The sequence below is a fragment of the Pseudomonadota bacterium genome (assembly GCA_008501635.1).
GTDB lineage: Bacteria > Pseudomonadota > Gammaproteobacteria > QQUJ01 > QQUJ01 > QQUJ01.
On the sequence record QQUJ01000005.1, the window covers coordinates 1 to 106,522 of the forward strand.

Consider the following 106,522-nt stretch of genomic DNA (forward strand, 5'->3'; position numbering starts at 1 on the left):
AGCGATGGACGCATCCGGTACAAAACTGGAATCTCACATTGTCACAGCTGGCGATTCACTTCCAGGGACGCCTAGACGACCATATGGCACTGTGAAGACTGGCTGACACAGAGTTTTGAACACCCTCTCAAACGCCTTTTGAGCTGACTTTTTCGTGCTCCCTTACTGGCGTTTGATGCCTGCCTCGAGCTAGTACCATTCATGTCATTGCCCTGGTGTGGACGCTTCTCATTGTAGTTATTTAAGGAACGCCTCTAGATCTTAACGAGGCTCGGACTTTCTTCAAAAGCACGAGAGATAATATACGTTATTCCTTACAGGGACAGGTATGCAACTCATACACCACGGAGCGGTAGAAGGCGTAACGGGATCGTGTCATGAACTAGTCATAGACAATACGAACTCAGTCTTGGTCGATTGCGGATTGTTTCAGGGCACTGAACTTTCCCCGGGCAGAGCCTCGTCACACAATCTCACGATTGATTTTCCTACCGACCGGGTTCGGGCACTGTTGTTAACACACTGCCATCTCGATCACGCCGGACGGATTCCCTATCTTCTGGCCGCTGGATTTCGAGGGCCGATACTCTGCTCGGAACCCACAGCGGTACTCCTTCCCCTCATGCTGGAGGATGCGCTGAAGATGGGTGTGACGCGCGATAGGAAGCTGATTGAGGGTTTTCTTGAGCTGCTGCGGATGAGGCTCGTGCCGGTTCCGTACGATCGGTGGCAAGACGTGGAACTGCAAGGGGGCTGTAGTCTGGCGGTGCGCTTTCGACCGGCGGGGCATATTCTTGGATCGGCCTACATCGAATGCCGGGTGCGCGGCGAGGGAGCCGATGAACGAGTGCTTTTTTCGGGTGATCTGGGCCCACCGTACACGCCCTTGCTGCCGGCACCGAAAGCTCCCTGGGGCACGGACGTGTTGGTGCTGGAAAGCACCTATGGCGACCGGCTGCACGAGCAGCGACACTCGCGGCGGCAGCGGCTGCGGCGCATCGTCGAGCACTGTCTTCGTGATCGTGGGGTGATCCTGATTCCGGCGTTCAGTATCGGTCGTACCCAGGAGTTGCTCTATGAACTGGAAGATATCATCCACCGTTATGGGTTGCGGGACGCAGCCGCTGGCGTGAAGTGGGAAGAGCTGGAGATAATTGTCGACTCGCCGTTGGCCGCCCGGCTCACTGATGGCTATCGGCAGCTGCGCGATTATTGGGATGCGGAGGCCAGGCGGCGTGCGGTACGGGGCAGGCACCCGCTTGCCTTTGATCAGATCACCACGATTCCCGACCATGCGACCCACCTCGCTGCGGTGGATTACCTGCGCCGCACCGCGCGGCCCTGTATCGTGATCGCCGGCAGCGGCATGTGCAGTGGCGGACGTATCGTCAACTATCTAAAGGCCTTGCTGGGGGATGCGCGCACGGACGTGCTGTTTGTGGGTTATCAGGCGCTGGGCACGCCAGGGCGCGATATTCAGCGCTATGGTCCCGAAGGGGGCTATGTCGAGCTTGACGGGCAACGCTATGACATTCGCGCAGGAGTGCATACGCTGCCTGGTTATTCAGCGCACGCCGATCAGAAGGATCTGGTTAATTTCGTGCGGCGCATGCGTCGTCGGCCGCGACAGATCCGCTTGGTGCACGGAGACCATCAAGCCAAAATGAGCCTCAAGAAATCGCTTGCATCGGTATGTCCGGAGAGCGAAGTGATTATCCCCTGATTTGATCGATCGGCTTGTTCGCCCGATCGACCCGTTATCCCTGTGTCAGTCGGCGCGAGCTGGTATACAGATCGTTTTCGCGAGGCGGACGCTCGAGGGTGACACGCGGTATGCAGAGGGGTGTCAATAAAATTTACACCCCTTGGGGGTGCCGTCCCGATATCTCTTTGGATTTCTGTATTTCCGTTCTAATTGACTGTTTCTTCTGCAAACCTGTCGGTCACCCCGCGGTTTATATGGGTGCGTGAACAGGTAGCGACAGGCCCTGCGTAAGATCTGGCCATGGTTTCCGGGGAAAAAATGTCAGTTGTTTTTACAGATATTTCTTCAAAAACCTGAGGTAAATTGGATGGATTGAGCTTAAGTCACCGAAATATAAAAGAAAATGTTTAACTGGTATTGAATATGCACATGTTTTGCTTGAGATGCGCTGGTACAACGCAAAAGAATAGCGAAAACAGGAGCAAGGTTATGAATCGTATAAAGAAGCTCGTTTATGCTGCCGGTCTGGCAATGGGAATGGCTGGGGGCGCGCAGGCTGCCGATATTGTGTTCATTGTCGACGAGTCGGGCTCCATGGGCGGTGAGCATGCTTGGCTTTCGAGCATGGTTACCAGCTTAGAAACGGAGCTGGTAGCCGCAGGTGAGACGGCTAACAACTACGGTTTGGTTGGATATGGAGCGAGTTCTTCACATGGAATTGATGGTCACGCTCATACTGTGGGATCGGGTGATTGGGGAACTGCAGCAGCCTTAGCTTCAGCCACTAGTGGATTATTTACATCCGGCGGTACTGAAGATGGGTGGCAAGCAATCGATTATGCCCTGAATCATTACGCTTGGTCCGGCGGTCCCATTAATTTTATTCTGGTTACGGATGAGGACAGAGACAACAGGGATGCTTCGTTATCATACGCCAGTGTGTTGTCTGATCTGAATGGCAGAGGTGTTGTGCTGAATTCTGTGATAAATGTGTCACTCCGTGATGGTACCGGCGCAGTCGCAGTGGGGGTTGACGGCGATAATCCCGCTAACGCCTACATTGCCGATGGCATGGGTGGCTACACATCGGCAACTGGCGGGACCGCCACTGGTGGATACGGGACCTCGGTTGCGAACTACGCAGAGTTGGCTTGGGCGACTGGCGGTGCTGCTTGGGATCTGAATCAGCTCAGAGCTGGCGGTTTGACTGCTGCCTCTTTCACCGCCGCGTTCGTTGATATCAAGGTGCAGGAGATAATCGAGCAGACCGGTTCGGTTCCCGAACCCGCTTCATTGGCGCTGATGGGAATCGGCCTGCTGGGAATGGGATTCGGTCGTAAGGTGATTAAGAGTCGAATTCGTTAATCTCAGTTGCGATTATTCGTGTAAAAAGACGGCGGCCATTGGCCGCCGTTTTTTTTATTTATCCAAGTCAATATAGGCCGGGTTAGCAAAGCGTAACCCGACGAATGCAGGGTGTGTGTCGGGTTACGCTTTGCTAACCCGACCTACGGGCTGATTCCCCCTCATCCTGACCTTCTCCCGGAGGGAGAAGGGACGCATAGTTCAGAGTTTTTGGGACGTCTGTGGATGTAAGTCTACTCTTCGACAGTGCACCGAGTCGCAAGCGGTGTTGGTTTTCGACAGAGCGTGAGGCCGATCATTCCCGCGATGAGTAAGACAAGGGTCGCAGGCTCGGGTACCGCCGTTATCGGCGACTCAATGGGTTGGGGTTCCAGCACATAGGGCATACCTGTTGCTGATGTACCTGGAGAGAACAAAGCGTCAATTGCTCCTGGAACCAGCGAATGTCTGACAAAATCGCCCGTAAAGGATGGGTAGCGCGTTAACGATTCGTTGTTGCCAGCCTCCGCACCATACGAGAGGTTGGCGATGATGGTGGATCCGTCACGGAGGACGATGTTATCACCACCATTGTTCAAACTCAGACTACCCGTGGTGGCGGTGAATACGAGACCAGGGATATCGGTTGGTGTCCCGCCTCCATATACAACGACCGTTCCTCCGGATGGCACCAGGGTAGCTGAAGGAAAAACGTGTCGGACACTGACGCTGTCACTGAGCGTCCAGTTGCTGATATCGATTTCAATGGGGGACAGATTGATGAACTCAATGAATTCATCGTCATAGGTGTCGCGGATACCGTCACCGTTGGCGTCGCCTGCCAGGCCGGAGGCGGGATCGGCGAGTATTTCCGTGATGATCGGGACTGCCTGGGAGGGGGCGGGGAGTGCGATGATGAGAACAAAGGCCGCAAGGGCGTTCGACAGCTTCCTGCTGTGGCTCATGTTGGAGTCCTTTCCAAGTTGTGTGGCTGTACGGGACAAATGTTAGCCGGAATTAGTCGGGGTGCCAAGCCTGGTGTTATGTGTTTTTGGGTCAGGGTGTTGAGTTGGGCCCATCCTGCCGGGTTTGACCCAACCTATATGACAAGGGAGGGGCGTGCGCTGGGACGAAAGCAGTAGGAGCGGCTTCAGCCGCGATGTCGTGTTTCTCAGGTGATGCTCTTCGCGGCTGAAGCCGCTCCTACGGGTTGAGGTTTTGGGGAGGGGTTGTGTTGAGCCCACCCTGCCTGGTTTGACTCAACCTGCGATTTGGCTGTTCGCGGCTGAAGCCGCTCCTACGGGTTGAGGTTTTGGGGTGAGGTTGTGTTGGGTTCACCCTGCCTGGTTTGACTCAACCTGCGATTTGGCTGTTCGCGGCTGAAGCCGCTCCTACGGGTTGAGGTTTTGGGGTGGGGTTGTGTTATGCCCACCCTGCCGGGTTTGACTCAACCTGCGATTTGGCTGTTCGCGGCTGAAGCCGCTCCTGCGGGTTGAGGTGTCGGCTGGTGTCATTGCAATTCCTTGAGCAGCGCTGCAGCCGCAGCGCGTTCTGCAAATGGTTTGTTGTCTGCGAGCAAGGCTTGCAGGTCGTTTTTCGCCTGCTCGCGCTCGCCTGTTTGAGCGCGCGCCGCCGCGAGGTGGAATTTAATATCCCTGTTGTTCGGTGCGCTGAGCACGGCGGTTTTTAGAATCCGTAACCCTTGCTGGAGGTCGCCGCTCTTTATCAGCACCCAACCATAAGTATCCAGAACGTCGGCGCTTTCCGGTGCCAGGTCGTGCGCCCTTTTGGCGAGTTCAAGCGACCGGATGTTATCTGAACCCAGATATAAACCGGAAAGATTATTGAGTGCGACAACGTTGTTTTGCTGCAACTGTAAAACGCTCTCGTACTCTCTAATGGCATCAGAGCCTTTACCGTTCTGTTGCAGGGTTTGTGCGAGCGCCAAACGTACGGCAATATCTTTAGGGTTTGTTTCGACCCAGTTGCGTAGCCTCGCGGTAGCCTGGTCGCTATCGCCGCTGGCTTCCTCGGCTTTGAAGAGCTTGATGAGTAGCGGGCGATTGGGCGACAGCTTGTAGGCTGTTTGATACGACTTTTTGGCGTCGGCGGCGCGATTGTCGCGCATCCACAGGTCACCCTGTAACACGTAACCCGCCGCGCTCTCTGGGTGCTCGCTCATCAGCAGTTTTGCAATTCGTTCCGCAGCTTTGGCATTGCCGGTTTCCAGTTCAAGATTACCCAGTGCCACTCTCGCCGGAAGGTAGGCGCTGTCGAGGGTGATTGCTCGCTGCAAAGATGCCTTGGCACCCGCGACATCCTTGCCGGCTAGCTGGGCGATGGAGAGTTTGAAATAGGCATCGGTAGATTGCGGGTTGAGCTCCACAAGTTTCTCAAAGGTTTTTCGACCTGCCGAATGACTGCCGGTTGCGAGCTGGCTCTGGCCCAGCAGCACAAGAACACGGGGTTCATTGGGAGCAAGTTTTTCCGCTTCGGTGATCAACTCCAGTGCTTTTTTTGGATTGTTTTCTTGCAGATAGATCCCTGCCAGGATGAGGCGCGGCTGGAGTGCAGCAGGATTATGCCAACGGGCCCTGTCCAAAAGCTGTAGCGCGTCCTGATAGCGCGCCTCGTCCTTGGCAATTTTTGCGAGCCCCAGCAATGCTTGCTCATTGTTCTTGTCGAACTCCAGCACCGATTCAAAGCGTTGGCGCGCAAGTTTCCTATCGTTGGCTTGCAGATCCAGGCGTGCAAGGTTAAGCAGCGCGGGTATGTAATTTGAAGAAACAGAAAGCGCTGTTTCGTAGGTGGCACGCGCTTGTTTGATGTCTTTCTTGCCTTCGTATGCGGCTGCCATGAGATTGTAGGGGAGGGGATTCCTGGGTTTCTTCGCAACCAGTGCTCTGGCGCTCTCCAAAGTCTTGTCAAACTCACCCCTTTTGAGATGGATCAGTCCGAGCATGATCTCCGCTTGAAGAAAATCGGGATCAATTTCAATGGCGGTGTTCAATTCCGCAATGGCTTTGTCGGGGTCTCCCTTGGCCAGCTGACCACTGGCCAGCCGCAATCGAATTTCCATGGCTTGCGGCTCGAGGTCCACAGCCCTTTCAAGATAAGACATGCCTCTGGTGTAGTTTCCGTTTGCGATATGGGCGTTACCCAGCATTGAGAGAAACTGCACATCACCAGAAAACTCTTTTTCCGCAGGTTCGAGTATTTCGATGGCGCGACCTGGCGTATTGAGTTTCAGGTAAGATGCCGCCAGAAGCTTTCGTGCGGGGAGGTGCGTTGGGTCTGAGTTCAGATATTGGGACAGTTGCTGTGTAGCCAGTTCGAATTCATTAAGCAGGTAGTGCACCGAACCAAGCAGTAGCATGCTGGGCAAGTGATCGGGTTTTACGCTGCGCACACGGTAGAGCGCGCTCTTGGCGTTTTCAAGATTGTTGCTCTGTTTGGCGGCTACGGCCGTGAGGTAGTTGACGAGCGGGTGGTCGGGTAGGCTCTTTGCCAGGAAATCAATATGCTCCTTCGTCTGGTCTGTCTTTTGTTGTTCAAGAAGCGCGCGCACCAACCCGACGCGGGCACTGAAACTGTTGTCGTCCAGGTTTACTGATTTTCTGAAATATTCCTCGGCTTTTACCGCATCCCTTTTGGAAAGTGCCACCTCTCCCTTCAACATCCAGGATTGTGCATCCTGATCAGACTGTTCCAGCGCGAGATCGAGTCGGTAATCGGCGTCGTCGAACTCCTTCTCCATAAGCGCTATTTTTGCCAGGCCCCGATGCGCCAATGGATTTGTTTTCTCTTTGCGGAGGCTTTCCAGAAATCTTTTCTTGGCATTCGACAGGTCTTGGATGCCTATCTCGGCCTCACCTCGCACCACCAGGGCGAGCGGTGAGCTCTGCTCCGTGCTGCTGCTATCAAGAGCCTCTAACGCCTCCTTGTAATTGCTTCTAAGCAGGTAGGCTTGCGCGAGGGCGAGTTTTATTTCGTCGTCCTCCTTGCCTTTGCTTTGTGCATATTTGAGCTCTTTTTCTGCACCTGCCCCGTCACCCAACTCGAGATAGGCTTGGCCCAAAGCCCACCGTGCCGCGATGTTATCGGGCTCCTTTTGCAGAATGAGTTTGTACTCGAGCACGGCCGCCCGGTAGTCACCTTCGTTCTGGAGTACTTGTGCTCGATCGAAACGCTCTTGCGAGCTGATTTCGGCACTGCAACCAGTGGTGGCGAGAGTGGCGGCGAGAATTGCCGCGGCCAACCAGGGTTTGTGCGGGAACGGGAAGTCGTTCATGGCGCAACTCCTTTTGATAAATCGATGGATTCTTATGAGGGCGAGAGAAAGATCCATCGGTCGGTTTTCTTAAAACGTCCTATTTTACATAGGTATTCCCGGTAACAGGGTAAGGCGCCCTTGGTCATACACCATAATGACCGACCCGGCACCTGGGGAAGCTCTGAATTATGTCGTGTTCAGTGATTCTGTTGCCCGGAAGCGACGATTTCGGTGTTGGAAAGCTTGGCAATAGCGGGCCATTACCTGCACTTTCCGCCCTGAACTTGCCGCTGCTGAACAACGCTCCCATCTAAACAGACTCAATCAGAGGTTCCCTGGAGTCCCCTGCATCGCAAACCGGTGAATCCTCAACAACTGTTAAACCTGGTGATTTTCAATTTCCCTGCTTTCAACAAGAAACCCTAACACTTGGAGGAAAACAAGCTGAAAGGAAGGGTCTGACACACGCCAGTAAGTATAAGCATTAATAAAATCGATACAAATGGCGTGGAAAAATAATCATAAATCTTTTTGGGTTTAGCCGCTTACGTGATCCAGTTCTCCTATCTGATCAAAGCCAGACCGATTAGCAGGTATTTGTGAACTCCTCCGCATAACGGTGGGTACGGCACCGGTAGTCTTGCATCCGTACCAACCGGGTACAGACCCGTCGGCTCCACACCGCAGGTGCCGCAAAGTCAGTAGCCGGGGATCATCCACCGATCAGTTGAAGCGTGAGAGCCCCAGAATGTGTCACTCAAGGATCTTCCTCGTAATGATTGCCTCCAGTGCGCTGTTAACCGCTTGTGGTGGTGGTGGTGGCACGGGTACGACGATCGGCAGCGGCGCTGGTCAGGTGCCGGCTGGTACCGCCTCGGTGCAGGTAAGCTGGGATGCGCCCACGAATCGATCCGACGGGTCATGTTTGGGCAATGACTTGAATGGATTCGTCGTGTCGTACGGTAATTCATCCGGCCAATATACGCAGAATGCGCAACTCTATTTGAGTTCAGGCTCCATATCCTGTCAGCAAATCGCTTACGACAATGTCTGTGGTGTCAGCGTCAATCGGTGCACCTATACGGTGGGTGGACTCGCTACCGGCGATTGGTACTTTGCGGTGCGCGCATTTGATGATGTCGGCGCCTACAGCAGCTACTCCTTTGAGGCCTCTACGCGGCTGAACTAACAGAACCAGGACGCCGCTGTCCCATAATCCTTAGAAATAGAGTTTTTTCAGGTATTCGTCGGGTTACGCCAGGCAATCCGACCTGCAGCTACTCGCGCGATCCCTGGCCAAATCAGGCTACCAGCGCCGCTAGTTCGAAGCTACGACGGTGGGGCGCGGTTTGTCGGAGGATGGTTTTTCCGAAGTACCGTTTCCTTGTGCCCCTGATGCTTTTCCTCCCTCTTCGACTTCTTGCAGATCGGCGGTTTGAGGGAGTTCGAATCGAAACTCATAGGGGGCGATTCGAAAAACGGTCCCGTCATGAAGCTCATGACGGACGATAAGCCGATTGCCGACCTGCGTACCCGCTTCCGAGTCGAGATCGACCAGGTAATAAGCCTCGCCCGCTTTGATAACCGCGGCATGCTGTTCGCTCACCTTGGGATGCGACAGCTGCAGGTCGTTTTCGGAGGTACGCCCCAGTCGCACCAGCGGCGCAGTGATGTTATACCGCTCTATAAACCCGTCGCTTGTACCTACCACCAAGCTTGGAATGGGCGCGGTCGAACCGGCTGAATCGATTTGAGCATAACCTTGAGTGGTTTCCGTCCTGGTTTTACGTCTGGAACCCAGCGGGGGAGCGATATCCCAATCCAACTCTTTTGCCGCGGCATCGACCAGCTTGACGCTGAGTTGATGCTCGCCTTCGACGAAGGCGTTGAGCAGTATGCTGTCGCAGAGGATGTTGATCAGCCGCGGGACGCCCCTTGTGTAGCGGTATATCGCGTAGCAGGCGTCGGGTTCGAAGAGAGGGGGACCATCCCAGCCGGCCAGTTTCATCCGGTATTGTATGTAGAGATCGGTCTCTTCTTCGCTGAGCGGACCCAGCTTAAAGCGCAGCCGCACACGTTGATCGAGTTGCCGGAGCACGGGTTGCTTGAGTCGATGTTCCAGTTCGGGCTGGCCCACCAGGATGATACTGAGAGAGCCGCCGTTCTCGGTCTCCGAATCGGAGAGCAGGCGGATTTCCTCGAGAACCGAGTCGTCCAGATTCTGTGCATCATCGATGAGTAGCAGTACGTTGTTCTTGCGCGTTCGCTGCAGCTCGAGCTCGCGACGGATCTCATTGTGAAGCGCCACTTTGTCGTTCGCTGGAGATTTGCTGCCCAGGCCCCGGGCAATGGTCTGCAGGAACTCGATGGCGTTGAGCAGGGACTGAGTGACGCGAACCACGGTAACACCGCGGTCCATCTCGGCAAGAAACTTCTGTACCAGCGTGGTCTTGCCGGAGCCGATCTCGCCGCTGATAACAGCAAAACCCTCATGGTTGACCACGGTGTACTTCATGTACGCCATGGCCCGGGCGTGCTGGCGGCTCAAATAAAGAAAATGAAAATCAGGGGCTATCTGAAAGGGGTGTTGATCCAGATTGTAAAATTCGAGATACATGGTCGTTTACCCAATCCCTCGTTACGCTTTCCTGCGTGTTGACTCCCGACAACTCATTCTGGATCGATACCGTTTTGAGCCTAACAGGAGAATTACATAGGGATTTTAGACCGGAATCGGGCAAAATCGCGAATCTATTCGTGGGGCAGATCTGCTGAATGATCGCAGAGTGCCGATTCCGGCGGGCTCAGTATAGGGTGAACACCGGCACACTGCTGAGCCAACCCCTGACGGGTTGGCTCAGCTGAATCCGGTTATTTCTTAGGTTTACCCGCTGACTGATGCAGCTCGGCCATGCTCTCCTTGAAGCGCTGACTAAGCGCTTCGAACGCCTCCTGGTTGGTTTTAGTGGTCATTTCGGCCAGTTCACGCATGGTTTCAACCGCTTTTTCAAAGGCCTGCTGCATCACCGCGGCCTGTTTCTGTGCCGCCTCCTGGGGATTACCGGCGACCGACAAATCCTTGATGACCGCGGTGGCTTCCTGCATTGCCTGCTGGAGGATCTCACGCTGACGTTCGGCGATAGCTTGCGTGCCCTGGAGTGCGAGCTGGTTGGCTTTGGTCAAAGCCTCCAGATTCTTGCGCTGGGTATCGAGCAACACGTCGAAGCTGAAACCGGGAATCTTGAAATCACCCATGTTGGCAGAGAGATCCTGCATGAGTTTGTTGGGGTCGAAATTGGAAAAATACGTCGAAAAATCAAAGGGATCGTTTGCTTTTGCCATGGGGATGCTCCTTTCAGTCAAGGAAATGCTGCAACGCAGCAATATACTGGAAGTATGCGCGGTGTTTTGCAGTGCGTCAATAGCGCCCGCTGCGCTTCACGGGTTGTGCCGTGCCTAACCGCACTGATCCTTTCGCTCCGGTCCGTGCGTATCGATGGATTGGACATGTGCCGCTGCGGAAAGATCTTGGGCAAGGGATCCTGGATGAACTGAAAAATGAGAGGGGACCAACGGGAAAAGTGCGTGGAGGTTATTTCTTGCGCGCGCACCCCAACCGATGGGGAGTCGCGGTGGGAAGGAAAGGCCCAGGCAGGGGTAATAATTATGCGGAAAGTTCAGGCATTCACAGCATGGTTGAGCGACGTGATCCGACCTGGGCTAGGAATCCAGGGTGTCGACACAGACAAATATCCGTTCTGACTCCACCTTCACCGGAAACGTTCTCAAGTCCTCATACGCCGGCGGGGCAGTGACTGTGCCATCGCGCACGCAGAATCGGGCGCCGTGATGCGCGCAGACGATTTCGTCGTCTTCAATGGCACCGTCGTCGAGGGGGGTGTAGTCGTGAGTGCAGAGGTTTTCCAGGGCAAAGTACTCATCGTTGCTTTTCACGACGATGAGGGAAGTACCGTTATATTCAAAGGGGTGAATGGGATTCGTGGTCAAATCACCCACGGCGGCGGCTTCGATCCAGTGATCCATGCTCGCGGCTAGAACAGACCGAGCTGCAGACGCGCCACTTCCGACAGCCGATCCATCGTCCACGGGGGATCCCAGGTAAGCTCTACGGTGCAATCTGATACCCCCGGGACCGCCTTGACGTTGGCAGCGACAGTATCCGGGAAAGTCTGCGCGACCGGGCATCCGGGTGTGGTAAGCGTCATTACGACGTGCACGAAACCGTCTTCCTTCACCTGTATCTCGTAGATCAGACCCAAGTCATAGATGTTGACCGGGATCTCCGGGTCGAAGACGTTTTTCAGTGCGTCTACGATGTAGGCTTCCAGTTGCTCAGGATTGGGTTTGGAGGCCGCGCTGCTGGATGTGGATATGGTGTTTGCGTCGCTCATCGCTATTGCTACCCTCGTAGTTACTCGGTGGTGGCGGTCTGATGGTTGTGTTCGAGTGCGGCCAGCAGGGTGTGCCAGGCAAGCGTTGCACACTTTACTCGCGCTGGGTACTCGCGCACACCTTCCAGAACCGCCAGCTTTCCCAGGCGCTCGGAGGCGCCTGTCTCGCTTGTCGTCATTTTGTGAAAATCGCCGAACAGGGCTTCGACCTCGTCGATGCGTTTACCCTTCAGCGCTTGCGTCATGAGCGAGGCGGAGGCTGTGGAGATGGCGCAGCCATGTGCCTCGAAGCTCACATCTTCAATAACGCCCCCCTCAACCTTGAGGTAAACCGTGATCTGATCTCCGCACAACGGATTGTGTCCATCGGCGCGATGGCTGGCGTCGGCCATGGCGCGGCTGTTTCGCGGATTGCGGTTGTGATCGAAAATCACCTCCTGATAGAGGTCACGCAGATCGCTCATCGGCCGAACATCTCCTTGGCCTTTGCTATGGCGGCCACCAGGCGGTCGACATCGTCGTACGTGTTGTAGAAGGCGAACGAGGCGCGCGCCGTAGCCGCCACTCCAAAGTGCTGCATCACGGGCATGGTGCAGTGGTGCCCGGCACGGATCGCCACACCCTCATGATCGAGAATGGTTCCAAGGTCGTGGGCATGGATTCCGTCCACTAGAAATGCCAGGATGCTTGCCTTCTCCTCTGCGGTTCCGACGAGGGTCAGTCCCGGTGTCTGCTGTGCCGCTGCTGTCGCGTAGTCGAGCAGTTCATGCTCATAGGCGGCGATGGCCTCCATTCCGATCGCGTCCAGGTAGTCGATCGCCGCGCCAAGGCCGATGACGCCGGCGATATGCGGTGTACCGGCCTCGAATTTGTAGGGGAGGGCATTGAACTGCGTCTTGTCGAAGCTGACGGTGCGGATCATGTCTCCGCCGCCCTGGTACGGCGGCATGGCATCCAGCAGTGCGGCTTTGCCGTAAAGCACGCCGACTCCCGTCGGGGCAAAGAGTTTGTGCCCGGAGAGAACAAAGAAGTCGCAATCCAGTGCCTGAACGTCTACGGCCATATGCGGCACAGACTGGGCGCCATCCACCAGTACGGGTGTTCCCTGGGCGTGCGCCGCGTCGATGATCTGCTTCACAGGATTGATGGTGCCCAGCGAGTTGGAAACCTGCACTACCGCCACCAGCCTCGTTTTCGCATTGAGCAGACGATGAAACTCCTCCATCTGCAGTTCACCCCAGTCATTGAAGGGCACTACCTTGAGGATCGCACCGGTCTGCTCGCAGAGCATCTGCCAGGGCACGATGTTGGAGTGGTGCTCCATTTCGGTGATCAGGATCTCATCACCCGTCTTGAGGTTGGAACGGCCGTAACTCTGCGCCACGAGATTGATTGCCTCGGTGGCTCCGCGCACGAAGATGATCTCCTTGCTGTCGGCCGCGTTGATAAACCGCTGCACTTTCTTGCGGGCATCCTCATAGTTCCTGGTGGCGCGTTCGCTCAACAGGTGAACACCGCGGTGGATGTTGGCGTTGTCATTCCGGTAAAAGCTGTCGACGGCCTCGATTACCGCGCGTGGTTTCTGCGTCGTTGCGGCGTTGTCGAGGTAGACCAGCGGCTTGCCATGAACCTCTTGATTCAAGACGGGAAAGTCGCGGCGAATCTGTGCGACATCAAACGTCGACGCCACGTGAGCCGAAATGAATTCGCTGGCGGTGTTCACAATAGATCCTTCACGGTCTCGCTGTTTGGCAGGCGGGCAATGACGATTTCTTCGAGTCTCTTGCGCAAGGGCATCAGTTCGATGTGGCGCAACAGATCGCCGGCAAAGGCGAAAGTAAGCAGGCTGCGCGCCGCATCCTTGTCGATGCCACGGGATTGCAAATAGAAAATCGCGGTGGGATCGAGTTCGCCTACCGTTGCGCCGTGACTGCACTTGACATCATCGGCATAGATCTCGAGCTGCGGCTTGGTGTCGATTTCGGCATCGCGCGACAGCAGGAGATTGGCGTTGGATTGCATGGCTTCGGTCTGTTGCGCGTCAGGATGGACGTACACGCGCCCGTTGAAAACACCGCGGGCGTTGTCATCGAGAATTCCCTTGTAGAACGCACTGCTCGTGCATTGAGGTACCAGGTGGTCCACCCAGGTGTAGTTGTCAATGTGTTGTCGGCCTGATCCCAGAAACAGCCCATTGAGGGTGCAGCTTGCACCGCTTTGTTCGAGGCGTGCGTAGACATCGTTCCGCACGATGCGGCCGCCCAGTGCGATAGAGTGCGAATCAAACCGGCTCGCTGCAGCCTGCCGGCTGCGCATCGTGCCGATGTGGTAAGCGTTGGTGCCTTCCTGTTGGACCTTGTAGTGATGGAGGACAGCGCCTTCGCCGGTAACGATGTCGGTTACGCTATTGGTCAGATAGCATTTCCCGCCAAGTCCTACGTAGTGTTCGACCACAGTAGCCGTGCTCTGCGCGCCCACCAGTATTAAATTGCGTGGCTGGACAGCCCGTTGCTCGCTGTTATCCGTGGCAACGAAAAGCAGGTGGATTGGCGTCTCCATGGCAGTGTTGGATGGCAGCTCCAAGTAGGCGCCGTCGATCAGCAATGCCTGGTTCAACGCAGCGAACCAGCGTGTCTCGTCGTCATGCGCCAGATGCGGGTGCAGGCGCTCTGGATTCTGTTCCAGGAGGTTGTTGATGTTGGTCAATGTCACACCGGCTGGCAAGTCACCGATGCGTGAGAGAGTCGGGGAGAAGTGCCCGTCGACAAATACCAGGGCGTGGGTGGTCAATTCTGTCAGAAGGTACGCCTGAATATCCTCTTCGGTGACCGTGCCGGGTCGAAGTACCAGACCGGCTATTTCCTGTTCAACCGGACTGACACCGGTGTATTTCCACTCTTCATCGCGGCGCGTGGGAAATCCCGAAGCGGTGAATCGCGCTAAAGCGTTTGCGCGACTCTCCCGCAGCCAGTCCACGCCGGCGCCCGGAAGCGCTTCAGCGGCCTCGCCGAAGGCCCTTTGCCAACGTTCAGTTGCGCTTTTCTCTTTCATCGGTTACCTCTCACCGCGCTGCTTGGGCCGGCTCGTCGTGCAGCCAGCTATACCCGCTCGCTTCCAGTTCCAGCGGCAGCTCGCGACCACCCGATCGGGCAACACGTCCATCGGCCAGCACATGGACGTGGTCGGGTACGATGTAATCCAGTAACCGCTGGTAATGGGTGATTACGACAAAAGCGCGATCAGCGCTGCGCAATTGATTGACGCCTTCAGCAACGATCTTGAGAGCGTCGATATCGAGACCCGAGTCGGTTTCGTCCAATACCGCCAGGTAGGGCTGCAGCATGGCCATCTGTAGAATTTCGTTGCGCTTTTTCTCACCACCGGAGAACCCTTCGTTGACCGAACGGTAGAGGAAATCTTCCTTCATCTTGAGGTTCGCCATGCGGCTTTTTACAAAGGTAAGGAAGTCCATGGCATCGAGTTCTTCTTCACCTCGATGCTTGCGTACCGCATTGACGGCGGCTTTCATCAGCAGAATGTTGCTGACGCCGGGTATTTCCACCGGATACTGAAAAGCGAGGAAGATGCCGTCACGGGCGCGTATCTCCGCAGGGACCTCCAGTAGTGATTGCCCGCGATAGGTGATGTCGCCACCGGTTACCTCATAACCTTCACGCCCGGCCAGAATGTGGGCGAGGGTGCTTTTCCCGGAGCCATTCGGTCCCATGATGGCGTGCACCTCACCCGCTTGTACCGAGAGACTCAGCCCCTTCAGTATCTCTTTGCCGCCCACGGCGACGTGTAGATCTTTGATTTCCAGCATAGTGGTTTCTCTCCGTGGGGCTCTCGACGCTGCCCCGGTTTTTCGTGTGTCGATTAGTGTTCGATTCGTCGCTGCGGGCGAATCGATTCGCGATCGTGGTCCAGATCAAGGTCATGATCGCGGTTGAAACCGCCCCTACAAAAAACACATTGTTCATGTAGGAGTGAATTCATTCGCGATCAGCGGCCTGGTTCCCGCCACCGCATTCGCGAAACCGCCCCTACAATTAACCCACTGCGCCTTCCAGGCTGATACCCAAAAGTTTCTGGGCCTCAACTGCGAATTCCATCGGCAGTTCTTTGAATACCTCTTTGCAGAAGCCGTTGACGATCATGGAAACAGCATCTTCTTCAGACAGTCCGCGCTGCTTGAGGTAGAAGAGCTGATCCTCACCGATTTTCGATGTCGAGGCTTCGTGTTCCACCTGGGCGGTTGGATTCTTCACTTCGATGTAAGGGAAGGTATGCGCGCCGCATTTGTCACCCATGAGCAGCGAATCGCACTGGGTGTAGTTGCGCGCGTTTTCCGCGTTTTTGCCGATCTTGACCAGGCCGCGATAGGCGTTTTGCCCGCGCATGGCGGAGATGCCCTTGGAGATTATCGTGCTGCTCGTGTTCTTACCGAGATGGATCATCTTGGTACCGGTGTCGGCTTGCTGCTTGAGCGAGCTCAATGCCACCGAGTAGAACTCGCCCACCGAATTGTCGCCACGCAACAAGCAGCTGGGATATTTCCAGGTGATGGCCGAACCGGTCTCCACCTGCGTCCAGGAGATCTTGGAGTTATCGCCACGGCAATCACCGCGTTTGGTGACGAAGTTGTAGATGCCACCCTGACCCGCTTCGTTACCGGGATACCAGTTCTGCACCGTGGAGTACTTGATCTGGGCATCTTTGAGCGCGATCAATTCGACGACGGCGGCGTGGAGCTGATTCTCGTCGCGCATCGGCGCGGTGCACCCCTCCAGGTAACTGACATGGCTACCTTCGTCCGCGACCAGCAGCGTGCGCTCGAACTGGCCGGTGGAGGCGGCGTTGATGCGGAAATAGGTCGACAGTTCCATGGGGCAGCGTACGCCCTTGGGGATGTAGCAGAACGAACCATCGCTGAACACCGCGGAGTTAAGTGCGGCAAAATAGTTGTCGGTATAGGGGACGACACTGCCAAGATACGCGCGGACCAGCTCCGGATGTTCCTGGACCGCCTCGGAAAAGGAGCCGAAGATGATTCCCTGCTCAGCCAGCTTGCTTTTGAAGGTTGTGGCGACCGATACACTATCGAATACCGCGTCAACGGCCACTACACCGGCCAGCACTTCCTGCTCCTTGAGGGGGATGCCGAGCTTGGCGTAGGTTTCCAGCAGATCAGGGTCAACTTCATCCAGGCTCTTCGGCCCGTCCCCTTTTTTCTTCGGGGCAGAGTAGTAGCTGACCGCCTGATAATCGATGGGGGGATACTTGAGGTGGGCCCAGTGGTGCGGTTCGGTCATGGTGCACCAGTGCCGGAAGGCCTTGAGGCGCCACTCCAGCAGCCACTCAGGCTCGTTCTTGCGCGCCGAGATCGCACGGACGACATCTTCATTCAACCCTGGGGGGAAGGTGTCGGACTCGATATCAGTCACGAATCCGTGTTTGTATTCCTGACTGATGAGTGTGTTGACGTCTTGTGTGGAAGTCATAGGTTCAAATCGCTATGTCTTTAAATGAAGGTGGATTTCACCAGTGCCCGCTAGCCAGCGGTCACCGTTGTACGAACCGGAATCCCGCGAAACGACTGCAATGTTCCGTGGGGGTCGATGCTCATCCGTGGCTGTGTCGCCTGGGTCATCTCGGCAAGGGAGACATCGTCCAGCGCCTTGTGAATCGTCCTGTTGATCCATTGCCAGTGGCTGCTCACCGAGCAGTGAGGTTCCTGATCGCAGGCTCCCTGTTCGCTGCTGCATTCGGTGATTGCGATGGGTCCCTCAAGGGCATCGATGATTTCAGCCATTGAGATGGCGTCTGCACCACGTGCCAGACGGTAGCCACCTTTGGCGCCACGATAGGAGTCGAGCAAACCCTCACGGGTCAGCAGCTTGAGAATCTTGCTAACCGTGGGCTGGTTGACCTGGGTCTCCAGCGCCAACTCCGCCGCAGTATGCGGACGACCGGATTCGGTGGCGAGATGGCTCATCACCACGATTCCATAGTCAGTCAACTTGCTCATCCGCAGCATCTTGAATCCCTAGCCGTTCATATAGAGGACTAATCTAGTCCTATAATGTAGGACTAATATAGTCCTGATTGAATAGCTGATCAACCCTGTCGGGATCAGGTTGATGTGCCGATACCGGATTCGGCTCGAAACCAGAGCTCGAAACCAGAGCTCGAAACCAGAGCTCGAAACCAGAGCTCGAAACCAGAGCTCGAAACCAGAGCTCGAAACCAGAGCTCGAAACCAGAGCTCGAAACCAGAGACCTTATCCGGCGTGAAAGGGAACAGGACGGGCATCATCGGCGTCAACCCGGCCGGAAATGACAATTGTCAAAAAGCGCTTGCGTTATCCTGAGTGCTTTGCTATGTTAATACCCGGTTGACACATGCTGTGTATAACCGGCTTCCGAACTTCTCCTTCCCCTCCCCCCCATTCGGAAGCCGGTTTTTTTTTTGCCTCCCGGAACGCCTCTCGCGCTGTCCCATTCGGGTGCTTTCGATGAGTGCCGGACACCCTCCGTATCCACACTGTTTACGATTGATCGGCTGGCCAATATCGCCGGTTGGCGCACTGACAGGAGTGAATGCTGAGCGGATGCCCCGTCGAAAATTGGAATCCGGGTGCATTGGCGCGATGCGAATTCGCGGGCTATCGGAAGGACGTCCCTCATTGAACGCTCTGGTTTCGCACCCGGCATCGTGGCCTGAAATACGATTTTCGGAGGGTGCGAGCCGCTGGAATGCCTTGATTGACGAAGGGGATACTGGAAAAAAAAAGACCGGCACCCGTATAAGGAGGGGCGGGCGCCGGTACTACCACCAAAGGAGGAGGAGGGGTAAAAACTGTATTACGTTGGCGGGCATTATACACAAAAACTGATGCAGTGCAACAAAGAAGCGTGAATGCCCAATGGTGAATCGTTTAATCAGACCAGATGAGCTTCAGAAATAATTGGGAATCACTTAATAACAAGAAAAACAATGAGATAAATACTGTTAAAGAGGTTAAATATGGTCTGATCAACTATCTGTTTGTCAGGCTGTCCACCTTGAATGCTGCTGTATGGGCACGCAATCAATAGATTTTGCTGCGGTAGCAAAATAATTTATGGCCCTCAGGCAGACACACCCTGCGTGGTCAACCGGAGTCTCCAGGCGTTGCGGGTGAACGGCGCTGAGAGGCTTCGCCTACACGATCTGTTGGAAGGCGATCAGGCTGTCCAGGGGGGTTGAGTTGGCAAGTGTGGTGCCGAAGAGCGATTGAAAGCTGCCTTGCTCGCCGTGAAGTGCCATGTAGTTGAGGATCACGGTCTCGACGAGGAGGTTTACATTGTTGGCCGCCGGGCTTGAGGCGGTTTCCACCGAGGCATCGCTACGCATGTAACCGATCTGCTGGTGGCGCGCTTGCGCCGCGGCGTCCGCCCCGAGCAGTTGCGGTCGTCCCAGAGGGCTATAGACCAGAAAGAAAGATGCGGCGGTGGATGAGTTGTCGCCGGTCCAGACCCCCTTGCCGCCACCGTTTGCTGAGTTGTCGAGCTGACCGTTGCTGGCGACCGAGCCGTCGCTGAGCACATACAGCATCAGCGGCCTGCCCTTTCGCGCTGCGTACTCCAGGCAGGCGCCCATGCAGCGACCGGCGCGCAGATCGCGCAGTTCGCCGGTGGCTCGGTCTCCGGTGTGGTAATCATAACCACCCATGGTGATGGTGCCTGCGCCGGCATAACCGCCGCTTGCCCCATCCAGCACCATCTTCATCACCGATGCGGTTTTACGAAACTCGCCGTCACCGTCGAACTCCACTGCCGAGAATATGCCTGCCCCGCCGCGGATATCGGTGTCGGTGGTGGGGTCAACACTGACCCCGGCAAAGCGATCCGCAATGTCAGCGGAGTTGATATATCCGCAACGCACGCGATCCTTGATCGCGGCATTCTCGGCGGCAGAGAGTCGCGGATCGACAGCGCTCAGGGCCAGTTTGCCGTCGCTGAGGCGCGTCATGGACTCCATAACGGCAACCACATCGGTGGGATCGGTAAGAATGCCGGTCAGGTTTCCCGTATCCACCATGCCGGTGACATCGGAAGGTCTGTCGACTTTGGTCGGGCGAATCTCCGGATCGATCATGGCCATCGGCGCCACCGAGTTGCCGCCCGATTCCGAGTTGCGTGATCCGACCAGCGTGACGATCTCACCGGTCGCACCGGCGCGTGCTATGCCATACATGGGATTGTGGGGATTGTTGCCGGTGTCGTTGTCCGAGCGCGCCGGGATCACCGCGCCGTTGATATTGGCGGCAGTGGCCGGGGAGATCTTCTCCAGTATTCCCCTCAGCATGGCGCTCGTGGAATGGAAGGTGAGCCCCAGGGTCGTGTCGGTGAAGTCACCGTTGCTGGTGGCGGAGGGATTGGTCTCGACCTGGCCCGGCAGCATATCGCCGGGCAAGCCGAGCTTGCTGTAGCCCGCGGTGGTCAGCAGATCCAGCTGCCCGCCCTGATTTCCGACCAACACATTGGAGCCGGCAATATTGGCACCGCCTGCCAGATCAAAGCAGATAAACGGGACCTTGGCGCCGGCGAAAGCACCCAACGGGCAACCCGCGCTGGTGGCCATGTTCTGAATATCGGTCGAGAGCAGCGCCTGGGCCATCCGGGGAAACAGACCCCAGAGTGCGCCCCCCATCACGACACCGCCGCCCGCCAGAAAGCCCTGACGGATGAAATCCCGGCGTGTCACCGGCCGGGCATGATCGGGGTGACGCAAGGGCTCGTTGGGGGTTAGCGGCCGGTGTCGTTTTGCCATGGTTGTGTCCTCGGTCTCCGCGGTCTCTATTGAAGCAGCATGGCGGCGCTGCCCAGTACCGCGGCGCATGTGGCCTTGACCACCTCCAGCGTCCTGGGGGTGGTCGCGCAGGTGGGGCTACCCCCGGTAGCGCATTGTGTCAGTCGGGTGATGAGCGCCTCGAGTTCGGTGCGCACCGCCGCCTCTCCGGGTTGTGTCGCCAGATAAACCGGTACACCCAGATCGGCATTCAGCATGTTGGTCAGCAGCGGATCGATGATCTGAGCGCGACCCGTGGCATCGAAGGCGGTATCGGCCGCGGCGCTGAAGTCGAAACCCGCGAAATAGGTGCTGCGTGCGCTGTCTCCGCGATCCTCAACCAGGGCGCTGCAGTACTCCATGGAGAGCTGTGCTATGGCCATCTGTTGTGAGGCGAGAAATGCGTTGACGTCGTCGACCGCGGGCAGCTGCTGTTCATAGGTCGAGTAAGTGGTGCTGATGCTCGAGTTGGCGCCGGCAAATCGGTTGACCTGTGTCATTTGCGACATCGCTGCGTCGATTTCGTTGAACATCCGCACGCCGATGTCGGAGACTGCGGGCGGGTCGGTCGGTGTGCCTGGCACAGGAGGCGACGCTTCGACAAAAACGTGAGTGTTGGCGCCCAGCTGCTCGAAAGTCAGGAAAAACTCGTCGGACTGAGGCCCGTTCTCCAGGGCGAGAATCGTGCCCAAGGAGGAGATCGGCTGTCCCTGACCGGGCGTATAGCCACTTCCATCGAGGGTGATGTCAACATTGGAGTAGGCCTGGCCCACTGTCGCTTCACGTCCGTTGATACCGATGCGCATTCCGCCCAAGGCAATGCCGCTGGGTACCGCGGTGGGATCGAGGCTGATAAAGAACGGCTGGTTGAACAGGTAGCTGTAGCTGTCGTACTGGCTGACCTCGAAGACTATGAAACTGTCCGGCACATTGACGAGGTGACTGACGCTGAACAGCAGAAAGAATTTTTCGCCGACACCGACATCGAAGTTCTGCGTGATCTGCTGCTGTGTCAGCGCACGATTGTGAATGCTGACCATGCGCAGAGTTCCCTGCCAGAGCCGGTCGTTGGAGACCTCGTTGCCCAGAACGAAGGCAAAGCTGTTGTCCCAATCGGCAAGATTGCCGCCGCCTGCCGCGTCGACATCGTCGGTGAAAACGCCGTTGACGTAGATCTGGCGTCCGTTGACCGGATCGTAAGTCACGACCACATGCTGGAGAGTTGCCTGCAGATCCTCGTCGGCATCGGCCGTCGCGAGGGCTGCCTCACCGTTGGCATCGGTCGTGCTGCTGCGCCCCAGCGCCTCGTAGTTGTAGAGACGCTGTCCCAGCGTGAAGTTGCGCGCAGCGTTCGAACCCGAGTAGCCGATGATGTGCGAGTCCTCCTGGGTGACGTTGCCGGGAGCGATCCATGCCTCGATGGTGTACTCACCGGTGGCGGTGATCATGTCATGCAATTTGCGGCTCGCCGTGGTGGTGCCCTGCGCCTTGCCGTTGACGATCTGAATGCCCCAGCCGCCCACCCAGTTGACGGTGCCGCTGAACGAAAGATTGATGGCCGGGTCGACACCGCTGGTGTCGTAGGCGGTGGAGCCTTGCCCGGTTTTGAACTGCCAGAAGGCGATCTGGTTGGCCTCGTGGCGACCGCCGCTGCTGGCCACGATGCCGTCACCCGCCAGGGTGAGCGCTTTGCTGAGCACCAGTGCGGGATCCGGCTGAGTGGGCGTGACACCTGCCGCCATACTGGCGATCGCGGCCTGCATCGTTGCAGCGTTGTCCGTGCAGACGCCCCAGCAGTTGTGGAATTCATCGCGCAATCGAACCACCAGACGCGAATTGCCGGGGTTGTTGAGGTTGATCTTGGAACGTGCTGCCTCGTAAGCGGAAGCCACGTCGCTGTTGGCAAAGAAAGGTGAACGGGGCGTGCCCGCGGTTTCGGTGTGGCAGTTGGCGCAATGGCTGGTCAGCAACGGATGGACGTAGGTCTGGAACAGCGTCGGGTCGGCCGGCAGGTTGAGACTGGAGCCGGGATCCCGGATCGCCGGTGCCGTCAGCTGCACCTGAGTGCCGCTGCCGCCCACCGTTACCGCGGCCCATGCGCTGATGTAATTGGTAATGATATCGGCGCAAACCGCATCAACCGCCTCCCAGCAATTGTGTCCGCCGGCTACCTTGGTCACCATTTGCGACAGGGCGGGGGAGGTGAGATTGACCACGGTGTTGGCGGCGTTGTAGGCGAGATTGACGTCGTCTTCGCGCACGAACTGCGGCACCTGCCCGCCGCCGTTATGACAATTCCCGCACCGGTTGTCGGCTCGCAGGGGTTCCCAGAGATTGACGCGAAAGGCCTGAATGTCCGCGGTTCCGGGCGGCGGGCCACTGTAACTGGTGCCGCCCGCGGGAGCGGAACCGGGGTTGGTCACCGTGGGGGCGCCGCCGCTGCCTCCGCCACAACCCGTTAGCAGGCCGATCAGGACCAGCGTCAGCAGCGCACCGCGTGCGGGAAGCCATACGCAGTTCCGGTAGCGGGAAGTTGGATTAAACGGAGTCATTAGCTGTGGTCTTTCCCTGGCTCGGCCATCAATCACCCTGGCAATAGATTGCCGACTCGGCGAATACGCGCTTCATCTGGTAGCCGCTGGCTGCAAACGAACTGACCATCGAATCGATTTGACTTCGATCGGCGCTGTTGCCGGGTGCGCGCAGACAGACGGCTTTGAAGACCTTCTCCACCTGACAACGGGCAAACGCGCTGCTGTGAGCGAGCTCCTGGCCCATGGATTTGGCACCGGTACCGCTCCCCGGCAACGCGGTGTCCCACCCGAGGAGCGAATTGATCCCCTGACGCCAGTAGTTGTCCCAGCGGTCATTGGGAGTCACGTAACCGAACGGGAAGGTCTCGGCGTTCTGCAGATACTTGGGTTGGACGGTGCCGGGGGTGTAGATCAAGCGCCCGTTGTTGCCCTCCGGGTCGGTAGCGCTGTCGTACTGATACTGGTAGTAGGCGTAAGCCTGTGTCAGCGGCTCCATTCCGGTATGGCAGCCGACGCAATTGTTGAGAAAGATGCGACTGTCGCCGCCGGGGCTGCGGGTGACGTCCTGGCGGACGCGATCCGCAGCACGGGTGTTGTCCTTGATCTGTTCGAGATCCCGGCACAGGTGATTCAGCATGGTGAAGCGATACATGGCACGGTTGGTGCCGGCGTAGAAAAACGCTTTGGCAGCGGCGCGGGTCGTCATGATACCGGCGGTGGCTGAAGCGGGAAGGCCGGTGACCGCGGATTGGGGAAGCGTGCCATCCAACACGGTGCGAAGGTTAGCCCCCTGCTGCTCAAGCGCCTCGTAGTGCGCATTGCTGCTGTTGGAGTAGGCGGGTATTCCGCTGCCCGAACCGACGTAGAGAATGTCTCCGTACAGCACCTGCCGAAAATCCACATCGTCACGCACCATGCCGACCACTGTCGCCGAGTAGTCGTTCAGCGGCGCAAAGACGGTCTGATCACGGTTGGTCCAGGGGGTTGCAAAGTTTTTCAGGGTGACGTTGTAGAAGGCGTCGTTGTCCATCGCGCGGTAGGCGGCCGTGATCTCGTCGTTGGCGACGAGGTCCGCCTCCATGGCATTCAGCACTGCGGGGCTGGGGGGTACTCCGGCGATGCGGTCGTGGATGCGTTTTGCTTGCTCGCGAGGTCCGGCATGGCCTTCGCTGGCGGCTAGAATCGACAGCAGTGACCCCAGAAAAAAAACCAGGACAGTCAATGGGGTAGGTTTGTTGCGGTGTGTGATGCGGATCGGCATCGGCACTCCTTCGCTGCGCTTTCGAACACCATCTGACCAGTGGTAATGGGTGCAGTGGCGCGCCTGTTTGTCGGTTGTTCTGATTCCAGGTCTGCAGTGCAGGACAGTGTCTGACGGCACGTTACCCGGGGGTTGTTATTGACAATACGCAATATCTGCGTGGATTCTGTGACCCCATTCGCAGATCAATGGGAATAGTTCGCAATAACCTTTCAACCAAGAAGCCTAACGCGCCAAAGATTGCTGCTGGCACCCCCTTTAAGCCGGATGAGCACGGAGAGTGTTTCGCGATTTGCCCTGTGCGGAGAAACCGTAAACGACATGGCACGGAGCAGAGCGAGGCAAAGGACGACTTGGCCGGAGAACAACGCAGGGACAAATGAGTCACGGAACCAACTCCCCGTCGCAAGGATTCTGCAGCCGCTACCGCCGGTTCTGGATCTTACCCCTGTTGTGGCTGACAGGATGCAATGGTGACGTGGGATTTGGCGGCGGACAGGCTCAGGATCCCGTCGTCGTCGATACCGCCGTTGCCTATATCAAACGCCCGCTGGGCCTGAACAACCAGGGCAATCCCATCCAGCCCGACGCGCGCCGCGTCATCACCTTCGAGCCCGGGGCTACGTTGTTGCTGCGCGATAGGGCCTCGGCCGCGTCGCCCGAGCGCAGTATCACGGATCGGCTTTTTCTGCCTGGCGAACGCCATGATGTGCGCGACCTCGATGTCTCTTACGATGGCACCAAGCTGCTGTTCGCCCTGCGCGGACCGTTCGACGAGAACGGCAACGACGACGATCAACCATCATGGAACATCTGGGAGTATGACGCGGATACCGATGCGTTGCGCCGTATCATCGCTTCCAGCATCACGGCGGAAGAGGGGCATGACCTGGCACCCCATTATCTGCCTGACGGGCGCATCCTCTTTGTCTCCACCCGCCAGCGTCAGTCGCGAGCCATCCTGCTCGATGAGGGCAAACCACAATTTCCCACGTTGGACGAAGATCGCGCAGAGCCCGCGCTGGTGCTTCATGTCATGAATAGCGACGGCAGCGACATACATCAGATCTCTTTCAACCAGAGCCATGATCTCGCGCCCACCGTCGTCAGTGACGGACGCGTGGTGTTCAGCCGCTGGGATCATATGGGTGCGCGCAACCGCATTCATCTCTACCGCACCAATCCCGATGGCACGGAAATGGAAACGCTCTACGGCGTGAACAGTCACACCACGGGTACCGCCGGGAGTACAGTGCAGTTTCTCCAGCCCCGCGAGATGCCCGACGGACGTCTGCTGGCCGTGCTGCGCCCCTTCACCGGGACCGACGGCGGCGGCGATCTGGTGGCAATCGACTACGCCACCTACAGCGACAATCAACAACCCACCTGGGTCAATATCGGCCTGCTCGGGGATGGGCAGACATCGGTGGCGCCGGCTGAAGTGCGCACCGATACCGCACCCTCGCCGGGGGGGCGTTATCTATCGGCGTATCCGCTGTGGGACGGTACCACACGACTCCTGGTGAGCTGGAGTCCCTGCCGTTTGGTGGAGAACGCACTCATCGTGCCTTGCACCCCGCAGCGCCTGGCCGATCCCAACGCACAGGCCGCGGCGCCGCTCTATGGAATCTGGATCTACGATATGAATGCCGGCACGCAAACCCCCGTGCTGCAACCGGCAGAGAGCGTGGTTTACTCGGAGGTGGTTCCCTTGCAGGCGCGCCCAGTGTTGCCGGGCGTGATCTACGACAAGGTGGCCGGCGTCGATCTGGATTCAGACCTGATCACGGAGGGAGTAGGCATTCTCCATATCCGCAGTGTCTACGATGTCGACGGAACCGATACCGCCAACCCCGATATCGTGACCCTGCGCGATCCCGCGCAGACGTCTGCCGCGCAGCGCCCGGCGCGCTTCGTGCGTATCGTCAAGGCGGTTTCGATACCGGATGATGATGTGCGTGATTTCGATCCCAGCGCGTTTGGCGTCAGCACGCAGCAGTTGATGCGTGAGATCGTCGCATACGCACCCGTGGAACCCGATGGATCGGTCAAGATCAAGGTGCCCGCCAATGTCGCACTCGCGATCAGCGTGCTCGACGTCAACGGCAGACGCATCGGCGCACGCCATCAGAGCTGGATACAGGTCAAACCCGGTGAGGTGCGCGAATGTGCGGGGTGCCACGCCGCCAACAGCACGATGCCGCACGGACGGCTCAGCGCTGCGCCTCCTTCGGTCAATCCCGGGGCCCCCAACACCGGCGTGCCGTTTCCCAACACCGAAGCGGCATTGTGGGCGGATTTTGGTGAAAGCATGGCGGAGACACGCACCCGGATCAGTTGTCTGACCGACTGTGCCGCCCTCAATCCCAGCATGAATATTGTCTATGACGATGTGTGGACCGATCCGGGGGTACGCGCCAAAGATATCAGCTTCGATTACCACTACTCCGATCTCACGACTCCTGCACCCACCACCTGCATCGATACGTGGAGCAGTACCTGCCGTACCGTCATCAACTACGAACAGCACATCCATCCGTTGTGGAGTCTGCCGCGTACCGTGGGGGCGGCGGATAGAACCTGCACCAGCTGTCATAATATTGTCGATAACATGGGTGGGGCCCGCGTTCCGGAGGCGCAGCTGGATCTGAGCGATGGGGCTTCCGATCTCAATAACGATCATTTCAAGGCTTACCGCGAGCTGTTATCGCCGGATAACGCGTTGGAGTTGATCGGTGTGACGCTGCAGGAAGAGGCGGGCCCCGTGGTGGTCAACCCTTCGCTGTCTGTGGCGGGTGCGGCGGCAAGTGCCACCTTCTTCAGCCTTTTCGATGCCGGCGGCAGCCATGAGGGCGATCTGACCGCCGCAGAGCTCAAGCTGCTTGCCGAATGGGTCGATCTTGGTGCGCAGTACTACAACAATCCCTTTGTCGCGCCACTCAACTGAAAGGATGGCGCCCATGTGGAACGAGCTGTTTCTAGTCTGTGCGCCGCCGGAAACCGATGGGGGCGCGCGCGCGGCAGATGGGAGCCTATGCAATTCAGGTTAGTACTGATCCTATGTGGGTGTTTGGTCTCAGGACAGGTTGTTGGTGCGTTAGGCGAAATCGCGGTAGAGATCGCGGATCCCTACATCGAACTCCACACGGGACCCGGTCGGGGGTATCCCGTTTTTTACGTCGTGGAGCGTGGCGAGCAGATCACGTTGCTCAAACGCAGAACCGACTGGTTTCAGGTGCGCACGGCGCGTGGCAAAGAGGGATGGGTTTATCGCGATCAACTGGCACGCACCCTCAACCCCGATGGCAGCGTGGTGGCGATCAGGGACCCGAGCTGGGAGGATTTTGAGGCGCGACGCTGGGAGATGAGTTTCTCCGGTGGTGAATTCGATGGTGCCAATGTCATCGCGCTGACCGCAGGTTACGCATTGAGCGAGAACCTGTCGCTCGAGTTGAACTACTCGAAGGTGCTGGGGCGCTTCTCCAGTCTGGATATGACGGGGATCAGCATCCTTCATCAACCGTTTCCCGAGTGGCGTGTATCACCTTTTTTCACACTCGGAACAGGCTCCCTGAAGATCAAACCGGCGGCGACATTGGTGCAGCCGCAAGATCGTGATGAGGATTACTCGAATGTCGGTATCGGCATCAAAACCCATCTGTCACGGCGTTTTCTGATGCGCATCGAATACAAGAGTTACGTTGTGTTCACGAATCGCAACGAGAATGAGGAACCCAAAGAATGGAAAATCGGCTTCGCCTTTTTCTTTTGAGTGCGGCGCTGTTCGGGCCAATCGCTCCACCAGGGGTCGTGCTCGCCCAGTCGCCGACACAGCTCCCCGGGGAGGAGGAGCCGTTGTTCCAACCGCAAGTGGAGCGACGCACTGTCGACATATCCGCGCTGGACACCGAAAACTTCGAAATCGGTCCGTTCCTCGGGTTTCTGAGTATCGAGGACTTTGGTGTCAATAGCGTCGCCGGGGCTCGACTTTCCTATCACATCACCGAGGATTTTTTCGTTGATGCATCGCTGGGTGTCAGCAAGGCGGACAAGACCAGTTATGAGTTGCTGAGCGGCGCCGCTCAACTGCTTACCGACGCCCAGCGCGACTATACGTACTACAACGTCTCGCTGGGTTACAACCTCTTTGCCGGCGAATCGTTTTTCGGCGCCAGGAGGGCGTTTAATTCCGCGCTCTATCTGTTGGGCGGTATCGGCAGTACCGAATTCGGTGGTGGTGACCGATTCACCGCCAGCGTCGGTTTGGGTTATCGCTTCATCGCCACCGACTGGCTCGCGATCCATGTGATGATGCGCGATCACATATTCCAGCACGACCTGTTCGGTGTGGACAAGACGTCACACAACTTCGAAGTACAGTCAGCGATCATGTTCTTCTTTTAGGAGGTGTGCACATGGACAAAATGAAGTTTCTGCTGTTGGCGTTGATTATCGCGATCGGTGCGCCGCTGGCGGCAGTCAAAGCGGCGGCAATCGATGAATCTGCGCCGGATTTTGTGCTGAAGAGTCATACGGGTAGCAACCTGCGTTTGAGTGAATTGCGTGGACAGGTGGTCATGATCAATTTCTGGGCGTCCTGGTGCGGTCCCTGTCGTCAGGAGATGCCGCTGCTGGAAAGCCTCCACAAGCGCTACCGGAAGTTGGGTTTTACCCTGCTGGGAGTCAATGTGGAAGAGGATACGCGCGCCGCGAAGGCTTTCCTGAAGGACACACCGGTGAGCTTTCCGATCCTCTACGACACGGAGAACAACGTCAGCCGGATGTACAAGGTTGCGGGGATGCCGAGCACGGTGGTGCTGGACAGGGATGGCAAGCTTCGTTTCCGACACACTGGTTATGTACCCGGTGACGAGGCCGAATACAGCAAAGTGATCAGAGCGCTGATGAAGAAATGAACCCGTCAATCACCAGATTGGGATGCGTCGTTCTGGGGGCGGTGCTGCTGAGTGCCTGCAGCGTCGAGCCATGGGTGAAACCTTACGAACGCGCCAACCTTGCTGATCCGATCATGAGTTTCAGCCGTGATCCCGTCTCCTCTGCTTATATGAACCATGTACGTGAAGTGCGCGAAGGGGCACGTGGCGCCGGCAGCGCGCAGGGTGGGGGGTGCGGGTGCAACTGACGGGCAGGCAGGCGCACAGCAGGGATGCGCGATGGCCAGGCGTGGCCATGGTGCTGCTTGCGGTGGGGTGCGGTGCGCAGGCCGCGGTTCTGCCGGAGGAGCGCGCGGATCTGCTTTACCACTCCTACGATGGCGGCGGGGTCGAGGTTACGGGACCGTCGTTTCTGGTGCGCAAGAATGTTGGACAGAGCTGGTCGGTCTTCGGCAATCACTACGTCGACTCGGTCAGCAGCGCCTCGATCGATGTGATCACAACCGCGAGCCCGTACCAGGACGACCGCACGGAGACCAGCTTCGGCGTGGACTATCTGCGCGGCAGAACCATACTTAGTCTTGCTACCACCACCAGCGACGAGAGCGACTACTCGGCCAAATCCCTGTCATTCGGCATCAGTCAGGACATGTTCGGCGATCTCACCACGGTAACCATGGGTTACACCGCGGGAGACGATGTCGTCGGCAATGTCACCGACTCCAGTTTTTCGGCGAATATCGATCGGCAGCAGTACCGTCTGAGCGTGACACAGGTGCTGAGCAAAAGCCTGATCGTAAGCGCCGCTCTGGAGACCATCACTGACGAAGGTTACCTGAACAATCCCTATCGTTCGGTGCGTTATGTCGACGGTGGTAGCGCCACGGGATACAGCTACGAAGCTGAAGTCTATCCACGTACCCGGACCAGCGATGCCCTGGCACTGCGGGCACGGTATTTTTTGCCTTACCGCGCAGCACTGTTCGGTGAGTACCGCCAGTATCGCGATACCTGGGGAATCGACGCCGATACTTATGAGATCGGTTATGTTCATCCCCTGGGCGAGCGCTGGATCATTGAGGCGCGACTGCGTCACTACAATCAGAACGCGGCCGATTTCTACAGCGATCTCTACCCGTTTCAAGGGGCGCAGAATTTTCTTGCCCGCGATAAGGAGTTAAGCACCTTCAGCAGCCGGACGTTCGGGTTGACGATCGGTTACGAATTCGCAAAAAGCGGTTGGGGTTTCATCGATCGCGCCAGTCTAAATCTGTCCTTTGACCGCATCCAGTTCAGCTACGACGACTTCCGCGACCTCACGCAGACCGGGTACGCCGTCGGTAACGAACCTCTCTACGAATTTGACGCCGATGTCCTGCAGATTTTCATTTCCATCTGGTATTGACCGGCGCGGATGGCTGGTGGCCATGCTGCTGTTGCCCGCGGTGGCGCAGGCCCAGTGGCATCGCGCCGACGCCACGATAATGGGCACGGCGATCCATGTCGAGGTGTGGCACGACGATGCCGAAGTCGCGCAACACGCCATCGCGGCGGTGCTTACGGAAATGCGGCGTATCGATCGGCAGATGAGTCCCTACAAACCCGACAGCGAGGTGTCGCGTATCAACCGCAGCGCGGGAGTGGAATCGGTGCCGGTGAGTGCCGAGCTGGTGGGCCTGATCCGGAAGGCCGAACGTATTTCCATACTCACCGAGGGTGCGTTCGACATCACCTTTGCCAGTGCCGGCCATCTCTACAACTATCGCGAAGGCAGGCGACCTGCGGGCAGTGATCTCGAGGCGGCCGTCGCGGCGATCGATTATCGCCAGGTAACGATAGACGAACAGCACTCCCGCATTACGTTGAACAAGTCCGGGATGCGTGTGGATCTGGGCGGTATAGCCAAGGGTTACGCAGTGGAACGGTGCGCCGCATTGTTGCGTGCCCGGGGTATCGAACACGCGCTGATATCGGCAGGTGGGGATACGCGGGTGGTTGGCAATCGCGAAGGGCGTCCCTGGGTGGTGGGCGTACGGCACCCGCGGCAGGACCGGAATCTGATCACGCGCATTCCGTTGGAGGATGAAGCGATCTCAACTTCCGGAGACTACGAACGTTTTTTTGAAGAACAGGGAACGCGCTATCACCACATTCTCAATCCAGCGACCGGTGACTCGGCGCGCGAGGTGATCAGCGTGACGGTTGTCGGTCCCGATGCCACATCGACGGATGCCCTATCAACCAGTGTTTTCGTCATGGGTGCCGAGCGCGGACTGGCGCTGGTCAATCGTTTGCCGGGGTACGAAGCGCTGGTGATGGATCGCGCGGGCAAGCTGCGCTATTCGGCAGGGCTGCAACCATCCCAGGCTTCATCGCAGTGAACCAGATCGGGGCTCAACGCATGCACAGAATCCATTTTTACATTATCGCGCTGCTGCTGAGCGCCATACTGGCGCAGAGTCCGGCGCGGGCGGCGGAAACCGCTTCAGCCGATGCCGATCTCGATCAGGCGGTGCAGGCGCTCAAGGAGGAGTTGCTGGAGCTCAATCGCGATCTGTTCATTCTTGAAGAGGAGCTGTTGGCCCCCAGCGATACGCAAGTGATGGTTTTCGTTTCTGTGGACGTCGGTAGTTTCTTCAGTCTCGATTCGGTGCAGGTCAAGATTGATGACAAGGTGGTGGCGAATTATCTTTACACGCCGCGTGAAATAGAAGCGCTGCAACGTGGTGGAGTGCATCGTATCCACCTCGGCAATCTGAAGAGCGGTGAGCATGAACTGACCGCCTTCTTTGTCGGCAAAGGACCGCGCGACAGGGACTACCGGCGGGGCGCCACGGTGCGTTTTGCAAAGAGCCTCGGCCCCAAGTACCTCGAACTCCAGATCGTCGATCTGGAGAACAAGCAGCAACCCGATTTTCGGATCAAGGAGTGGGAATGAGGCGTGTGCGCCCAACCGCGCTGCTCTACGGGTTGCTGCTGGGAATGGCTTCACAGGCCATGGCTGCTGCCCCGGCGCCGGTGCGCAGTCTCGAGTACGGTGAGGCGCTGTTCTACTTCTTTCAACAGGACTATCTGAATGCCGGTGTGCGGCTGATGGCCGCGCAGCAGCGCCGGCGACTCGGCACGCACGACCAGGATGCTGATCTGCTGCTGGGAGGGCTGCAACTCGCCTACGGCATGCACGACGTCGCTGCGCGCACCTTTGATCGGGTGCTCGACGCCGCCGCCACCCCAGCGGCCAGGGATCGCGCCTGGCACGCCCTGGCCCGGCTGGCCTATCGCCGCGGTGACTGGCAACGCGCGAACCAAGCGCTGGGGCGTATTTCCGTGTCTGATCCGCAACAGGCGGCGAAGACCGCCCTGCTCAGCGGATTGGTGGCGTTGGCGCAACAACAACCCGGACGCGGCGTCGCAGTCTTGCAACAGGGCTACGGGCTGCAAGCGGGCGTTCGTGATCCATACCTCGAATACAATCTGGCGATCGCGTTGATCCGCACTGGAAAATCGCAGGAAGCCGTTGCGTTACTCGACGGGTTGGGCCAACGACAGGTTGAGTACGAGGAGGCGGCCACGATACGTGACCACGCCAATCTGGCGGCCGCGTTTGCGCTGTTGCAGTCCGGCGCACCGCAGGAAGCGCAACGATTCTTTGGACGCGTACGCTTGACCGGCACCGTCTCCAATCTGGCGCTTTTGGGTTCGGGTTGGGCCGCGGTCGAGGCGGGGTCCTATGCGCAGGCGTTGACTCCGTGGCGGGAGCTGATGCGGCGCACGCCGCGTGATGCTCCGGTTCTCGAGGCGTTGATAGCTGTGCCCTTCGTCCATCTGCAACTCGATGAAAATGCGCGCGCTGCGCGTGTCTACGAGCAGGCAGTCGAGATCTATCAAGAGGAACGCAACGCGCTGACCGAGGCAATCGCCGAAACGGATGATCCCGAATGGCTGCTTCAGGTCGGCCTGTTGACGCGCTCTTCGTTGAGCGGCGGTGGCGCCGGTTTCGAACACCATTGGCTGCCGCGACTCATCGCCAGCAATACCTTTCAGGAAGCCTGGAAAAACTATCGCGACCTCCTGCAACTGGAACAGAGCCTTTCGCGCTGGCAACAGAGCCTGAATGCTTACCAAACCATGTTGACAGAGCGCAAGGCGCGTTTTGATCTTGTGGTGCCGCAGATCGAAAAACGACTCGCTGGTCTGGATCCGAACGAACTGCACGAGCGTCGCAAAGCGCTGCAAACCGCGTTGCTCGACGTGATCGAAACGCGCGCAGTCTGGAGACTGGCGACCGCTGCCGAGAAAGGCATACAGCGTGAAATCGAGGCACTTGCCGCACGGGTCGAAAAGCTATCGCCCTCCAGTGAGAAAGCGGCTTTTGCTGATCGTGTTCGACGCTTACAGGGTCTGCACTACTGGCAGGTTCATGCCGCATTTCCACAGCGCCGCTGGCAGGCGACCAGGGCCGTGGATGAGTTGGATGCACCGTTGGCACAGATGGGGAAGCGAATCGGGACTCTGCGGGGTGCCCGCGCTTTCGCCCGCCTGCGAATTGGTGACCTGGAGGAACGGATCCATCGTGCGCAAACGCGCATTGTCCAATACCGACCGCGCCTCGCTCAAACGCTGGTGCGCCAGCGCGAACGGGTGAAGCAGCTGGCCCAGCGGGAGTTGACAGCGCAGCAGGCGCAGATCGACAGCTATCTGCTGCAGGCACGCTACGCGCTGGCACAACTCTACGACCGTGCGCAGGACAGAGGGGGAGCACAGTGATCCGGCGCAAGACGCTGGCCGCCCTCAGCATGTCATTGGCGATTGCCGCTTGCGGTACCACTTCCAAGATCCCCACCCTGGCCGATCTGGCACAGCAGAAAGAGCCGGAGGTGGAGCCTGCCGCGGAGTTGCCTGCCAGCCGTGATCGCGCCATCGATGCCTACCGGTCGTTTCTCGCCGACGCACCACAGACCTCACCGTTGCGTGCCGAGGCGATGCGACGACTTGCCGATCTGCGTCAGGAGACGCTGGACGATAGTACTTCGGCAGCGGAGGTGGAAATCAGTAATCAGGCGCTGAACAGCGAGCGCCAGGCGATCATCACCCTCTACAGCGACCTGCTGCGCCGCTATCCGGATAACCCCCGGAATCCCGAAGCGATGTATCAGCTGGGACGCGCCCTGGAGGCGGCAGGAGAGCGCGAACGCGCCCTTGAAACTCTGACGCGCTACGCACGGATTTATCCAAACGGCAGCCGCTACGATGAAGTGCAGTTCCGTCGCGGTGAGATCCTCTACGCCGAGCAACGTTACGGCGAGGCGGAGAACGCCTATCGCGCGGTCGTCAAAGCCGGTCCCGACTCCGCCTTCTACGATCAGGCGCTCTACAAAGGCGGCTGGTCGCTATTCAAACAGCGCCGCTATGACTCGGCGCTGGATCTTTTTACCCTCGTCCTGGATCGACGGGTAACCAATGACGATATCGTGCTGGCGGAACTGAGCCGGGTGGAACGTGAGCGCGTGCTCGATACGCTGCGGGTCAGTTCGCTGAGTTTCAGTTATCAGGGGGGCACGTCGAGCATGGCCGATTACTTTGGCAGTCGCGGCCCACGGCCCTATGAGCATCTGGTGTATCGAACGCTGGGCGAACAGTATCTGGAGAAAGAGCGTTTTAGCGATGCGGCGGCGGCCTTCGAGGCCTTTGTCGACCGGCATCCGCTGCACCGCGAAGCGCCGCGAATCCAGCTGCAGGTGATCGCGGCTTTCCGGGCGGCGGGATTTCCCAGCCGCGTGCTCGATGCCAAGCGCCAGTTCGTCGCGCGCTACGGTATGGATCAGCCCTACTGGAGCCGATTCACTCGTGAGCAGGCACCGGATATTGTTGCCGAGGTGAAGGCGCAACTGGATGAGCTATCCCGGCACTATCACGCCGAAGCCCAGAGCACGAAAACAGCGGCTGCCTACCAGGAAGCGATACGCTGGTATCGCAAACGTCTGACCTACTTTCCGGGCGAGGCGGACAGCGGCAGCGCCAATTTCCTGCTGGCCGAGCTACTGTTTGAAACCCGTCAGTACGCAGATGCGGCGCAGGAGTATGAGCGCACCGCTTACGATTACCCCGCGCACGGCAAGGCAGCCGAGGCAGGCTACGCCGCGCTGCTGGCCCACGCTGCGCACGAACAGACACTCCCTGCCGCACAGCGACGGGTGTGGCAACGGCGTACGTTGGTCAGCAGCGAACGTTTCGTGGAGCGCTTCCCCGAACACCCGGAGAGTCCCAAGGTGCTCGCCAGGATGGCTGAACAGCTGTTCGCGGCGGGCGATGGAACGGCGGCCAGCCGGGCTGCCCAGCGCCTGGTGGAGCGCTACCCGCAGACCGAACCTTCGTTGCGCCGCAGCGCCTGGCTGGTCATCGCACACACGGCCTTCGATCGCACCGATTACGGGCAGGCCGAGACCAGCTATCAGCAGGTGCTGCGCCTGACGGCCGTGCAGGCGAAGGATCGTTCCGAATTGATCGACCGGCTCGGCGCCACGGTCTACAAACAGGCCGAACAGCTGCGTATGGCGGGTGATCTCGCGGGGGCGGCGACGGGATTTCTGCGTGTGGCGCAGGTGGCACCGACCAGTACGATACGGCCCACTGCCGAATACGATGCCGCGGCCGCTTATCTGGAAGCCAGGCAGTGGGTTCCCGCCGCGCAGGTGCTCGAGGCGTTCCGCCGCAACTACCCGCAGCACCCGCTCCAGGCGCAGGTCAGCGAAAAGTTGGCGGTGGCCTATCTGGAGGCAGGCAATCGCGGCGCTGCGGCCGTGGAGTTCACGCGCATCGCCGGGGAGCACAAAGACAGCGGTGTGCGACGCGAGGCGGCGTGGCAAGCGGCCGAACTCTACGAGCAGGAAGGGGCGGTGGGTAAAGCACTCGCTGCCTGGGCGCGCTATGTGACCGATCACGCGCGTCCCGTTCCTGAAGCCATCGAGGCTCGCTACCGGCAACTGCAACTTCAGCACAAGCAGGGTGACCTGCAACAGGTGCGCGCGCTGCGCAATGCCATCATCAGGGCGGATCGTGACGCCGGAAAAGAGCGCACCGATCGCACCCGCTTTCTTGCCGCTCATGCACGCCTCGCATTGGCACGGGACGAACAGGCGGTCTACGCATCGCTGCGCCTCACCGAACCGCTCAAGCGCAGTCTGCAACGCAAACGCCAGGCCATGAAGGGGACGCTGGCGGCACTGACTGCCGCCGCGGAATACAACGTCGCTGCGGTGACCACCGAAGCGACCTTTCGCAGCGGCGAAGTGTATCGCCAGTTCGCCAAGGCGCTGCTTGGTTCCGAACGTCCCGGGAAACTCAATGCCGAAGAGAAAGAAGAGTACGACCTGCTGCTGGAAGAGCAGGCCTTCCCGTTCGAGGAGAAAGCGATCGAGGTTCATGCCATCAACACTCGTCGCACCCTGGATGGGGTCTACGACGAGTGGGTACGCAACAGTTACCGACGCCTGGCCGAATTGATGCCGGTTCGCTACAAAAAGGAGGAACGCAGTGTGCAAGCCTACGTGGCGCTGGATTGAACTGGTTTTACTGAGCCTCACGCTGGTGGCGTGTGCAAGCGCGCCACCGGCCGGCGTCGATGAACCTCAATCAAAGGTGCGCCCGGCGGCGGAACCCGCGGTAATGATGGCCCATCGGTTGGCGTTAAGTGATCTGCAGGCCGGTCGCCTCGCTGAAGCGGAACGCGGCTTCCTGCAATTGACCCAGCAACATCCCCTGCATCGCGGACCGTGGCTCAACCTCGGCATTGCGCTGACACGTCTGGGAAAAACAGAAGAGGCGGAACACCTGTTTCAACAAGTCGTTAACCGTTTTCCGGATTTCGCTGAAGCCCACCACGAGCTGGCGCTATTGCAACGCTCGTCGGGACGCTTCGCAGAGGCGCGCCAATCCTACGCTGCAGCTATTGCAGCGCGGCCCGATTTCGCGCTTGCCTACCGCAATTTAGGTCTGTTGTGTGACCTATATCTCCATGACACCAGTTGCGCTTTGTCAAACTATCAGAAATTTCAGCAGTTGATATTGGTCAACGACAAAGAGGTCGAGCAATGGATCGCGGATCTGCAGCGTCGCGTTGCGGCGCAACAATGACCAGATGGCTGGCGCTTCCGCTACTGATCTGTTTCGGCACCCTCAATGCAGAGGAACCCGATCGCCGGCTGGGCATGAACATCATCGGCAACAACGAAACCCCGCGCACACTGATTATCGTGCCATGGAAGTCCGCCCAGCCGGGTGATCTGACCTTGCGTCCTCTCAATAGTTTGGTGGAGGCGGGCATCGGGCCGCTGGACCCCGACGTGGTGCGGCGTGAACTGCGTTTGCGGGCTGCGACGCAGGCGCGGGAACAGCGACCCTGAGGGCTTTGTAATGAGCTTGGATAAATCGGGTTGGGAGTTGCGCCAGGACGCCAGGACGCAGAGTGTGCCCAGGCGATCTCATGAACGGCAGGATGCAGGGCGGAGCGGGTCGTGGGCAGCATGGTGAACAGGCTCACACTCGCTGGAATGAGGTTCTTCGATGGCAGTTTCCTTTGCGCTCCTTTGCGTCTTCGCGTCCTGGCGCGAGGCACCATTTCTTTAACAGACAACGGTTACACAGTGAGGGCACGGCAATGACGATCTACAACAACATTGTTTCCTTTTTCCAGTCTGGCGGCACCTTCATGTATCCGATCGTGGTGGTACTGGCACTGGGTATGGCCATTGCGGTCGAGCGCTATCTCTTTCTCTCGTACGCCGCGCTGAGAAACCGCAAGGCGTGGAATGACCTGATGCCACTGCTGAGTTCGGGAAAGTTCCGAGAAGCCCAGGGGATTATCGAGCAATCGGGGGCCGCTATCAGCAAGATACTCAGCTACGGGCTGGCGAGTCTGATAAAAGCGCGCCGCCGCGATGATGTGCAGATGGCGATGGAAGAGGGACTGATGGAGGTGATTCCACGGATGGAGAAACGCACCCACTATCTTGCAACGCTGGCCAACATCGCCACCTTGCTCGGTTTGTTGGGCACCATCATCGGTCTCATCCAGGCCTTTACCGCGGTGGCCAACGCCAATCCGGCGGAGAAGGCGGATATGCTCTCGGCGAGTATCTCGGTGGCGATGAACACCACCGCCTTCGGTTTGATGGTCGGTATTCCGCTGCTCCTGGTGCATGCCGTGCTGCAAACCAAGAGCACGCAGTTGATCGACAACATGGAGATGGCCACGGTAAAGGTGGTCAATCTCATCGGTGACCGTTCGCAGGCGAGTGCGTAATGCGCAGCTACCGGCGCATGCGCAACCGTGCCGAGGTCACGACCGACCTCAATGTCACGGCGTTCATGAACCTGATGGTCGTGCTGGTGCCCTTTTTGCTCATCATGGCGGTGTTCTCGCGTATCACCATCCACGAGCTCAATCTCCCTGGCGCCGGAGGCGAGGAGCAGGCGGAAAAGCCACGGTTGCAGCTGGAGGTCATCGTGCGCGCCGATCGCCTCATCCTCGGCGATCGAGCCAGCGGTGAACTGGTGACCTTGTCAAGAAAAGAGGAGGGACATGATTTGAAACAGCTCTCCGAATGGCTGCAACGCGTCAAGGTGAAATTTCCCGATGAAGTGGGCGCCAGCATCCTGGCCGAGCCTGCGATTCAGTACGACGACCTGATACAGGTGATGGACACCGTGCGTGCCTACGAAGTGCAGGAGAATGGCGAACGCATCAAAGCGGAACTCTTCCCTGAGATCGCCCTGGGCGATGCGCCCATCGTAGCGAAGAAAAAAGGGAGTTAGGCGTGGCGATGAAACTGTCACGACGCGCGCAGCGCATGCAACGCCACCACCGGCGCCGCAAGTTCGGCGGTGGATTGAATCTCGTGGCGCTGATGGACATTTTCACCATCCTGGTCTTTTTCCTGCTGGTCAACTCGTCCGATGTGCAGGAGATGCCCGGCAGTCGCGCGGTGAAACTGCCGGAGTCCGATATCGAGGCCAAGGTACGTCAGACGATCACCGTGCTGGTCACCAGGGAGGAAATTCTGGTGCAAGGCGAATCCGTACTTCCTATCAGCGCTGCCGTGGGCTCCAAAGAGACCATCCTGGTTGCGCTGCGCGAAGCTCTGGAACGCCACGCCCGCAACCGGTTGGTACAGATCGAAGATGGAGCGGCGGACAAGGGTGAGATCACGATACTTGGCGACCGGACGACCTCTTTCGAGGTACTGAAAAAGGTGATGGCGACCTGTACCGAAGCGGGTTATGGCACTGTCTCTCTCGCCGTACAGCAGCGCGGCGTAAAGGAGAGCTGAGGTGAGCGCCTACGCTCTGGAAATCGCGTGGAATGGCGGCAGCCTCGACGATCGTCGTTTCAAGCGTATTTTGCTGGTTACCGCTGCGGTATTTCTGATGATGTCGGTCGTCACGTCGATGTTGCCGGTGTTCAAGATTGATCGCCCGATTATGGATGAAGTGCCCAAACGCATCGCGCGCCTGGTGTTGGAGAAACGTCGACCGGCTCCGCCGCCACCACCACCGCCCAAGATCGAAGAGCAGCGTCCGGAACCCAAGCCGGTCGAGCAGAAGAAGCCGGAACCCAAACCCGAGCCGAAACCCAAACCCGAGCCGAAGAAGGAGGCAAAGCCTGAACCTTCGGCACGCGAACGCGCATCGCGCGCGGGGATTATGGCGTTTCAGGATACCCTGGCGGAGTTGCGGCAGGATCCCTCTGTCGCAAAACTCGAGGCTGGGCAGCGGTTGAGTTCGGCGGGTCAAACGGCACGCAAGACGGAACGCTCGCTCGTTACTTCCAAAGTCGCAACGGGCAGCGGAGGTATAAATACCGCCGCGCTCAGCCGCGACACCGGCAGCACTCGGCTCGCTGCGCGCAGTATCGAGCAGGTGAAAAGCCCGGTTAAAGCGGAATCGGCAGGGGATGCGCGCTCCGCTGCCAAGAACAAACTGGCTGGCCGTACCGACGAGGAGATCCAGCTGATCTTCGATCGTAACAAGACGGCTATCTACAACCTTTACAATCGCGCTTTACGAACCAACCCCTCATTGCAAGGCAAGGTGGTGGTAAAACTCACCATTGCGCCGAATGGACAGGTGACCGATATCAGAGTGGTCAGCAGCGAACTGGACGACAATGATCTGGAACGCAAACTGACGCTACGTATCAAGCGGTTTGATTTTGGCGCCAAGGCGGTAGCCGGAACCACGATCAGCTATACGATGGACTTTTTCCCCTCCTGACGATCAAAACAAAGCGCAGCCGCGTTCAGGACGGCTACAGATCGATAATTTACCTTACGTAAAAAAAGGCTGTTCAATCCCCCTTCAGATCACCGCAGCCTGCGCTGTCCGCAGCGTTGCAGATCCCTGCCGGAGCAATCCGGATTTGTGGGCCTGGTGCTGAAAACCACGAATAACAGAGTGTTGCAGTGGGTTTGATGAAATCGCTGCAAACGGCGCGTGACTTCTTCCCGAATTTATCAAATGGTCAATTGAGAGGGCTGGGGCCGCGGCAGCGGATACACCTCGCATGCCCCTCGGGAGATGATCCAGATGTGCGCTTGCGGGTCGATTTAGTGACGGGCAATCAGGGTGTTACAAGACCTCTCCCGCTTAAACCGGATCAGACAATAGCGCTGAGATTGCACGCTGGCATGCTCCTTGCCTTCAATGACCGTACAGGCGTTTTGTAAAGTCGCTCGCTAGTAGCGGTTTGCCCTCGTCTGACAACTACATAACCAGCGTGTCTGAAAGCACGCGATTACTGGAGGAGGAGCTGTATGGCAAAGGTACAATTTCCCAATCCTCACGACGTTGAAACGATTCCGGGGACCGAGGGATGGGAGCGCATGTATCCCTATCAGTATCCGTTCGTTACCGATGATCCGGAACGCAAGGCGTACGAGGAGAACGCATTCTGGTTCTACGACGGGCTTCACTATCCGGAACCGCTCTATCCCTTCGATACGATCTGGGACGAGGCCTGGTTTCTGGCGCTGTCGCAGTACAACACGCGTATCTTCTCTGTTCCGCCGGTGTTCGGTGTCGATCACCGCATGATCAACGGCTATCTGTACATAACGCCTGTGCCGGTCAAAGACCCGGAGGTCATACAGTCTCGCATTGCGCATTTCATGGAGCGCGCCGGTTACTACTACGAGAACTGGAATGCGCTGGAGGCGAAGTGGGAACAGAAGATGAAGCAGACCATTGCGGATCTCGAAGCTTTGGAGATCCCCAAGCTGCCGGAAATGGAAGATTTGAGCGTCGTCAAGGAAGGCCTCGGCGAATCGACCGGGTACAAGCTGCTGAAGGCGTATGACAACGTCATCGATCTCGGTATCCGGTGCTGGCAGTACCACTTTGAGTTCCTCAACCTCGGGTACGCGGCCTACGTCACCTTCCTCGACTTCTGTCAGAAGATCTTCCCCGATATCCCGCCACAGCGCGTAACGCAGATGATCTCGGGTATCGACGTGATCATGTACCAGCCTGATGAGGAGCTGAAAAACCTCGCCCGACGCGCCGTTGATCTGGGCGTGGACGCCGAGGTGCGCAAGGGTACCGACTATGAAGCCCTGAAAGCCTCGTTGGGCGGCAGCGATGCCGGGAAACAGTGGTTGGCTGCCTTTGAAAAGGCCCGTTATCCGTGGTTCAACGTATCGACCGGTACCGGCTGGTATCACCACGATCGTTCCTGGAACGATGACCTGTCTGTTCCGTTGTCTTCGATCGGTATCTACATCGATAAGCTGCATGAAGGCAATTCGCTGGAGCGGCCGATGGAGGCCGTGCAGCAGGAGCGTGATCGCATCACGGCGGAGTATCGCAACCTGATCAGCACCGACGAGGATCGCGCAACGTTCGATCAGTTGCTCGGTACCGCCAAGACGGTGTTCCCCTATGTCGAAAACCATCTCTTCTACGTCGAGCACTGGTTCCATTCGGTTTTCTGGAACAAGATTCGTGAAGTTGCAGAGATCGTCAAAGAGTTCGGGATCATCGAGGATGTCGAGGACATCTGGTACCTGAAGCGTGGCGAGATTCGCGATGTGTTGTGGGATGTGGTGACCGCATGGGCGACCAATGTCAAACCGCGCGGCACCTACACCTGGCCCAAGGAGATCGACTGGCGCCGTGGTGTGATGAAGAAGTTCCAGGAATGGAGTCCGCCTCCGGCCGTCGGACCGGCGCCCGATGTGATACAGGAGCCGTTCACGGTCGTGCTGTGGGGTGTTACCAACGAGTCGCTCAAGTCGTGGTCCGATATTCAGAATGTAGCCAACCTCGATGACATCGATTCGTTCAAGGGCTTCCCCGGCAGTCCCGGCAGCGTCGAAGGCAAGGCGCGTGTTTGCCGGACGGTTGCAGATATCGGTCAGCTCGAGGAGGGAGAGATTCTGGTTGCTCCAACGACCTCACCGTCCTGGGCCCCGGTTTTCATCAAGATCAAGGCCTGTGTAACCGACGTGGGCGGTGTTATGAGCCATGCCGCTATCGTCTGTCGCGAGTACGGGATGCCGGCGATTGTCGGCACCGGTCACGCCACCAAGATCATCAAGACTGGACAGATGCTCAAAGTGAACGGGACGACCGGCGAAGTGACGATCGTAAAGTAGTGCAAGATACCCTGATACTTGCAGGTTCTTGATGTTCTCCAGTTAGGCAGGTGTTCGGCTGGCTTCGGCCAGCCGGGCTCCGGCCGCCTAGAGGAAAAGGGTTATGAAGGGAAATGCACCACTGGTTTGTTGGTTTCAAGAGTGCCGAAAAGAGGATGTACCGCTGGTCGGGGGCAAGAACTCATCGTTGGGGGAACTGATTAACGCCGGTATTCGAGTACCGCCGGGATTCGCCCTGACCACCCACGCCTACCGCCAGTTTATCGAGCAGGGGAAACTCAGCGAAAAGCTGATGGGCCTGTGTGACGGCATCGATGACACCGATATGCAGGCGCTGGAGGCCGCTTCCGTAGAAGCGCGTCGGCTTATCGAAGAGACCGATCTGACGTACGAGTTGGAAGACAGCGTCGCCGAGTACTATCGCAAACTTTCCAATTACTGCTGCATGCCGGCCACGCCTGTTGCCGTTCGTTCCAGCGCTACCGCTGAGGACTTGCCCGATGCGAGTTTTGCCGGTCAACAGGACACCTATCTCTGGATTCGAGGCGTCGACGATGTGCTGAACCGCGTCAAGACATGCATATCGAGCCTCTACACGGCGCGTGCCATTGCGTACAGAAACAAAAACAAGTTCAAACATCATGAGGTGGCTATCAGCGTCGGGATTCAGAAGATGGCCAACTCGTGGACGGCCGGCGTGATGTTCACACTCAATCCGAGTAACGGTGACCGCTCCAGTATCGTTATCGATTCGAACTTCGGATTTGGTGAATCGGTCGTGTCGGGGGAAGTGACACCCGACCAGTTCCTTGTGAACAAGGTGTCGGAAGAGATCATGGCGCGCACGATCTCGTGCAAAGAGGTCTGTTACACCGTCGATCCCATTACCCAAACATCGATACGATCCGAGGTTCCTGCTGAACGCCAGGAGGTTCAGTCATTGCTGGACCACGAAATCGAAGAGTTGGCGCGCATGGGCAAGTTGATCGAGAAGCACTATGGACGACCCATGGACGTGGAATGGGCCGTTGATAAAACAGTCCCGTCCGGTGGCAACATCTTCATCCTCCAGGCACGCCCCGAGACGGTGTGGAGTGCCCGCAAAACCGATCCGGTCAGCGGCGGCCGCAAATCGGCCCTCGAGCACATCGTCAACTCGGTGATGACGGGAAAGCGGCTGCAATGATGAGAGACCATCGCTTGCAGGCCCTTGTCAGAAGCAGTGCGTAACAGTCACACAACATAACCAAAAGGATAGCCACCATGGATCTACGAAATTTCATCGACAAATGCGAGAAAGCCGGCGAACTGGCGCGAGTCAGCGCCGAGGTCGATTGGAATCTCGAGCTTTCGCACATTTCGAAGGTGACCGAAGAGAAGAAGGGACCAGCGCTGCTGTTCGAGAATATCAAGGGGTATGACTCGCCCGTTTTTACCGGCGCGTTTGCCACCGCAAGTCGTCTGGCGATGTCGGTCAACATGCCGGGTCACTACTCGCTTTGCGATTCCGCGCGCGAGTGGATGAACAAGACCATCGATGAACTGATTCCGGCAAAGGAAGTAAAAGAGGGTCCGATACTGGAGAACATTCACTCCGGTAAAAAAGTGGATCTGAACATGTTTCCGGTGCCGCGGTTTTTCCCCAGGGACGGCGGGCGCTACATCGGTACGGCCACCTTCCTGGCGATTCGTGACCCCGACTCCGGGAAAGTCAATCTCGGCACCTATCGCATGCAGATGCTCGATGAAAAACGGTGCGGCGTGCAGATTCTGCCCGGCAAACGCGGCGAACGCATCATGAACAAGTACAAGAAAATGGGCAAGAAGATGCCCGCGGCTGCAGTTATCGGTTGCGATCCGTTGATGATGATGGCCGGCGCCCTCCAGCACGAAGGTGCCCAAAGCCAGTACGACATCATCGGTTCGGTGCGCGGTGCGCCGTCGGAGTACATGCTGGCGCCGATGACGGGATTACCGATTCCGGCGGGGGCAGAGATCGTGCTCGAGGGAGAGATCGATCCGGAGAACTTCCAACCCGAAGGCCCGTTTGGCGAGTACACCGGGTATTACACCGACGAACTTTACAAGGTGATCAAAAAACCGTGTCTCGAGGTCAAGCAGATCCTGCACCGCAATAACCCGATTCTGTGGGCGACGTCGGTGGGCCGTCCGGTGACCGATGTGCATATGCTGCTTTCGTTTACCCGCACCGCGATGTTGTGGAGCGATCTGGCCAAAATGGGAATTCCCGGTATCAAGTCGGTCAATGTGATGCCGGAGTCTGCCGGCCGTTTCTGGGCGGTGGTTTCCGTAAAGACCATGTATCCCGGTCACTCTTCCCAGGTCGGCCAGGCGGTCATCTCCACCATAACCGGCAGCTACGGAATCAAGGGTGTCATCGTTGTCGACGAGGACATCGAGGCCGACGATGTGCAGCGCGTCTTCTGGGCGCTGGCGTGTCGTTACGATCCCATGCGCGGTACCGAACTCATCAAGCGCGGTCGTTCGACGCCTCTTGACCCGGCACTCGATCCCAGCGTCAGCAAACTGATCACCTCCCGGATTCTGCTCGATGCGACCATTCCCTTCGAATGGGAGGAAAAGCCCGTCGAGGTGGCCCTCGACGAGGCGACCATGGAGAAGATCAATTCGCGTTGGGACGAATACGGAATCAAGCTTTAGGGGGAATCGGTAATGGAGCAGGCAGAGAATATCAAGCTGGTGATTCTCGATGTCGATGGCGTCATGAGCGACGGCCGCATTGTCATCGACGACAACGGTGTCGAACAGCGCAATTTCGACATCAAGGATGGTTTTGGTGTCGTGGCCTTGCAGATGAGCGGCATCGAATGCGCCATCATCACATCAAAAAAATCGGGAGCAGTGCGCCACCGCGCGCAGGAGTTGAAGATCGCCCGCTTTTATGAAGGTATCAAAAAGAAAACCGAACCCTACGAAGAGATGCTCAAAGACAAAGGCATCGCTGATGCCGAAGTCTGCTACGTGGGCGACGATCTTGTTGATCTCAAGATGATGAAGCGCGTCGGCCTGCCCGTTGCGGTGGCTGATGCGGTCGACGAAGTGAGAGCGGCGGCGGTCTATATCACCAAAGCGCGTGGCGGCTACGGTGCCGTGCGCGAAGTGGCCGAGATGATTCTAAAGACGCAAGGTAAGTGGGAAAAGATTCTGGAAAAGGTTGGCTAACGGTATCAGTAACTAGAGGAATCCATTGTGAGCACTGTGAGAAAAGAGAAAGCAGTTGGCGCTGATTACGGCGCACCGGACAGCAATCGCGAGTTCATCGACATGTTGTTGAAGACCGGTGATGCGGTCGCCATCGAGCAGGAGGTCGATTGGGACAACGAGGCAGGGGCGATTGTGCGGCGAGCGTGCGAGCTGGGCGCGCCTGCCCCCTACATGAAAAAAATCAAGGACTATCCCGGCAACAGCTATTTCGGCGCGCCGCTGTCCACCTACCGGCGGATGGCCGTCTCATTGGGCATGTCGCCCGATTCGACACTGCCGGAGATCTCCACGGAGTATCTGCGCCGTACCAACAGCGATCCTATCGAACCGGTGGTGATCGAACGCAGTGCCGCTCCCTGCAAAGAGAACGTGTGGATGGGCGACGATGTGGACCTCACCAAGCTGCCCGTGCCGCTGGTGCACGAAGGCGACGGTGGCCGCTACATCGGCACCTGGCATGCGGTAGTGACCAAGCACCCGATTCGCGGGGATTACAACTGGGGCATGTACCGCCAGATGATGTACGACTCGCGCACCATGTGCGGCGCGGTCTTTCCCTTTTCCGATCTGGGCAAGACGTTGAACGACTACTACCTGCCGCGCGGCGAGGCGATGCCTTTCGCCACCGCCATCGGCTTGTCGCCGCTGGCCGCCATGGCAGCCTGTGCGCCGTCACCGATTCCGGAGCCTGAGTTGACCGGCATGCTCGGTGGTAAGCCGGTGGAGCTGGTGAAGTGCGAAACCAACGACCTGCTGGTGCCGGCCAACGCCGAAATCATTCTCGAAGGCGTGATCACGCCGGACGTGATGGTGGAGGAGGGTCCGTTCGGCGAGTACACCGGTTACCGCACCTCGCCGCGTATGCCGCGCGTTACCTTCCGCGTCAATTGTGTCACCTTCCGCAACAACGCGACCATGACCATCTCCAACATGGGCGTACCCATGGACGAGGGGCAGTTGCTGCGCTCCTTCTCGCTGGGTCTGGAACTGGACAAGCTGCTGCGCAGTCAGGGCATTCCCATCACGGGCGTCTACATGCACCCGCGCTCCACGCATCACATGATGATCGTCGGCGTGAAGGTGACCTACGCGGGAGTCGCGCAGCAGATCGCGCAGCTCGCCTTCGGCAGCAAGCTGGGGCCGTGGTTCCACATGGTGATGGTGGTGGATGACAGCATCGATATCTACAACTGGGACGAGGTGTACCACGCCTTCTGTACCCGTTGTAATCCGGAGCGTGACATTCACATCTACAAGAACACCACCGGAACCTCGCTGTACCCGCATGCCAGCCCGCATGAGCGTGCCTATTCGATCGGTTCGAAAGTATCGTTCGACTGCACCTGGCCGGTGGATTGGCACAAGATCAACGACGTACCGACTACGGTCTCTTTCAAGAACGTCTACCCGCAAGAGATTCAGGATCGCGTAACCAGCAACTGGGAAGCCTACGGCTACCCACCGGTCAAGTAATTGAGGAGAAAGCAGATGAATAAGTGGGAAACCTTTGTGATGGAGCTCGACGAACTGCCGGAGGACTGCGATCTCGAGTTGACCATACGCACGCTCAATGACGGGCTGGACAAGTACACCTATAAGCGCGTCAAGGCGCGGGTGTCGACTGATACCGCCAAGTTCGGCGATTCGCTGCAGGTTCGCTTCGGTCGCGGTCAATTGGCCAAGGAGCGTTTTTCCATCAATGTGCTGAAGGAGATTCAGCGTTTTCCTGAGAAATATCTCTGAAGGATAGATAGCGAACAGGGTGCTGAATCCCCCGAGCGTAGACGACAATGGCTTACACGGATTTGCGGCAATTCTTATCCGATCTGGGAACCGATCTGGTACGGGTGAAAGAGAGTGTCGATCCTCGCTTTGAGGTCGCCGCGGTTCTTAAGGCATTGGGGGATCAGCACCCCGCCGTCATGTTTTCGAACGTGCGGGGTTATGCGGGCGCCAGCATATGCGGCAACCTGCTGGGCAAGCGCAGTCGCCTGGCCAGAGCATTTGGTACCACGGCCGAAAAGCTTGCGGCGGTCTATCTGGAACGAAAAGGGCGCGGGATAGCGACGGTCGATTGTCATGGTAAGGCGCCGGTGAAGGAGGTGATCAAGCGGGATCCCGATGACCTTCTCGCACTGTTGCCCATTCTGACGCACTACGAGAAGGACGCGGCGCCCTTTATCACGTCGGGCGTGGTCCTGGCGAAAGATCCGGCAACCGGACGCCGTGCAATGGGGATACACCGGATGATGGTGCACGGAGGTAATCGTCTGGGTGTATTCCTCGCCAATCCTCCCTTGTCTCAATTCCTGGAGAACGCGGAAAAAGAGGGAAAACCACTGGAAGTGGCGGTAGCCCTTGGCCTGGAGCCTGCCACGTTGGTGGCCGCTGTCGTAAAGGCGGGTTCAACAGGACCGGACAAGCTTGAGATTGCAGGTGCGCTACGCGACGAACCTGTGGAGCTGGTGCGCGCGGAATCCGTCGAGATTGATGTTCCGGCGCACGCTGAAATCGTCATCGAGGGGAAAGTACTGCCGGGCGTACGGATGAAAGAAGGGCCTTTCGGCGAAAATACCGGTTATTACTTTACCAACGAAAGCCCGGTTATCGAGATTTCCGCCGTCACCCACCGCGATGGTTTCGTCTATCCGGGATTGTGTCCCTGGACAGCCGATGTAGATTCCCTGTTGTCACTGGCGGCCGGTACGGAACTGTTGTGGCAGTTGCAACGTCATGTTGGCGCCGTTGCGGATCTGGAGATGCTCGGTGGGACGATCGGTTTTTCCGCAGTCATCTCCGTGGGCCGCTGTTCAACCAGCGAAGTACGCAGACTGATTCAGTTGGCGTTGTCTCTGGATAAGCGATTGAAGTCGGTTACCGTCGTTGACGACGATGTGGATATACGTGATCCCCGAGAAGTCGCCTGGGCGATGGCGACTCGCTATCAACCGAGCAGGGATACCCTGACAATCGACAGGACCGAACCTTACGTAATCGACCCATCAGCGGTTGCACTCGGCTGCGGTTCGAAAATCGGTTTTGACGCCACAAAAGGGACGGGACCAGAGTACGAAAAGGTCGTCATACCCAAGGATGCAAGGTCGCGGGCGCAGACTCTGCTGGCGGGAATCGTTCAGGCGCCGACATGTTGACTGTAGAGACCATTCTTCAAGCCGAGACTCTGAGTTTGAGCGGAGTGGTCAGCAGTGGTCTGGGTGAGGGCTGTATGTTCACCAGTCTGCCCTGGGCGGCCAGCGAGTTCGAGAGGAAACTGGGTTTCATTCCTTACCCGGGAACATTCAACCTGACCATGACCGGCAAAAAGTGGGAACGGGGAAGGAAACGTATGCTCACAGAACCGGGTATCGCCATTGAGCCCGCGACCGGATTCTGCGATGCGAAATGCTTTTGGGTCGTGATCGGCGAGCAGGTCGCCGGTGCTGTGGTCATCCCGGATATCAGCGAGTATCCCAACGACAAACTGGAGATTCTTTGCCCGGTTCCGGTTCGCAGGACATTGGCCGCGAGTGACGGTCACGAGGTATCGATAAAGGTAGCGCTCGACGTAAATCACCGGTGCGATCGGGATGTTCCCCAAGTGGCCAGTGGGGCATTGGGGGGAGGGCAATGAGAGACCGGACATCGGAATCGGGCGCCGCTCTTCAGACGTGTCAGAAGCCGGCGTATTACCTGAGGGGCGCTCATTTGGCCGGTGGGCCGCAATCCTTTCGCACCCGAATCCGACCCGGGGGCACCTCTAACTTTGTCGGGCCCAACCGCAAATCGGTTGTGGCGGACTATGCCTCTTGTGCCCAGTGCATGCGTTACAGAAGTGCCGCGCTGCTCGGCAGACAACCCCCTGGACGGTGCAGTGATTGCGGGTGTTCCCTGACTCGGGAATCGGTCGCCTTGGCACTCATCGAGCACCGCAAGCGATTGGTGCTTATCAAAAGAACGAAGGCACCACTGGCGGGATATTGGGCACCACCCGCAGGCCATGTGGAGATGGGAGAAACAGTGCCGCAGGCAGTGATCAGGGAAGCGCGGGAAGAGAGCGGGCTGGAGATAACACTGGATGGAATGGTGGGTATCTATACCGAGCAACGTCTGTCGGGTGCGGACTCGCACATGGTCATCACGGCCTTCAACAGCCACTCGGTAAATGGCGATCCCGTGGCCGGAGATGATGCAGGAGACATCGCCCTTTTTGCGCGCGGCAAACTGCCTCAGCAACCGCCGCCCAGGCAGGGTACAGCAACAGATTACTGGGTCTACGGAGTCATTCAGAGATTGACCGCAAACTGGCGCTAGTCAGCGGCGCCGCAAATTTACTCATGAGACGGAGGGTTCGAGACGTGAACAATATTACGACCGCTACAGCGCATCCGATTACATCGGAACTGCCGGATGGATTGTTTGATTATCTCAGTGCGGGAGCGTTGAGCATTGTTATGACCGTTGGTGAGGATGGTTATCCGACTGACGCGTTTACCTGGGCAGCGGCTGTCGACAAAAAGCGCGTTCGGTTTGGCGCCGACCATGGCAGCAAGACGCTCAAGAATCTGGAGCGCGACGGTCGTGCAGCTGTGCAGATTATCGGACCAGACAATATGGTTTTCCTGGTCAAGGGCAAGTGCCGCCAGATCAAAGAACGCATTGACGCCGCACTCCCACTGGAGATTTCCATGTGGGAAATGGAGGTCATGGGTGCTCGTGATCAGTCGTGGCCGGGTGCTTCGCCGCTGCCGTTTGCCGTGCAATGGTCGGGAAAAGACCGTGGAAAACTGGTGCGCATGGAGCAGGACGTGTTTCAGGAGATGCGCAGCTAGCAGCGTCGCTAGGGGACAGATCCGTGTCGGAAAAAACCATGATCTATTTCGATGAGCAGACAGAAACGATGCCACGCGAGCAGCTGCACGAGTTGCAGTTGCGAAAACTCCAGGCGATGCTGAATGAGTTGTGGGAGAAAAATCTATTCTATACCCGGAAATGGCGAGCCGTAGGTGTAAAGCCTGCTGATATCACATCTTTGGAGCATTTATCCAAACTGCCGCTGACGACCAAGCACGAGTTGATGAGCGATCAGGAGCTCAATGGCCCTTTCGGGAACAACCTTACCTATCCCATCGACTCCTATTCCCGGTTCCATCAGACATCTGGAACGACCGGTGTACCGTTGAAAGTGCCGGATACCGCTGACGGGTGGAACTGGTGGGGGCGTTGTTGGGGACATGTGCTGGCAGGTGCCGGGCTGACCTCTTCTGACCGACTCTTCATGGCCTTTTCCTTTGGGCCGTTCGTCGGGTTTTGGGCAGCGGTTGAGGGTGCAAGACAGATAGGCGCGATGATGATACCCGGCGGTGGGAGGGATTCCCTCCAACGGCTGGAGCTGATGCGGGATGCCGGAGCGACCGCTTTGGCGTGTACGCCAACCTACGCTTTACGGCTTGCCGAGGTGGCGCGTGAAACGGGATTCGATCTGAGCAGCATTCCGATCAAAGCAACGGTGCATGCCGGTGAACCAGGTGCAAATGTGCCTTCCACGAAGCAGAGAATAGAGCAGTTGTGGAATGCCAAGTGTTTCGATCACGCCGGTGCTACCGAGGTGGGGGCGCACTCCTTTGAGTGCTACGCCCAACCGGGAGGCACACATCTTATCGAAAGTGAATACATCGCTGAAGTTATTGATCCGGAAACCGGGGATCCCGTGGCACCCGGCGAACGTGGCGAACTGGTGATAACCAATCTTGGGCGGTTGGGTTACCCGGTCATTCGGTACAGAACGGGAGACGTGGTGCGCGTCAATCTGGATAAGTGTGTGTGCGGGAGAACTTCGCTGCGCTTCGAGGGCGGGATACTGTGCCGCGCTGATGATATGGTGACGGTACGCGGTGTGAACGTGTATCCAAGCGCCGTCGAGAACATAATCAGAAAGTTCGATGAAGTGGATGAGTTTCGGGTGACGGTCAGCAAGCACAAACACATGGACGAGATGCAAGTGGAGATCGAGTTTATCGTGGGTGCGCAACCGGAGATTGCGGAGACTATTGCGGAAAGGCTGAGCTCCATGCTGGCGTTTCGCCCCAAGGTGGTTTTGGTGCCGCGTAATACGCTTCCACGCTTCGAGCTGAAAGCAAAGCGTTTTTACGTCAATGCGGCGTAACCAGAGATTACAGAGGGTATATCGATGAAAGTCACCAACTGGATGCAACCAAATCCAAGAACCATCACCAGCGATGCGCTGGTCAGTGAGGCGAAACGGATTTTAAGCGAAAACAATTTGCGTGCGCTGCCAGTGGTCGACGACGGAGAACTGCGAGGTCTGATTACGCGCGCGAGCTGTTTGCGCGCGACTGAATTCGTCACCAGGACGCAGGACGTCAACGAGTTCGACTATCTGGTAAACCGGCTCAAAGTCAAAGACCTCATGGTGCGCCGTCCGGCCACCGTTAAGGCCACCGATACGATGGAGCATGTGCTGCAAAAGGGACAGACACTGAAAATAGGGCAGTTCCCGGTGCTTGAAGGAGATCAGGTGGTAGGATTGATTTCAGCAACCGAAGTGTTCAAATTGGCTGCGATTTTCCTTGGTGTCTTTGAAAAATGGAGCGGAATCACATTGGCTCCTATAGAAATAGAGCCAGGAACCGTTGGCCGAATTGCCGCCATCGCCGAGGGCGCTGGCGCAATCGTACACTCGATCTATCCGATTGGTCAGGAAGTTGCTGGTGGTCCGAAGCGAGTCATACTTCGGTTTAAATGTACCGCCTGCGAGAAGGTGGATGAAGTGGTATCGGCATTCGAAGGGGCGGGGTATAAAGTACTGGAGTTCGACGCCGAGCTGCAGAAAAATATCGAGCATGGCTGACACCGGGGCGAGTTGAATCCGTCTGCCTCGCAACCATAGTCAAGCGATGCGAGAGCATTGCCCGGAACTGATAGATGGATTGAGGAGCAAGGAGAACAGCTGATATGAGTTTGCCCTTGGTCGTAGCAATTACCGGCGCAACCGGTGTCATATATGGCATTGAGGTCTTGAAGGCACTCAAGGCTGCAAATGTACCCACTCATCTCGTTCTCAGTGAATCGGCGATACGGAACATCACTTTGGAAACGGACTATTCGCTGGATACCGTGCGGTCGCTGGCAGATCGGGTTCACAACAACAAGGATATAGGCGCCGCGGTTGCCAGTGGTTCATTCCGGGCGCGTGGGATGATTGTGGCCCCCTGCAGCATCAAGACGCTTTCGGCCGTTGCCAATTCTTTTAACTACAATCTCGTGGTTCGCGCGGCAGATGTGACGCTCAAAGAACGCCGACCATTGGTGTTGATGGTGCGTGAGACTCCATTGCACAAAGGACATCTCGACCTCATGAGCAAGGTTGCGGATCTCGGCGGCATGATACTTCCGCCTATGCCGGCCTTTTATCACGCGCCTCAGACGATCATGGATATCATTCACCAGAGCGTGGGCAAAGCACTGGATCTGGTTGGGGTGGAACATACGCTGTTCGAGCGATGGACAGGCGATATGCCAGGCAAGAAGTCCATGCCTGTGACCGGTTCCGAGTAAGCGCAGAGATGCACCCGCCCGCTCGCGACTGGTGGGTACCCGAAGGCAGCATCATCTACGTCATCGGGGACATTCACGGTCGGGTCGATCTGCTCGATGCGCTACTGGAGCGCATTGCTGACGACGAGGGTCAGCGTGGGACGACACAAAGATGCCTGGTGTTTCTGGGTGACTATATTGACCGTGGCCCCGCTTCAAGAGAAGTAATTGATCGACTTCTCAATGATCCGCTACCCACCTTCCACAAAGAGTTTTTGCTGGGCAATCACGAACAAGTCATGCTGCGCTACCTGAATGGGGATCTGCGGGTGGCGCGTCACTGGCTGCAAAAGGGCGGCTTGCAGGCTGTGAGTTCCTACGGTCTGGATGTTGCGCTGGAAAATTTGACTGATGACAAAGCTTTGGAATCACTGAGAAAGGCGATTAAACAAGCCATTCCGAATCGGCACATGGATTTTTATCAGCATCTGAAGTCCAGCCACAGAGAGGGTGATTACTATTTTGCCCATGCGGGAGTATTGCCCGGGGTGCCTTTGGAGCAGCAAACGGTACGAGATCTGGTGTGGATACGTGGGCGTTTTCATCGTTCTGTTGTCGATCACGGCGTCAGGGTCGTTCATGGTCACGAGGTGGTGCCGAGAGTGGAAGTGCGAACCAACCGGATAGGAATCGACACGGGTGCGTATCGCACCGGGGTACTTACCTGCCTCGTGCTGAATGCGAACACGATCCGATTTCTGCAGACAGGTCAGCGGGGTGCTCCTGATTCCGAGCAAAGTCGGCTCGATCTCAGTTCAGCGTAGATTCCTGGTGTTTTTTCAGTCGATACGCCAGTTGCGGCCGGGTGATTCCCAGCATGCGCGCCGCTCTCGACAATTTACCGTCGGCGAGTTCAACGGCTTTTTCCATGAGACGGTGTTCGAAGTCTTCGATTGAAATCCCATCGCTGAGCATGGTTTCCATGACCTCGCTGATATCAGATCTGGAGGCAATGGCGGGCGACTGGCGTTGTTCGAGATTTCCGGTGCTGTTGAGTTTGAGCACCATCGAAGCCTGGAGGTCCTCCGGGGCAAACAAGTGCGAGAGATCGATTGCCTGGCCGTCTTCAGCGAGGATTACGGCGCGCTCTATGAGATTCTCAAGCTCACGTATATTTCCCGGGAAGTTGTAGTCATACAGCGCATCCATTGCTCTGCTGGTGAATCCGGTAACCTCTTTTCCATGGAGGGTTGAGAACTTATCCAGGAAAAAATCCATTAATGGAGGAATGTCCTCGCGGCGTTCCCGCAGCGGAGGGATTCGAACGGGAAACACATTGAGCCTGAACATCAGGTCATCACGGAATGTGCCTTGGTCGACCGCCTCTTTCAGATCGACATTGGTGGCGGCGATGATGCGAACGTTGATCTTTCGAGTGATGGTATCGCCCACGCGCTCGATCTCTTGCTCCTGAATGGAGCGCAGCAGTTTTATCTGGGCCGCCATCGTCAACGTTCCGACCTCGTCAAGAAACAACGTTCCGCCGTTGGCACGTTCGAAGCGCCCCGGTCGTGATTGGCTGGCGCCGGTGAACGCGCCTTTCTCGACGCCGAAAAGTTCGGACTCGACCAGATTTTCGGGAATGGCCGCACAGTTGACGGCAATAAAAGGTTTGTCGGAGCGTTTGCCCATGCGATGCAACATCTTGGCAAACATCCCTTTGCCAACGCCTGTTTCACCAAGAAAGAGCACCGTGGCATCGGTGTTGGCCACTTTGCGCAACATTTCGCAGACTACGACAAGCCCGGATGAATTCCCGACTATGCCATGAGAAAGCATGGCGCAATCCGCGACATCGTCTCTCGAGCCCGGCGCGGTGCGGGTTTTGGACGCTTTTCCGCGAGAGAGCGCGTGTGTGCTTCCTTTGTCGAGTCGCAATGCCACCAGTTCTTCTTCGATGTCGTCCCATAGCGGCAATGGTTTTCCGATCATCCGGCACGACTGACTTCCCGATGCGCGACACTCGATCTCCTTGAACACAACATCCCTGCCCATAAAGGTGCTGATGTAACCGCTAGCGTAACCCACCTGCATCCAGCAACTCGGAACGTTCGACAGACCAAAATCAGCGATTTGTGCGTCCGCTTCAAACGATCCGGAAAAGGTGAATTCTCCAAAAAAGGTGCCCTTTTCGAGATCCGCTTCCAATTGCACCGGTTGCAGGGAGATGACCCCCTGGATAGCGCGGAGCTGCGGCCCGACGAGGAGCGCATCCTTCACACTGCAGTGCGGGCGGAGCTTGCGGGCCAGCGCGGCATCGCGGCAACCCGATGCGTATCCCATGCGGGCAAGACAACCACGCGCATCCTCGATGCCAAGGTTCTCGATCAATTCGCGGCGAAGAGTTGTCAGCGTGGAGAGATGGATGAGGGCCACGCGTTGCGTGTCGAGCCAGATCTGTCCATCCCGCAGCGAAAACCGCAGACGTTCGGCCAAATCACCAATATCCGGCACGTCGGTGGTTTCGAGTGTCTCTGGACCGATCAGGTGTCCGGTGACCGATTTCCAGTCTTTTTTACGTGAGACCTCATCGTTCATTCGGTTTATCCCCCGCCGCTGTCGGTCCGGAACCATGGCACGGATTTCCAGTTCCCGTTTTTTCCGTTAATACCTGGGTTCACCTCGGTCGTGTCGAGAAAGGTGGACGTCAAACATTACTGGGTCGATTCTACTCTTGTTCCATTGCGAATGTCAGCGGTGTGCCATCCATTGCTGCCGGCCGGGTATGACAGGTAATGGAGGCGTGGTGGTTTAGAGGGCGATAGTCCTGCCACCGTCATGCTTCCCGACTTCGATGCCATCGACAACAGGCACCGGGTTTTGCATTTCTGAAGAACGGAGCGCCGGCGCACGGTGACGGGACGGTTCACGGACAAGCGTAAAGAGGCGATACTAGAACCTGTCTCGAAATCCCGCGACCGGTACAGCTCACAGGGGATCTTGAGACGGGTTCTACAATTCGGGGGTTGAAAAGCACTCTGCCGGTGCCAAATAAGAGAACGGAACCGTGTACCGGGCGATAACGGTACCGCTCACTATGGAACTGCCATGGAATTCAAAGATTACTATCAGATCATGGGCGTCAAGCGCGACGCCACCCAGGACGAGATCAAGCGTGCCTACCGCAAGCTGGCGCGCAAGTTCCATCCGGACGTCAGCAAGGAGCCGGACGCCGAAGCGCGCTTCAAGGAGATCGGTGAGGCCAACGAGGTGCTCAAAGACCCGGAGAAACGGGCCGCCTACGATCAGTTGGGCGCCAACTGGAAAGCCGGGCAGGAGTTCCGGCCGCCGCCGGAGTGGGATCAGGGTTTCGAGTTCCACGGTGGTGGTTTCACCGAGGCCGATGCGTCTCAGTTCAGCGATTTCTTCGAAAGCCTGTTTGGCCGCGGATTCGACCACGGCGAAGCCCGCCACGCCGGATTCAATGCGCGGGGTGAAGATACCCATACCAAGGTGATGATCGACCTCGAAGACGCCTATCAGGGTGCCAGCCGTACGCTGACACTGAGGCAGACCGAACTGGGCCGTGACGGGCGCCCCGCCATGAAGGAGCGCACGCTCAACGTGCGTATCCCCAAGGGTGTGCGCCAGGGGCAGCATATCCGTTTGGCCCGGCAGGGCGGCGCGGGAATCGGCAAGGGTGGACCGGGCGACCTCTATCTCGAGGTCGAATTTCGTCCCCACCCCTTTTATCACGTTGAAGGCCGGGACGTGTTCCTGGATCTGCCCGTAGCACCCTGGGAAGCGGCGCTCGGTGCGACGGTCAAGGCGCCCACGCCCACCGGTGTTGTGGATCTGAAGATACCGGCGGGATCCGCCACTGGCCGTAATCTGCGGCTCAAAGAGCGGGGCATCCCCGGGCAGCCACCCGGGGATCTCTACGTCGTGGTGCAGATTGTCCTGCCACCCGCCGATTCAGAGGCCGCCAAGGCTGCCTATCGCCATCTGCAAGAGGCGCTGCCCTTCAACCCACGCTCACGTCTGGGGGTTTGATCCGACATGAAAAAGCAAACAGTATCGCTGTTGACCGGAGAGGTGTTGGAAGAGGAGGTGGAGTTGACCCTGGGCGAACTGTGCCGCATCTGCCAGGTGCCCGCCGAGCAGGTGTTTGCGCTCGTGGAGGAGGGCGTTGCCGAACCCCTGGGTCGCGATCCAGCGCGCTGGCGGTTCCGCGGGATCACGGTGCGCCGGGTGCGCTGCGCGATACACCTGCAGCGCGATCTGGGGGTCAATGTGGCCGGCGCCGCGCTGGCGCTCGATCTGCTGGAAGAGCTCGAAGCGATGCGCGCCCGCCTGCGGCGCTTTGATGTCTGAGGAGCCAAATACATGTACGGTAAAGCAGTGACAGAGGGGGGACGACCATGGGTGACGTAGTGCATATCGTCTGCCCCGCCTGCGATGCGGTAAACCGGATCCCCATGGCCCGCCTCACAGAAGGTCCGAAATGCGGCAAATGCCACCGGCCATTGTTCAGCGGTCAACCGCTGGCCTTGACGGGGGCCAATTTCCAGAAACACATCACCTGTAGCGACATTCCGTTACTGGTCGATTTTTGGGCGCCCTGGTGCGGCCCCTGCAAGATGATGGCTCCGGCCTTCGAACAAGCCGCCCGCCAGCTCGAGCCGCGGGTACGACTGGCCAAGGTGAACACCGAGGATGAGCAGACGCTGGGTTCACAGTTCGGTATCCGTTCGATCCCGACACTGGTGCTGTTCCAGGACGGGCGAGAATCTGCACGACAGGCCGGAGCGATGGGCTTACCCGAGATCGTACGTTGGGTGGAGGGCAAACTGCCCGCGTGATCCTGCGCAACGCCACAAAACGATTGCCGGCGATCGCGCAGCTGGCTTTTAAGGTTATCCCACAAGATCCGGCAAGACCGGAATGTCGGCAGGGCAACACCCTGGGTGATGACAACGAGCACCTGTTCCGTGCCAGTTTCTTTCAGCAGTTCCGGCTATGCTTCCGCTACCATGCCCCAAGCAAGGTGATTGCTTATGCCTGGGTGCTGATGTGGGCACCAAGCGGGCATATGAGGGCAGTGACGATACCTGCCGGGTTTTCCGCAAGATGCTGGAGTGTGGTCATCGGCCCGACGATTGGCATCAGTTGCTTTCTGAGGCACGGAAAGAGTCGAAGCAGATTCTGGCGCCGTTTACAGATGCGGTAGCGCAGTCATGGGCGTGCTGGGGTACCGTGCGGGGAATGGCGTGGCTTGACGCTGGAATAGCACTCCCATGGATTTCCGGCACAGCTCGCGGGGGATTTTGAGATGGGTTCTAGTTTGATCCTTGCGCGATGGGGTGGTCGGAAGACCGGAAAGTCAGGTGCTGGCGTCAATGTACTCGAGGCTGATCCGAGGTTCGTGGACAGATACCTGGATGCCCATGACTATACTTGCAAGGTTCGGCTCGGAGCGTTGAAAAGTTGATCAGGCCCTGGTGGTATTTCTCCTTCCCCTGATCGGCCTTGTGATCTGGTACGTTACGGAACGAGGTAAACAACCGTTCTGAATTTATTCCCGGAGGACCGCAGTGGTGCCTTTTATCGCGGGCAGCCGCGCGCCAGAGACGAGGCTCTGGTCGAATCGATCTCCGGCTTCGCATCATCGGTTGGTCTGCTGCAGGTCATCGCAGCTATCGTTTGCCGCGACGCCCATCGTCGCCAATCCATTCAGCGGCCAATCCCCTTGCTGTCCAGCGACCCCGGTAAGCCGTTCGGGAAAGTTTCGTTCCCTCAATCAGGAAACATCATGAATGCTACACAACAACTACACGACCTTGGCCAAAGGCTATGGCTCGACAACATCACGCGCGGGCTGATGACCGGCGGCACACTGAACCGCTATATCCGCGAGCTGTCAGTGACGGGGTTGACGTCCAATCCCACGATCTTCAATCAGGCTATCGGGAACGCTGACTTCTATGATGCGGCCATCCGGCAGAAAGCGCGGGCCGGCAAATCCGCCGAGACTCTGTTCTTTGAGCTGGCGTTGGAGGATTTGACCCGGGCCGCGGATCTTTTCCGTCCGATCCACGCAGCGACCGGCGGGGTTGACGGTTGGGTTTCGCTGGAGGTGTCGCCCTTGCTCGCAGACGATGCCGCCGGCACCATCAAGGCGGCGGCACAACTGTATGCGCAGGCACAACGAGCCAATATCTTTATAAAGATTCCGGGGACCCGTGCCGGTATTGGGGCGATCGAGGAGACGATCTTTGCCGGCATACCGGTGAATGTGACCTTGCTTTTCTCCCGCGAGCACTACCTTGCAGCGGCCGAAGCGTATATGCGCGGCATCGAGCGGCGCCTCGCCGCCGGCCTCGATCCGGCGGTCGGTTCCGTGGCATCGATTTTCGTCAGCCGCTGGGATGTCGCGATCAAGGAAAAGGTTCCTGCGGCGCTTCGCAACCGGCTCGGCATCGCTATAGCCAAACAAACCTACAAGGCTTACTGTGAACTGCGCAAATCAGAGCGCTGGCAGACACTGGCCGCCGCAGGTGCCCGACCGCAGCGCCTGCTCTGGGCCAGCACCGGGACCAAAGATCCTGATGCCCCGGATACCCTGTACATTGAGTCGCTCGCCGCGCCGGATACCATCAATACCATGCCGGAGAAAACGCTGCTCGCCTTTGCCGAGCATGGTCAAATACATGGTGCGTTACCCGCCGACGGCGGCGATGCCGAAGCCATGGTCGCCGAGTTTGCCCGTGCTGACGTTGACTATAGGGCGCTTGCGGCGCACTTGCAGCGCGAGGGCGTGCAATCTTTCGCTGAGTCCTGGAACGAACTGATCGAGCGTATAACGTCCAAGAGCGCTGCACTGACGCAGAGTCAGCCAGGGGGCACCACGCCATGACAGTCATAACGCACTCGATCAATCTGGTGTGAAACGCCAAACCATCCTCATCCACGCGCCGGGCAACGTTGTGCTTGGTGGCGATTCAAGGGGGATTGCCAGGAGCAGATGGGTTGCAGCGAGCCCGTCCGGCGACGGACTACACGCCGCGTCTCATACCGCAGCGCGGTGGCGTCGCGATCCCATTGGCAGACGCACGAATCCTTTGGCAGCAGTGATGATTGGATGCCCGCATGAATACGTGGTAGAGGTATCGGAACGTACCAGGGTTCGGAGTGGTGTTCCGTTACCCATGGGCGCCCATGAGATAGGGCAAAGCGTGAATATCGCCTTTGCTGATATTCAACGCCGGCGCCGTGCGGTCGGGTTCGCTTTGCCCCGGCGCCGCCGGGTGATCGGTGGCATCTGACCGCCAAAATCGCTCGCGAAACGCCACAGAGCTGCATGCTGCCGGCCTGAAACCGCGTTGCGATGATTCACAAACTTACCACCTGCGCCCGCGATCCAGTGCCATACTACTGGCTCGGTGAAGGAACGATCATAAGGTGGCAGACGGTGGCGACAGAGTCACAATGAGATGAGCAATCCCGATTTCCGCGTGGTTTCCGGGTTCATTGGGGCAACCGGTCCCGTTCGGATTGCAGAAAGTCAAAGGAGTTATCCCTGAATCCCGCTAACCCCCGCATCCTGACGATCAATGGTGGATCGTCGAGCATCAAGTTCGCGCTGTTCGAAGCCGGCGACACGCTCCGACGGATACTGGAGGGCGGAATCGAGCGGATTGGGCTGCCACAGGCCCACTTTCGGGTGCAGGAATCGAGTCCGGCAAACAATCTTTCTCGTCCGATCACGGCGCCGGATCATGCGGAGGCGGCGAGTGTGCTGATGGATTGGATCGAGGAGCGTAGCGGGCGTGATGCATTGACCGTCGTGGGGCACCGCGTGGTGCATGGTGGACCGATGTACTGCGAACCACAACGCATCACGACGCAAATGATCGAGCAACTGCGCCACCTCAGTCCATTCGCTCCGGAGCACCTGCCTCAGGAGATCCTGCTTACCGAAGCAATTCGACACCGATTCCCGGACCTTCCTCAGGTGGCGTGCTTCGACACGGCTTTTCATCATGATCTGCCGCGCGTTGCGCGCCTGTTGCCACTCCCGCGCCGCTATGAAGAGCAGGGGGTGCGACGCTATGGCTTTCACGGGTTGTCCTACGCCTTTCTGATGGAGGAACTGGGCCGCCTGGCCGGCGCGGAGGCGGCACATGGCCGGGTGATCCTCGCCCACCTCGGCAATGGTGCGAGCCTGGCGGCGGTACAGGGCGGCAAGAGCATCGACACCAGCATGGGCTTCACCCCCGCAGCAGGCGTCCCGATGAGTACCCGCTCGGGTGATCTTGACCCCGGACTTCCCGGGTATCTGGCGCGCGCGGAAAACATGAAGGCGGAGCAATTCAACGAGATGATCAATTCCCGGTCCGGGCTGCTCGGCATGTCGGAAACCAGCTCCGACATGCGTGACCTGCTTGACCGTGAAACGCGGGACGTGCGGGCGGCCGAGGCGGTTGCCCTGTTTTGCTATCAGATCAAGAAAAGGATCGGTGCCTACGCGGCGGCGTTGGGCGGACTGGACGCGCTGGTATTCGCGGGTGGTATCGGTGAACACGCACCCACGGTCCGCGCACGGATCTGTGACGGTCTGGGATTTCTAGGTATTGAGCTCGATGAACGGTGTAACACCGCAAATGAGGCTGTGATTTCCAAGGAAAAGACGCCAGTCGCTGTCCGCGTCATACATACGGATGAGGAAGTCATGATCGCGAAGTCGGTCTGTCGCGTTCTAAAAATCCCAATGGAAAAGGAATACGAACATGGTCAGCAAGAAACAAACGCCTAAGCACGCGAATAAGCCACTTTCGGCGGATCTTCTGCATAAGATGGACGCTTATTGGCGCGCCGCCAACTATCTATCGGTTGGCCAGATTTACCTGTACGACAATCCGCTGCTCAAGGAGCCCTTGCGGCTGGAGCATGTGAAGCCGCGCCTGCTGGGGCACTGGGGTACGGTGCCGGGCCTGAATTTTGTTTATGTCCACCTCAACCGGATCATCCGGCAATACGATTTGAACGTGATCAACGTCACCGGCCCTGGGCACGGTGGGCCGGCTCTGGTGGCCAATACCTATCTGGAGGGGACGTACAGCGAGTTTTATCCGAACGTCTCCCAGGATGAGCAGGGGATGAAGAGGCTGTTCACCCAGTTTTCCTTTCCCGGCGGCATCCCCAGCCACGTCGCACCGGAAACCCCCGGTTCCATCAACGAAGGCGGTGAACTCGGCTATGCCCTGTCGCATGCCTATGGCGCCGCGTTCGACAATCCCGACCTGCTGGTGGCCTGCGTGGTGGGCGATGGCGAGGCGGAAACCGGCCCGATGGCTACCAGTTGGCACTCCAACAAATTCCTCAACCCGGTTCGTGACGGTGCCGTTCTGCCGATTCTGCACCTGAACGGCCACAAGATAGCCGGCCCCACCGTGCTGGCGCGCATTCCCCACGACGAACTGGACGCGCTGTTTCGCGGTTATGGATACACGCCTTATTTTGTCGAGGGCGACAACCCCGAGGCGATGCACCAGCTTATGGCGGCCACCCTCGATACCGTGGTGGCTGAGATTCGGCACCACCAGCAAGAAGCGCGCGTCAAAGGGTTTGGCGAGCGCCCGCGCTGGCCCATGATTATCCTGCGCTCGCCGAAGGGCTGGACCGGACCCGAATCCGTTGGTGGCAAGCGGATCGAGGGAACCTTTCGTGCGCACCAGGTTCCGGTGACCAATTTCGTCAAGGATCCCAAGCATCTAAAGATCCTTGAGCAGTGGATGAAAAGTTACCGGCCCGAAGAGCTGTTTGATGAGCAGGGCAGGCTGATTCCGGAACTGGCCGAACTGGCGCCGAAAGGCCAGTGGCGCATGGGCGCCAACCCGCATGCCAATGGCGGCAAGCTGCTGCGCGATCTGAAAATGCCGGACTTCCGCGACTTCGCGGTCAAGGTCCCAAAACCCGGGAAGGTGGTAGCCGAAGCGACACGCGCGCAGGGTGAGCTCATGCGCGACGTGATGAAGCTTAACGCCGAGGCACGCAACTTCCGTATTTTCAGCCCGGATGAAACCACGTCGAATCGCTGGGATGCACTGTTCGAAGTGACCGACCGTTGTTCGACGGCTGACATTCTTCCCGACGACGAGCATGTCGCGCCCGATGGCCGGGTGATGGAGATGTTGAGTGAGCATCAATGCCAAGGCTGGCTCGAAGGCTATCTGTTGACCGGGCGACATGGTTTTTTCTCATGTTATGAGGCCTTCATTCACATTGTCGATTCGATGTTCAACCAGCACGCCAAGTGGCTCGATGTGACACGCGACATTACGTGGCGACGGCCTATTGCCTCGCTGAACTATTTGCTGTCTTCGCACGTGTGGCGGCAGGATCACAATGGCTTCAGTCATCAGGATCCGGGGTTCATCGATCTGGTGGCAAACAAGAAGGCGGAAGTCATCCGCGTCTATTTGCCGCCCGATGCCAACACCCTGCTGTGGGTGACCGACCATTGCCTGCGCAGTCACAATGATGTCAATGTCATCGTCGCCGGCAAGCAGCCTTCGCTGCAATGGCTGGACATGGATGCTGCGATCAGGCACTGCACCGCCGGACTCGGCATCTGGGAGTGGGCCAGCAACGACGAAGGCGGTGATCCCGATGTGGTCATGGCCTGCTGCGGTGACGTGCCAACGCTGGAGACGCTGGCGGCGGTGAAGATACTGCGCCAGCACTTCCCGGAACTGAAGATCCGCGTCATCAACGTCGTGAATTTGATGACGCTTCAGCCGCAAAGCGAGCACCCCCACGGTATCTCCGACAAAGACTTCGACGTACTCTTCACGCGGGACAAACCCATTATTCTGGCGTTCCACGGCTATCCCTGGTTGATTCACCGTCTGACCTACCGCCGTACCAATCATCAGCAGTTGCACGTACGCGGATACAAGGAAAACGGCACCACTACCACTCCATTCGACATGGCGGTATTGAATGATCTGGACCGTTTCCATCTGGCTGGCGATGTGATAGACCGTGTGCCGAGCCTGGGCTCACGCGCTGCCTACGCCAAGCAGTTTCTGCGCGACAAGCTGCTCGACCACAAGGCCTACATCGAAAAATACGGTGAAGATATGCCGGAGATTCGCAATTGGCGGTGGAAGGATTCCACCTTATGAGCAACGCCGTGTGCGGCAGAGACCGTTGTACGCAAGCCGGGCCTGGGTCGCGTCGATGCCGACCTGTTGCCCGAGAGAAAGGGTTAGGAACCACTGATCAAGTCGTGTTCAGTGATTCTGTTGCCCGGAAGCGACGATTGCGATGTGGGAAAGCTTGGCAATAGCGGGCTGTTACCCGCACTTTCACCGGGTACCAATGACACCTCGACGGCTCTGCTGTGCGTGGATTATCTGACGGCGATTCTGCCTCGGCTGAGCATTCGGCAATTCCCGTCAGTAAACCGCTATGATGGAGAATCGCTGCGCGTAATCACCATAGGCGCGACCTTTGAAGGTCGGCTGGCAGAGGCGTTCGACCAGATCCGGAGCAGCGCCGAAGGCAATGTTGCCATCATGGCGCTTATGCCAGGCGCCATCCATGCCATCGCCAGCCTGACGGCCAGCCCGCCCCACAAACGAGCGCTCGACGAACAGGTACAATGGATTGCCGAGCTGGCCGAGCGCACCATCAGATCCACGCATGATCGCGCGGATGGAAACACGGCTTAAGGACAAAGGCGGTGCGCTCGAAGCCAAGCCCGCTTTGTGCCCAGCGCAAGAATGGACATAGTTTTGTGTAACGGAACCGGAAAATGAAAAAAATCCCCCTTTTATCGAATTCCGGCGTGGTCGTCTCAGTGCGTGGCAGCGTGGTGGATATGCGCTTCGATGTGCAGCTGCCGCCGATCCACGCGTTGCTGCGCACGGGGGAAAAGGATCAAATCGTCATCGAAGTGCTGGCGCAACTGGATGCGCGCCGCGTACGGGGTATTGCGTTGAACCCGACCCAGGGCCTGGCACGTGGCATGACGGTGGAAGACTCCGGCGGGCCGTTGCAGGCACCGGTCGGCAGAGACATCCTCGGGCGCATGTTCGACGTGTTCGGCAAAGCCATCGATCGTGCCGCGGCACCGCCCGATGTGCAATGGCGGTCCATACATCAGCTGCCGCCGCCGCTGGTGCGCCGCACCACCCGATCGGAGGTGTTTGCAACCGGTATCAAGGCTATCGATGTGCTGATGCCGCTGGAGCGCGGCGGCAAGGCGGGCCTGTTTGGCGGGGCAGGGGTGGGCAAGACCGTGCTGCTCACCGAGATGATTCACAACATGATCGGCCAACACGAAGGCGTGAGTATCTTTTGCGGTATCGGTGAACGCTGCCGCGAAGGCGAGGAACTCTACCGCGAGATGAAAGAGGCCGGCGTACTGCCGAACATGGTGATGATCTTCGGCCAGATGAACGAGCCGCCGGGGGCGCGTTTTCGTGTCGGTCACGCCGCGCTGACCATGGCCGAGTATTTCCGCGACGACGAGCGCCGTGACGTATTGCTGCTCATCGACAATATCTTCCGGTTCATCCAGGCCGGCTCGGAGGTCTCCGGGCTGATGGGGCAGATGCCCTCACGTCTCGGTTATCAGCCGACCATGGGCACCGAGCTGTCACAGCTGGAAGAGCGCATCGCCAATACCGTCAGCGGCGCCATCACCTCGATCCAGGCGGTGTATGTTCCGGCGGATGATTTCACCGACCCGGCGGCGGTACATACCTTCTCGCACCTGTCCGCATCAATGGTACTGTCGCGCAAGCGGGCGAGCGAGGGGCTGTACCCCGCCATCGATCCGTTGCAGTCCAATTCCAAGATGGCCACACCGGGTATCGTCGGCGTCCGGCATTATGCGCTCGCACAGGAGATCCGCCGCACGCTGGCGCAATATGCGGAGCTCAAGGACATCATCGCCATGCTCGGCCTGGAGCAACTGTCGCCGCAGGACCGTGCCGTGGTCGCCCGCGCCCGCCGCCTGGAGCGTTTTCTGACCCAGCCGTTTTTCACCACCGAGCAGTTTACCGGGCTCCCGGGCAAGCTGGTCAGCCTGGAAGAGTCACTGGACGGCTGCGAGCGTATCCTGAACGATGAGTTCAAAGACTACCCGGAGAGCGCGCTCTATATGATCGGCGCGGTGGACGAGGCGAAACACAAGCTGCGGCCCGGCAGCGGTGCAGGCAGTGACGCGTCTGGCTCCGCGCTGGAACTGCAAGCTGAGGCCAGACATGCCGCCGCCGAGCCGGATGAATCTTAGGATCCTCCTGCCTTTCCAGGTCTTTGCCGACGAGGGCGACGTGGTGCGTATCGTCGCCGAGACCCGTACCGGCTCACTGGGGCTCTTGCCACGGCGGCTGGATTGTGTCGCGGCGCTCGCGCCCGGTATCTTGACCTACGAGACCGCAGCGAAGGGCGATATGTATGTAGCGGTGGATGAAGGAGTGCTGGTCAAGACGGGGCCGGAGGTGCTGGTTTCCGTGCGCCAGGCGATAGTGGGGACGGACCTCGGTGAGCTGCGTGATGCGGTGGAGCAGGAGTTTCTGACCCTGGACGAGCATGAGCAAAGCATGCGTTTCGTACTGGCGAAAATGGAAAGCGACTTCATCCGCCGCATGATAACGTTCCACCATGACTGACGGAGAGCGGGACACGCCTGCGAAACAAAAGCCATCGCTCGGGCAGGAGGTTGGCAGGAAGGCGGCACGCAAGCTCAAGGCACAGCGCAACGCCGCGCCGGGTGTCTGGTTCGGCCTGGGCATGATGGGGCTGATCGGCTGGTCGGTGGCGATCCCGACGCTGCTCGGCGCGGCACTCGGTATCTGGCTCGACAAGCACTATCCCGGAAGCCACTCCTGGACGTTGATGCTGCTGATCATCGGGCTGACCATTGGCTGTCTGAACGCGTGGCATTGGGTCGCCAGGGAAGACAAGGCGATGCGGGACGAAGCGGAGGATGGGGATGAATGACTGGTTGACGCTGGCACTGGCAGGGCTGGCGGGCCTGGTGCTCAGCGCCCTGTCCTTTGGCGGCCTGTGGTGGACGGTGCGCCTGGGCGTCGTATCCAGGCGCCCGGCGCTGTTGTTTCTTGGCAGCCTGCTGCTGCGGACCGCAGTCGTCGTGACGGGATTCTATTTTGTGGGAGATGGTGATTGGCGACGGCTGCTGGCCTGCCTGGTTGGATTCGTCGTCGCGCGCAGCATCATCACGCGGCTCGCCGGCCCGCCGCTCGACCACTTTAAAACCCCGGTGAAAGAGGCCGGCCATGCGCCTTAGTCCCGATGAACTCATTTTCTGGGAATACGGGTTCTTCAAACTCAATGCCACCATCGTCTTCACCTGGGCGCTGATGCTGGTGCTGGCCGTGGGCGCCAGGCTGATCACCCGCAGACTCTCCATCGGACTGCACCGGGCCCGCTGGCAGAATGTGCTGGAGATCATCGTCATCGCCATCGAGGAGCAGCTTGTAGACATCGGGCTCAGTAACCCGAAACGCTACGTCGGTTTTCTGGGTACGCTCGTGTTGTTTCTCGCCATGAGTGCCCTGTGCACCATCATCCCCGGCTACCAGCCGCCAACGGGTTCGCTCTCGACCACAGTGGCGCTGGCCCTGTGTGTGTTTGTCGCGGTACCGTTTTTCGGTATCGAGGAGCGCGGTCTGCGCGCCTATCTCAAGTCCTACGCCCAGCCGACGTTCATCATGCTGCCATTCAATATCATCAGTGAAATCTCCCGTACCCTGGCGCTGGCCGTGCGTCTGTTCGGCAACATGATGAGTGGCGCGATGATCATCGCGATCCTGCTCACCATCACGCCATTCATCTTTCCGATCGTCATGATGGCGTTGGGACTGCTCACCGGCATGGTGCAGGCCTATATTTTCTTCATCCTGGCCGCGGTCTACATCGCGGCCGCGACCCGTGTCCAGGCGCCTGAAGCCGCTGCCGGGTACACCCATTGAACACTGACAGCTTGAGGAGACGAGTATGGATAGCATGACGTTCATCGCAATGGTATCGATCATCACCGCCGGTCTCACCACCGGTATCGGTACCATGGCCCCGGCGCTGGGCGAAGGACGGGCGGTCGCGACGGCATTGACTTCCCTGGCCCAGCAACCCGACGCGTCCGCCACCATTACCAGGACCCTGTTCGTCGGCCTGGCGATGATCGAGTCCACAGCGATCTACTGTTTCGTGGTCTCAATGATTCTGATCTTCGCCAACCCATTCTGGAATCACGCCCTCGATCAGGTCGCTGGAAAGTAAGCCATGGTCGTCGATTGGTTTACGGTCGCCGCCCAGATAGTCAATTTTCTCATTCTGGTGTGGTTGCTGAAACGCTTCCTCTACCAGCCGATCCTGCACGCCATCGACGCACGGGAACAGCGCATCGCCGCGTCACTCGCGGATGCAGCGGCGAAAGAGGTCGAGGCCCGTACGGAGCGCGACACGTTCCAGCGCAAGAACGAGGCATTCGACCAGCAACGCGCCGCTCTCCTGAGCCAGGCAACCGATGCGGCCAGGGACGAACGGCAGCGGCTGCTCGATGAGGCACGGCTGGCGGCCGACACCCTGCGTGGCAAGCGACAGGAGGCGTTGCAACGCGAACACCAGAGGTTGAGCAACGAAATCGCCCACCGCACCCGCACGGAGGTATTTGCCATTGCGCGCCAGGCGCTGACCGACCTCGCCGGGACAAGTCTGGAAGAACGCATGAGCGCGGTCTTTGCGGACCGCCTGCGAGCGCTGGACGCCGAGGCCAGACAAAGCCTCGCCACCTCCCTGCAGGCATCGACCCGGACGGTGCGCGTGCGCAGCGCCTTTGAACTGACAGAAACGCAACGCACGATGATCCAGACCGCGCTGAATGAGACCCTGGGGATGGACATTCAGGTGCGTTTCGATACCGCGCCCGAGGTGATCAGTGGTATCGAACTCACCACCAACGGACAGAAGGTCGCCTGGAGCATCGCGGACTATCTCGCGTCACTGGAACACAGCGTTGGCGAACTGCTGGAAAAACGCCCTGAACCTGAGGCCAAAGCCGGATCCAGGCTGGAATCAGGCGCTGTGGTCAGTCCCGGGGAGAGGCAATGAGCGCGCCGCCGGATTCCTTGCAAAGTGTCTTCGACAGCGCATTTGCCGGCCTGAGCCAGGGACGCGAAACCTTCACGGCGAAACTGCTGCCGCGTGAGGTGGGCACCATCACCAGCGTCTCCACTGGGATCGCCAGGGTTTCCGGTCTCCCCGGTGTGGGCAGTGACGAACTGGTGAGCTTTCCCGGCGATGTGTTCGGTATCGCCTTCAACGTGGACGAGGATGAGATCGGCGTCGTCCTGCTTGGCGATTACTGGCATCTGCATACCGGGGATGAGGTCGAGCGCACCGGTCGGGTGATGGACGTAGCCGTGGGTGACGGCCTGCTGGGGCGCGTCATCGACCCGCTCGGCCGGCCTCACGATGACCACGGGCCGCTGCTTGTAAGCGAACGCCTGCCCATCGAGCGTCCCGCCCCTGCCATCATGGACCGCGCCCCGGTCGGCGTACCGCTGCAGACCGGCCTCAAGGTGGTCGATGCGCTCATTCCCATCGGGCGTGGCCAGCGCGAGCTGATCCTGGGGGACCGGCAGACCGGCAAGACCGCCATTGCGATCGACACCATTCTCAATCAGCGCGGCAAGGATGTCCTGTGTATCTACTGCGCCATCGGACAGCGCGCGTCTGCCGTGGCCAGGGCGGTGGCCACCTTCCAGGAACAGGGCGCGCTGGAGTACACCGTCGTGGTCGTCACCGAGGGCAACGATCCACCGGGCCTCGCCTATATCGCGCCGTACTCCGCCACCAGCATCGCGGAGTATTTTATGGAGCAGGGCCGCGATGTGCTGATCGTTTACGATGACCTCACACATCATGCCCGTGCCTATCGCGAACTGTCCCTGCTGCTGCGCCGCCCGCCGGGGCGCGAGGCCTTCCCCGGTGATATCTTCTACATCCATTCGCGCCTGCTGGAACGCGCGACGCAGCTGCGCGATGAACGCGGCGGGGGTTCGCTCACCGCATTGCCCATCATCGAGACCGAGGCCCAGAACATCTCCGCCTATATCCCCACCAATCTGATTTCCATTACCGACGGGCAGATCTATCTGTCGCCGACCTTGTTCGAACTGGGGGTGCTGCCGGCGGTCGATGTCAGCAAGTCCGTGTCGCGCGTCGGCGGCAAGGCGCAAAGGGCGGCCTACCGTGCGGTGGTGGGCGACCTCAAACTTGCCTATGCCCAGTTTGAGGAACTCGAATCCTTCGCCCGGTTCGGGGCCCGGCTGGATGAAGAGAGCGGCAGGGTGATCGAGCATGGACAGCGCATCCGCGCCTGCCTGAAACAGCCGGAATTCGCCCCGGTAGAGGTGCCCGCCCAGATCGCTATCCTGCTGGCATTGGGTGCCGGACTGTTCGATGCCGTGCCGCTGGAGCGGATGACGGACGCCGAGCAGGCCATCACGGAGGCAGTGGCGGAAATGCCGGCGCAGTTGAGCGAGCGCCTGGATGGAGTCGACGGCCTGAGCGCTGAGGATCGGGAGACGATTCTCGATATGGCACGCCAGGCACTGGCAGGTTTTCAGTCCAAAGCCGATTCCCGGGCTCACCCCGGCGCTGCGACACACCCCGGGGAGGGGGCATGAGCGATACCGTAGCGAGCCTGCGTCGCAAGATCGACAGTGCCAGCGGTCTGCAATCCGTGGTTCGCACCATGAAGGCGATGGCCGCGGCGAGTATCGACCAATACGAGCAATCGGTGCGCGCCCTGGGTGATTACAATCGCACCGTGGAGCTGGGTTTGAGCGTCTGCTTCCGCGACCTGCGGGAGACGGAATCGATAACCGCAAAGAGAGCGAGAACGGAGTCGGCCGCGGTTGGCGCGGTGGTTTTTGGTTCCGACCAGGGGCTGGTGGGGCAGTTCAATGATGTGGCGGCCGAGGATGCGCTCAAAACGCTGGCGGTGCTGCCCGGGAAACCCCGCGTGTGGGCGGTGGGTGAGCGCATGCATGCACGCCTGGTGGACGCGGGCCTCGCGCCGATTGGCTGCTTCAGCGTGCCGAATTCCGTCCAGGCCATCAGCTCACTGGTCGGGCAGATACTCCTGGCGAGCGAGACGCGCCGCAGTCGGGGTGACATCACTGAACTCCATCTGTTCTACAACCGCCCTTCGGTCGGGGCGGTGTATGCGCCCGTCAATCAGCGGCTGTTGCCGCTGGATGAGCGTTGGCGCCGCACGCTGGCCGAACGCAACTGGCCGACAGGAAACCTGCCGGAGGTCGTGGGTGGCGGCGCCTCCACACTGCGGGCGCTGGTGCGTGAATACCTGTTCGTCTCGCTGTTCCGGGCGTGCGCCGAATCGCTGGCCAGCGAGAATGCAAGTCGCCTCGCGGCGATGCAACGTGCCGACAAGAATATTGATGAACTGCTGGACGAGCTCAACAGCACGTTCCACCGTTTGCGTCAGAGCAGCATCGACGCGGAACTGTTCGACGTGATCTCCGGCTTCGAAGCGCTGAGCGGCGACGCGAATTGAGATTGCAATTGGCAGCGATCCTCAGGGCCGCCGGTTATGGGGGGCGGACTTCGGCGCCCATGAGTTGTTTACAGGGGATTTTGAGATAGGTTCTGGCTTTGTCGTTGAGTTATATTCGGAGTGTCGCTGCTCAAGATAAGTAACAGGTGTTATGAGTTGTCAAACCGGACGTCTACTATTTTTCCCGACAGCGATTCTGATCCTGTTTAATCTGGCATTTTCAATCACAACCGTCGCCTTTGCCTCGGACGTTTCTGCATTTCCGGACAAATTCATGTTTCGACTGGGCTCCTACAGCATCTGGGACGCCGAAACCGATTTCACCATCTTGTCGAAAGATGGTTTCGGCACCGGCCTCAGTTATACCGATGATCTGGGAGGAGAGAGTAATGACACCATACCCCGGCTCGATATCTATTATCGTCTCAACGATCGCCATCGTATTGAATTTTCTCATTTCAAATTTAAACGCGATGGGCGTAAACGCCTCGATATCGAGATTGAAATCGAGGATGAGGTCTACAGTGCCGGCGAAACGGTCGTATCCACCATCAGCTACGAATTTTTCAAACTCGGTTACGCCTATACGTTCTATCACTCACCGCAGGTGGAGCTTGGACTGACTGCCGGCCTCGATGTAACGAGCTATGATTTCAATTTCGAACTGGTGGATGGTTCGTCCGAAAGTAATTCGAATGCCACAGCGCCGTTACCGATGTTCGGTTTGAAGATGTCTTATGCGATCAATCCGAGATGGTCGTTGCACTACCTGTCGGAAATCTTTTTCATCGAGATCGGCGATACCTTTGAAGGTGTTTTCCTGACCAATGAACTGAATCTCGAGTACAGGTTCGAGAACAATTTTTCGCTGGGCCTCGGATTTACCCGTTACAGTATCGATCTGAATTCAGACGATGGCGACTGGAAGGGCAGGATAAATGATAGCGCCAAGGGTGTGCTGATTTTCACCAGTTATTATTTTTAGGCGGACTGATTTTCGGAAAACCGGGGTTCCAGGAAACCGATGACGTTATCCAGAGCCGTTCCGATTCGATCTCGTGGCTCCGGTCGGGATGCGTGAACAGACTTCACCGCTGTGGATCGATGCCAGCACGTTGACGCACGGCCTTTTACCTGAATCCGACGTGCAGTGTTGCTGACTCATGATGTTTCTCCGGCCAGCTCAATCCCACCCTCCGGGGTTTCCAGAATTGCGAGGAAAGCCCAGCTATGTAGTGGAGACGCCCGGGTACTCGGTACAGCAAAATCCGAGACTTGCACGGTCAGTAAGTCACCAGTCGAGAAAGTTGGACTAAGCGGTCTGAACGTCGTCCAGCCCGGCCGCCGCGATTATCGCCAGGGCTGCCATCGACGTGAAGATCGCCAGCACGGCGCCGATGCCGAGCCACTGCGCGATGACACCGAACACGCCACCGGCGAGCAGGACCAGACCGACCACCGAATTGCTGAGTGCGGTGTAGGTTGCGCGATTGTCGTGGTCTGTCATGTCGACGACGTGCACTGAACGCCCGAGCCGTACCCCCTGGTGCGCGATCATGAGCACGAACAACAGCGCCGGCAGCAATGACGCCTCCTCCAGCAAGGTCGGCATTGCCAGTGCGAAGAAGGCAGCAGCCGCGTTCGCCAGCGCGGCGAGCGTCGCCGCGAGCATCAGCACAAGACGACTCGACCTGTCGGAGAATCTCCCCCAGACGTAGGTGCTGGACAGACTCGCTGCCGCCGCCGCGATCATGAAAGAGCCCAGCGTGCCGAGGCCGCTGGCTGCACTATCACCGCTGAGTGCGATGTAGAATGGCGGCGCCAGTGCCGACGACAGCAGCAATGTACGCGTCACGATGAGGCGGCGCAGCTGTGCATCGCTGCGCAGCAGACCCAGTTGCGCGATGACCGCGACCAGGCCGTCGATGCCGCCTGCGGTCGCGCCGGGCTCTTCTCGAACCAACCCGAAGACGAACGCGGCCAGTAGCCAACAGGCACCGCCGAGCGCGACCATGCCGGAAACGACCGGCACCGTGAGCGGGATCCAGCCGGCTGAATAGGCGACCGCCAACAGCAGCGTCGCCACGGCGGCGATGGTGCCCGCTGTGCCGCCGACCGAGCCGCGCCGACCCTTGTCCACGGTTTTCCCGAGCACGTCCTTGTGGCTGATCGAGCACAGGCTGCGGCCGAGAGCGAAGATCGCGATCAGTGCGACCGCGACGATACCGGCGAGGGCGCCGGAAAACAGCTGTGCAAACCAACCCATCATGCCGAAGCCGATGATCGCGGCGCCCTGGATGACGCAGCCGAGCACGTAGACACTCTTGCGAATGGGAAGTCGCCGAATGCGCGCCGAAATCACCAGCTGCGGCAGCATCGCCAGCGATTCGCGCACCGGTACCAGCAGGCCGAGTGCCCAGGTCGGCGTGCCGATGGCGTCGAGCAACCAGGCGAGCACAAGCTTGGCATCGGCCAGGCCTTCGCCGACTTTTGTCAGACTGAGCGACACGATGTGCACGCCGTAGTTGTGCGGCTGCTCGTGGCATGCGGATTCAGGCAGGTCGCGGCACACCTGCGCCAATGGGTCGTCGTCGACGAGCAGTGCGTGCAGGCGGACGAAACCGGTCATCAGAAACGGAAGATCACGGCGACGGCGAACGATTCAACGAATCCGGCCAGTCGCTGCAGGCAGTGCGGCAGCACGACTTGCCCAGCGTGTTCGCGCAGCGCGCTCAGTGACACGGCATCCGGTTGGACACCAATCGCTTTAATCATCGGCGACGGACCGGCGCTGACCGACGCGTAACGGATGATGGTGCTGTGACAGTTGTGCGACACCTGCTTCGGAGTTTCCTGTCAGGCTGACGCGACCGTTGAACGAAGCATCTGCTGAGGCTGTCGGCAAGCCTACCTTGATCCCCATCGGGTCGTAATTCACATCCCGGTCCCCTTGTTGTTTGCGTAACATCTCTTCTGCAACTTCAACGAATTGCTGGTCGCACCGCGCGAACCCCGAGTTGCACACGGCCGCAAGGCCGTGCATGTTGATAGTACTTGATGTGGCAGGCACCTGCTATTGGCCATGTGGAATTACGGCCACCCGCGGAGAACCACTACCACCCCAGGATCCGGCCTTGGCACGTCTCCGTAGCTTGCGGGCAAGGAATGCAGAAATAGGGAATAAATTTTGGCCGACTGCGCATCGGCTACCGAACATCTTCACGGTATCGGAAATCAAGCTCTCCCGTTGTGGTGTGGCGAGCGCGTAGCTGTGGTTCGTCATCCAGCAGTAGGCGTGGTCTCTTACACCGCACCGTCGGGACAACCGGTGCCTGGTAGACATCATAGGTCACTGACTCGATGAAACATGCATTGTGCTCATTGCCCTGCTGCACGATATGATGGGGAAGACCTGGAATATCGTTCCTTGCTCACCTCGGCATCGCATCTCCTTTGCACCTTGCCGGCAATCAACGGATGGAAATTCCAGCCAAATGGCTGGTCAGAATTCATTCCCTCCGGCTCCTTTTTGCTTGCCGTTTGCCGGACCGCACTTATTGTAAGATCCAGCGACAATCGTGCAACAGGCGGTTTGTGCCGTATATAAGCTGTTTTCTTGACAAACAGCGCCGGATTTGTGCAACTGCCAGACTAACGCTGTGGTTTTTCGGATGGGCGATAATGCCCTGAGTGAGAGACCCGCATGCTTTCTTTGTCAAAGCATCCTGGCCTGTGTGTTGGATAATCGGCACGGCGATGATACCTCGCGGTGAAGTGGGGTTGTTTTCGCGGAGTTGCGCAGGATCAGCGGTATATCCAGCGGTGAAACCTACGCGGGTATGATCATCGTCAGCGCACTTACCACGCTGTTTCCTCCCCTGGTCATAGAGTGGTTTAATGGGCACTATTAGGATCGTCTGCGGGCGGCAACTTCGGGATAATCGGTTTTCGATACAGGAGTCTGGTATGGCTGGCGGCTGGTCCCGTGACGGGGCGGTGCAGGATCAAATTGATGCAAGCGTGGAAGATGCAGTCCACCGGGCGAGGAGCCGGCTGCCTGCAGGCGAGGGTTTGAGTCGCTGTGAGGCGTGCGACGCACAGATTCCCGAGGCGCGGCGCAATGCGGTGCCCGGCGTGCGTTTGTGCGTCAATTGCCAGGCTGAGGCCGAGAAACGGCCTACGGCCTTTACCAACTTCAATCGGCGGGCGAGTAAGGACAGCCAATTGAGGTAGGCTCGACAAGACCTGCCGGTTTGGCCGCCGGCTTAGCGCAGCGCCTTCGTTGCGCGTCACGGCGGAACGCCGTTTCGGCTGGCCGTCGCCTGTAATCGGCACACTGTAGAGCACCACCGGTCGCGGACAATCCTCACCGCGCCCCCTCCATACCTACCGTCGACTGCGTTTGTGGTGTGTAGGCCGGGAAGAAGGAAAAGATAAGAACCATGACTTACACGCATGAAACGATAGTCGCACTGCAGCGCAGCAGCCCGGCTCAGGCCGAATTTTATCAATCGGTGGAGGGGGTTCTGGACTCTCTGCAGGCGGTGCTCGAGACAGAAGAGAAATATCGCCGCCACGCCATCATCGAGCGCATCGTCGAGCCCGAGCGCCAGATCATGTTCCGCGTGCCATGGATGAGCGATCACGGCACCATCCATGTCAACAAGGGTTATCGGATCGAATTCAACTCGGCGCTGGGGCCCTACAAGGGAGGTTTGCGCTTTCACCCCGGCATCAATGCCAGCATCGTCAAGTTTCTCGGCTTCGAACAGACTTTCAAAAACGCGCTCACCGGCCTGCCTATCGGTGGGGGCAAGGGCGGTGCGAATTTCGATCCCAAGGGACGCTCTGATGGCGAGATCATGCGTTTCTGTCAATCGTTCATGAACGAGATGTATCGGCATATCGGTCCCAACACCGATGTGCCGGCAGGGGATATCGGCGTGGGTGAGCGCGAAATCGGTTATCTCTTCGGTCAGTACAAGCGCCTCACGGGCCGCTACGAAGGGGTGTTCACGGGCAAGGGCCTGTTGTGGGGCGGCTCCCTGGTGCGCAAAGAGGCGACCGGTTACGGTTGCGTCTACTTCGCGCAGGAGATGCTCGCGGACAAAAGCCTTGCGCTCGCGGGGCGTGATTGCCTGGTTTCCGGCAGCGGCAACGTGGCCATCTACGTGATTGAGAAGCTCTATCAATGCGGCGCCCGGCCGATTACCTGCTCCGATTCTACCGGCACGATTCACGATCCGGACGGCATCAGACTGGAAACGCTCAAGGTTCTCAAGGAGGTGCAGAAAGTCGGCCTTAAGGAGTATGTGCGGCACCATGCAGGCGCACGTTTTATTCCGCTTGGCGACTATCCCGAAGACGGTCACGCGGTGTGGCGCATACCCGGCGATCTGGCCTTTCCGTGTGCAACGCAGAATGAACTGACCCGGACGGACGCGGAGGCACTGGTGAACAACGGTTGTATCGCGGTCAGCGAGGGCGCGAACATGCCGAGTACGCCGGATGCCGTCGACCTTCTGCTCGACGCGAAAACACTTTACGGGCCGGGCAAGGCGGCCAATGCCGGGGGTGTGGCCACCAGCCAGTTCGAGATGGCGCAAAATGCGAGTATGCAGCGCTGGACCTTTGAACAGGTCGATACCCAGCTCAAGGCCATCATGGCGGATATTTACGTGCGCGCACGCGACACCGCACTCAAATACGATGCGCCCGACAATCTCGTACTTGGCGCCAACGTTGCCGGGTTCATACGTGTTGCCGATGCGATGATCGAGCAAGGGGTGGTGTAGGCAACTGGTATTAAATCAACAGGAATCAATAGACCCATCAATAATCACTGACCACAAGGATCATTGGCGATTTTATGACAAATCAGAATCAGGTTAAAAACGTATAACGATGAGAGAATTATGGGAAAAAATGTTCAAAGACAACCAGGAGATGTGGGGGTTTGAACCGGCACGATCCACTGTATTGACCAATGATTATTTTGTTGAACACAACGTGAAGAATGTACTTATTCCGGGCATTGGTTATGGGCGAAATGCGCAAATTTTCAGAGAAAATGGCATGACGGTAACCGGTATCGAGATTTCCAAAACCGCCATTGATTTGGCTCACAAACATTTCGGTGACGAACTGACTATTCACCACGGTTCTGTAACCGAAATGCCGTTTGATAAAAATCTTTATGACGGAATATATTGTTATGCCCTAATTCATTTGCTGGATAAAAATGAAAGAACAAAACTAATTCAGGACTGTTTCAATCAATTGAGCGATGACGGGTATATGGTATTCGCGACTGTTACAAAAAAGGCGCAAATATATGGTCAAGGCAGTTGTGTTGGCACAGACAGAATTGAACTGCCCGGCGGTTTGAAGATGTTCTTTTACGACATGGGGACAATACAAGAAGAGTTTGGTAAAGCAGGACTTGTTGAAATACTGGATGTTGCTGATATCTATCCCTTTTATCTCATAATATGCAAAAAGAACAAGGTGGAAAATTAACACAAACAGCAGGAAATTCATCGGATTAAATATATAAATTATAATTTATATCAGGAATTATCCTGTTCAATATAATATATATGGTGTTTTATTCCTTGCTATCGATAAATCCTCTTTCATGACAGGTTCTGAGTCAATAATTGATGGCGGGTTTACTGTGCTATAATTCTTTTGAAAACCGCTAACAAGAGAAAAATATATTTACCTGAACCTTGTAATCCAAACCAGGATGAAAATCATGAAAAAGTACAAGATTGGAGTTGTCGTAGGAAGCCTCCGTAAAGAATCCTTTAACCTGAAAACCGCTAAAGCATTGATAGCGCTTGCACCAGAAACCCTGTCATTGGAAATACTGAACATAGCGGGTCTTCCGATGTTCAATGAAGACCTGGAAGCAACTCCGCCGAATGAATGGGTAGCATTCCGGAAGCAAATCATCGCTGCGGATGGACTTCTCTTTCTGACCCCGGAATACAACCGTTCAGTACCCGCTGTTTTAAAAAATGCGATTGATGTGGGTTCCCGTCCTTATGGAAAAAACTCGTGGGACGGAAAACCCGCAGCTATTGTTAGTGTTTCTATTGGGAATATTAGTGGATTTGGCGCTAATCACCACTTGCGCCAATCACTGGTTTTTGTAAATGTGCCCACCATGGCCCAGCCTGAAGCTTACATTGGGGGCGCTACCGCACTTTTTGACGATAATGGAAAGCTTACCGATGATTCTACCAAGGAATTCCTCAAAAGCTTTATGGAAGTCTTTGAGAAATGGGTTAACACAAACGCGCGGTAACGACAGAAACATTATTTAAATATGGACAGCCACCCGATTAAATAACGAAAGCAGATTGTTTGATTCAAATATAGTCTTTGGATTCGAATACTCTGAGCGGATTTTGTAAGATTCAGACCTGAATGCAGGAAAGCTATTAGTTTAACTGGGTATGTGAATTATGGCTGATTCAAAATCAATAGGGTCAGAGTAAGGCACCCTCCGATTTATCGAACCCGTGGTTAAGGAACACTTGCCATCCTTGCGAAATCCACGGGCGATACATACCCCAAGGACTGATGGATGCGCTGGCGATTGTAAAACAGCTCCAGGTCATCGGAGAGCTAGTGACCAGAATTTTTCGTACTTTTATGGGCGGTTGACATCTGGTTAGGCGGAAATCCGTCCCTCAAGTTGTTTGTCTCACCTCATTCAGTGCTGGTAAGGGCAACTTAAATGAACACGCTCATCACCGTTGACGGCAGATGACATGATCGGTAGTTGGATCACCATAACTGTCATCACTTTCATCGGCATACTACCGATCGCCAACCCGTTCAGCACAGCGGTGGTATTCCTCACCATCACCGAACGCTTCAGCGAAGAACGGCGCCGGCAGCAGGCGCTCATGGCCTGCGTCTATATGGCAGGCATTCTGATCACTTTCCTGCTGTTGGGCTCGCTGATTATGAACTTCTTTGGCATCTCAGTCCCGGGGCTGCGCATTGCCGGGGGTTTGATCGTGGCGCGCATCGGCTTCGGGATGCTGACCTCCACCTCGGAGAACGAAATGCCCGAGGAGTCCCGTAAGGAGGTTGTGAAGATGGATGACGTAGCCTTCACTCCGCTGGCCATGCCCATGCTCAGTGGACCAGGCTCCATCGCCGTCACCATCGGCATGGCAACGGACGCTGATGGTGTGGGTGAGAACCTGGCCATTGTCGTGGGCATCGGATTGGTGGCCCTTGTTTCGTGGCTGGTGCTGCGCGCGTCCGCCCGGGTGGTCGGCGTCCTGGGTGCAACCGGCATGAACGCCATGGGACGAATCATGGGCTTCCTGCTCGTCTGCATAGGGATCCAGTTTATTGTGGACGGCACCCACGATTTCCTGTCGAGCGCAGAGTTCTGGGCACCCATCCTGGACGCAATCCGAGGTTGAGAGCCTGTGCGACGGCAAGTTCTTCAAGATCCGCCAACAGGAGCGCTCGGTGCGTCTACTTGCACGACGCCAGATCGGCCGAGTAGGCGTTCGCACATCGGTCCCATTGGTTCATCTACCAATCCGGGCCGACTTCCGGTTCGGATGACCCCAATGATCACTGGCGTCGGTCAGCAGCTTGGCCACCGATCTGTCGCCCGCGTCCGACGTGCCGGACAGGAGATCCTCTTAACCCTCCATGCGCATGCGCTTAAGGCCCACACGAATTCCGTCGTGCAGGGGCTCCTTGCGCTCACTCAACATTCTGGCGAAGTTTTCGCGTTCGCTAGTCGACAACGCGCTCACGAGGCAGCCGGCACGGGCGCTTTCAAAAAGACTTCGCGCAACGACTCGGGAAGCTGGCCCCGCACGTCTTCCATCTGACCGGTACTGACGGTTTGCGCGATCAGCGCACCGGCGGCGGCGAGAAGTTTTGCGGCCCGCGATGGGTCGACTCCGAGTTGCTGCACGAGTTCCTGCTCGATCGTCTCCCGGGTAATGAGCTTGTCAGGGCCGAGAGGAAGCGCATACAGCGCAGGCTGCAACAGCGAAGGAAGCTGCGCAATGAGGTCTTCGGCTTCGCCAGGAATCAGCCTTCGCACCAATGAGTCGAGGACGATCCCGAGCGCGGTCTCGGTCTGAACGTCGTTCTCGAGGTCGGTGTCGGCACGCAGTTGATTGATGACGCGTCGGTAGGTCGCCTCGGCGCGTGCGGCACTGCGTCGCCTCGCAGGCGACCTGTCGGTGCCCGCCGGCCCGCCCTCGCCGATCTGGGCTTCGACGATCGCGGCAAGGCGATCGATTGGCGCAGCCTCATCGAGGAGCAGGTCATCAAGCGTCACCATGCCAACGAATCGCCCCCCCTCCACGAGAGGGATGCGCCGGATGTTGCGCTTTTGCATGAGACGAATCGCGCTCGCCTGAGTGTCCGTGGGTGCGAGTGATACGACGCCTGCAGTCATCACCTCACCGACGGTCGTCTTATGGGGATCGAGCCCGCGGCCGAGCGCACGGATCGCGAGATCTCGATCGGTCACGATGCCAACGACGTTCCCTTTGTCCTGTACGACCACAGCGCCAATGTTGTTGTGTTCGATCGCGCGCGCGGCATCGAGGACGGAGGTATTGGATTTCAGCGCCACGATGCGTGGTCTTACGTACCATTTTAGAGACATCTGTGAATTCCTTGGGATGCGTTAACTGCGTGGACGAGGTGCGCCCCTGGTTGTCGTCTTAGACAGGCTTCGTGTCTCGGCGCTGTACGCTGCGGCGTACCGCCCGCTCCGTGCCGGAGAGTGCGCCGTTGATCGCAGCCTTCAGCGTTAGCGCCTGACTTTCGAAGACCACGCTCGAAAGGCCGCTCAACACCACTTTGATGCGGCACAACTTGTCGACGCCACCGCGTGGCCCGTTCACATCCAGCACCCGGACGGTGACGCGTTCGATGGAAGTTTCGTACTTGCCGAGCTTCACGCCGAGGCCGTGCCGGATACGGGCGCGCTCTTCCTGGCTCAGATCGACGCCGTATACGCGGATATTCGCGGGAACCTGCGGCGCGCTGGTGCGCCCGGCGGTGCGCTTCGCCGCCTTGGGCAGGTGCCGCGAGAAGGATGTTCGATTGCTCACGTCCGCTCCTGCAAGCGTTGAGTCGCGTAATCTATGCCGGGCCTCGTCAGTATGTCAGTCAGAACGGGATCCATTTTGCCCCTGGCAAGGGCGACTTGAGCGTCTTTGACGACGGGGCCGCTCATGCTGTCACAGGGGTTGTTCGAGTAGGGAACTCATTGGTGATCATGTGATTCTCCTGGACGTTCATGAGAGGTTGGCGGTGAACCGCGGCAAGGCTTCGCTATTCTCGCTCATATGGAAATAGAGACTAGCGGATCGTTTTTTAGGGTCAAAGCCGATCTGAGGGCTCGACTCCTGATGCCAGACTACGGGATATTTTATCGACCGGTATGTGCGCTGGCACACATAGAGACCGTTTGTTGCTGCGGCTCAATGTCCGGCTACTTTTCAATCGGTCTCATGCCCGGCCCTGGACTTTCGCGATTTCGCAAGCGGGGCGCAACCTCTGGGCATGAGAGGGCAAGCTCGGACTCAGCGATCTCCACTTATCCTGATTTTGTTGTCAAGCGGGTTGCTAAACTCGACAGACGCCTAGAGTAGCCACTCTACCGGCAGCCACCCGACTACCGTCAACGCGAGGTTTCGGAACGTGCTCGACCCCGGCTCCTCCGTGGTGACCGTGCCAGCTGCCGGGTCGACCCATGCAAGCTCGCCATTCCGCGCCTCGACCCGCCAGGCGAGACCACCAAACCCGTCATCAAAGGCCGCATGCAGCCTGTTCGCGAGGACCTCGCTGTCGATCAGCAGGCCCATCTCGGTGTTGAGCTGGATCGAGCGTGGATCGAAGTTGAACGAGCCGATGAATATGCGCACGCCGTCGACCGCGAAGGTCTTGGCGTGCAGGCTTGCCCCCGAGGAGCCGAAGACGCCCAGGTCATCGGGGGTGTCCGGGACGGCCAGGCGGCTAAGCTCATACAGGATGACGCCGGATGCGAGCATTGCCTCTCGCCGCTTGGCGTAACCTGAATGGACCGGCAGGACGTCCGTGGCTTCCAGTGAGTTGGTCAGCATCCGGACTTCGATGCCCCGGGCTTCCAGCGTGGCGAAGGCTTCGACGCCTGCCGTACAGGGGACGAAGTAGGGCGTGACGCCGTCGATGCGCCTCTTGATGGTGCCGACCGCACGGGTCAGCTGGCCGGTCAGAAGGTCCTCGCGCGGAACCGCCCCCTTTCCTTTTACCGGGTCATCGCTGACCAACATTGCGTTGGTCCACTCCAGATCAAGGGTGCCACTGGTTAGAGGCACGACAATGTCCGAAGCCTTCAGGATCGCTTTGTATTTATCGAACCGGGGATCATCATGCCAGCGCGTCAACCGGTCGGAGATTGGGTCGCCGCCCTTCGCCTGCACGATGGTGCCGGCCAAGTGAACCGAGGGACTGGCCCAGTAGCGGTCGAAGTCGGCAGCCACCTCGGGGACGATCTTGCCTACAGCCAGCACGTCCAGATCGACGAACAGCGGCGTGCGGCCGGTCCCAAAGTATTCGTCGCCGATATTGCGCCCGCCGACGATCGTGGCGAGCCCGTCGACGGTGAAGGACTTGTTGTGCATCCGCCGGTTGAGCCGGAAGAAGTCGAAGCCAAAGCTCAACACCTTGAAACGGCGCAGGTTGAACGGGTTGTAGAGCCGGACCTCGGCGTTCTCGTGCGCATCGAGCTGCGCGATTTCCGCATCGAGACCGGAGGTGCCGTTATCATCCAGGAGCAGTCGCACGCGCACGCCACGATCCGCCGCGCGGCGCAGGGCGTCGAGCAGGAGTGTGCCTGTCAGGTCGCCGTGCCAGATGTAGTATTGCGCGTCGATGGAGGAGACCGCGGCATTCGCCAGCAGGATACGTGCGGCGAAAGCGTCTGCGCCATTCCCAAGGGGTGTGACGCCGGTCAGGCCGGGGCGGTTCCGCGCAGCCCTTGCGGCCAGCGGTCCGTCTTTCGGAGGCGAGAGGGAGGTATCATCGACCCGGCCCTCGACGATCGGGAGGGCGAAAACAATCCGCGCCAGAACGATTGCCAATGCAGCCACGATTAACAGGACCGCCAAGGCTTTCAGAAACCATATCATGTCGCGTCCTTTTTCGGAGTGGGCGGGCAGTCCGCGTCAAGCATGGCGAATTGCGGTTCTGTCGCGAGCTTTCCCAAGCCCGTACATACAGCAATCATTGGACACAGCAATCCTGCCAGCGCGGATGATTCAACCCACCGCAATCACTTGCGCCATTCATTGTTCCTCCTCGGCAAGATCCACCCGGGTCCAGCCCCAATCGTCAAACAATACGTACACGGCGGGAATAATGACCAGCACCAGCACGGTGGTGGTGAGCAAACCAAACACCACCGAAATGACCAGCGGTTTGATCGAGGCCGACTGGACGCTGGTTTCTGCCAGCAGTGGCAGCAACCCGGCGATAGTGGTGGTGGAGGTAATAACAATGGCGCGCAGACGGTCACGGCTGGCCTGTCCCGCCGCGACGATCGCGCTCAAGCCCTTACTGCGGTGTTCCTTGATGAACTGGATCAGCAGGATGGCGTCGTTTACCACGATACCCGCCAGTGACGCGGCGCCAATCAACGAGGGCATGGAAATGTACCAGCCCAGCAGTGCATGCCCCCACAGCGCGCCGACAAAGGCCAGTGGAATGGCCAGCATGACGATAAAAGGCTCGGCATAGCTGCGAAACTGGAAGGATAAAATAATATAGATGCCCAGCAGGCCGATCAGCAGGCCGCGCACAATCGAGCCGCCGGTTTCGGCCGAACGCGCCACCTGGCCCTCAAAACTGACTGCGACCTGCGGATGACGCTGTTGGAACCCGGCCAGCCAGTCGCTGCGCATAGCGCTGACAACGGCCTGTGCGCTGGCCTGCCGTGTATCCACATTGGCCTGCACAGTGACCGTGCGCCGGCCGTCCAGACGAGTGATCATCGCCCAGTCGCGCCGGTCCTGTGCTTGCACCACGACATCCAGCGGCACCTGCCGTCCGTTGGGTAGTGTAATGGTCTGGTCGGCAAGATCGTCCAGGCTGGATCGGTCGCGCTCATCCTGGCGCACCATGATTTCCACATCGCGCTGACCGATACGCAGCGTATCGGCAATGTCCCCGAGAAAGGCCGCACGCAGCTGGGACGCCACCATTTCCGCGGTCAATCCCAGCGCGTAGGCGCCATCCGTGAGGGTAAAAGTACGCTGCGGTTTGCCGGGGCGCAGGTCATCGATGATGTTATAGACCGCGTCGTACCCTGCCAGATGCTCGGCCACGTCCAGCGCCGCTGCCTTGAGATCATCCAGCTCCGCTCCCTGCAGGCGCACTTCGACGGGGATGCCGGCGGGCCCAAACCCCGGCTCCTGGATGATCAGGCTCGCCAGCCCCGGAATATCGCCAATCTGCTGGCGCCAGGCTGTGGTCAGTTCGTCCAGCGTGACGCTGCGGCGTTCAGCACTCAACAGATCCACCATCACCGTGGCCACATGGGCGCCGGCCTCCTGGGCGCTGGGGTTGTAATTGAAACGCACCTGAATCGCCGCCACCAGCGGGGCGCCGTCCGGCTGCTGCGGAGTGAGCCTCTCATCGAGCTGCCGCATGGCCTCGACAACCTGCTCGGCGACACGCTCCGTGTGCGCCAGCGGCGTACCCTGTGGGAGCAACAGCCGCGCCTCCAGTGTGTCGCCATCCAGATCCGGCATCGCTTCCGTGCTGATATGGCCGCCGGCAAGAAAGCCCATGGTGCCGAGCAACACCAGCAGCACCCCGCCCAGCATCGCATGGCGCCACTGCACAGCCTTATCCGCCAGCCAGCCAACCCGTTTACGGAACAAATCGAAGCGCCGGTCAAAGGCCTGCCGAAAGCGCGACTGCTCAGCAGCCTGCATTGACGGTACGCTGCCCTTGAGATGATGTGGCAGGACCCAGAAGGCCTCGATCAGGCTGGCGAACAGTGCTGCGATCAATACCACCGGCAACACCTCCAGTACGGCGCCCAGTTCGCCGGCCAGAAATGACAGCGGCGCGAACACCCATACCGTGGTGAGAAAAGAGGACATGACACCGGGCAGCACCTGCAGGGTGCCATCCACCACGGCTTTCAGCGGGGTGACACCCCGTTGTGCCTGCACGGCGATGTTATCAACAATGACAACGGCGTCATCCATGACTATACCGATGGCCATCAACAGCGCCACCAGCGTGATCATATTCAGTGATAGTCCACTCAGGCTCATAACAAAAAACGCGCCCATGAAAGCCACCGGCAGGCCGAGCACCGCCCACAGCGCCAGCCGTGGCCGGAAAAACAGCCCCATCACCACGATCAGCAGGGCCAGCCCCGCCAGGCCGTTGCTCACCAGCATCTCCAGCCGATCGCGCACAATGCTGGTCATATTCTGCGTCAGCGTCAGTTGTATGCGTCCATCGAGGCCCAGGCGCTCGGCTGCCACCAGCGCCGACAGTTCATCCAGCACTTCCAGCGCATCGTCACGCAGGGTCTTGCTGACCTCCAGCACCACCGCCCGTTCAGCGTTGAAAAATACCTGCGCCTCGGGTTGTTCCCCCACTTCCCGCAAGCTTGCAATCGCGCCCAGTGTGAGCTCACCGCCAGCCGCACCCGACACCACCACCAGATCCGCCAGCTGTCGCAGGCTGCGACGCTGGTCGGTAAAACGCAGCAAGACATCGCGATCCGGGGTCTCCAGTATGCCCAGCGGCACATCGATACTTTGCTGCCGCAGCCGCATCGCCAGGTCTCTGGCCGAGAGCCCATACTGGGCCAGTACAGCCCGTGGCACCTCAACCTGCCACTGGCGCTGCGACAGCCCGCGCAGCGTGACCTGGGCCACGCCCGGCAGGGCCATAATGCGCTCTTCCAGTTGCAGCGCGTAGTCTTCGAGCTGGTTCACCGACATGTCACCACTGACCGCTACCGCGGTCACCAGGTCGCTGCGGTGCAGCTCCCGCACCACCGGCGGCTCGGCTCGCGCCGGCAAGTCGCTAAGGGCGTTGACCTCGGTATCGATATCGCTCAAAAAACGGATGGCGTCGCCACCCGAGAGCATCGTCGCTGTAGCGCGAGCCAGATTGTCCTGGGCCACACACACCAGCTCGTCGAGATAGTCCACGCCTTTGATCGCATCGTGCAGGCGGCGGCACACTGCATCTTCGACATCGGCGGCGCTGGCACCGCGATAGATCACCTCGATGCTGACCTCGACGGGACGGTAATCCGGAAAAGTCTCACGCTTCAGGCTCGGTGCGGTGAACAGGCCAGCGGCCAACAGCAAGATCAGCAGCAGGTTAGCCGCCGTGGGATGGCCGGCAAACCAGCGAATCATGGTGCCGGACCTTGCATCAGCCCGAGCGCTAACTGCGGCAGACGTTCCTCCAGCGCCAGGTCCCGGTGCGGAGTGACCGCCATGCCCGCCACTGCAGGCACCGGATCATCGACGATGAGGACATCACCGGCCTCCAGCCCGGCAGCGATCACCGCCAGGTTCTGCTGTTCAAAGGCTACCGTGACCGCGCGCCGCTGCAGGCGATTATCAGCTCCCAGCAGGTAGACTTCGCCCTGATGCACCGCCGCTGCCGGCACCACCAGCAGGGGTTGCGGACTGTCGGTCGCAAAACTCACCTGCACATACATATCGCGCTGCAGCGCCGGCCGCTCGGGCGAACGTGCGAGGTCGTAGGGGGCTTCGACCGTGACCACGACCCGCGCGCTACGCGTCTGTGGATCGAGGCCGCTGGCGATCCTGCTGACCTGTGCAGGCCAGCGCACGGCCGGGAAGCCGGCCAGTGTCACCTCGCTGCGAATGGCCGAAAAATCCAGCCGCTGGGCAAGATCCAGCGCACTCTTTTGTTGTGAGGCGGGTGTCGACACAGCCGCCACAAGGCGGCGCAGCATGGGCAGGGGCACCTGCGCCTCGATTTCGGCCTGTTCAATGCTGTCGGCCAGAAACAGCTGTTGACCGGCGCTGACGTACTGGTGTTCCTCCACCGTCACATCCCTGACCCGCAGGTCATAGGGTGCAATGAAACGGGTATCTTCGAGGTCCTCGCGCGCCTGCTCCAATCGTGTGGTGGCACGTTGTGTTTGCCCATCCAGATACTGCTGTTTCGAGGGCAGCAGGGCTAACTGGTTATCCAGCGACTGCACAAGCTGGCGCTGCGCCAGTGTTGCGCGGCGCTGCTCACCGAGCCGGGACCGCGATACCGCATCGGTATCGGCCAGCCGCTCATTGCGTCTGAGCTCGTGTTCGGACAACTGCAGCCGCTCATTTTCAATCTGCAACAATTGCCTGGTATTCTGCATTTCCATTGCCAACTGCTCGCGCTCGGCCGCCAGCGATGCCAGTTCGGCTTCGACCGCGGCAATCGCCATCTGGTAGCGACTCGGATCCAGTGACAACAGCAGCGTGCCCGCGGGCAGTAGCGTACCGCTGTTCAGCTGTGGGTGGCGCTGCGTCACGCGTCCGGCCACGTTGGCCACTGCCTGCCAGGATTGTGCCGGACGAGAAATACCGAAGCCCCTCGCTGTCAACACAAACGGTATGGATTGAACTTCAATTACCCTTAGACCCGGAGACTGGGAACCCAACTCGCTGCGGGCCGGTCCCTCGCGGTTATAAACCAATAGCGCAAGCAGAATAAGCCCACCCAGTAAACCGGCGAGAACGAGATTTTTTCGATTGCCAATCTGCCATAAGGCCATCACGCACCTCCCACGGCGAGAATCAAATATGAGTGCTCTGCCCATCGTTGCGACTGGACCGAGACCAGGTGGAGTCCTATACACCGCACCTGTTGCCGGGCAATGAGAAATTGCACGGTACTGCGCGTTACTTCAGCGCTGTCCATGGAAATGCTCCCTAAACGGTTCACGGGTACGCTGATGGCAGGCCGGGCGGCTGGTTTGTAGTAGCCGCGGAATACTCGGTTACGGCTTGCCCGTCGCGACGTGCAGTCGCCTGCTTCAGCATCTGCGCCGCCTTGTGCGGTTTCAATGTCATGACGCTTGAACGTGTCCGCATCAGAGCCGATGAACTGAAAAACACACATACTCTCTGCCAGCGGCGGCTGCGAATGATCGGCAATTAACGGAGCGATCGTCACTACCATCTTCCACTCTTCCCGTGAGATGGCATCGATAATAACCTGCATGTTCTCTCTCAGGCACGTATTCTCGGCTCTTGGCTTTGCTTTTTCAGGCTCATCTTCTTTCTTTGGCCGACCTTTCCTGGCGGTTGGCGCATCACTCTTTTCTTGTCATCTGTTCCTTCCACGTATAGAGCTGGTTTCGTCTGATGCCCAATTGCATGTCGGGCCCGCCACGCAGCACCCCGGCCGGAAGAACAATAAACGCCATCGTCGCCCCCAGCGCGAGTGTGACTATGAGTTCACGTGAGACCCGTCATCGACAACCGGCAGCGCCAACAGCTTATAACGCGCGATCATCCGGGCGACTTCCTCCTGATACACTTCCAGCGCGACAGATACCAGGGCATGGCCCATGATCTCTACGATCCGCGTATCGGTGGCTCGTTCCAGGGCAGCGAATAGGGATACCACGGAAAAGCGGTTTCTCTTCAGGTAACCTCTGGTTGCGCTTGTGCAGGGTCATCAGCCGCAAGCTCTTTACCGATCCATCCCCACATGCGCGGTCAGGTTACCACTGACATCCACCGTGGTACGGCACATATTCAGATCCGGTCGACGCCGAGTACCGGGACAGTGCCGGTGGTGGGCACTCCGACACCCTACAGAATGCTGGCGGGTATGACTATACCCGCGCCCGGGGTACTCGGGGCGCTCCTTTCCCCCCTTTATCATAAACTTGGACATCTACCGGAACCTCAGCTCACCCACAGATTCTGCTGAGGAGGAGAACGAACTATCCGCAGGCGGCGCCTTTATATCGGAAGGGCCTTACTCGATCACGGCATCATAGAAGACCGGCTGCGGATTTCCGTGAAAGAGAGTTTGCGCGCGCTTTCGCAACTCTGCCTGGGTCTCGCTTGTGTGCATGGCCATAAAGGTCTCATGACTCTCATGCTCGACCAGGGCGACGTAGGTACCTCCCTCCTCGCGGGGCTGCAACAATATTCGACGGATAAAGCCGGGGTGGGATGCATAGGATCGATTTGAATCGGTGAACCACCGACGGAATTCAGTGTCTTTTCCATCCTTGATCTTTGGAAACTGCACAATGTTGATGAACATATCCCACTCTCTCTGTCATGGCACATTCAAAACGGTCGATCGCAAACTGATCAGAGGCAGCCGGTAGACGATCCGTAGCCGGAATGATGGTCTCCTTGCCCCTCATACGGATTGGATTTCATCGTGAGATAGAGCTTGTGCGAATAGACCTTCCAACCGAGCATTGCTGCGACATGCACGCGCGGGCGCATGTCGCTGATATCGTCACTCTGCAGGTCCTTCAAGTGATCGAAACGGGTCTTGACCTCAGTTCCTGGCTTATCGGTGAGAAAGTTTATCAGCGCGTCCGGTGACCCGGTCTCGATCCTTTTTTCGGCTGTTGAAATAGCTGACCGACACAGAAGCCCGCCGTGAGCAACCCCAGGACCAACTCGAGCTGCCGAGCGTCCCAGCATTGCGGTACTCATGCTCCTGTTTGCGGTCTGCGTGTCCTTCTGCATCGTCGCCCCAGGGTTGAAGCGCGGCAAGCGGACGGCCACATACACACGGCCAGTGTGCGCAAAGGTCAGGTCGCGGAGGTCCCCGGCAGCGGCTCATGCGCCGGATCGATCTCTATGTAGCAATAGCCGGGATGAATGCGTTCGTGCACCCGCCGGCGCACTTCCGCGGTGATGCGTGCGCCCTCCTCGACAGTGATGTTTGGCGCCACTTCGATCTGCATGCCTGCGTGCACGGTATCGGGACCGACATATTCTGCACGCACACCGCGCAAATTGACCACACCGGGTACTGAACGTGCGGTGCGTTCCATCTCGGCCAGGAACTCCGGACCCGGAGACTTGCCAAGCAGAAAGCTCGCGCTGTCGCGAAACAGGATTATCGCATTTGCCGCGATGATGGTTGCCACCACGATCGCGGCGATCGGGTCGGCGAGCGGATAGCCTAGCGGGATCAAGATTGTCGCAAGCAGCGCTGCGGCAAGGCCAAGTTGGTCATTGACCAACTCCAAAAGCAGCGCCTTGGCGGCCGCACCGCGTGCCTTCTGTATGTAGAGCATGACGAGGGGAATTGCCGCCAACACCATGGATCCGACGATCACCCCGAGCACAAGCGGCAGATTCTCGTACTCGACCTCATGCGGGCGGAAAAGGCGCGGAATCGCCTCTTGATATAGCTGGAAGCTCGTAAAAGAGATGAAAAGCGTCGCGGCAACGAGGGCGGCGATGTTCTGGGCGCGGCCATAGCCGAACATATGTACGGCATCAGCCTGCCGGCGCGAGTAAGTCGCCGCGATCAGCAGGAAGGTCGTGATAAAGATATCGCTCAGCGTGTGCAGCGCTTCCGCGAATACCGCCATGACACCTGATGCGAGATAAGCGGCCATCTTCGCCACAAGTATCACGGCGTATAGTGCGAGAGTCAGGCGCAGGGTCCGGATATCGCTGGATTCGGGCACGAATCTACTCCCGGAAGTAACGGGCCCATCGCGACAGCTCTCATTGTGTGAGAGCTTCGAGCAGCCGTTTTGACCTCGGATCAAGCTTGAGATGCGGCTCTGGGTTCACGATCTGACCACGGACGCTTGATTTGGAGCCAAGGGTGCGGTGGATAACGACTCTATCCCCGCGGGCGTGATTTGTCCAATGACGCCGGTGACCACGCTGTCACCTCCTGAGGCGAGTTAGGGAAAGGACTCTCTGTACTATGAGCGAACATCATGGGTTGGAAGCGGTGGATCCGGATCAGCGGCGAAGAGGCGGTGGTGTCGCGGCTGTGACAGCCACCCGGGCCTCGGCGTCCGGCGCGGTGCGAAGATCTCCCCTTGAGCCGCGTCAAGAGCCCCACAGGGCGCCGGCCTGCTCCCGGCCGCCGACTACCAATTCAGCCAGGACGAAGACTACGACGACACGCGGGTGCGCTGCGCGCCAGTCTACCTGGCCGGTACTGCTCTGGACTTGATGCTGGTCAACAAGGCAGATGCAGGCCCCGCGTAAGCTGTTGGCCTGCACATGGTTGATCCCGTCTCAAGCGGATACAATCATGGGCGCGGGATTGCAATAGGCGGTCAGTCGCGGCTCGCCAGATGCATCCGTCACAATGATCATCATCGAGGAGCGAACAATGCTGACTTTCATTTTCTTATCGACCTTCCTGTTGTTTACCCTGCTCGTTCTGATTCCCCGCAGAGCGAGCGCCCATTGCGACACCGAGGATGGCCCGGCCGTCCTCGATGGGCGTAAAGCTCTGCAAACCGGCAATGCCAACCATGCGCTGAAATGGATCCTGCCCGAAGGAGACGCGGAATTGCGCCCCATCTTCGACAAGGCCATAAAGGTGCGTACCCTGAGCGCGGATGCCGCCGATGTGGCAGACCGCCACTTTCTCGAGAATCTGGTGCGCATCCACCGCGCCGGAGAAGGGGCGTCCTATGACGGTATCAAGCCGACAGGTACCGTGCTGGATCCCGAGGTGGTAGCCGCGGACGAGGCGATGGAGACGGGCAATCTGAAGCCGTTGATGGCGCTGATCCCTGCGGACAAACATTCGGAGTTGCAGCGCCGTTTCGACAAGGCCAGAGCCCTGAAGCAGTTCGATGTGAACGATCTGGTCGCCGGGCGCGCGTACGTCGCTGCCTATGTGTCTTTCTACAAATTTGCGGAAGGGGAAGAAGACCATCACCATCACTGAGTCGTCCGGGTGAACTGGCAATGGCTCGTCATGCTCGGCGCCGGGGGCATCGCAGCCTTTTTGTTCCGGCGCTATGTCGGATTCGTAATCCGGGTGCACGCGCACTCCATGTGGCCGACGCTGCGTTCCGGGCAGCTTCTGTTCACCCGGTCGATCCTGCATGGACATCGAATTCGCCATGGCGACATCGCAGTAGTGCAATCCGCTGAGTTGGGTCAGCGTGTGGTCAAGCGGATACTGGGACTGCCGGGTGATCGGCTGGTGTTGGACTCCGGCGGCCTCGTTCGTAATGGCGAGCAATTGACCGAACCTTATGTGGTTCACGCGGGAGACACGAGCGGCTCGTGGCTGGTGCCCGAAGGTCATTGTTTCCTGCTGGGAGACAACCGGGCCGCTTCCAGCGACAGCCGTTCATGGAAGCAATCTTTCACGCCGCTGGAGGCGATCCTCGGGCGGGTACGTGCGCGACGCTTGTAGCACTATCGACCTGAAGACCGACGAGGGAGACCTCCCTGTTGGACCGAAGGTTGCTCTGCTCTGTTTGCAACCTTGAATCAGATGTCAGACGATTCATGAATCCCAAACGTCAACAGCCCCTACTTTTATCCCGCCGGGTATGTCTCAGGTTAAAACAGTAACGCCACTAGTGGTGTAAATTCGGGCGTAGCTATTCGAGGCGAAGGGTTGCGGCTTGCCTGTCCCAGCCGTTCGAGTACGGTCCAGCGCAGGCGGACGGTGTCAACCTTGAGTGCCACCGCATGGTTTTGTCCGCGGCCGATCCGTTACGCCCAAAGCCCCCGCTGTCACCCGCCTGCGTTATGCTCGCACCTTGCCGCGGCCAAAAAACCCGAGCGCGACGAGGATGACGGAAACCGCTGCGATGATCAGCAGCGTCAGGTCCGGCAGATAGTAGGTCGAGTAGATCTCCCAGCCCAAACGCCGCAGCACCTGGCCTATCTCAGTATAGTTGCCGACAAGATGCCCACCGAGTGTTCCGGTGATCCCCACCAACACCACTCCGATACCGGCCAGCACCACCATTACCCACCGCGACAGACCGATCCAGAGTTCACCGCCGTGCAGATAGCGGATCACTGCCAGAAGTGTGTAAAAGGCAAGCGACCAGCTTGCCAGCAGCATATGATTGCGCCCCATCGGTGTGGACGATAGCGTTTCCCATGGAAAGATCAAAAGACCAAGCGCATAGGCAACCGCTCCGGCGATCATGCCGAGGGTGAGAAATACAGGCAGCGCCCGGTCCATCGCCTGTCCTATAGGGCCGGAGCTGAAGGCCCGGATCACGATTGCCAACGAAGACACCATCCAGAGAGCAATGGGGAAGTGGATCGCTAAAACATGATAGGGTGCCATTTTCAGGCTCCTTTCCGCGAAGATATCGTTGCATTCAGGGCAACACCGAAGGCACCGATCAGGACCAGACCGGCGAGAAGCGTCAACAGCCACTGACGGCGGATGGCGTCGCGAAACTCGACCTCGACGCCGTAGACCGCCAATTGTTCGGGGCTGTGGCGCGCCTTGACCGGGATTCCGGCCGCGATAGCCTCAGCCCCGGCGTGATGCGCGCTGTTGAGCATCGGCCACGTCACCTGACCCGGGTAGAACAGGGTCACGTTGGTCCAGATGTCGCTCCATGTCGGCGCAACACCGGTGAACCGAGCAGCGTTGATATCGGCTTCGTGTGCCAGACCCAACGTGCGCGGCAACGAGACATAGTGCCAGCGTCCGCCCGTGGCATTGCGATGAATGGCAAAGGCCACGTCGTAGCTGCGGTGATCTTGCAGGATCTTGTCATCCGCCGGATGCCCGGTGTCGAGCGCCCGCGACAATGTGACGTCCCAATAGCCGTCGGCCCAGTGCCCCTCGCCGGATACGCGGATGTCACCGCGTGATCCGGCTGCCGGGCGCAGGATACGTCGCGGCAGGACATCGCCGTCCTGCCAGCCGGCATCGGGATCGAAGGGAACGGCCTCGCCCTCGATCAGTGCGTAGACCTGGTCCTGTGAGATCCGGCCTGCGGCCACGTCCTCCCAATGCAGTGCCCGATACCCGGCTGACGCCATGTTGAACATTACCCGGGGCTGCTTCAGATCTTTGTCCCAGTTGGTCGCGTAGCTGGATGATCCCGCATCGCCGTCACGTCCCGTGTGGATATGCTGGTCGTCAGCCTCGCCGACAGGATTGGACCGGCCCGCTCGCCAATGCCACAGATCGAGGAAATACCCTGCTTGACGCATGCCCAGCAGCTCGCCCTCAGAAGCCATGTCATCCCATCGCCCCAACTGGTTCCGGGTCAACGGCAAATACTTGGTCACCTCCTCGGGTGCCTCGTTGGTCAACCCCGCCAGACCGTCTCCGACGGTGATGTAGCCGCCGTACCGCGAGAAGGCGGGCACGCTGCCGTCGTCAAGCATCATCGCCACGCGGTCCTCGTGCATCCCGAACGGGTTGGATCCAGGCATCTCGCCACCCTCGACGATCCAGCTACCATCCTGATAGCGCAAGATGTCGTGGAAAATACCGGGGCGCTCCGCCGGCCAACGATAGCGGACGAATATCATCGTTTCGTTGTAGGCGGCCTGCACCTGCAATGGCACGGTCAGTTGTTCGGGAATGCTGATGTTGCGGTCCGGGTCGTTCCTGACGACACCGGTACCATGTGTGACCCACGCATACAGCAACACACCGGAGAATAACCCAACAGCAGTTAACAGTTTAATATTTGACACTATTTTCTCTCCTGCATGGCCAAGTCAGGATGGCACAGGCGTAGGATCTCATTTCGTGTGAGGGTGTCAGTGCACGAATTCGGATAAAAAAAGACTGGTTCGGGTGAAAAGCCGTAAGTCGCCAAGCCAACAACCCTCACCCCAGGAACCAGCCTCAATGCATCCTAGTCAACGTGGGTGCAAACATCAACCACAACACGTTCGCCGTCACGCGGCAAACAGTGATTCCTACACCTTTTTCAGAGATCAATGGAGTCAGCGTCATTGATTATGTTACTGAAGCGGATTCACCTTGAGTGGTGTTTCAAGGAGGAACTCCATGGCCCGCTTTTACGATGAAGCAGACTATAAGGCTACCTGTCGTGTCTCAAGGATGCCGCAACCAAATACCAAGTTGCCATCCATGCCTTCGTGCTGATGACCAATCACGTCCACTTGCTGGCAACGCCAAGCGACGAGCAGGGCATCAGCCGCAAGATGCAGGTCCAGAGTCGCAAATACGTGCAGTATTTCAACTTCACCTATGGTCGTACCGGAACCTTGTGGGAGGGGCGGTACAAATCCACGCTGGTGGATGCCGATAACTATCTACTGACCGTGTACCGCTATATCGAACTGAACCCCGTGCGGGCCAATAGGGTGTGCACCCATCGGCATCCCCCTGGTCCGGTTACCAGGGTAATGCTCAGGGAACGCCCATCCAGTTGCTGACACCTCATTCGATGTATCACCGACTGGGCGAAACCGACGCAGAGCGACAGAGTGCCTACCGCGCACTGTTTCGCAGCAGGAGGACTGCGCGAGACCTGACGGCGATACGGGAAGCGACGAACAAGGCCTGGGTCCTGGATGATGACCGGTGCAAGGCGCAGATCAAAGCCAAGACCGTGCGGTGGTCCATGCCTTTGGGGCATGGCGGGGGTATAAAGTCGGCGGCATTTAGAAAAGCCCCCAAATCAATGATTCTGACCCAATAGATCCTGCCCCCCCCTTTGAAGCTGTACGTCAGCGCGCTGATGTGCTGGCATCGATCCGGCGTGGCGAGTATCTGTTCAAGCGCGCCGACCTGAGTCATGAGGTCGTGCTGGATCTCGCTAGGAAAACGAAGCGCAAAGAATGCAAAATGGGCTTTGGGATCATTGGTTTTCTGACGAGGTTGATCGTGAGGCGGTATCGATCTGAACAGGGTGTCACTTGCTGCTGCACGATGATCCGCAGACCACGACTGGATTGACGCTACGCAGTCCGGACAGTTGCGTATTTTTCATTCATCGTTGCGTCCCTGCGCAACGAAGCGCACGCTGATATGCGAAAGCATGTTTTGCATACGGAATTGTGCCCGCGACGGTGCCATCATTTCAGTGCGTGGAAAGTGAAGCTGATTGAGGCTGTAATTTTGTCGGCCGGCGAGTTATTGAAACGAGGATGTACCATTGGACAACAACCATGACAACCTTATGAACGGTGAATTCACGCCCAAGTTATTTTCCCTGATCAAAGCCGGTATTCCGCGTGAAACGATACTCAAGGATGTGATGTCCGGAGTGATTGTGGGGATTGTGACCTTGCCGCTGGCGATTGCTTTTGCCATCGCTTCCGGGGTGTCACCGGAGAAGGGTTTACTGACGGCGATCGTGGCCGGTATCGTTATTTCCGTGTTTGGTGGTAGTCGGGTGCAAATCGGCGGGCCCACCGGTGCTTTTATTGTCATTGTCTACGGGATTGTCCAGACCCATGGTGTGGACGGTTTGATCATCGCCACATTCATGGCCGGCTTTATCATGATGGCGTTTGGCCTGGCACGATTTGGCAACTTTTTAAAATTTATTCCCTATTCGTTGATTGTGGGTTTTACCAGCGGCATTGCTGTGATTATTTTTTCATCGCAGATTAACGACTTTCTGGGTTTGCAGATTACCGATATGCCTGCAGATTTTTTCGCCAGATGGTCGCTGTATGCGACTCATTTGAATCAGGTCAATGTTTATGCGGTGGTCATTGCGGTGACCACGGTGCTGCTGACGCTTTATTTGCAAAAGTTTATCAAGTTGATTCCGGGGTCGGTTGTGGCGATCGTGCTGGCAACCCTGATTGTGCACTTATTTAATATGCCGGTGCAGACCATTTACAGTCAGTTCGGTGAGATTCCCAATGCGCTAAGCATGCCGAGTTTACCGGAGATGGATTTTGGCATTGTTAAATCGCTTATCCAGCCGGCCTTTGCGATTGCATTACTGGGTTCGATCGAGTCCCTGTTGTCGGCGGTGGTGGCCGATTCCATGATTGGCGGTAAACACCGGTCTAATGTGGAACTGATGGCACAAGGTGCGGCCAATTCCGCCTCGGCGTTGTTTGGTGGTATGCCCGCCACCGGCGCCATTGCCCGCACCGCCACCAATGTCAATAATGGCGGCCGTACTCCGATTGCCGGGATTGTTCATGGTGTGGTTTTGTTGTTGATCATGCTGTTGTTTGCGCCCCTGGCAAAACTGATTCCGTTGTCCTGTCTGGCCGGAATTTTAGTGGTTGTGGCTTACCATATGAGCGAATGGCGTCAATTTAAGTCGATCTTAAAAGGCGACAAAATGGATGTCATTATTTTACTCACCACATTTTTCCTGACGGTGCTATTTGATCTGGTGATTGCCATTCAGGTCGGTATTGTGCTGTCGAGTTTTATGTTTATGAATCGAATGAGCCAATCCGTGCAGATTGATAACATCACTATGGATCAAGAGCGGGTGGAGCGCCTGTTTGAGGAAGAGACTCTGGATGTGCCGGAAGGCGTGGTGTTGTATGAAATCAATGGGCCGTTATTTTTTGGTGCGGCTCGGCAGTTTCAACACACCCTCACCAGTATTCCCTCATCGGCTCGGGTGATCATATTACGAATGCGCTATGTGCCCTTGATTGATGCCACCGGTTTTCAGACTTTGAAGGATATCATCAGCAATTTTCACAAGCAGGGCATTCAGGTCATCTTATCGGGCGTTCACGCTGAGCTGGCGAAAGATTTTGAACGCCATGGTGTCTATCAGGTGCTCGATCGGCAATGGGTGGTGAAAGACATTAAGCAGGCTTTGCGTTTGGTTCACTAGAACCTATCTCAATAACCCGCGCATGCTGTGTTGAGCCCCAGAGGCGCGATGGGTAGGCCCGAAGGCGCGGCCAATAGCAGCGCTATTGGCAAGTCGAGAACACCGCCGGCGCACCTCTGGGGTCAGCCCGAAGGGCCGGGCGCTCGTGGCTCCAGCGCGGTGTTGCGGCTCACTCATTGGGAGTGACCCAACCACGATCGCCGCGCCTGGCGCTCGAACCACGAGCGACCGGCACAGCTCGCGCGGGATATTGAGATAGGTTCTAGTAAACGTAATGTTTAAAGATCGAGCCGTTATTGTGACAGCTTTTACAGCCAGTCATAACCTGATCATCTATCACCAGTCACCGGCACCTTGTGAGCTGTCGGCGCCCACGCGTTAGCGCAAATGCACCGATTGTCGAGCATAGCCGGACGGGTCCACGAACTTGACTCAACCGTCCGTGGTTGCGGAGTAAAACTCCGGTTCGGTTGCGACGGGGCATACTGGACTTCGTTCCATAGTGGCCTATAGTGCAATAATGAATCGAGCTGACGATTTGCGAAGCTGAGTGATTTCACATGATGGAAACAATGATTTGGATGAGGTCGCGCTCTGTAGGGTAAGCGAGGTTCAGAGGAGGGCGCTTGCAAGGACAAGTGCCCTTGCGCAGGTTTCATCCACCGATGGAAATTGGAGATCATAGAATGACTGGAGCAAGCGCAGGACTTCATGAAAATGCCGACAAACTGAAGCCCGAGACCATCGAGCGGCATCGTGCGATTGTCTCGCTGATGGAGGAGCTTGAAGCGGTCGATTGGTATGATCAACGGATCGATGCCGCGGAAGACGACGAATTGCGCGCCATCCTCGTGCATAACCGCGATGAAGAGAAGGAGCATGCATGCATGCTGCTCGAGTGGCTGCGGCGCAGGGACGCCACTTTCGAGCATGAGCTGGAGACGTATCTCTTCACCGAAGGCAAGATCACGGAGCTGGAGAAAAGCGCGCAAGGGGAGGATTCCGGGGTCCCGGCAAGTGATCTTTCGCTCGGGGTAGGAAGTCTCAAAGAGGGGAACACCTGATGAACGATCTTCGACGCGAACAAGCTCCGATTACCGCAAAGGCCTGGGAAACAATCGACGAGGAGGCCAGAACCACACTAAAGGTCAACCTGGCAGCCCGCAAGATTGTGGACTTTGACGGACCCCTGGGGTGGCATAGTTCCGCGGTCGGACTCGGGCGAACGGAAGCGCTCTCGAACCCGCCGCATGCCGGCGTTTCCGCTTCCTTGCGAAGGGTGCAGCCGCTGGTCGAGTTTCGCGTACCGTTTGAACTACCACGCAGCGAGCTCGACGCTATAGCAAGGGGCGCGAAAGATGCGGACTTGCAGCCGGTGTTGGACGCGGCCCGCGCAATTGCGATAGCGGAGGATCACGCCGTGTTTCACGGATACGCCGACGCCCACATCGAAGGTATTATTGAAGTGGCGGGGGATGAAGCACTCACCCTTACCGATGATTACGAGAGCTACCCCGGCGTCATCGCGGCCGCTCTTGCAAAACTCCGTATCGCTGGCGTGGACGGACCGTATGCGATCGCGCTCGGACCACAGTGCTACACAGGGCTCACGCAAACCACCACAAAAGGCGGGTTCCCGGTAATCCGCAATGTCGAGAAGCTGCTGGACGGTCGGATCATTTGGGCTCCCGCTGTCGAAGGGGCCGTCGTTGTCAGTTTGCGAGGTGGCGATTTCGAACTCGTGGTTGGACGGGATATGTCCATCGGCTATGAACGCCATTCGGCTACAACGGTCGAGCTGTATATCGAGGAGAGCTTTACATTCCGGGCTTTGGCACCCGAAGCGGGTGTGCCGCTCTTATACCGCACAGCAAAAAAGCGAAAGGCTGGTGCGCGCAGTAAATGATGCTTATGGCGCCCACTTGCGCGTAATTTAAGGTCATGCAGGGCTGTGCTGGAAGAGGCCATCACAGCTTCCCAGCGTTTCTATGTTCGCATAAACCCGCGCTTCACTGATCTGACTGGCTCCCCGAAGTCTTCTGACGCTTCACGCGGCCGCCACGGCCCCGGGACGAAGGTTGAGACGACGGAGGGTCTGGGCGTTGGCGGCCACGATCACCGTAGACAGGCTCATCAGCGCCGCTGCCACCGCCGGCGGGAGGACGAAGCCTGCCCAGGCCAACGCGCCGGCGGCGAGAGGCAGCGCCGCGATGTTGTAACCGGCCGCCCACCACAGGTTCTGGACCATCTTGGAGTAAGAGGCCTTCGAGAGCCGGATCAGCGACAGGACAGCCCGTGGGTCGTTGGAGGCCAGGACGATGCCGGCCGACTCGATGGCGATGTCGGTACCGGCCCCGATGGCGATGCCGACGTCGGCGCGGGCCAGCGCCGGTGCGTCGTTGACACCGTCGCCGACCATGGCCACAGTTCCGCCACGCTCGATAAGCCTGGCCACCGCCTCGTCCTTGTCGGCAGGCAGCACTTGAGCGAAGACCTCTTCGATACCGAGATCGGCGGCGACGTGGTCGGCAACCGCCCGGGAATCACCGGTGATCATCACCACGGATATGCCAAGGTCCTGCAAAGCTGAAACCGCCTGGCGGGACTCTTCCCGCACCCGGTCCTCCAGCCCAAGGGCGCCGACGATTGCATTGTCGACTACCACTGTGAGGACGGCGGCGCCGCGATCGGCCCAGGCGCGTGTTTGCTCCGCAAGAGCGTCCGGCGCCGTCAGCGTCAGTTCCTCCAGCATGCTCGGACCTCCGACCTGAACCCGATGGCCGTCGACCAGGGCGCTGACACCGACTCCGGAACGGGCAACGAAATCGTCCGCTCGCGCCACCGTCAGCCCCTTTTCTTCGGCCGACCGGGTGATGGCTCGTGCCAGCGGGTGTTCCGACTCGGCTTCGGCACCGGCAGCAAGTGCGAGGAGGGTGTCGTCATCTCCATCGAGTGCCGCGATCTCGGTCAGGACGTGCGCACCCTCCGTGAGGGTTCCCGTCTTGTCGAACAGGACGGTGTCGACCGTGCGCATCTTCTCGAGGGCAAGGCGGTCCTTGATCAGGATTCCGGCCTGGGCGGCCAGTCCGGTTGAAAGTGAAATCACCAATGGGATGGCCAGGCCGAGGGCATGCGGACAGGCAACCACCAGCACGGCAACCGTGTGGGTGAGGGCATCGTCGGGTCGACCCAGGCCCAGCCACACGACGGCCGTGATCACGGCGGACGCGACCGCCACATAGAAGAGCGCGGCGGCAGCCCGATCGGCCAGGGCCTGGGCCCGGGAACGGGACTGCTCGGCTGCGGAAACGAGACGCTGGATGCCGCCCAGTGCAGTGGCGTCCCCGACAGCGTCTATGCGTACCCGCACCGACGAATCGGTCGCTACCGAACCGGCCACCACCCGTTCGCCCACCCCGCGCTGGACGGGTTGGGATTCACCGGTGAGCATCGACTCGTCGAAGGCGGCCTCGCCCCGTTCGATCTTGCCGTCGGCCGGTACCCGTGCTCCCGGCCGGATCAGCACCAGATCACCGACTTCGAGACTGGATGGAGAGACAGCTTCTGCCTCGCCGTCGTCACCCACCCGTTCGGCCTCATCGGGAAGCAGCGCCGCCAGGGCCGCCAGGGCCCCCTGGGTGCTGCCGATCGCTTTCATTTCCTGCCAGTGGCCCAACAACATGACCACGATCAGCAAAGCAAGCTCCCACCAGAACTCCAGATCGAGGATACCCGCCAGGTTGGCCAAAGAGGCCAGGAAAGCCACGGTGATGGCCATGGCGATCAGGAGCATCATGCCCGGTTGGCGGCTTTTCGCTTCCGAGTAACCGCCGGTGAGGAACGGGCGACCACCGTCGAAAAAAAGGATGGTCCCGAAGATCACCGGGATCCATGACGAACCCGTGAAGGTGAGTTCATAACCGAACCATTCCTGGATCATCGGCGAGAAGACCAGGATCGGAACGGCATAGATCAGATTCCGCCAGAACAGACGCTGGAACATTTCGGCGTGGTCGCCGTGACCGCCGTGCGAACCGTGTGAGTCGCCGGAGTGGGTTGACTTGTGCCGGTCCATTTCGTGTTTCGTCTGTATATTCATGTCAACTCTTGTGAGGCGGACGATGCCAGCCACCGCGGGCGAGCCGTTGGTCCCTGCCGGTGATGTAACCGGGTGTGATGATCATGATCGAAAATGGGTCCCTTCCAAGTATAGGTGTCAAGATCTTCTTCAGCCATCGTTGCGGGTCATCTCGGAAACGTTGCGCCACGGGTCACCGCCAACACCGATTCGGGCCGTTGTCAGCACACTTCCTCGGTGATTCAGGTAGTGCCGAACTCGTCTACCATGTCGTCGATCGCCCACTTCCACTTGAAACGGTCCAGGTGCTGGGATTTCGGCAACGTCGGGCTGTGACAGGTGCCGCAGGGGGATTCGACAGTTGTTTAACAGGCTGTGGACCTGTTTCCGTCTCCGTCATCGTCGGGGCGCAGACGAGCAGCACCAGTAGCAGCGCGTTCCCGGTCCGCCGCGCGGTCAGACGCCGACCGTGACCGGCACGCGGTGCACCAGGTTGCGGAAAATGGCGAAAACAGGGAACGCCCATCCGCCGACTGCGCATCGCTACCGAACATCTTCATGGTATCGGAAATCAAGCTCTCCCTTTGTGGAGTGGCGAGCACGTAGCTGTGGTTCGTCATCCAGCAATAGGTGTGGACTCTTACACCGTACCGTCGGGAGAACTGCTGGTGGAAGTGATAGGTCTCTGACTCGCAGAAACATGCGTCGCGCTGATTGTCCCGCTGCACGATGTGAGGGGGAAGACCCGAACTATAGCTCCATGCTCACCTCGGTATCGCATCTCCTTTGCACCTTGCCGGCAACCAACGGAAGGAATTTTGCAACCAATCGGCTGGTCGGCATTTATACCCACCGGCTCGTTTTTTTGAATGTAAAAACCAGCGGGTGCGCCCGGCCAGGTAGACCTTCCGGATGCGAACTCGCCGCTCATCCGCGATGGCGATCGCGCAGTCGCGGTCCGATTCGGGGCGGTCAGCCCATTCATGGCAGGCATGCGCATAATGTCGCCGCAGGTTTGTGTGGGTCGCTTCCTTGCGCCTGGGATCTGCGTTACTTAAAAGCCAATCTCCTAGCATCTTTTGAGTGACTTGAAACCGCACACATCGGTTTGGTCAGGAACGATCCCGTACAGGATCAGTGCCCAGGCCCGGCCGCCGGCCGTGTGAGCGGCGAAGAGCCAGGGCTCGTCCCTGACCAGGCTCTCACCCAGGTTAAAAAATCCACACGAGAAGAAGCACCCACAGACCGATCATTATGGCCATCAGCAGCACCTTGGGCCACATAACCTTCCAGAACCCCTGTTCCTTGATCTGGCGCTGCTCCTGGACGAACGCTTCGCGCCTTGCCATCTGCAGGCGGACCATCCAGCTGTCTCCGGATGTCTGGATTTCGCCATCCTTCTCAAATACGAAGATCGTCACCCGCGACGTGGCAAGCCAGAAGGCCAGGTATAGAAGGCCTCCTACGACCGGAAACAGGAGGAGGATGATGACGAACAGCCACCAGTTGAATGGCCCCCGGGTGGTGAGCGATGCGGTTGTTTCCGTGGCGGCACAGGGCCTCCATCCCATGTCCACGAGTTCCGATACCTTGACACTGATCTGTTCTTTCATTATTTGAGGACTCTCTTTTTCTGGTTGCGAACAACAGGAACTAGAACCTATCTCAAAATCTCCCGCGAGCGCCTGGCCCTTCGGGTTGGCCCCAGAGGTGCGCTGGCGGTGTTCTTGACTTGCCAATAGCGGTTGCTATTGGCTGCGCCTTCGGGCCTACCCAGCGCACCTCTGGGGCCCAACACAGCACGCGCGGGTTTTTGAGAGTAGGTTCCAATTAACCTTCTGTGAAAAATATTGCGAATCAGCTTGCAGAATCAGTAGTAAGAAACCAGAAGGCGTTCCATGGGGATGGACTGCAGATGATACTGGTATGTGCAAATCGGATCTGTGCGGTAACGTACGCAGAACATGCGCAAATAGAGATGGATCAGATGAAATTTTTCATGAGTTGGTTTGCGGTATTCAGGATGCAGTAAACATGTGATTGGCGCCGGAAAAGAAAAGGTTAAGCGAAAAGGTGCTGGATGGGAGTGGCACTTGCTTAGGTATGGCGGTCATTGTTGTGATCCGCAGGATCGGCGTCAGTGGCCGCTACGACAATTTGGTAGCCGAAAGTGTCTTTGGCCTGCTTAAACGGGAGCGGGTAAACCGGGGCTGATACGCCATCAACGGCGTGGTCTACTCCACCGAGTGATTCTACAATCGACAGCGTAGTCACTCCGGCGCTGACGAATTATCTCCCGCAAGCTATGCCGAAATGTTATCTGCAAAAGCCTTAACTGAACCGTCCATGGAGAGGGGGTTGAGCCATGGTTGCGCTCCGCGTGTAGAATCCCGGGCTGGTCTTGGGATCTTTCGAAAAGTACCGGGACATTCAGTCGCAGCAACAACCGATCTCTATGTGCGATAGCGCACAGACCATTCGGTAAAAGTGCCCATAGTCTGTCGTCATGAGTCTACCGGGCCACCTACCACTGTCTATCGGAGCGCGGCCTGGTCTGAATAAGCAACGGTGAAGAAGTGAAACTGTGTACCGTGTATAGGCTAAAAGGCTTGCGGTTGGTCGGGTAGTTTGCCAGCGAAGTTCACACGGGACTGCAAAACGGGTATCAAAAGTAGGGTCATTTCGTTGTTCTTGGCCTCCCGTACATTCTCTGCAGGTTGGAGTAGTATCAGAGCTTCCCTATCAATACGGAAATTCAAAAAGGCTTTTCAAGGCGGCGGCATCGCCTCTGAGACTGGCGGCCATCTGTGTTGACAGTGCAGCATTCAAGCGGCTGTAAATACGGCGAGAACCTCCTTTTTGTTGATTATTCGAACCATGGCAAAAACGCTGTAGAAACTCAAAATGCAATGTATGGGGACGATGAACCTTGCGCGGGGTTCTATGCGATCATCAGCCTCAAAAAAATAACCGGTTTTGAATTGAGTGTAGGCGTTATTGATGATGTAGGACTGGTTGCAGGTTTTAATATCGCTCAAGAAATAGACGCGCTGTATTACTTGCCGCGGTTTCGGCTGACCTTTGATATCCCCGGTTTCAACTTAGGGAACGTCTGAATAAGTGATGCAAACCAGCACGGCCGATTCAATATGTTTGTGTTTTTCATCATAAGGAGCGTTTGCAGGCAGTATTCGGCTCAACATGGGCCGTTTTCTAGCCGTTTTGTGCGCCGTTGCGGTTTATCAGGCGCACCAATCCTATGTCGGGCATCGCAATCGTCGCCGCGCCAGGTACAGATTGGTCAATGCACTCAGTACAAACAAGGCAT

The 106,522-nt window shown here is 58.3% G+C and carries 97 protein-coding genes and 3 pseudogenes; 65 read left to right on the forward strand and 35 right to left on the reverse strand.

What is annotated here, in order from left to right:
• Nucleotides 1-328 precede the first annotated feature (328 nt).
• A complete protein-coding gene (locus tag DWQ09_00990) occupies nucleotides 329-1,723 on the forward strand; it encodes an MBL fold metallo-hydrolase (GenBank protein ID KAA3630187.1) in 1,395 nt (464 codons plus the stop codon).
• A gap of 471 nt (nucleotides 1,724-2,194) precedes the next feature.
• Nucleotides 2,195-3,070, forward strand: a complete 876-nt coding sequence (locus DWQ09_00995; GenBank protein ID KAA3630188.1) for a PEP-CTERM sorting domain-containing protein — start codon at nucleotides 2,195-2,197, stop codon at nucleotides 3,068-3,070.
• A gap of 233 nt (nucleotides 3,071-3,303) precedes the next feature.
• Here DWQ09_00995 and DWQ09_01000 read toward each other — a convergent pair whose 3' ends face one another.
• Complete coding sequence (locus tag DWQ09_01000) at nucleotides 3,304-4,014, reverse strand: PEP-CTERM sorting domain-containing protein (protein ID KAA3630275.1); 711 nt, start codon at nucleotides 4,012-4,014, stop codon at nucleotides 3,304-3,306.
• 545 nt (nucleotides 4,015-4,559) lie between these two features.
• Nucleotides 4,560-7,397 carry a PEP-CTERM system TPR-repeat protein PrsT gene (gene prsT / locus DWQ09_01005; GenBank protein ID KAA3630189.1) on the reverse strand — a complete coding sequence of 946 codons (2,838 nt, stop codon included), beginning with the start codon at nucleotides 7,395-7,397 and terminating at the stop codon, nucleotides 4,560-4,562.
• A 700-nt stretch (nucleotides 7,398-8,097) separates the two neighbouring features.
• Between prsT and DWQ09_01010 the strand changes: the two genes are divergently transcribed.
• Nucleotides 8,098-8,511 (forward strand): hypothetical protein, encoded by a 414-nt coding sequence (locus DWQ09_01010; protein ID KAA3630190.1) that lies wholly within the window; start codon nucleotides 8,098-8,100, stop codon nucleotides 8,509-8,511.
• A gap of 129 nt (nucleotides 8,512-8,640) precedes the next feature.
• On the opposite strand, the gene DWQ09_01015 is transcribed toward DWQ09_01010, so the two are convergent.
• The 13 genes from DWQ09_01015 to DWQ09_01075 all read right to left on the reverse strand — a co-directional run bounded on the left by DWQ09_01015 (nucleotide 8,641) and on the right by DWQ09_01075 (nucleotide 24,323).
• Entirely contained in the window at nucleotides 8,641-9,939 is a 1,299-nt protein-coding gene (locus DWQ09_01015) for an FHA domain-containing protein (GenBank protein ID KAA3630191.1), read from the reverse strand.
• A gap of 254 nt (nucleotides 9,940-10,193) precedes the next feature.
• The gene (locus tag DWQ09_01020) at nucleotides 10,194-10,664 is read right to left on the reverse strand and encodes a phasin family protein (protein KAA3630192.1); all 471 of its coding nucleotides are present in this window, start codon (nucleotides 10,662-10,664) and stop codon (nucleotides 10,194-10,196) included.
• Nucleotides 10,665-11,042: 378 nt separating this feature from the next.
• Entirely contained in the window at nucleotides 11,043-11,366 is a 324-nt protein-coding gene (locus DWQ09_01025) for a non-heme iron oxygenase ferredoxin subunit (protein ID KAA3630193.1), read from the reverse strand.
• Nucleotides 11,367-11,374: 8 nt separating this feature from the next.
• Nucleotides 11,375-11,734: an SUF system Fe-S cluster assembly protein gene (locus tag DWQ09_01030; GenBank protein KAA3630194.1), complete on the reverse strand. Its 360-nt coding sequence runs from the start codon at nucleotides 11,732-11,734 to the stop codon at nucleotides 11,375-11,377.
• A gap of 20 nt (nucleotides 11,735-11,754) precedes the next feature.
• Nucleotides 11,755-12,198 (reverse strand): SUF system NifU family Fe-S cluster assembly protein, encoded by a 444-nt coding sequence (locus DWQ09_01035; protein KAA3630195.1) that lies wholly within the window; start codon nucleotides 12,196-12,198, stop codon nucleotides 11,755-11,757.
• Nucleotides 12,195-13,457, reverse strand: coding sequence for a cysteine desulfurase (locus tag DWQ09_01040; GenBank protein KAA3630196.1), 1,263 nt, complete (start codon nucleotides 13,455-13,457; stop codon nucleotides 12,195-12,197). Before DWQ09_01040 ends, DWQ09_01035 begins: the two co-directional genes overlap by 4 nt.
• Nucleotides 13,454-14,785 carry a Fe-S cluster assembly protein SufD gene (gene sufD, locus DWQ09_01045; GenBank protein KAA3630197.1) on the reverse strand — a complete coding sequence of 444 codons (1,332 nt, stop codon included), beginning with the start codon at nucleotides 14,783-14,785 and terminating at the stop codon, nucleotides 13,454-13,456. The genes DWQ09_01040 and sufD overlap by 4 nt, the downstream gene beginning before the upstream one ends.
• Before the next feature lie 10 nt (nucleotides 14,786-14,795).
• Entirely contained in the window at nucleotides 14,796-15,557 is a 762-nt protein-coding gene (gene sufC, locus DWQ09_01050; GenBank protein ID KAA3630198.1) for a Fe-S cluster assembly ATPase SufC, read from the reverse strand.
• A gap of 226 nt (nucleotides 15,558-15,783) precedes the next feature.
• A complete protein-coding gene (locus DWQ09_01055; protein ID KAA3630199.1) occupies nucleotides 15,784-17,235 on the reverse strand; it encodes a Fe-S cluster assembly protein SufB in 1,452 nt (483 codons plus the stop codon).
• A 50-nt stretch (nucleotides 17,236-17,285) separates the two neighbouring features.
• Nucleotides 17,286-17,771, reverse strand: a complete 486-nt coding sequence (locus DWQ09_01060; protein KAA3630200.1) for an SUF system Fe-S cluster assembly regulator — start codon at nucleotides 17,769-17,771, stop codon at nucleotides 17,286-17,288.
• A gap of 1,167 nt (nucleotides 17,772-18,938) precedes the next feature.
• On the reverse strand, nucleotides 18,939-20,549 hold the full coding sequence (locus tag DWQ09_01065) for a general secretion pathway protein GspF (protein ID KAA3630276.1): 1,611 nt from the start codon (nucleotides 20,547-20,549) through the stop codon (nucleotides 18,939-18,941).
• A 26-nt stretch (nucleotides 20,550-20,575) separates the two neighbouring features.
• Entirely contained in the window at nucleotides 20,576-23,119 is a 2,544-nt protein-coding gene (locus DWQ09_01070) for a LamG domain-containing protein (protein ID KAA3630201.1), read from the reverse strand.
• Nucleotides 23,120-23,147: 28 nt separating this feature from the next.
• Complete coding sequence (locus tag DWQ09_01075; protein ID KAA3630277.1) at nucleotides 23,148-24,323, reverse strand: hypothetical protein; 1,176 nt, start codon at nucleotides 24,321-24,323, stop codon at nucleotides 23,148-23,150.
• Between the two features lie 418 nt (nucleotides 24,324-24,741).
• On the opposite strand from DWQ09_01075, the gene DWQ09_01080 reads away from it, so the two are divergent.
• The 15 genes from DWQ09_01080 to DWQ09_01150 all read left to right on the forward strand — a co-directional run bounded on the left by DWQ09_01080 (nucleotide 24,742) and on the right by DWQ09_01150 (nucleotide 39,585).
• Nucleotides 24,742-27,309: a hypothetical protein gene (locus DWQ09_01080; GenBank protein ID KAA3630202.1), complete on the forward strand. Its 2,568-nt coding sequence runs from the start codon at nucleotides 24,742-24,744 to the stop codon at nucleotides 27,307-27,309.
• 87 nt (nucleotides 27,310-27,396) lie between these two features.
• The gene (locus DWQ09_01085; protein ID KAA3630203.1) at nucleotides 27,397-28,134 is read left to right on the forward strand and encodes a hypothetical protein; all 738 of its coding nucleotides are present in this window, start codon (nucleotides 27,397-27,399) and stop codon (nucleotides 28,132-28,134) included.
• The gene (locus DWQ09_01090; protein ID KAA3630204.1) at nucleotides 28,104-28,766 is read left to right on the forward strand and encodes an outer membrane beta-barrel domain-containing protein; all 663 of its coding nucleotides are present in this window, start codon (nucleotides 28,104-28,106) and stop codon (nucleotides 28,764-28,766) included. Before DWQ09_01085 ends, DWQ09_01090 begins: the two co-directional genes overlap by 31 nt.
• Nucleotides 28,767-28,777: 11 nt before the next feature.
• A complete protein-coding gene (locus DWQ09_01095; protein ID KAA3630205.1) occupies nucleotides 28,778-29,278 on the forward strand; it encodes a TlpA family protein disulfide reductase in 501 nt (166 codons plus the stop codon).
• Nucleotides 29,275-29,505: a DUF4266 domain-containing protein gene (locus DWQ09_01100; protein ID KAA3630206.1), complete on the forward strand. Its 231-nt coding sequence runs from the start codon at nucleotides 29,275-29,277 to the stop codon at nucleotides 29,503-29,505. The genes DWQ09_01095 and DWQ09_01100 overlap by 4 nt, the downstream gene beginning before the upstream one ends.
• Before the next feature lie 47 nt (nucleotides 29,506-29,552).
• The gene (locus DWQ09_01105; protein ID KAA3630207.1) at nucleotides 29,553-30,662 is read left to right on the forward strand and encodes a DUF3570 domain-containing protein; all 1,110 of its coding nucleotides are present in this window, start codon (nucleotides 29,553-29,555) and stop codon (nucleotides 30,660-30,662) included.
• Nucleotides 30,628-31,638 (forward strand): FAD:protein FMN transferase, encoded by a 1,011-nt coding sequence (locus tag DWQ09_01110; protein ID KAA3630208.1) that lies wholly within the window; start codon nucleotides 30,628-30,630, stop codon nucleotides 31,636-31,638. The genes DWQ09_01105 and DWQ09_01110 overlap by 35 nt, the downstream gene beginning before the upstream one ends.
• Nucleotides 31,639-31,706: 68 nt before the next feature.
• A complete protein-coding gene (locus DWQ09_01115) occupies nucleotides 31,707-32,195 on the forward strand; it encodes an AraC family transcriptional regulator (protein KAA3630278.1) in 489 nt (162 codons plus the stop codon).
• Nucleotides 32,192-34,024, forward strand: a complete 1,833-nt coding sequence (locus DWQ09_01120; protein KAA3630209.1) for a hypothetical protein — start codon at nucleotides 32,192-32,194, stop codon at nucleotides 34,022-34,024. The genes DWQ09_01115 and DWQ09_01120 overlap by 4 nt, the downstream gene beginning before the upstream one ends.
• Entirely contained in the window at nucleotides 34,021-36,819 is a 2,799-nt protein-coding gene (locus DWQ09_01125) for an outer membrane protein assembly factor BamD (GenBank protein KAA3630210.1), read from the forward strand. The genes DWQ09_01120 and DWQ09_01125 overlap by 4 nt, the downstream gene beginning before the upstream one ends.
• Nucleotides 36,791-37,390: a tetratricopeptide repeat protein gene (locus DWQ09_01130; GenBank protein KAA3630211.1), complete on the forward strand. Its 600-nt coding sequence runs from the start codon at nucleotides 36,791-36,793 to the stop codon at nucleotides 37,388-37,390. Before DWQ09_01125 ends, DWQ09_01130 begins: the two co-directional genes overlap by 29 nt.
• On the forward strand, nucleotides 37,387-37,659 hold the full coding sequence (locus DWQ09_01135; GenBank protein KAA3630212.1) for a hypothetical protein: 273 nt from the start codon (nucleotides 37,387-37,389) through the stop codon (nucleotides 37,657-37,659). Before DWQ09_01130 ends, DWQ09_01135 begins: the two co-directional genes overlap by 4 nt.
• Before the next feature lie 254 nt (nucleotides 37,660-37,913).
• The gene (locus tag DWQ09_01140; protein ID KAA3630213.1) at nucleotides 37,914-38,558 is read left to right on the forward strand and encodes a MotA/TolQ/ExbB proton channel family protein; all 645 of its coding nucleotides are present in this window, start codon (nucleotides 37,914-37,916) and stop codon (nucleotides 38,556-38,558) included.
• Nucleotides 38,558-39,070, forward strand: a complete 513-nt coding sequence (locus DWQ09_01145) for a biopolymer transporter ExbD (protein KAA3630214.1) — start codon at nucleotides 38,558-38,560, stop codon at nucleotides 39,068-39,070. Before DWQ09_01140 ends, DWQ09_01145 begins: the two co-directional genes overlap by 1 nt.
• A 2-nt stretch (nucleotides 39,071-39,072) precedes the next feature.
• Nucleotides 39,073-39,585 carry a biopolymer transporter ExbD gene (locus tag DWQ09_01150; protein ID KAA3630215.1) on the forward strand — a complete coding sequence of 171 codons (513 nt, stop codon included), beginning with the start codon at nucleotides 39,073-39,075 and terminating at the stop codon, nucleotides 39,583-39,585.
• Between the two features lie 9 nt (nucleotides 39,586-39,594).
• On the opposite strand, the gene DWQ09_01155 is transcribed toward DWQ09_01150, so the two are convergent.
• The gene (locus DWQ09_01155; GenBank protein ID KAA3630216.1) at nucleotides 39,595-39,891 is read right to left on the reverse strand and encodes a hypothetical protein; all 297 of its coding nucleotides are present in this window, start codon (nucleotides 39,889-39,891) and stop codon (nucleotides 39,595-39,597) included.
• Nucleotides 39,892-39,958: 67 nt separating this feature from the next.
• Here DWQ09_01155 and DWQ09_01160 point away from each other — a divergent pair, with 67 nt between their 5' ends.
• The 15 genes from DWQ09_01160 to DWQ09_01230 all read left to right on the forward strand — a co-directional run bounded on the left by DWQ09_01160 (nucleotide 39,959) and on the right by DWQ09_01230 (nucleotide 54,530).
• Nucleotides 39,959-40,528, forward strand: coding sequence for a TonB family protein (locus DWQ09_01160; protein KAA3630217.1), 570 nt, complete (start codon nucleotides 39,959-39,961; stop codon nucleotides 40,526-40,528).
• 539 nt (nucleotides 40,529-41,067) lie between these two features.
• A complete protein-coding gene (locus tag DWQ09_01165; GenBank protein KAA3630218.1) occupies nucleotides 41,068-42,906 on the forward strand; it encodes a PEP-utilizing enzyme, mobile region in 1,839 nt (612 codons plus the stop codon).
• 103 nt (nucleotides 42,907-43,009) lie between these two features.
• Nucleotides 43,010-44,092 (forward strand): phenylphosphate synthase subunit beta, encoded by a 1,083-nt coding sequence (locus DWQ09_01170; protein ID KAA3630219.1) that lies wholly within the window; start codon nucleotides 43,010-43,012, stop codon nucleotides 44,090-44,092.
• Nucleotides 44,093-44,169: 77 nt separating this feature from the next.
• Entirely contained in the window at nucleotides 44,170-45,588 is a 1,419-nt protein-coding gene (gene ppcB, locus DWQ09_01175) for a phenylphosphate carboxylase subunit beta (protein ID KAA3630220.1), read from the forward strand.
• 12 nt (nucleotides 45,589-45,600) lie between these two features.
• A complete protein-coding gene (gene ppcD / locus DWQ09_01180) occupies nucleotides 45,601-46,110 on the forward strand; it encodes a phenylphosphate carboxylase subunit delta (GenBank protein KAA3630221.1) in 510 nt (169 codons plus the stop codon).
• 102 nt (nucleotides 46,111-46,212) lie between these two features.
• Nucleotides 46,213-47,625 (forward strand): phenylphosphate carboxylase subunit alpha, encoded by a 1,413-nt coding sequence (ppcA, locus tag DWQ09_01185; protein ID KAA3630279.1) that lies wholly within the window; start codon nucleotides 46,213-46,215, stop codon nucleotides 47,623-47,625.
• A 15-nt stretch (nucleotides 47,626-47,640) separates the two neighbouring features.
• Complete coding sequence (locus DWQ09_01190) at nucleotides 47,641-47,895, forward strand: phenylphosphate carboxylase subunit gamma (GenBank protein ID KAA3630222.1); 255 nt, start codon at nucleotides 47,641-47,643, stop codon at nucleotides 47,893-47,895.
• A 47-nt stretch (nucleotides 47,896-47,942) separates the two neighbouring features.
• A complete protein-coding gene (locus DWQ09_01195) occupies nucleotides 47,943-49,304 on the forward strand; it encodes a UbiD family decarboxylase (protein ID KAA3630223.1) in 1,362 nt (453 codons plus the stop codon).
• Nucleotides 49,298-49,783, forward strand: a complete 486-nt coding sequence (locus tag DWQ09_01200) for a DUF120 domain-containing protein (protein KAA3630224.1) — start codon at nucleotides 49,298-49,300, stop codon at nucleotides 49,781-49,783. The genes DWQ09_01195 and DWQ09_01200 overlap by 7 nt, the downstream gene beginning before the upstream one ends.
• Complete coding sequence (locus DWQ09_01205; GenBank protein ID KAA3630225.1) at nucleotides 49,780-50,463, forward strand: NUDIX domain-containing protein; 684 nt, start codon at nucleotides 49,780-49,782, stop codon at nucleotides 50,461-50,463. Before DWQ09_01200 ends, DWQ09_01205 begins: the two co-directional genes overlap by 4 nt.
• 23 nt (nucleotides 50,464-50,486) lie before the next feature.
• On the forward strand, nucleotides 50,487-50,981 hold the full coding sequence (locus DWQ09_01210; protein KAA3630226.1) for a hypothetical protein: 495 nt from the start codon (nucleotides 50,487-50,489) through the stop codon (nucleotides 50,979-50,981).
• A 38-nt stretch (nucleotides 50,982-51,019) separates the two neighbouring features.
• Complete coding sequence (locus DWQ09_01215; protein KAA3630227.1) at nucleotides 51,020-52,315, forward strand: phenylacetate--CoA ligase family protein; 1,296 nt, start codon at nucleotides 51,020-51,022, stop codon at nucleotides 52,313-52,315.
• 24 nt (nucleotides 52,316-52,339) lie between these two features.
• Nucleotides 52,340-53,020 carry a CBS domain-containing protein gene (locus DWQ09_01220; protein ID KAA3630228.1) on the forward strand — a complete coding sequence of 227 codons (681 nt, stop codon included), beginning with the start codon at nucleotides 52,340-52,342 and terminating at the stop codon, nucleotides 53,018-53,020.
• A gap of 104 nt (nucleotides 53,021-53,124) precedes the next feature.
• Nucleotides 53,125-53,727 carry a UbiX family flavin prenyltransferase gene (locus DWQ09_01225; GenBank protein ID KAA3630229.1) on the forward strand — a complete coding sequence of 201 codons (603 nt, stop codon included), beginning with the start codon at nucleotides 53,125-53,127 and terminating at the stop codon, nucleotides 53,725-53,727.
• A complete protein-coding gene (locus DWQ09_01230) occupies nucleotides 53,673-54,530 on the forward strand; it encodes a serine/threonine protein phosphatase (protein ID KAA3630230.1) in 858 nt (285 codons plus the stop codon). The genes DWQ09_01225 and DWQ09_01230 overlap by 55 nt, the downstream gene beginning before the upstream one ends.
• On the opposite strand, the gene DWQ09_01235 is transcribed toward DWQ09_01230, so the two are convergent.
• Complete coding sequence (locus DWQ09_01235) at nucleotides 54,517-56,220, reverse strand: AAA family ATPase (protein KAA3630280.1); 1,704 nt, start codon at nucleotides 56,218-56,220, stop codon at nucleotides 54,517-54,519. The two genes, DWQ09_01230 and DWQ09_01235, sit on opposite strands and share 14 nt — an antisense overlap.
• A gap of 594 nt (nucleotides 56,221-56,814) precedes the next feature.
• On the opposite strand from DWQ09_01235, the gene DWQ09_01240 reads away from it, so the two are divergent.
• The 18 genes and pseudogenes from DWQ09_01240 (at nucleotide 56,815) to DWQ09_01325 (ending at nucleotide 73,307) form a co-directional block, all read left to right on the forward strand.
• Complete coding sequence (locus DWQ09_01240) at nucleotides 56,815-57,759, forward strand: J domain-containing protein (protein ID KAA3630231.1); 945 nt, start codon at nucleotides 56,815-56,817, stop codon at nucleotides 57,757-57,759.
• Nucleotides 57,760-57,765: 6 nt separating this feature from the next.
• A complete protein-coding gene (locus tag DWQ09_01245; GenBank protein ID KAA3630232.1) occupies nucleotides 57,766-58,080 on the forward strand; it encodes a MerR family transcriptional regulator in 315 nt (104 codons plus the stop codon).
• Nucleotides 58,081-58,127: 47 nt separating this feature from the next.
• The gene (locus DWQ09_01250) at nucleotides 58,128-58,568 is read left to right on the forward strand and encodes a thioredoxin TrxC (protein ID KAA3630233.1); all 441 of its coding nucleotides are present in this window, start codon (nucleotides 58,128-58,130) and stop codon (nucleotides 58,566-58,568) included.
• A pseudogene (locus DWQ09_01255) lies at nucleotides 58,496-59,037 on the forward strand (type II toxin-antitoxin system YhaV family toxin). Before DWQ09_01250 ends, DWQ09_01255 begins: the two are co-directional and overlap by 73 nt.
• A 481-nt stretch (nucleotides 59,038-59,518) precedes the next feature.
• Nucleotides 59,519-60,622 (forward strand): transaldolase, encoded by a 1,104-nt coding sequence (gene tal / locus DWQ09_01260; protein KAA3630234.1) that lies wholly within the window; start codon nucleotides 59,519-59,521, stop codon nucleotides 60,620-60,622.
• Nucleotides 60,623-61,285: 663 nt separating this feature from the next.
• Nucleotides 61,286-62,521, forward strand: coding sequence for an acetate/propionate family kinase (locus DWQ09_01265; GenBank protein KAA3630235.1), 1,236 nt, complete (start codon nucleotides 61,286-61,288; stop codon nucleotides 62,519-62,521).
• Entirely contained in the window at nucleotides 62,496-64,895 is a 2,400-nt protein-coding gene (locus DWQ09_01270; protein KAA3630236.1) for a phosphoketolase family protein, read from the forward strand. The genes DWQ09_01265 and DWQ09_01270 overlap by 26 nt, the downstream gene beginning before the upstream one ends.
• A 93-nt stretch (nucleotides 64,896-64,988) precedes the next feature.
• Nucleotides 64,989-65,444: a DUF2254 domain-containing protein gene (locus DWQ09_01275; GenBank protein ID KAA3630237.1), complete on the forward strand. Its 456-nt coding sequence runs from the start codon at nucleotides 64,989-64,991 to the stop codon at nucleotides 65,442-65,444.
• An 83-nt stretch (nucleotides 65,445-65,527) separates the two neighbouring features.
• On the forward strand, nucleotides 65,528-67,012 hold the full coding sequence (locus tag DWQ09_01280; protein ID KAA3630238.1) for a F0F1 ATP synthase subunit beta: 1,485 nt from the start codon (nucleotides 65,528-65,530) through the stop codon (nucleotides 67,010-67,012).
• A complete protein-coding gene (locus DWQ09_01285; GenBank protein ID KAA3630239.1) occupies nucleotides 67,002-67,391 on the forward strand; it encodes a F0F1 ATP synthase subunit epsilon in 390 nt (129 codons plus the stop codon). Before DWQ09_01280 ends, DWQ09_01285 begins: the two co-directional genes overlap by 11 nt.
• The gene (locus tag DWQ09_01290; GenBank protein KAA3630240.1) at nucleotides 67,384-67,722 is read left to right on the forward strand and encodes a F0F1 ATP synthase subunit; all 339 of its coding nucleotides are present in this window, start codon (nucleotides 67,384-67,386) and stop codon (nucleotides 67,720-67,722) included. Before DWQ09_01285 ends, DWQ09_01290 begins: the two co-directional genes overlap by 8 nt.
• A complete protein-coding gene (locus tag DWQ09_01295; GenBank protein KAA3630241.1) occupies nucleotides 67,715-68,029 on the forward strand; it encodes an ATP synthase subunit I in 315 nt (104 codons plus the stop codon). The genes DWQ09_01290 and DWQ09_01295 overlap by 8 nt, the downstream gene beginning before the upstream one ends.
• Entirely contained in the window at nucleotides 68,019-68,714 is a 696-nt protein-coding gene (locus DWQ09_01300) for a F0F1 ATP synthase subunit A (GenBank protein ID KAA3630242.1), read from the forward strand. Before DWQ09_01295 ends, DWQ09_01300 begins: the two co-directional genes overlap by 11 nt.
• A gap of 25 nt (nucleotides 68,715-68,739) precedes the next feature.
• Nucleotides 68,740-69,021 carry a F0F1 ATP synthase subunit C gene (locus DWQ09_01305; protein ID KAA3630243.1) on the forward strand — a complete coding sequence of 94 codons (282 nt, stop codon included), beginning with the start codon at nucleotides 68,740-68,742 and terminating at the stop codon, nucleotides 69,019-69,021.
• A 3-nt stretch (nucleotides 69,022-69,024) separates the two neighbouring features.
• A complete protein-coding gene (locus DWQ09_01310) occupies nucleotides 69,025-69,852 on the forward strand; it encodes a F0F1 ATP synthase subunit B (GenBank protein KAA3630244.1) in 828 nt (275 codons plus the stop codon).
• On the forward strand, nucleotides 69,849-71,432 hold the full coding sequence (locus DWQ09_01315) for an alternate F1F0 ATPase, F1 subunit alpha (protein KAA3630245.1): 1,584 nt from the start codon (nucleotides 69,849-69,851) through the stop codon (nucleotides 71,430-71,432). The genes DWQ09_01310 and DWQ09_01315 overlap by 4 nt, the downstream gene beginning before the upstream one ends.
• A complete protein-coding gene (locus DWQ09_01320; GenBank protein ID KAA3630246.1) occupies nucleotides 71,429-72,322 on the forward strand; it encodes a F0F1 ATP synthase subunit gamma in 894 nt (297 codons plus the stop codon). Before DWQ09_01315 ends, DWQ09_01320 begins: the two co-directional genes overlap by 4 nt.
• 151 nt (nucleotides 72,323-72,473) lie before the next feature.
• The gene (locus DWQ09_01325; protein KAA3630247.1) at nucleotides 72,474-73,307 is read left to right on the forward strand and encodes a DUF481 domain-containing protein; all 834 of its coding nucleotides are present in this window, start codon (nucleotides 72,474-72,476) and stop codon (nucleotides 73,305-73,307) included.
• Nucleotides 73,308-73,634: 327 nt separating this feature from the next.
• On the opposite strand, the gene DWQ09_01330 is transcribed toward DWQ09_01325, so the two are convergent.
• Entirely contained in the window at nucleotides 73,635-74,951 is a 1,317-nt protein-coding gene (locus DWQ09_01330; GenBank protein KAA3630248.1) for an MFS transporter permease, read from the reverse strand.
• Nucleotides 74,951-75,160, reverse strand: coding sequence for a hypothetical protein (locus DWQ09_01335; protein ID KAA3630249.1), 210 nt, complete (start codon nucleotides 75,158-75,160; stop codon nucleotides 74,951-74,953). The genes DWQ09_01330 and DWQ09_01335 overlap by 1 nt, the downstream gene beginning before the upstream one ends.
• Nucleotides 75,161-76,288: 1,128 nt before the next feature.
• On the opposite strand from DWQ09_01335, the gene DWQ09_01340 reads away from it, so the two are divergent.
• The 6 genes and pseudogenes from DWQ09_01340 to DWQ09_01365 all read left to right on the forward strand — a co-directional run bounded on the left by DWQ09_01340 (nucleotide 76,289) and on the right by DWQ09_01365 (nucleotide 80,772).
• Nucleotides 76,289-76,555, forward strand: a complete 267-nt coding sequence (locus tag DWQ09_01340; GenBank protein ID KAA3630250.1) for a DksA/TraR family C4-type zinc finger protein — start codon at nucleotides 76,289-76,291, stop codon at nucleotides 76,553-76,555.
• A gap of 209 nt (nucleotides 76,556-76,764) precedes the next feature.
• Nucleotides 76,765-78,117 carry an NADP-specific glutamate dehydrogenase gene (locus tag DWQ09_01345; protein ID KAA3630251.1) on the forward strand — a complete coding sequence of 451 codons (1,353 nt, stop codon included), beginning with the start codon at nucleotides 76,765-76,767 and terminating at the stop codon, nucleotides 78,115-78,117.
• Nucleotides 78,118-78,226: 109 nt separating this feature from the next.
• Nucleotides 78,227-78,841: a class I SAM-dependent methyltransferase gene (locus tag DWQ09_01350; GenBank protein KAA3630252.1), complete on the forward strand. Its 615-nt coding sequence runs from the start codon at nucleotides 78,227-78,229 to the stop codon at nucleotides 78,839-78,841.
• Nucleotides 78,842-78,920: 79 nt separating this feature from the next.
• Nucleotides 78,921-79,007, forward strand: a pseudogene (locus tag DWQ09_01355) (cyclopentanol dehydrogenase).
• 72 nt (nucleotides 79,008-79,079) lie between these two features.
• Entirely contained in the window at nucleotides 79,080-79,634 is a 555-nt protein-coding gene (locus DWQ09_01360; GenBank protein ID KAA3630253.1) for an NAD(P)H-dependent oxidoreductase, read from the forward strand.
• Nucleotides 79,635-80,106: 472 nt separating this feature from the next.
• On the forward strand, nucleotides 80,107-80,772 hold the full coding sequence (locus tag DWQ09_01365; protein KAA3630281.1) for a stress protection protein MarC: 666 nt from the start codon (nucleotides 80,107-80,109) through the stop codon (nucleotides 80,770-80,772).
• Nucleotides 80,773-81,113: 341 nt separating this feature from the next.
• Here DWQ09_01365 and DWQ09_01370 read toward each other — a convergent pair whose 3' ends face one another.
• The 10 genes from DWQ09_01370 to DWQ09_01415 form a co-directional block, all read right to left on the reverse strand.
• On the reverse strand, nucleotides 81,114-81,953 hold the full coding sequence (locus DWQ09_01370; GenBank protein KAA3630282.1) for a CBS domain-containing protein: 840 nt from the start codon (nucleotides 81,951-81,953) through the stop codon (nucleotides 81,114-81,116).
• A 91-nt stretch (nucleotides 81,954-82,044) separates the two neighbouring features.
• A complete protein-coding gene (locus tag DWQ09_01375) occupies nucleotides 82,045-82,437 on the reverse strand; it encodes a hypothetical protein (GenBank protein ID KAA3630254.1) in 393 nt (130 codons plus the stop codon).
• Between the two features lie 534 nt (nucleotides 82,438-82,971).
• Complete coding sequence (locus tag DWQ09_01380; GenBank protein KAA3630255.1) at nucleotides 82,972-84,498, reverse strand: phospholipase D family protein; 1,527 nt, start codon at nucleotides 84,496-84,498, stop codon at nucleotides 82,972-82,974.
• A 156-nt stretch (nucleotides 84,499-84,654) separates the two neighbouring features.
• Complete coding sequence (locus DWQ09_01385) at nucleotides 84,655-87,759, reverse strand: AcrB/AcrD/AcrF family protein (protein KAA3630256.1); 3,105 nt, start codon at nucleotides 87,757-87,759, stop codon at nucleotides 84,655-84,657.
• Nucleotides 87,756-89,135 carry an HlyD family efflux transporter periplasmic adaptor subunit gene (locus DWQ09_01390; GenBank protein ID KAA3630257.1) on the reverse strand — a complete coding sequence of 460 codons (1,380 nt, stop codon included), beginning with the start codon at nucleotides 89,133-89,135 and terminating at the stop codon, nucleotides 87,756-87,758. Before DWQ09_01390 ends, DWQ09_01385 begins: the two co-directional genes overlap by 4 nt.
• Entirely contained in the window at nucleotides 89,135-89,584 is a 450-nt protein-coding gene (locus tag DWQ09_01395) for a hypothetical protein (GenBank protein ID KAA3630258.1), read from the reverse strand. The genes DWQ09_01390 and DWQ09_01395 overlap by 1 nt, the downstream gene beginning before the upstream one ends.
• A 228-nt stretch (nucleotides 89,585-89,812) precedes the next feature.
• The gene (locus DWQ09_01400; protein KAA3630259.1) at nucleotides 89,813-89,992 is read right to left on the reverse strand and encodes a hypothetical protein; all 180 of its coding nucleotides are present in this window, start codon (nucleotides 89,990-89,992) and stop codon (nucleotides 89,813-89,815) included.
• A 357-nt stretch (nucleotides 89,993-90,349) separates the two neighbouring features.
• Nucleotides 90,350-90,643 carry an antibiotic biosynthesis monooxygenase gene (locus DWQ09_01405; GenBank protein ID KAA3630260.1) on the reverse strand — a complete coding sequence of 98 codons (294 nt, stop codon included), beginning with the start codon at nucleotides 90,641-90,643 and terminating at the stop codon, nucleotides 90,350-90,352.
• Nucleotides 90,644-90,693: 50 nt separating this feature from the next.
• Nucleotides 90,694-91,083, reverse strand: a complete 390-nt coding sequence (locus DWQ09_01410; GenBank protein KAA3630261.1) for a hypothetical protein — start codon at nucleotides 91,081-91,083, stop codon at nucleotides 90,694-90,696.
• Nucleotides 91,084-91,148: 65 nt separating this feature from the next.
• Nucleotides 91,149-92,132: a cation transporter gene (locus tag DWQ09_01415; protein KAA3630262.1), complete on the reverse strand. Its 984-nt coding sequence runs from the start codon at nucleotides 92,130-92,132 to the stop codon at nucleotides 91,149-91,151.
• Between the two features lie 548 nt (nucleotides 92,133-92,680).
• Here DWQ09_01415 and DWQ09_01420 point away from each other — a divergent pair.
• Together DWQ09_01420 and lepB are read left to right on the forward strand one after the other, a co-directional pair.
• The gene (locus tag DWQ09_01420; protein ID KAA3630263.1) at nucleotides 92,681-93,271 is read left to right on the forward strand and encodes a hypothetical protein; all 591 of its coding nucleotides are present in this window, start codon (nucleotides 92,681-92,683) and stop codon (nucleotides 93,269-93,271) included.
• Nucleotides 93,272-93,280: 9 nt separating this feature from the next.
• Complete coding sequence (gene lepB, locus DWQ09_01425) at nucleotides 93,281-93,748, forward strand: signal peptidase I (protein ID KAA3630264.1); 468 nt, start codon at nucleotides 93,281-93,283, stop codon at nucleotides 93,746-93,748.
• 339 nt (nucleotides 93,749-94,087) lie between these two features.
• Here lepB and DWQ09_01430 read toward each other — a convergent pair whose 3' ends face one another.
• Nucleotides 94,088-94,642 (reverse strand): heme ABC transporter permease, encoded by a 555-nt coding sequence (locus DWQ09_01430; GenBank protein ID KAA3630265.1) that lies wholly within the window; start codon nucleotides 94,640-94,642, stop codon nucleotides 94,088-94,090.
• Between the two features lie 2 nt (nucleotides 94,643-94,644).
• A complete protein-coding gene (locus DWQ09_01435; GenBank protein ID KAA3630266.1) occupies nucleotides 94,645-96,021 on the reverse strand; it encodes a hypothetical protein in 1,377 nt (458 codons plus the stop codon).
• Nucleotides 96,022-96,310: 289 nt separating this feature from the next.
• Between DWQ09_01435 and DWQ09_01440 the strand changes: the two are divergent.
• The 5 genes and pseudogenes from DWQ09_01440 (at nucleotide 96,311) to DWQ09_01460 (ending at nucleotide 101,022) form a co-directional block, all read left to right on the forward strand.
• Nucleotides 96,311-96,995: pseudogene (locus tag DWQ09_01440) on the forward strand (transposase).
• A 41-nt stretch (nucleotides 96,996-97,036) separates the two neighbouring features.
• Nucleotides 97,037-97,252 carry a hypothetical protein gene (locus tag DWQ09_01445; GenBank protein KAA3630267.1) on the forward strand — a complete coding sequence of 72 codons (216 nt, stop codon included), beginning with the start codon at nucleotides 97,037-97,039 and terminating at the stop codon, nucleotides 97,250-97,252.
• 223 nt (nucleotides 97,253-97,475) lie between these two features.
• Nucleotides 97,476-99,116 (forward strand): STAS domain-containing protein, encoded by a 1,641-nt coding sequence (locus DWQ09_01450; protein KAA3630268.1) that lies wholly within the window; start codon nucleotides 97,476-97,478, stop codon nucleotides 99,114-99,116.
• 686 nt (nucleotides 99,117-99,802) lie between these two features.
• A complete protein-coding gene (locus tag DWQ09_01455) occupies nucleotides 99,803-100,180 on the forward strand; it encodes a ferritin (protein ID KAA3630269.1) in 378 nt (125 codons plus the stop codon).
• The gene (locus DWQ09_01460; GenBank protein ID KAA3630270.1) at nucleotides 100,180-101,022 is read left to right on the forward strand and encodes a bacteriocin; all 843 of its coding nucleotides are present in this window, start codon (nucleotides 100,180-100,182) and stop codon (nucleotides 101,020-101,022) included. Before DWQ09_01455 ends, DWQ09_01460 begins: the two co-directional genes overlap by 1 nt.
• 141 nt (nucleotides 101,023-101,163) lie before the next feature.
• Here the strand turns inward: DWQ09_01460 and DWQ09_01465 are convergent, their stop codons facing one another.
• The 3 genes from DWQ09_01465 to DWQ09_01475 form a co-directional block, all read right to left on the reverse strand.
• The gene (locus DWQ09_01465; protein KAA3630283.1) at nucleotides 101,164-103,119 is read right to left on the reverse strand and encodes a copper-translocating P-type ATPase; all 1,956 of its coding nucleotides are present in this window, start codon (nucleotides 103,117-103,119) and stop codon (nucleotides 101,164-101,166) included.
• An 839-nt stretch (nucleotides 103,120-103,958) separates the two neighbouring features.
• Nucleotides 103,959-104,294 (reverse strand): hypothetical protein, encoded by a 336-nt coding sequence (locus DWQ09_01470; protein KAA3630271.1) that lies wholly within the window; start codon nucleotides 104,292-104,294, stop codon nucleotides 103,959-103,961.
• Between the two features lie 111 nt (nucleotides 104,295-104,405).
• The gene (locus DWQ09_01475) at nucleotides 104,406-104,807 is read right to left on the reverse strand and encodes a hypothetical protein (GenBank protein KAA3630272.1); all 402 of its coding nucleotides are present in this window, start codon (nucleotides 104,805-104,807) and stop codon (nucleotides 104,406-104,408) included.
• A gap of 227 nt (nucleotides 104,808-105,034) precedes the next feature.
• Between DWQ09_01475 and DWQ09_01480 the strand changes: the two genes are divergently transcribed.
• The gene (locus DWQ09_01480; GenBank protein KAA3630273.1) at nucleotides 105,035-105,226 is read left to right on the forward strand and encodes a hypothetical protein; all 192 of its coding nucleotides are present in this window, start codon (nucleotides 105,035-105,037) and stop codon (nucleotides 105,224-105,226) included.
• Between the two features lie 793 nt (nucleotides 105,227-106,019).
• Here DWQ09_01480 and DWQ09_01485 read toward each other — a convergent pair.
• Nucleotides 106,020-106,232: a hypothetical protein gene (locus DWQ09_01485; protein KAA3630274.1), complete on the reverse strand. Its 213-nt coding sequence runs from the start codon at nucleotides 106,230-106,232 to the stop codon at nucleotides 106,020-106,022.
• Nucleotides 106,233-106,522: the final 290 nt, after the last annotated feature.

Coding starts and splice junctions, on each gene's coding strand:
- DWQ09_01165 (KAA3630218.1), top strand. CDS start 41,068: ATGGCAAAGGTACAATTTCCCAATCCTCACGACGTTGAAACGATTCCG.
- DWQ09_01095 (KAA3630205.1), top strand. CDS start 28,778: ATGGACAAAATGAAGTTTCTGCTGTTGGCGTTGATTATCGCGATCGGT.
- DWQ09_01380 (KAA3630255.1), bottom strand. CDS start 84,498: ATGATATGGTTTCTGAAAGCCTTGGCGGTCCTGTTAATCGTGGCTGCA.
- DWQ09_01140 (KAA3630213.1), top strand. CDS start 37,914: ATGACGATCTACAACAACATTGTTTCCTTTTTCCAGTCTGGCGGCACC.
- prsT (KAA3630189.1), bottom strand. CDS start 7,397: ATGGATCTTTCTCTCGCCCTCATAAGAATCCATCGATTTATCAAAAGG.
- DWQ09_01225 (KAA3630229.1), top strand. CDS start 53,125: ATGAGTTTGCCCTTGGTCGTAGCAATTACCGGCGCAACCGGTGTCATA.
- DWQ09_01345 (KAA3630251.1), top strand. CDS start 76,765: ATGACTTACACGCATGAAACGATAGTCGCACTGCAGCGCAGCAGCCCG.
- DWQ09_01195 (KAA3630223.1), top strand. CDS start 47,943: ATGGCTTACACGGATTTGCGGCAATTCTTATCCGATCTGGGAACCGAT.
- DWQ09_01450 (KAA3630268.1), top strand. CDS start 97,476: ATGAACGGTGAATTCACGCCCAAGTTATTTTCCCTGATCAAAGCCGGT.
- DWQ09_01065 (KAA3630276.1), bottom strand. CDS start 20,549: ATGGCAAAACGACACCGGCCGCTAACCCCCAACGAGCCCTTGCGTCAC.
- DWQ09_01270 (KAA3630236.1), top strand. CDS start 62,496: ATGGTCAGCAAGAAACAAACGCCTAAGCACGCGAATAAGCCACTTTCG.
- DWQ09_01455 (KAA3630269.1), top strand. CDS start 99,803: ATGACTGGAGCAAGCGCAGGACTTCATGAAAATGCCGACAAACTGAAG.
- DWQ09_01430 (KAA3630265.1), bottom strand. CDS start 94,642: ATGGCACCCTATCATGTTTTAGCGATCCACTTCCCCATTGCTCTCTGG.
- DWQ09_01035 (KAA3630195.1), bottom strand. CDS start 12,198: ATGAGCGATCTGCGTGACCTCTATCAGGAGGTGATTTTCGATCACAAC.
- DWQ09_01320 (KAA3630246.1), top strand. CDS start 71,429: ATGAGCGATACCGTAGCGAGCCTGCGTCGCAAGATCGACAGTGCCAGC.
- DWQ09_01120 (KAA3630209.1), top strand. CDS start 32,192: ATGAGGCGTGTGCGCCCAACCGCGCTGCTCTACGGGTTGCTGCTGGGA.
- DWQ09_01080 (KAA3630202.1), top strand. CDS start 24,742: ATGAGTCACGGAACCAACTCCCCGTCGCAAGGATTCTGCAGCCGCTAC.
- DWQ09_01350 (KAA3630252.1), top strand. CDS start 78,227: ATGAGAGAATTATGGGAAAAAATGTTCAAAGACAACCAGGAGATGTGG.
- DWQ09_01410 (KAA3630261.1), bottom strand. CDS start 91,083: ATGCAGAAGGACACGCAGACCGCAAACAGGAGCATGAGTACCGCAATG.
- DWQ09_01170 (KAA3630219.1), top strand. CDS start 43,010: ATGAAGGGAAATGCACCACTGGTTTGTTGGTTTCAAGAGTGCCGAAAA.
- DWQ09_01300 (KAA3630242.1), top strand. CDS start 68,019: ATGCGCCTTAGTCCCGATGAACTCATTTTCTGGGAATACGGGTTCTTC.
- DWQ09_01110 (KAA3630208.1), top strand. CDS start 30,628: ATGTCCTGCAGATTTTCATTTCCATCTGGTATTGACCGGCGCGGATGG.
- sufC (KAA3630198.1), bottom strand. CDS start 15,557: ATGCTGGAAATCAAAGATCTACACGTCGCCGTGGGCGGCAAAGAGATA.
- DWQ09_01030 (KAA3630194.1), bottom strand. CDS start 11,734: ATGAGCGACGCAAACACCATATCCACATCCAGCAGCGCGGCCTCCAAA.
- DWQ09_01190 (KAA3630222.1), top strand. CDS start 47,641: ATGAATAAGTGGGAAACCTTTGTGATGGAGCTCGACGAACTGCCGGAG.
- DWQ09_01210 (KAA3630226.1), top strand. CDS start 50,487: ATGAGACGGAGGGTTCGAGACGTGAACAATATTACGACCGCTACAGCG.
- DWQ09_01145 (KAA3630214.1), top strand. CDS start 38,558: ATGCGCAGCTACCGGCGCATGCGCAACCGTGCCGAGGTCACGACCGAC.
- tal (KAA3630234.1), top strand. CDS start 59,519: ATGAATGCTACACAACAACTACACGACCTTGGCCAAAGGCTATGGCTC.
- DWQ09_01105 (KAA3630207.1), top strand. CDS start 29,553: ATGGTGCTGCTTGCGGTGGGGTGCGGTGCGCAGGCCGCGGTTCTGCCG.
- DWQ09_01460 (KAA3630270.1), top strand. CDS start 100,180: ATGAACGATCTTCGACGCGAACAAGCTCCGATTACCGCAAAGGCCTGG.
- DWQ09_01215 (KAA3630227.1), top strand. CDS start 51,020: ATGATCTATTTCGATGAGCAGACAGAAACGATGCCACGCGAGCAGCTG.
- DWQ09_01135 (KAA3630212.1), top strand. CDS start 37,387: ATGACCAGATGGCTGGCGCTTCCGCTACTGATCTGTTTCGGCACCCTC.
- DWQ09_00990 (KAA3630187.1), top strand. CDS start 329: ATGCAACTCATACACCACGGAGCGGTAGAAGGCGTAACGGGATCGTGT.
- DWQ09_01385 (KAA3630256.1), bottom strand. CDS start 87,759: ATGATTCGCTGGTTTGCCGGCCATCCCACGGCGGCTAACCTGCTGCTG.
- DWQ09_01420 (KAA3630263.1), top strand. CDS start 92,681: ATGATCATCATCGAGGAGCGAACAATGCTGACTTTCATTTTCTTATCG.
- DWQ09_01000 (KAA3630275.1), bottom strand. CDS start 4,014: ATGAGCCACAGCAGGAAGCTGTCGAACGCCCTTGCGGCCTTTGTTCTC.
- DWQ09_01340 (KAA3630250.1), top strand. CDS start 76,289: ATGGCTGGCGGCTGGTCCCGTGACGGGGCGGTGCAGGATCAAATTGAT.
- DWQ09_01055 (KAA3630199.1), bottom strand. CDS start 17,235: ATGACTTCCACACAAGACGTCAACACACTCATCAGTCAGGAATACAAA.
- DWQ09_01220 (KAA3630228.1), top strand. CDS start 52,340: ATGAAAGTCACCAACTGGATGCAACCAAATCCAAGAACCATCACCAGC.
- DWQ09_01085 (KAA3630203.1), top strand. CDS start 27,397: ATGCAATTCAGGTTAGTACTGATCCTATGTGGGTGTTTGGTCTCAGGA.
- DWQ09_01310 (KAA3630244.1), top strand. CDS start 69,025: ATGGTCGTCGATTGGTTTACGGTCGCCGCCCAGATAGTCAATTTTCTC.
- DWQ09_01070 (KAA3630201.1), bottom strand. CDS start 23,119: ATGACTCCGTTTAATCCAACTTCCCGCTACCGGAACTGCGTATGGCTT.
- DWQ09_01230 (KAA3630230.1), top strand. CDS start 53,673: ATGGACAGGCGATATGCCAGGCAAGAAGTCCATGCCTGTGACCGGTTC.
- DWQ09_01015 (KAA3630191.1), bottom strand. CDS start 9,939: ATGTATCTCGAATTTTACAATCTGGATCAACACCCCTTTCAGATAGCC.
- DWQ09_01360 (KAA3630253.1), top strand. CDS start 79,080: ATGAAAAAGTACAAGATTGGAGTTGTCGTAGGAAGCCTCCGTAAAGAA.
- DWQ09_01395 (KAA3630258.1), bottom strand. CDS start 89,584: ATGCAGGTTATTATCGATGCCATCTCACGGGAAGAGTGGAAGATGGTA.
- DWQ09_01240 (KAA3630231.1), top strand. CDS start 56,815: ATGGAATTCAAAGATTACTATCAGATCATGGGCGTCAAGCGCGACGCC.
- DWQ09_01465 (KAA3630283.1), bottom strand. CDS start 103,119: ATGTTCCAGCGTCTGTTCTGGCGGAATCTGATCTATGCCGTTCCGATC.
- DWQ09_01285 (KAA3630239.1), top strand. CDS start 67,002: ATGAATCTTAGGATCCTCCTGCCTTTCCAGGTCTTTGCCGACGAGGGC.
- DWQ09_01090 (KAA3630204.1), top strand. CDS start 28,104: ATGGAAAATCGGCTTCGCCTTTTTCTTTTGAGTGCGGCGCTGTTCGGG.
- DWQ09_01020 (KAA3630192.1), bottom strand. CDS start 10,664: ATGGCAAAAGCAAACGATCCCTTTGATTTTTCGACGTATTTTTCCAAT.
- DWQ09_01205 (KAA3630225.1), top strand. CDS start 49,780: ATGAGAGACCGGACATCGGAATCGGGCGCCGCTCTTCAGACGTGTCAG.
- DWQ09_01100 (KAA3630206.1), top strand. CDS start 29,275: ATGAACCCGTCAATCACCAGATTGGGATGCGTCGTTCTGGGGGCGGTG.
- DWQ09_01295 (KAA3630241.1), top strand. CDS start 67,715: ATGAATGACTGGTTGACGCTGGCACTGGCAGGGCTGGCGGGCCTGGTG.
- DWQ09_01330 (KAA3630248.1), bottom strand. CDS start 74,951: ATGACCGGTTTCGTCCGCCTGCACGCACTGCTCGTCGACGACGACCCA.
- DWQ09_01280 (KAA3630238.1), top strand. CDS start 65,528: ATGAAAAAAATCCCCCTTTTATCGAATTCCGGCGTGGTCGTCTCAGTG.
- DWQ09_01315 (KAA3630245.1), top strand. CDS start 69,849: ATGAGCGCGCCGCCGGATTCCTTGCAAAGTGTCTTCGACAGCGCATTT.
- DWQ09_01160 (KAA3630217.1), top strand. CDS start 39,959: ATGGCGTTTCAGGATACCCTGGCGGAGTTGCGGCAGGATCCCTCTGTC.
- DWQ09_01475 (KAA3630272.1), bottom strand. CDS start 104,807: ATGAAAGAACAGATCAGTGTCAAGGTATCGGAACTCGTGGACATGGGA.
- DWQ09_01305 (KAA3630243.1), top strand. CDS start 68,740: ATGGATAGCATGACGTTCATCGCAATGGTATCGATCATCACCGCCGGT.
- DWQ09_01010 (KAA3630190.1), top strand. CDS start 8,098: ATGATTGCCTCCAGTGCGCTGTTAACCGCTTGTGGTGGTGGTGGTGGC.
- ppcB (KAA3630220.1), top strand. CDS start 44,170: ATGGATCTACGAAATTTCATCGACAAATGCGAGAAAGCCGGCGAACTG.
- DWQ09_01200 (KAA3630224.1), top strand. CDS start 49,298: ATGTTGACTGTAGAGACCATTCTTCAAGCCGAGACTCTGAGTTTGAGC.
- DWQ09_01250 (KAA3630233.1), top strand. CDS start 58,128: ATGGGTGACGTAGTGCATATCGTCTGCCCCGCCTGCGATGCGGTAAAC.
- DWQ09_01245 (KAA3630232.1), top strand. CDS start 57,766: ATGAAAAAGCAAACAGTATCGCTGTTGACCGGAGAGGTGTTGGAAGAG.
- DWQ09_01025 (KAA3630193.1), bottom strand. CDS start 11,366: ATGGATCACTGGATCGAAGCCGCCGCCGTGGGTGATTTGACCACGAAT.
- DWQ09_00995 (KAA3630188.1), top strand. CDS start 2,195: ATGAATCGTATAAAGAAGCTCGTTTATGCTGCCGGTCTGGCAATGGGA.
- DWQ09_01390 (KAA3630257.1), bottom strand. CDS start 89,135: ATGGCCTTATGGCAGATTGGCAATCGAAAAAATCTCGTTCTCGCCGGT.
- DWQ09_01290 (KAA3630240.1), top strand. CDS start 67,384: ATGACTGACGGAGAGCGGGACACGCCTGCGAAACAAAAGCCATCGCTC.
- sufD (KAA3630197.1), bottom strand. CDS start 14,785: ATGAAAGAGAAAAGCGCAACTGAACGTTGGCAAAGGGCCTTCGGCGAG.
- DWQ09_01405 (KAA3630260.1), bottom strand. CDS start 90,643: ATGTTCATCAACATTGTGCAGTTTCCAAAGATCAAGGATGGAAAAGAC.
- ppcD (KAA3630221.1), top strand. CDS start 45,601: ATGGAGCAGGCAGAGAATATCAAGCTGGTGATTCTCGATGTCGATGGC.
- DWQ09_01060 (KAA3630200.1), bottom strand. CDS start 17,771: ATGCTGCGGATGAGCAAGTTGACTGACTATGGAATCGTGGTGATGAGC.
- DWQ09_01325 (KAA3630247.1), top strand. CDS start 72,474: ATGAGTTGTCAAACCGGACGTCTACTATTTTTCCCGACAGCGATTCTG.
- ppcA (KAA3630279.1), top strand. CDS start 46,213: ATGTTGTTGAAGACCGGTGATGCGGTCGCCATCGAGCAGGAGGTCGAT.